At 42.3% G+C, this 86,905-nt stretch carries 70 protein-coding genes and 3 pseudogenes (1 of these 73 running past the window's edge); 34 read left to right on the top strand and 39 right to left on the bottom strand.

Going from position 1 to position 86,905, the window contains the following annotated elements; translation table 11 throughout:
• The 3 genes from V7K36_RS27480 to V7K36_RS27490 form a co-directional block, all read left to right on the top strand.
• On the top strand, window positions 1-690 hold the 3' portion of the coding sequence (locus V7K36_RS27480; RefSeq protein ID WP_335120846.1) for a class I SAM-dependent methyltransferase. 126 nt of this gene lie to the left of the window's left edge; the window shows 690 of its 816 coding nt (coding positions 127-816); its start codon lies beyond the left edge, outside the window; it ends in the stop codon at window positions 688-690.
• Between the two features lie 105 nt (window positions 691-795).
• Complete coding sequence (locus tag V7K36_RS27485) at window positions 796-1,437, top strand: DUF4232 domain-containing protein (protein ID WP_335120847.1); 642 nt, start codon at window positions 796-798, stop codon at window positions 1,435-1,437.
• A gap of 101 nt (window positions 1,438-1,538) precedes the next feature.
• On the top strand, window positions 1,539-2,330 hold the full coding sequence (locus V7K36_RS27490) for a GH25 family lysozyme (RefSeq protein WP_335120848.1): 792 nt from the start codon (window positions 1,539-1,541) through the stop codon (window positions 2,328-2,330).
• A gap of 240 nt (window positions 2,331-2,570) precedes the next feature.
• Here the strand turns inward: V7K36_RS27490 and V7K36_RS27495 are convergent, their stop codons facing one another.
• Both V7K36_RS27495 and V7K36_RS27500 read right to left on the bottom strand, forming a co-directional pair.
• Window positions 2,571-3,008 carry an NUDIX hydrolase gene (locus V7K36_RS27495; protein ID WP_335120849.1) on the bottom strand — a complete coding sequence of 146 codons (438 nt, stop codon included), beginning with the start codon at window positions 3,006-3,008 and terminating at the stop codon, window positions 2,571-2,573.
• Window positions 3,009-3,345: 337 nt separating this feature from the next.
• Window positions 3,346-4,311 carry an RsmB/NOP family class I SAM-dependent RNA methyltransferase gene (locus V7K36_RS27500; protein WP_335120850.1) on the bottom strand — a complete coding sequence of 322 codons (966 nt, stop codon included), beginning with the start codon at window positions 4,309-4,311 and terminating at the stop codon, window positions 3,346-3,348.
• A gap of 164 nt (window positions 4,312-4,475) precedes the next feature.
• Here V7K36_RS27500 and V7K36_RS27505 point away from each other — a divergent pair, with 164 nt between their 5' ends.
• Together V7K36_RS27505 and V7K36_RS27510 are read left to right on the top strand one after the other, a co-directional pair.
• Complete coding sequence (locus V7K36_RS27505; RefSeq protein ID WP_335120851.1) at window positions 4,476-5,897, top strand: DUF2157 domain-containing protein; 1,422 nt, start codon at window positions 4,476-4,478, stop codon at window positions 5,895-5,897.
• 286 nt (window positions 5,898-6,183) lie between these two features.
• Complete coding sequence (locus tag V7K36_RS27510; RefSeq protein ID WP_335120852.1) at window positions 6,184-6,894, top strand: GDYXXLXY domain-containing protein; 711 nt, start codon at window positions 6,184-6,186, stop codon at window positions 6,892-6,894.
• Between the two features lie 386 nt (window positions 6,895-7,280).
• Here V7K36_RS27510 and V7K36_RS27515 read toward each other — a convergent pair whose 3' ends face one another.
• Both V7K36_RS27515 and V7K36_RS27520 read right to left on the bottom strand, forming a co-directional pair.
• A complete protein-coding gene (locus V7K36_RS27515; protein ID WP_335120853.1) occupies window positions 7,281-8,165 on the bottom strand; it encodes a metal ABC transporter permease in 885 nt (294 codons plus the stop codon).
• The gene (locus V7K36_RS27520) at window positions 8,165-8,893 is read right to left on the bottom strand and encodes a metal ABC transporter ATP-binding protein (protein WP_335120855.1); all 729 of its coding nucleotides are present in this window, start codon (window positions 8,891-8,893) and stop codon (window positions 8,165-8,167) included. Before V7K36_RS27520 ends, V7K36_RS27515 begins: the two co-directional genes overlap by 1 nt.
• Window positions 8,894-8,947: 54 nt before the next feature.
• Here V7K36_RS27520 and V7K36_RS27525 point away from each other — a divergent pair, with 54 nt between their 5' ends.
• The gene (locus tag V7K36_RS27525) at window positions 8,948-9,967 is read left to right on the top strand and encodes a metal ABC transporter solute-binding protein, Zn/Mn family (RefSeq protein WP_335120856.1); all 1,020 of its coding nucleotides are present in this window, start codon (window positions 8,948-8,950) and stop codon (window positions 9,965-9,967) included.
• Between the two features lie 97 nt (window positions 9,968-10,064).
• Here the strand turns inward: V7K36_RS27525 and V7K36_RS27530 are convergent, their stop codons facing one another.
• Window positions 10,065-10,472 (bottom strand): universal stress protein, encoded by a 408-nt coding sequence (locus tag V7K36_RS27530; RefSeq protein ID WP_334944860.1) that lies wholly within the window; start codon window positions 10,470-10,472, stop codon window positions 10,065-10,067.
• A gap of 89 nt (window positions 10,473-10,561) precedes the next feature.
• On the opposite strand from V7K36_RS27530, the gene V7K36_RS27535 reads away from it, so the two are divergent.
• From V7K36_RS27535 to V7K36_RS27550, 4 genes are all read left to right on the top strand, one after another.
• Window positions 10,562-11,764: a phosphoglycerate kinase gene (locus V7K36_RS27535; protein WP_335120857.1), complete on the top strand. Its 1,203-nt coding sequence runs from the start codon at window positions 10,562-10,564 to the stop codon at window positions 11,762-11,764.
• 136 nt (window positions 11,765-11,900) lie between these two features.
• Window positions 11,901-13,073, top strand: a complete 1,173-nt coding sequence (locus tag V7K36_RS27540; protein WP_335120858.1) for an AAA family ATPase — start codon at window positions 11,901-11,903, stop codon at window positions 13,071-13,073.
• Between the two features lie 11 nt (window positions 13,074-13,084).
• A complete protein-coding gene (locus V7K36_RS27545) occupies window positions 13,085-13,669 on the top strand; it encodes a DUF4276 family protein (RefSeq protein ID WP_335120859.1) in 585 nt (194 codons plus the stop codon).
• 54 nt (window positions 13,670-13,723) lie between these two features.
• On the top strand, window positions 13,724-14,341 hold the full coding sequence (locus V7K36_RS27550; protein ID WP_335120860.1) for an NUDIX hydrolase: 618 nt from the start codon (window positions 13,724-13,726) through the stop codon (window positions 14,339-14,341).
• A 75-nt stretch (window positions 14,342-14,416) separates the two neighbouring features.
• Here the strand turns inward: V7K36_RS27550 and V7K36_RS27555 are convergent, their stop codons facing one another.
• Entirely contained in the window at window positions 14,417-15,793 is a 1,377-nt protein-coding gene (locus V7K36_RS27555; RefSeq protein WP_335120861.1) for a calcium-binding protein, read from the bottom strand.
• 716 nt (window positions 15,794-16,509) lie between these two features.
• Here V7K36_RS27555 and V7K36_RS27560 point away from each other — a divergent pair.
• Complete coding sequence (locus V7K36_RS27560; RefSeq protein WP_335120862.1) at window positions 16,510-17,379, top strand: TauD/TfdA dioxygenase family protein; 870 nt, start codon at window positions 16,510-16,512, stop codon at window positions 17,377-17,379.
• Window positions 17,380-17,700: 321 nt separating this feature from the next.
• On the opposite strand, the gene V7K36_RS27565 is transcribed toward V7K36_RS27560, so the two are convergent.
• Both V7K36_RS27565 and V7K36_RS27570 read right to left on the bottom strand, forming a co-directional pair.
• Window positions 17,701-19,806: a serine/threonine-protein kinase gene (locus V7K36_RS27565; RefSeq protein ID WP_335120863.1), complete on the bottom strand. Its 2,106-nt coding sequence runs from the start codon at window positions 19,804-19,806 to the stop codon at window positions 17,701-17,703.
• Window positions 19,807-19,865: 59 nt separating this feature from the next.
• Window positions 19,866-21,554, bottom strand: coding sequence for a serine/threonine-protein kinase (locus V7K36_RS27570; protein ID WP_335120864.1), 1,689 nt, complete (start codon window positions 21,552-21,554; stop codon window positions 19,866-19,868).
• 195 nt (window positions 21,555-21,749) lie between these two features.
• Here V7K36_RS27570 and V7K36_RS27575 point away from each other — a divergent pair, with 195 nt between their 5' ends.
• Window positions 21,750-23,264, top strand: a complete 1,515-nt coding sequence (locus V7K36_RS27575) for a phenylacetate--CoA ligase family protein (RefSeq protein WP_335120865.1) — start codon at window positions 21,750-21,752, stop codon at window positions 23,262-23,264.
• Window positions 23,265-23,312: 48 nt separating this feature from the next.
• On the opposite strand, the gene V7K36_RS27580 is transcribed toward V7K36_RS27575, so the two are convergent.
• From V7K36_RS27580 to V7K36_RS27590, 3 genes are all read right to left on the bottom strand, one after another.
• On the bottom strand, window positions 23,313-23,972 hold the full coding sequence (locus V7K36_RS27580; RefSeq protein WP_335120866.1) for a transposase: 660 nt from the start codon (window positions 23,970-23,972) through the stop codon (window positions 23,313-23,315).
• Between the two features lie 163 nt (window positions 23,973-24,135).
• Window positions 24,136-27,381 carry a HEAT repeat domain-containing protein gene (locus V7K36_RS27585; protein ID WP_335120867.1) on the bottom strand — a complete coding sequence of 1,082 codons (3,246 nt, stop codon included), beginning with the start codon at window positions 27,379-27,381 and terminating at the stop codon, window positions 24,136-24,138.
• A 149-nt stretch (window positions 27,382-27,530) separates the two neighbouring features.
• Window positions 27,531-28,232, bottom strand: coding sequence for a PEP-CTERM sorting domain-containing protein (locus V7K36_RS27590; protein WP_335120868.1), 702 nt, complete (start codon window positions 28,230-28,232; stop codon window positions 27,531-27,533).
• Between the two features lie 397 nt (window positions 28,233-28,629).
• Between V7K36_RS27590 and V7K36_RS27595 the strand changes: the two genes are divergently transcribed.
• Window positions 28,630-30,243 (top strand): DUF1565 domain-containing protein, encoded by a 1,614-nt coding sequence (locus V7K36_RS27595; protein ID WP_335120869.1) that lies wholly within the window; start codon window positions 28,630-28,632, stop codon window positions 30,241-30,243.
• Between the two features lie 396 nt (window positions 30,244-30,639).
• On the opposite strand, the pseudogene V7K36_RS27600 reads toward V7K36_RS27595, so the two are convergent.
• From V7K36_RS27600 to V7K36_RS27615, 4 genes and pseudogenes are all read right to left on the bottom strand, one after another.
• Window positions 30,640-31,153: pseudogene (locus tag V7K36_RS27600) on the bottom strand (IS1 family transposase); the annotation flags it as partial.
• Window positions 31,154-31,666: 513 nt separating this feature from the next.
• On the bottom strand, window positions 31,667-32,281 hold the full coding sequence (locus V7K36_RS27605; protein WP_335120871.1) for a DUF5989 family protein: 615 nt from the start codon (window positions 32,279-32,281) through the stop codon (window positions 31,667-31,669).
• Window positions 32,274-33,536, bottom strand: coding sequence for a carbamoyltransferase family protein (locus V7K36_RS27610; RefSeq protein ID WP_335120872.1), 1,263 nt, complete (start codon window positions 33,534-33,536; stop codon window positions 32,274-32,276). Before V7K36_RS27610 ends, V7K36_RS27605 begins: the two co-directional genes overlap by 8 nt.
• A 140-nt stretch (window positions 33,537-33,676) precedes the next feature.
• Window positions 33,677-34,291: a hypothetical protein gene (locus V7K36_RS27615; RefSeq protein ID WP_335120873.1), complete on the bottom strand. Its 615-nt coding sequence runs from the start codon at window positions 34,289-34,291 to the stop codon at window positions 33,677-33,679.
• A gap of 53 nt (window positions 34,292-34,344) precedes the next feature.
• Between V7K36_RS27615 and V7K36_RS27620 the strand changes: the two genes are divergently transcribed.
• The 5 genes and pseudogenes from V7K36_RS27620 to V7K36_RS27640 all read left to right on the top strand — a co-directional run bounded on the left by V7K36_RS27620 (window position 34,345) and on the right by V7K36_RS27640 (window position 37,510).
• A complete protein-coding gene (locus V7K36_RS27620) occupies window positions 34,345-34,956 on the top strand; it encodes a Uma2 family endonuclease (RefSeq protein WP_335120874.1) in 612 nt (203 codons plus the stop codon).
• A gap of 244 nt (window positions 34,957-35,200) precedes the next feature.
• Window positions 35,201-35,305, top strand: a pseudogene (locus V7K36_RS27625) (type II toxin-antitoxin system HicA family toxin); the annotation flags it as partial.
• Between the two features lie 62 nt (window positions 35,306-35,367).
• Window positions 35,368-36,549 carry a DUF58 domain-containing protein gene (locus tag V7K36_RS27630; protein WP_335120875.1) on the top strand — a complete coding sequence of 394 codons (1,182 nt, stop codon included), beginning with the start codon at window positions 35,368-35,370 and terminating at the stop codon, window positions 36,547-36,549.
• 206 nt (window positions 36,550-36,755) lie between these two features.
• Complete coding sequence (locus tag V7K36_RS27635; RefSeq protein ID WP_292772661.1) at window positions 36,756-37,121, top strand: ferredoxin thioredoxin reductase catalytic beta subunit; 366 nt, start codon at window positions 36,756-36,758, stop codon at window positions 37,119-37,121.
• Entirely contained in the window at window positions 37,118-37,510 is a 393-nt protein-coding gene (locus tag V7K36_RS27640; protein ID WP_334827863.1) for a DUF309 domain-containing protein, read from the top strand. Before V7K36_RS27635 ends, V7K36_RS27640 begins: the two co-directional genes overlap by 4 nt.
• A 141-nt stretch (window positions 37,511-37,651) precedes the next feature.
• Here the strand turns inward: V7K36_RS27640 and V7K36_RS27645 are convergent, their stop codons facing one another.
• The 3 genes from V7K36_RS27645 to V7K36_RS27655 all read right to left on the bottom strand — a co-directional run bounded on the left by V7K36_RS27645 (window position 37,652) and on the right by V7K36_RS27655 (window position 40,202).
• The gene (locus V7K36_RS27645) at window positions 37,652-38,542 is read right to left on the bottom strand and encodes an NmrA family NAD(P)-binding protein (RefSeq protein ID WP_335120876.1); all 891 of its coding nucleotides are present in this window, start codon (window positions 38,540-38,542) and stop codon (window positions 37,652-37,654) included.
• Between the two features lie 47 nt (window positions 38,543-38,589).
• A complete protein-coding gene (locus V7K36_RS27650) occupies window positions 38,590-39,051 on the bottom strand; it encodes a DUF6640 family protein (protein WP_335120877.1) in 462 nt (153 codons plus the stop codon).
• Window positions 39,052-39,317: 266 nt separating this feature from the next.
• Complete coding sequence (locus V7K36_RS27655; RefSeq protein WP_335120878.1) at window positions 39,318-40,202, bottom strand: AraC family transcriptional regulator; 885 nt, start codon at window positions 40,200-40,202, stop codon at window positions 39,318-39,320.
• Between the two features lie 357 nt (window positions 40,203-40,559).
• Here V7K36_RS27655 and V7K36_RS27660 point away from each other — a divergent pair, with 357 nt between their 5' ends.
• From V7K36_RS27660 to V7K36_RS27670, 3 genes are all read left to right on the top strand, one after another.
• On the top strand, window positions 40,560-41,057 hold the full coding sequence (locus V7K36_RS27660) for an LptA/OstA family protein (RefSeq protein ID WP_334827869.1): 498 nt from the start codon (window positions 40,560-40,562) through the stop codon (window positions 41,055-41,057).
• A 30-nt stretch (window positions 41,058-41,087) separates the two neighbouring features.
• Complete coding sequence (gene lptB / locus V7K36_RS27665) at window positions 41,088-41,816, top strand: LPS export ABC transporter ATP-binding protein (RefSeq protein WP_334946538.1); 729 nt, start codon at window positions 41,088-41,090, stop codon at window positions 41,814-41,816.
• A 233-nt stretch (window positions 41,817-42,049) separates the two neighbouring features.
• The gene (locus tag V7K36_RS27670; protein WP_442948521.1) at window positions 42,050-43,165 is read left to right on the top strand and encodes an LptF/LptG family permease; all 1,116 of its coding nucleotides are present in this window, start codon (window positions 42,050-42,052) and stop codon (window positions 43,163-43,165) included.
• Window positions 43,166-43,525: 360 nt separating this feature from the next.
• On the opposite strand, the gene V7K36_RS27675 is transcribed toward V7K36_RS27670, so the two are convergent.
• Window positions 43,526-44,146: a CP12 domain-containing protein gene (locus V7K36_RS27675; protein WP_335120880.1), complete on the bottom strand. Its 621-nt coding sequence runs from the start codon at window positions 44,144-44,146 to the stop codon at window positions 43,526-43,528.
• A 394-nt stretch (window positions 44,147-44,540) separates the two neighbouring features.
• Here V7K36_RS27675 and V7K36_RS27680 point away from each other — a divergent pair, with 394 nt between their 5' ends.
• Window positions 44,541-45,854 carry a hypothetical protein gene (locus tag V7K36_RS27680; protein WP_335120881.1) on the top strand — a complete coding sequence of 438 codons (1,314 nt, stop codon included), beginning with the start codon at window positions 44,541-44,543 and terminating at the stop codon, window positions 45,852-45,854.
• A 30-nt stretch (window positions 45,855-45,884) separates the two neighbouring features.
• On the opposite strand, the gene V7K36_RS27685 is transcribed toward V7K36_RS27680, so the two are convergent.
• On the bottom strand, window positions 45,885-46,562 hold the full coding sequence (locus V7K36_RS27685) for an S-layer homology domain-containing protein (protein ID WP_335120882.1): 678 nt from the start codon (window positions 46,560-46,562) through the stop codon (window positions 45,885-45,887).
• A gap of 368 nt (window positions 46,563-46,930) precedes the next feature.
• Entirely contained in the window at window positions 46,931-47,947 is a 1,017-nt protein-coding gene (locus V7K36_RS27690) for a Vgb family protein (protein WP_335120883.1), read from the bottom strand.
• A 685-nt stretch (window positions 47,948-48,632) separates the two neighbouring features.
• Here V7K36_RS27690 and rpiA point away from each other — a divergent pair.
• A complete protein-coding gene (rpiA, locus tag V7K36_RS27695) occupies window positions 48,633-49,343 on the top strand; it encodes a ribose-5-phosphate isomerase RpiA (protein ID WP_335120884.1) in 711 nt (236 codons plus the stop codon).
• 742 nt (window positions 49,344-50,085) lie between these two features.
• Here rpiA and V7K36_RS27700 read toward each other — a convergent pair.
• The 4 genes from V7K36_RS27700 to V7K36_RS27715 form a co-directional block, all read right to left on the bottom strand.
• Window positions 50,086-51,231 (bottom strand): SpoIID/LytB domain-containing protein, encoded by a 1,146-nt coding sequence (locus tag V7K36_RS27700; protein ID WP_334941733.1) that lies wholly within the window; start codon window positions 51,229-51,231, stop codon window positions 50,086-50,088.
• A 222-nt stretch (window positions 51,232-51,453) separates the two neighbouring features.
• Window positions 51,454-53,667, bottom strand: coding sequence for a GumC family protein (locus V7K36_RS27705; protein ID WP_335120885.1), 2,214 nt, complete (start codon window positions 53,665-53,667; stop codon window positions 51,454-51,456).
• A 563-nt stretch (window positions 53,668-54,230) separates the two neighbouring features.
• Window positions 54,231-55,190: a ribonuclease Z gene (locus V7K36_RS27710; protein ID WP_335120886.1), complete on the bottom strand. Its 960-nt coding sequence runs from the start codon at window positions 55,188-55,190 to the stop codon at window positions 54,231-54,233.
• A gap of 112 nt (window positions 55,191-55,302) precedes the next feature.
• Window positions 55,303-56,961 carry an ArnT family glycosyltransferase gene (locus tag V7K36_RS27715; protein ID WP_335120887.1) on the bottom strand — a complete coding sequence of 553 codons (1,659 nt, stop codon included), beginning with the start codon at window positions 56,959-56,961 and terminating at the stop codon, window positions 55,303-55,305.
• Between the two features lie 138 nt (window positions 56,962-57,099).
• Here V7K36_RS27715 and V7K36_RS27720 point away from each other — a divergent pair, with 138 nt between their 5' ends.
• A complete protein-coding gene (locus V7K36_RS27720) occupies window positions 57,100-57,744 on the top strand; it encodes a class I SAM-dependent methyltransferase (protein WP_335120888.1) in 645 nt (214 codons plus the stop codon).
• A gap of 417 nt (window positions 57,745-58,161) precedes the next feature.
• Here the strand turns inward: V7K36_RS27720 and V7K36_RS27725 are convergent, their stop codons facing one another.
• The 3 genes from V7K36_RS27725 to V7K36_RS27735 all read right to left on the bottom strand — a co-directional run bounded on the left by V7K36_RS27725 (window position 58,162) and on the right by V7K36_RS27735 (window position 62,913).
• A complete protein-coding gene (locus V7K36_RS27725; RefSeq protein ID WP_335120889.1) occupies window positions 58,162-59,004 on the bottom strand; it encodes a zinc-dependent peptidase in 843 nt (280 codons plus the stop codon).
• Window positions 59,005-59,422: 418 nt separating this feature from the next.
• Window positions 59,423-61,987: an alpha-glucan family phosphorylase gene (glgP, locus tag V7K36_RS27730; RefSeq protein ID WP_335120890.1), complete on the bottom strand. Its 2,565-nt coding sequence runs from the start codon at window positions 61,985-61,987 to the stop codon at window positions 59,423-59,425.
• A gap of 602 nt (window positions 61,988-62,589) precedes the next feature.
• Window positions 62,590-62,913 (bottom strand): hypothetical protein, encoded by a 324-nt coding sequence (locus V7K36_RS27735; protein ID WP_335120891.1) that lies wholly within the window; start codon window positions 62,911-62,913, stop codon window positions 62,590-62,592.
• 424 nt (window positions 62,914-63,337) lie between these two features.
• Between V7K36_RS27735 and V7K36_RS27740 the strand changes: the two genes are divergently transcribed.
• From V7K36_RS27740 to V7K36_RS27755, 4 genes are all read left to right on the top strand, one after another.
• The gene (locus V7K36_RS27740; protein WP_179063512.1) at window positions 63,338-63,502 is read left to right on the top strand and encodes a hypothetical protein; all 165 of its coding nucleotides are present in this window, start codon (window positions 63,338-63,340) and stop codon (window positions 63,500-63,502) included.
• Window positions 63,503-64,145: 643 nt separating this feature from the next.
• Window positions 64,146-64,847: an acyltransferase gene (locus V7K36_RS27745; RefSeq protein ID WP_335120892.1), complete on the top strand. Its 702-nt coding sequence runs from the start codon at window positions 64,146-64,148 to the stop codon at window positions 64,845-64,847.
• Window positions 64,848-65,190: 343 nt separating this feature from the next.
• On the top strand, window positions 65,191-65,307 hold the full coding sequence (locus V7K36_RS27750; RefSeq protein WP_292796444.1) for a photosystem II reaction center protein I: 117 nt from the start codon (window positions 65,191-65,193) through the stop codon (window positions 65,305-65,307).
• 196 nt (window positions 65,308-65,503) lie between these two features.
• Window positions 65,504-68,197 carry a DUF3769 domain-containing protein gene (locus V7K36_RS27755; protein ID WP_335120893.1) on the top strand — a complete coding sequence of 898 codons (2,694 nt, stop codon included), beginning with the start codon at window positions 65,504-65,506 and terminating at the stop codon, window positions 68,195-68,197.
• A 10-nt stretch (window positions 68,198-68,207) separates the two neighbouring features.
• On the opposite strand, the gene V7K36_RS27760 is transcribed toward V7K36_RS27755, so the two are convergent.
• The 3 genes from V7K36_RS27760 to murJ all read right to left on the bottom strand — a co-directional run bounded on the left by V7K36_RS27760 (window position 68,208) and on the right by murJ (window position 71,005).
• Window positions 68,208-68,513: a hypothetical protein gene (locus tag V7K36_RS27760; RefSeq protein ID WP_335120894.1), complete on the bottom strand. Its 306-nt coding sequence runs from the start codon at window positions 68,511-68,513 to the stop codon at window positions 68,208-68,210.
• A 221-nt stretch (window positions 68,514-68,734) separates the two neighbouring features.
• Window positions 68,735-69,247: an outer membrane beta-barrel protein gene (locus V7K36_RS27765; RefSeq protein WP_335120895.1), complete on the bottom strand. Its 513-nt coding sequence runs from the start codon at window positions 69,245-69,247 to the stop codon at window positions 68,735-68,737.
• 153 nt (window positions 69,248-69,400) lie between these two features.
• Window positions 69,401-71,005: a murein biosynthesis integral membrane protein MurJ gene (gene murJ / locus V7K36_RS27770; RefSeq protein ID WP_335120896.1), complete on the bottom strand. Its 1,605-nt coding sequence runs from the start codon at window positions 71,003-71,005 to the stop codon at window positions 69,401-69,403.
• Between the two features lie 483 nt (window positions 71,006-71,488).
• Here murJ and V7K36_RS27775 point away from each other — a divergent pair, with 483 nt between their 5' ends.
• Window positions 71,489-74,506 (top strand): GAF domain-containing sensor histidine kinase, encoded by a 3,018-nt coding sequence (locus tag V7K36_RS27775; protein WP_335120897.1) that lies wholly within the window; start codon window positions 71,489-71,491, stop codon window positions 74,504-74,506.
• A 336-nt stretch (window positions 74,507-74,842) separates the two neighbouring features.
• On the opposite strand, the gene V7K36_RS27780 is transcribed toward V7K36_RS27775, so the two are convergent.
• Together V7K36_RS27780 and V7K36_RS27785 are read right to left on the bottom strand one after the other, a co-directional pair.
• Entirely contained in the window at window positions 74,843-75,349 is a 507-nt protein-coding gene (locus tag V7K36_RS27780; protein WP_335120898.1) for a pentapeptide repeat-containing protein, read from the bottom strand.
• An 85-nt stretch (window positions 75,350-75,434) separates the two neighbouring features.
• Complete coding sequence (locus V7K36_RS27785) at window positions 75,435-76,955, bottom strand: LCP family protein (protein ID WP_335120899.1); 1,521 nt, start codon at window positions 76,953-76,955, stop codon at window positions 75,435-75,437.
• Window positions 76,956-77,071: 116 nt separating this feature from the next.
• Between V7K36_RS27785 and V7K36_RS27790 the strand changes: the two genes are divergently transcribed.
• From V7K36_RS27790 to V7K36_RS27810, 5 genes are all read left to right on the top strand, one after another.
• Window positions 77,072-78,238: a mannose-1-phosphate guanylyltransferase gene (locus tag V7K36_RS27790; RefSeq protein WP_335120900.1), complete on the top strand. Its 1,167-nt coding sequence runs from the start codon at window positions 77,072-77,074 to the stop codon at window positions 78,236-78,238.
• A gap of 78 nt (window positions 78,239-78,316) precedes the next feature.
• Complete coding sequence (yidD, locus tag V7K36_RS27795) at window positions 78,317-78,613, top strand: membrane protein insertion efficiency factor YidD (RefSeq protein WP_335120901.1); 297 nt, start codon at window positions 78,317-78,319, stop codon at window positions 78,611-78,613.
• Window positions 78,614-78,643: 30 nt separating this feature from the next.
• Window positions 78,644-80,290 (top strand): ABC1 kinase family protein, encoded by a 1,647-nt coding sequence (locus V7K36_RS27800; RefSeq protein ID WP_335120902.1) that lies wholly within the window; start codon window positions 78,644-78,646, stop codon window positions 80,288-80,290.
• A gap of 275 nt (window positions 80,291-80,565) precedes the next feature.
• The gene (locus V7K36_RS27805) at window positions 80,566-81,546 is read left to right on the top strand and encodes an ABC transporter ATP-binding protein (protein WP_335120903.1); all 981 of its coding nucleotides are present in this window, start codon (window positions 80,566-80,568) and stop codon (window positions 81,544-81,546) included.
• Between the two features lie 38 nt (window positions 81,547-81,584).
• A complete protein-coding gene (locus V7K36_RS27810; RefSeq protein ID WP_335120904.1) occupies window positions 81,585-82,373 on the top strand; it encodes an ABC transporter permease in 789 nt (262 codons plus the stop codon).
• 140 nt (window positions 82,374-82,513) lie between these two features.
• Here V7K36_RS27810 and V7K36_RS34315 read toward each other — a convergent pair whose 3' ends face one another.
• The 6 genes and pseudogenes from V7K36_RS34315 to V7K36_RS27835 all read right to left on the bottom strand — a co-directional run bounded on the left by V7K36_RS34315 (window position 82,514) and on the right by V7K36_RS27835 (window position 86,865).
• Window positions 82,514-82,678, bottom strand: coding sequence for a hypothetical protein (locus tag V7K36_RS34315; protein WP_442948522.1), 165 nt, complete (start codon window positions 82,676-82,678; stop codon window positions 82,514-82,516).
• Window positions 82,651-82,770, bottom strand: a pseudogene (locus tag V7K36_RS34320) (transposase); the annotation flags it as partial. The pseudogene V7K36_RS34320 and the gene V7K36_RS34315, both read right to left, overlap by 28 nt.
• A 94-nt stretch (window positions 82,771-82,864) precedes the next feature.
• Window positions 82,865-84,589, bottom strand: a complete 1,725-nt coding sequence (locus V7K36_RS27820; RefSeq protein WP_335120905.1) for a serine/threonine-protein kinase — start codon at window positions 84,587-84,589, stop codon at window positions 82,865-82,867.
• A 179-nt stretch (window positions 84,590-84,768) separates the two neighbouring features.
• A complete protein-coding gene (locus V7K36_RS27825; RefSeq protein ID WP_335120909.1) occupies window positions 84,769-85,605 on the bottom strand; it encodes an alpha/beta fold hydrolase in 837 nt (278 codons plus the stop codon).
• 115 nt (window positions 85,606-85,720) lie between these two features.
• Complete coding sequence (locus V7K36_RS27830) at window positions 85,721-86,656, bottom strand: bestrophin family protein (protein ID WP_335120906.1); 936 nt, start codon at window positions 86,654-86,656, stop codon at window positions 85,721-85,723.
• Complete coding sequence (locus V7K36_RS27835; RefSeq protein WP_335120907.1) at window positions 86,599-86,865, bottom strand: hypothetical protein; 267 nt, start codon at window positions 86,863-86,865, stop codon at window positions 86,599-86,601. Before V7K36_RS27835 ends, V7K36_RS27830 begins: the two co-directional genes overlap by 58 nt.
• Window positions 86,866-86,905 lie beyond the last annotated feature (40 nt).

The following is an 86,905-nucleotide window of genomic DNA, read 5'->3' on the forward strand; positions in this document are numbered from 1 at the left end:
GAGCGGTCCGTCGTTTTAGCCCAACTTTCCTCAGATGCATCGATTCTTGAGGTCGGTTGTGGTCCAGGAAATGCGACGGTAGCTTTTGCTCAATTTGGTTTTTCAATGACGTGTCTTGAGCCAAACCAGGATTTTTGTCATTTGGCACAACGCAACTGTGCAACCTATCCAAACGTTGCAATCCACAACACCTCATTTGAGGAGTGGGAAGTGCAAGCAAAACAGTTCAATGCCGTTCTATCTGCTAACGCCTTTCACTGGATACCGTCAGAGATTCGGTATGGCAAGGCAGCTATGGCATTACGCGACAACGGGTCTCTCATCCTGCTATGGAATCTGAGGCCTGAACCGAAATACGAAGTTTACCAAGCGATCGAGGAAGTGTATCAAGCCTATGCTCCCTCACTTGTGCGGTATGAAGGTGCCAAAACTCAAGCGGAAATTTTGAGAGGGTTTGAACAAGACATTTTAGACTCTGGTTATTTTAAGGAGTTGGTGACTAAGCAAATCGCGTGTGAGGTTACGTACAGCATCGATGACTACCTCAAGCTGTTAAGTACCATGATGAGACTGGAGCCAAAGGCGAAGGAGTTGCTATTTGCAGGATTGCGGGAAAAGCTGAGGAACTTTGGAGACAGTGTACACCTCTCGTTTCTTTCTGCTGTTCACGTTGCCCGAAAAGATGGATAAGCTGTTGAAATGGTATATACACAGCAACGCTAACCCTTGTGAAATTGGAAACTTATACTGTATGTAAAGCATCAGTGTAAGTAGTTCACTAGAGACAAAAAATATATGCGAATTCTAATTTTGGAAAGCAGTATGTTGTTGCTCCTGACTGCGGTGACAACTGGCTGTGTCGGTTCTTCCTCTGTCACAAAACAGCCGCAAGCCTTGCCAGCAAGCACTGAGCAGGCGACGAAGGAAACTGTGTTGACCTCAACACCTACACCGACTGCAAAAAGTATAGACCATTCTACCCCTGAAGCCACTATTGCCACGAATCCGACGCGCTGTGAAACTAGCCAATTGTCAGTGCGCCGAGTCTCCCAAGATGCTGGCGTTGGGAATGTTGCACTCACCTACGCCTTCACCAATAACGCCTCATCCCCTTGCACCCTCAACGGTTATCCGGGATTGGCACTACTGGATGCAAAAGGTCAGCCTTTGGAGGGGGTTAAAGTTATCCGCTCCAAGGACACTTACTTTTCGAGTCAGCAACCTCGACAACAAGTAACTCTAGCTCCTGGAACACAAGCCTCATTTCAGATAGCATATAACCACATTAGTTCCCCAGAGGAACACTGCCCAATGTCTAGTAAAATTGAAATCACGCCTCCTAATGCTTACCAGCACTTTACCCTTACAGAAGAAATCAAGCCTTGTACACGCAAAGTTAGAGTGACTCCAGTGCGAGCCGTTGGCACTCAACCCTAGTAAATTTATGGAATTTACTCAAACATTCAGAAATAGCATAAATTTGATCAGAACTTCTGATAAGTTCAGTATTGTACTGTATAAAAAGGTTAAAAAATTCTATGGAAGGAATTGATGTTGCCGATCAAGACGGCAGAGTAGATTGGACAGCAGTAAAAAACTCTGGTAAAACTTTTGCATTTGTCAAAGCCACAGAAGGAGTTAGCATCAAAGATTCTGCTTTTGCTCATCACTGGCAGACGATGAAAACTGTTGGTATTATTCGGGGTGCTTATCATTTTTTTCACCCCCATACATCTGACCCGGTTCAGCAAGCGAAGGAATTCTTAAAAACGCTAGGCAAATTAGAACCGGGAGACATGCCACCAGTTCTGGATATAGAGAAAAACGACAATGTAAGTAACCAAAATGTGGTTAATGCAGCCAAACAGTGGTTAGCAGAGGTGGAAAAAGCCCTTCTACAACAAACAAAAAAACCAATCAAACCAATCATTTATACATTCCCCAGTTTCTGGACAGAACTTGGCAATCCATCTGATTTTGCTACTTATCCGTTATGGATTGCCCACTATGGAACTAAGGTTCCAACTATTCCTAGTGCTTGGCAGGGGCAATACCTAATCCATCAATATGAAGGTGATATATCTGGTGTACCAGGTGTTAGTGGTCGAGCCGATTTGAATAGATTTAATGGATTTCAGCTAGGAGATTCTGGACTAAAAGTAAAACAATTACAACAGCAATTAAAAGATATTGGATTATATACTAATGCCATTGATGGGCATTTCTCTGAGTCAGTGAAGGATGCAATTGTTAGTTTCCAAACCTCTAAAGGATTGCAAGCTGATGGAATTATCGGTATAAAAACTTGGGTAGCTTTATTGTGGGTTTAAGTAAAGACCGTGGATTAAATAAAATGCAAAACTTCATCCTGTCTCACGATCCCTCTCCTTTGTAAGGAGAGGGATTGAGTGTGAGGTAAGCCAGGGACATAAATTGTATATTATTTAATTCTTATTCCTAAGTGGGTGTGAATAATTAAAGGTTTTTAGTAAGCGATGGAGCCGCTTACTAAAAACCTTTAGTTAATTTTACATTGCGTAACATAGTTTGATTTATTCTTGCCCACTTACTTAACATCGTAATGCACAAAAGTGAGATTTGACCTGGAAAAAACCTTTAAGAATTCGTTTAAGTGAATTAAACTTAACCAGCCTGATAGCTTTAGACACTTCTACCCACTGCCGTTTTCTTTTACTTGCTTCTGGATAATCTTCACTCAGCATCTCGACTGGTAATAAATACATCTTAACGCAGTAACTTTTGCCTCGTTTCCGGTACTTGTAAGTGCCCAGTTCATTCGCATCTACCTGCCCAATCACCCCTGCTTCTTCCCACGCCTCTTTGGCTGCTGAAGCGGGCGGACTCATACCATTAGGAATATCTCCTTTCGGAATTACCCAATCTTGAAAATTACGGGTCGTGATTAGCAATATTTCCATTTTGCCATTGTTCACTCTATAAGGAATCACCCCAGACTGGTTAAACACTTTGCTGACTTTTCGACTCATCTAATTTACACCCTGTACGGTCTAGCTTTTTTGTATAATGTTTATTTCAAAAAGTCTAACGCCGATAGCGGATAAATCTTGGTTAAACTTAGGTTACGAAAAGGTTAAATAAGCTTTATTATTCATAAGAGTTAATTATTGAAGGTTTTTTATTAATTTCGTAATTTAGACAAGAGGCGGAGCCTCACAGTTGCATTCCCAGTCAGAGACTGGGAATGAGATTAATATCCCCCTAATCCCCCTTCAAAAGGCTTACTCTAATTACCTCCTTTTTAAGCAGGGTTAGGGAGGATGAAATTTTAACCCAAGTGCATTGAAATATATGCCAACAATGTAATTAACTTAATTTTTTCAGATTTTGGTAGATATACAGTGAAGATATTGTATTTAAATCTACTTCTTTACGCTCATCTTCATTAGTATTTTTAAATAGTACTGTAAATGCACCAGCGCCTAACCTATCTTGAGGAAATATCCGATAACAAGGCATTGTAGTTAAATGCGATTGATATTTAGATAAATTAGTAATTTCTATTGCCTGAAACTGGGGAAAGCGTTCCAAAAACCATTCACAAACTTGCTCATTTTCTTCGGGTGAATAGGTGCAAGTCATATAAGCAAGATAGCCTTGTGGTGAAACAATATTAGCAGAGTTAGCTATAATACGCTTTTGCCGGTTTGCACTCTTGTTAATAGCAGTTGGGTGAAAACATCCGGGTGCTTTTTCACCTTTAGCAAGTAAAGATTGTCCCGTACAAGGAGCATCTACTATTACTAGATTGCTAGAGCCGGGAAACATTTCGGCAAATATACTAGAATCTCTATTAACCACTGCACTAGGGCTGATCTGGCAACGTTTCAAATTAGAAATTAGCATTCCCAGACGTTTGCCAATTACTTCATTACTAATAAGTAAGTCAGGTTGTAAAGCTTTCCAAGCGAAGATGCTTTTACCTCCTGGTGCAGCACACATATCAAAAACTAAACGCACTGACTGAGGAATAGCTAACAAAGTAGTAGCTGCAAACACCGAAGAAAAATCTAAACAATAGAAATATCCTTTTTCATGCAAGGGATGCTGACCTGGTTTTTCTCCCAAATATAAGCGGTCTATAAATTGTGGTTGCCAAGAGGTTGGTGTTTCCACTGCCAAAGGCGAAATTTCTGGCTTTTCTTGACACCAAAGAATACTCGGTGAAAAAGGCTGAGGATTCATTAAAGCCTCAATAAATTTTTCTTGTTCATCTAGATTACTGAACAAACGCCGTGAGACTTTAAGTAATAAATTAGAAGGTTTTTCCATGTTAATTATGAATTACGAATTACGAATTAGTACGTTGTATTAGAATCCAAATAAAACTGTTACAGAAGAACAATGTAATTAAGGCTTTTGGCTTCATACTCAAAATATAATGACCGCCATTGGGATCGCAATGGCCAAGCTACCCCACTGCACCGGAGAAGGTCATGAACTTAGATAATTTTCCGCAAAAATTACGCAAAGAAGCACACCTATGGAGGGATGAAGGATTAATTAGTTCTTCACAATATGAGCAAATAGCAGAACGTTATCAATTTAAAAACCTGGAAGCTGCTGCACGCGATCGCAATAAAGCGATCGCCATTACTATAGGCAGCATACTTTTATGCTTAGGCATAATTACCTTTGTAGCAGGAAACTGGCAGGGAGGGTCACGAGAAATCAAATTTATTCTGATGATAAGTTTGTTTTTTGCGATCGCGATCACTGGATTTTACACTTGGAGACCACCTGAAGGGAAGAAGCCAGAACGAAGCAAACGCTTATTAGGAGAGGGTTTACTAATTTTAAGCGCCTTCATTTTCGGTGCAAATTTACTGCTGATGGCCCAGATGTTCAATATTGCCGGTTCAACTTCCCAACTGTTTCTCGCCTGGGGGTTGGGTGTTGTGGTGATGGCCTTCAGTTTGTGCTTAAATTCTTTAGGAATTCTATCAATTGTCCTCGTGGAAATCGGTTACTGGACTGGACTAGAAGACTTGTGGTACTCTTCAGGAGAGTTAACTTGGTCGCGGCTAATAGTGCAGCATCTGCCTTTGTTGGCATGGCTGGTGTTTGTACCCTTAGCCTACTTCTGTCGATCGCGTTGGATTTTTGGTCTAGCAGCCTTTGTTTTTGCTAGTTCCTTACAAGCTAACCTTAATCCCCTGCCACTGCTAAATTATGCTGATATAGCCCCTTGGGTGGCGTCTTTTGCTTTTGCACTCCCACCTGCATTATTCTGGAGTTATGATGATCTGCTGTTTCCAAGCATAAATTACAGGTTGTTTCAATATCTAGCCCGTAATTTAGCGTTGGTAAGCTTCGGTATTGTCTTTTATATCTTGTCTTTTCGTTGGGTCTGGGAATCTCCAAATTATGGTTATAATCAGCCAACCAATGTGACAAACTTGTTCCAGTCTCTGCCGATCATCGATTTGGGAATTCTCAGCGGCTTGGCGGTATTGCAATGGTTGTTTTTACTGCGTCAAACAAATAATCCTCCGCGCCGCGAAGTGATTTTCACGACTGCTGTTATTAGTACCTTTCTTGTCTTTATTACCCTAGTACCTTTTTGGCATCAAACTATCAGCCGGGTTGATGAACTTGGCATTTTTATTTTCAATGTACTTCTAGCAACATTAGCCTGGGGACTAATTCAAGAAGGATTGAAATTAAGCAACAGAAGTTCCTTTTGGGGCGGTATGCTATTATTAACACTGCAAATTGTCAGTCGCGTGCAAGAGTACAATACCGACTTACTTTTTAAGTCGTTGGTCTTTGTCTTATGCGGTTCTGCCTTAATCAGCGCTGGACTTTGGTTTGAACGCCGCCTACCTGGTGGCTCTAGCTCTACAAGTAAAAAGTAGTGCAAAAGATGAAAGAATTCAGGAGTCAGAATTCAGAAGTCAGGAAAAGCCCAATCATAAAGTGATGGAGTTTGAACATTGATAATTTCACCTTGCACAGACGCGATTAATCGCGTCTCTACTCCTAACTCCTTTACAGACACCATTAATCGCGCCTTCTAACTCCTTCTGAAATCTCGCCATCATCAATATCTCTGTGCGTCAAAGTTTTTAAAGTTTCTCTGCGTTAGTCCTAATCTCGTTACTTTTGACCTCCTCAAGACCTCTGCTTTTTAGGACTACGCTCATGACTAATAGTTCTTCTGAATCTAAAAATAAAGCTTTGTCTCCCGAAGCTGAATTCTCCAGTAAGGTGACTTTTCGGGATTACTTGATTGCTACTGAACAAAAATCGAATAAGCCCTTACCTTTTTGGCGGTTACTAGCTCCCCTGGCGCTGCAAACAGGGCTAATTATGGCAGTACCAGCCCAAGCGCTTTATACAGATGTGGCGGGCAAAACGGTGATTTTGCAAACCGTACCTGTAAACCCTAATAATCTGCTGCAAGGTAACACCTTAGCGTTAGATTACAACATATCCCGTACCGCAAATTTGAGCAGACTATCTGGTTGGCAGACGTTAGTCAGCAAAGGTCGTGGGAGTGGTAGAAGATTGCCTGAAGGAACCAACATCTACGTGACTTTGCAAGAGCAATTATCCTCTGGTCGTGGTGTTCCTAGAGCTTGGAGACCGTTACGAGTAAGTAGCGATCGCCCCACAACTCTTAGAGCCAATCAGGTAGCCTTAAAAGGTGTTTATCAGGATGGCTCTGTTAATTACGGCTTGGAAACATATTACATCAAAGAAAACCAACGGCGGCAGATTAGGAACGACTTACAAGCCCAACGCGCCCGCAGGGGACAAATACCACCCATTGTGGTGAAGGCGAAAGTAGATCCACAGGGTAAAGCAGTGCCAGTTAGTATGTGGGTGCGCGATCGCAACTATCGCTTTTAAGCTATTAGGCAAATACAGCGTTTTTCAGGTAAATGAGGTATACAGGGTAGGGGCACAACAATGTTGTGCCCTTACAATAATCTGTACAGAGGCGCTTGTTGCAATCTGCTGTAAACATTCAGTAGATCACAAACTTTTGGAAGTTAACGGAAAACAAGGGTTTGTGCCCTCGTGAAGAAGGAGTATTCAGCATTCGTAATAGAGCGATCACTACCGTATTGCCTGTGGTATAACTTCTAAAAAACTTTGTGATCTACTGACAGGAATTGAGATTGGATCAGCCGGTATGAATCACCCTCCGGGTGACGCTCAAGAGATTCTCAGAAGATTCCGACGCAAGGCGACACCTTCATCCGCTCAACGGGGTGGCTCAGGAATGCACTAGCTCACTTCGTCTTTTTAAATTTGAACTGGCTAAGAAACCTAGCTCTTCGATCAGCCATTTCTGGTCTGGTCAAAATTCCTTGGGTAGGACTAAAAAATAATGCTAATAAAAATAGGACGGAAACAACTAAAACGATCGCAGCGCCTGATGGGACGTTTAAATAATAACTAATATACATTCCAGTTACGCTGCTAATCACACCAATAATTGCGCCTAATTGCATCATTTGGTGTAACTCTTTTACTAATAAATAAGCTGTAATTCCTGGGCCAATCAGTAGTGAAACAACTAAAACTACGCCCACAGTTTGCATACTAGCAACAATCGTCAAAGTAATAGCACCATTTAAGGCAAAATGAATCAAATTAATCGGTAAACCACTCGCTTGAGCGCCAAGTGGGTCAAAGGTGTAAAATAACAATTCTTTGTAAAATAGTTTAATTAAAAGCAAGACAACAACTGTGATAATTACAGTCCGCTTCACATCATCTGTGGTTACGCTCAAAATATCGCCAAATAAAAATTCATGCAGGTCTAATTTGCTTTTCAATAAAGTAATCAACATGATACCCAAAGCTAAAAAGCCAGAAAAAACTAACGCCATTGCTACATCAACTTTAATGCGGGATTGAGATTGAATCCAAGCAATTACAAAGGTGCTGAGAGTTCCGCAGATAAAAGCACCTAAGAAAATATCAATCCCTAAGAAAAAAGCTATAGCCAGTCCTGGCAAAACTGCATGAGCAATTACATCTCCCAGTATTCCCATGCGTTGAACAATGAGATAATTACCGACAACAGCGCAAAGAACTCCTAGTAGAATTGCCGTAGTGAGCGCTCCGCGCATGAACTCAAAACTTAAGGGTTCAATTAGCCAATTTAACATTAAACTACTTCCCTGTTAAATAGAAATATACTACCTCCATAAGCGCGTTGAATATTATCTGCTGTCATTACTTCTTTCATAGAACCATTAGCAATTATTTGTTTATTTAATAATAGTAATTGATCGCATTTTGTCAAAGCTGTTCCTAAATCATGAGTAATTATCAGCAAAATCTTGCCTTGAGATTTTAGTTCTTCAAACACATCAAACATGACGGCTTCGGTCTTTTTATCAACTCCGACAAATGGCTCATCGAAAAATAATAATTCGGCTTGTTGTGCTAAAGCTCTTGCTAAAAATACTCGCTGCTGCTGTCCGCCTGATAATTCTCCAATTTGACGCGATCGCAACTCTAACATCCCCACCCTTGCCAAAGCATCTTTAACTATTTCTTGAGAGGATCGTGAAGGTGTGCGAAACCAGCCAGTATGCACAGTCCGCGCCATCAGCACCACATGCCAAACTGTGATCGGGTAATCCCAGTCTATTTGCGATCGCTGCGGTACATACGCAACAGAACTTAATTGTTGTTTCAAAGCGCGAGATCGAAACTTGACAACTCCACTCGCCGTTGGTACTAAGCCCAAAATTGCCTTCACCATTGTGCTTTTACCAGCACCATTTGGGCCAATTACACCCACAATTTGTCCCGGTAAGGAGCGGAAACTGACATCCTCAACCGCCGTCACTCCTCGGTAATTTACAGCTAAATGTTTAACTTCTAACATAAATTTACCATTTATATGATAATGATAATCACTATAACTAAAGCAATCAGATTTATGATATCTTACAAACTACGATTGAAATCCTTAGCGGCTCTTGCCTTAACATGGGGAGTACTTGGATGTAGTACGACATCAGAAACCAGTCAATCGACTCCCACGCCTCCTAATAATGTGGCGGCTCCCCAAACAGGTACTTCACTTGTTGCAGAAGTTAGTGCTAAAGGCCCGTTAGTAGTCGCCACCAACACTGTTGCTTGTGGCTTAACTAAAGAAATCGCAGGCGATACAATTGACCTGAAATGCTTAATCGATCCCGGTTCAGATCCGCACGTATACCAACCAAAGCCGGAGGATAGCAAAGCAATTGAGCAGGCTAAGTTAATTCTCTATGGTGGCTACAATTTTGAACCTGGTTTAATCAAATTAATTAAAGCAACTTCAAATTCTGCTCCCAAAGTGGCTGTAGATGAAGTTGCAGTCCCCAAACCCCAGCAGTTTGAGGATGATGGTAAAACTGTTACCGACCCCCATGTATGGCACAATGCCCAGAATGGGATAGCTATAGCTCAAACTATCTCCCAAGAATTAGCAAAGGTAGCTCCAAATAATGCTGCTACTTATACCAGCAACACCCAAAAATTAACAAACGAAATCAGCCAGATAGACACCTGGATAAAATCACAGATTGCCACAATTCCACCCAAGCAACGCAAATTAGTCACCACCCATGATGCTTTTGGTTACTATTCCAAAGCTTATGGAATTCCCATTGAAGTGGCACTAGGGGGCATTAGCACAGAAGAAGCGCCGACACCTGCACGAGTAGGTGCATTATCAAAGGTTATTCAAAAAGAGGGTGTGCCGACGATTTTTGCGGAAATAACGATTAATCCTAAACTAATTCAAGCGGTAGCAAAAGAGGCAAAAGTTAAGGTTTCAGACCGAGAATTGTTTGCTGATGGTTTGGGAGAAAAGGGCACAGAGGGCGAAACTTATGAGGGAATGTTAATTGCCAATACACGCACGATTGTAGAAGGTTTAGGGGGCAAGTATACGGAGTTTAAGCCTAAATAATCAGAGTTAGCGACACCGAATAGCCCGCCGTAGCGATCGCACTCTTGGTGGATACGAGAGCGTATATCTATACTAGAAGCGATCGCTCCTATAAAACCTAAGGGACAATCAGCACTGGGCAAGGGGAAAGGTTAATCACGCGAGTGGTGACACTATCACTTACTCCCTCTTCAGTCAAGCCTAGCCCTCGACAGCCCATGATGATTAAATCGGCCCCGATTTCATCAGCGACATCGCAGATAGTAAAAGCTGGTTTGCCTTGCCTTTCCAGGGTTTCGGATTGAATTCCTTGCCCAGAAAATAAAGATTGGGCATTTTCCAGCAGTTTAGCAACTACCTCTGGTGACACCATCGGATCTGCACTAGGCGCATCTTTTGGCGGTTCTTCTACCACAGACAGCAGCACCAAGCGACTGCCGTACTTTTTGACTACGTTGGTAACAACGTCAGCAGCTTCCCGCGTTTCTCGGCTTTGATCAATAGGAAATAGTACTGTCTTAAACATTTCTGTCACTTGGGCACCCCTGACTCCGGTAAAATCTGGATGGTTCTACTTTCAAAACAATAACAAAAAGGCAATCAGGAGAGTTTGGTGTGTCAAAAAAAAGTTTAGCAAGTTTATCTGCGGCTGATATATCTGGGAAACGTGCCTTAGTGCGGGTTGACTTTAATGTGCCTGTGGATGATCAAGGCAACATTACCGACGATACTCGCATTCGCGCCGCTCTACCAACCATCAAAGATTTGACGCAGAAGGGTGCTAAGGTCATTCTCGCCAGCCATTTTGGGCGTCCCAAAGGTGTGGATGACAAATTACGTCTAACTCCCGTTGCCAAGCGTCTCTCGGAGTTACTGGGGCAAGAAGTCATTAAAACTGATGACTCCATTGGCGATGAAGTTGCAGCTAAAGTTGGCGCCCTGCAAAATGGCCAAGTGCTGTTACTGGAAAATGTCCGTTTTTACAAAGAAGAAGAGAAAAACGACCCAGAATTTGCGAAAAAATTGGCAGCTAATGCTGATTTTTATGTAAATGATGCTTTTGGTACTGCACACCGCGCCCATGCTTCTACTGAAGGTGTGACTAAATTCCTCAGCCCTTCTGTGGCTGGATATTTGGTTGAGAAGGAATTGCAATATCTGCAAAACGCCATTGAAAATCCCCAACGTCCTTTGGCGGCAATTATTGGCGGTTCCAAGGTTTCCAGCAAAATTGGCGTGATTGAAACGTTGCTGGAGAAGTGCGACAAGCTGATCATTGGCGGTGGGATGATTTTCACCTTCTACAAAGCGCGTGGTTTGAATGTCGGTAAGTCGTTGGTAGAAGAAGACAAGCTGGAACTAGCGAAGTCTTTGGAAGCTAAGGCTAAAGAACGTGGTGTCAGCTTACTGTTACCTACAGATGTGGTTGTAGCAGATAACTTTGCCCCAGATGCCAATTCTCAAACCGTTAGCATTGAGAATATCCCAGATGGTTGGATGGGTTTGGATATTGGGCCTGACTCGGTGAAAGTTTTTCAAGATGCCCTTGCAGATACCAAAACGGTAATTTGGAACGGGCCGATGGGTGTGTTTGAGTTTGATAAGTTTGCCGCAGGTACGGAAGCGATCGCTCATACCCTCGCCGAAATTAGCAAAACTGGCACAACTACCATCATTGGCGGCGGTGACTCAGTAGCGGCTGTGGAAAAGGTTGGTTTAGCCGACCAAATGAGCCACATCTCCACCGGCGGCGGCGCTAGTTTGGAGTTACTTGAAGGTAAGGTATTACCTGGAATTGCGGCTTTAGATGATGCTTAAGAAAGTTAGCTCTTAAGCTATTGTTAACATCAGCTAATTGATTGCAAATTTAGTAAGGGTACGGGATACTGTGCCCTTACTATTTTTGTTAATATTTTTGCAACCATGTGACCAAATTTATGGAAGTGATTTTTTAATGGCAAGAATTGAAGAAATTTCAGTCAAAAACTATAGAGTTCTCCAAAATATCACCCTAAAAGATATCAAACCATTTTCCGTTTTCCTTGGTCCTAATGGTAGTGGCAAGACTACTTTTTTTGATGTGATAGGTTTTCTTTCAGATTGCCTAACTACTAATGTTCGCAAAGCGTTAGAAAAGCGAGGAAGATTTCAAGAAGTCATCTCCCGTAATTGTCAAGGTCAAGAGATTGAAATTTTAATTAAGTATCGTGAAGATAATAAATCTTCTAAAATCACCTATACAGTTGCTATTGCTTTACAAAATGGAGCGCCAATTGTTTCAAGAGAAACTCTCAAATGGAAGCGCGGTTCTCGTGGACAACCATTTGATTTTCTTAAGTTTGAAAATGGGGGAGGTGAAGTAATTAGTGGTGAAGATCCAGAAATTAATGATAAAAGAATTCACTATCAAATGGATGACCCCAGTTCTCTGGCTATTAAAACTATAGGTCAATTATCAGATAACCCACGCATTGCTAGTTTGCGCCGTTTTATTGAGGGATGGTTTCTCTCTTATTTCATCCCAGATCAAGCTCGTCAGCTAGCGACTGCTGGTGCAATGGAACATCTCTCTCGTGAAGGAGACAATATTGCCAATGTAGTTCAATATCTTGCTGATGAACATCAAGAAGTTTTATCCAAAATTTTGAAGTTACTGGCTAGCCGTGTTCCCCAGTTAGAAAAAGTGGAATCGGAGCCAACAATTGATGGCAGACTGGCTCTTTTGTTTAAAGATGCACCTTTTACTAAACCATTCCTAGCAAGGTTTTCCTCAGACGGCACACTAAAATTACTGGCATATTTGATATTATTAAATGACCCTAATCCTCCTCAATTACTTTGCATCAAAGAGCCAGAAAATGGACTGCACCATCGACTTCTTGATTCTTTAAGTGAGGAAGCTCAGGCTTACTCGCAACGCGCACAAGTCTTTGTTTCTACCCACTCCCAATTTTTTGTTAACACAATAAAAGATGCTAGACAACTCTGGATTTTCCAACGCGATGATAAGGGTTATGCAACTGTTACAAGGGCTGACCAAATCCATGATGCTAAACATTTTATAGAATCCCAAGCAGGCTTAGGTGATCTGTGGTCTGAGGGATATCTTAGAGGATTACCTTACTAGTAGTAGCAATTATGCATATAGAGTTTTTAGTAGAAGAACCTTCAACTGAAGTTGCTTTAAATTTTATTGTCCCTAAAATCATAGGTGATACTCATACGCTGAAAATTCATAACTTTCAAAATAAAGCTAGACTTTTAAAAAGATTACCTGAGCGGATGAGAGCTTATGCTAACTCTGTGCAGGATGACTGGCGGATCGTGATTTTAGTAGATAAAGATAGATGTGATTGTCAAGAATTAAAGAGGAAACTTTGTGATGCTAGCAGTGTTGTGACTAAACACAAAGGAAATATTGTTCTTCATCGAATTGCTGTAGAAGAACTGGAGTCATGGTTTATAGGTGATGTGACAGCAATTAGGGCTGAATATGAAAAGATTCCTGTTTCTTTATCCCAGCAAGCCAAATTTCGGAATCCAGATACTATCAAAGGTGGTACATGGGAGCAACTAAATAAGATCCTAAAAAAATATGGCTATGAGACAGGTTTACAAAAAATCGACTTTGCTGAGAAAGTTTCTCCGCACATGGATGTAGAAAACAACCTCTCTAGAAGTTTTCAGATTTTTCGAGATGGACTAAGAAGCATCGTCAAATAAAATTTATGAATCAGGTACTTGCTTACACTAACTTACACAAACTTGGGAAAAACTGTGGAAACTAAATGGCTGGAATGGGCGCAAAAGTTACAAGCGATCGCTCAAAATGGTTTGACTTATTCTGAGAATGTTTATGATATCGAACGCTACAAACAATTACGAGCGATCGCCACGGAAATTATGGCGACTTACTCAAATGTAGAACACAGCTATGTCCTCGATTTATTTAGCCGTGAAGTAGGATATGCAACTCCCAAAGTTGATGTGCGAGGAGCAATTTTTCGGGATGATACTATATTGTTAGTCAAAGAAAAAGCTGACGGCTGCTGGAGTTTGCCTGGTGGATGGGCTGATGTTGGCGAGTCACCCAGTCAGGTAGTTGTAAAAGAAATATATGAAGAATCTGGATATCAAGCACGCGCTATCAAACTCTTAGCAGTCTATGACAGAAACAAACAGGGACATCCACCATTACCTTTTTATGTCTATAAGCTGTTTTTTCACTGTGAAATTATCGGTGGTTCTGCATCATCAAGTATTGAAACTGAAGAAGTAGCTTTTTTTTCTGAAGATGCGTTACCAAAACTTTCCATCGGACGTGTAACGCCAACGCAAATTACCCGACTTTTCCAGCATTATCGCCAACCAGATTTACTAACAGACTTTGATTAAATGCTTCTACATTACGAAAATAATCTTAAATTGCAATAAAGTCCCAAAACCGCTAAACAGCGAGCATTTTCCCGCTCATAGAAAAGTGAAGTTGTCACTATCAAGGCTGAGACCGACTACTCCCTGCACAACACCTATGATCTCATCTTGCTCTGCTCCCAGTTTGTTTAAGAATATTTGTGTATTGCTTCCAGCAACTTGCAGGAGGTAGTCCTGTGGAGATCCTTTGAGTTCAATTCGATCTTGACTAGAGTCGAAGTCAATAATAGTAGCCAAGTCTCCAAAACCAGAACTTGTAGTGTTGTTATCGTCGTAGAAAACATTTGCAGCGTCCCCCAGGATAAATCTATCTGCCCCAGCCCCACCAGTCAAGCTATCAGTTTCTCCTAATCCAGGTGGAAGCGGACTACCGGGGAAAACACCGATGAGGATATCGTTTCCAGACCCCCCATTGAGTACGTCATTGCCGGGTCCGCCCTGTAGACTATCATTGCCGTTGCCAGCATTGAGGATATCATTGCCGAAATTACCATCTAGTGTGTCATTGCCTCCTGCGCCATTCAGAGTGTTGTTAGCAATATTACCAAAGAGGAAGTTGTCAAGACTGTTACCTGTCCCGTCGATGGCGCTAGTTCCGGTCAGCCTCAGATTCTCCACATTCGCAACTAGTGTGTAGGTAATAGAAGACCGGACGATATCTATATCTAAATTAGCGGCCTCTATAATCGTGTCAACAGCACCGTCAATGATGTAAGTGTCGTTTCCTGCTCCCCCATTCAAGGTGTCAGTACCTGTGCCGCCATCAAGTGTGTCATTGCCATTATTACCGGATAATTGGTTATTTTGGCTGTCGCCAACAATGCTGTCATTTGCATTTGTGCCGATGACATTATCAAAGTTGACCGCAGTAAATGACAATGTTCCCAAACCAGGAACCTTATTGACAGCCAAACTTTGGGTTTGTAGGTTAACGGTGATAGATACCCCAGGCAAAGATTGGGATGCATTTATGGTGTTGTTGGCAACATTAGCATTAGCAATAATCTTTTCTACCTTAAAGAGTTGGTCTTGCCCCAATCCCCCAGCTTTTTGAATGGTTCCGACACCTGACAAGGTAATGGTTTGACCTAGTTGACTGTAGTCTGCGGTATCAATGCCATCTCCGCCATTAATGCTGTCGTTACCCTGACTGCCCTTGAAGGTGTCACTACCTGCACCACCGATTAGAGTGTCGTTTCCTGTGCCGCCATCAAGTGTGTCATTTCCATCTCCACCGATTAGACTGTCGTTCGCCGTCCCACCTGCGAGGGAATCGTTACCAGTCAAACCATTCAACGTATCGTTACCAGAGGTACTATTGGCATTACCACCACTAGCCCAACCAACTATCGTGTCATTTCCCGAAGTCCCATTTCTCGTATCAGAACCTGTAGTGCCGAAAATAAATGCCATATTATCTCTCCTAAATTTTCACTAATACGTAAGTTCAGCCTTAGTCAAAGAACTAATAAATAGTCCTTTATAGATTACTTGCCATTTGCGTAATCTAAATTAGAAAACATTAATTATTTGGTTAGAAAGTTCTAAAGAAAAATATCCAATTACTGATTGTGGGCTGACCCTAAAAGTCCGCCTTTTGTTGCAAGCAAACGAGATGCCTACTCTACAAAATTAGATAAGTTATTTTTTGAAAATTTCTTAATTGATTACCAAAATGGTAAGTAATTAGGTCAAATATTTTGCTTCTTTTTCTCAACTTTTTTGAACCGACGCTGTAATTATTTAATTACCATGAAGTACGAGGTTACATCAACTTCTTTACCAGAAATTTAAAATCTTAATAAGTGCGATTGATAAGATATTCAAATATATGTGTAATTCTGAATTAATTATTGTTTGAACTGACTGATTTTTTTGGTGAACATTGCGATATTTTTCCGATGAACACGAGATAGTTGTTAAGTTAAATTTCAATGTCAGATATTTTGGTAAACAATATCTTTTTTTAAAAAATAATAATCTTATATTAAAAAATACATTGTGAAATAGATAAGTTTAATTGATATATTAATCCATAACTTTTTTGCTTAATTACACTTAAACTTTACATAAATTTTATATAATTATTTGGGATCGGAATAGTTTGCTCCAAAAATAGTTGCATAGCAATGACTCCAATAACTAAACACCAACCAAGACTCGGAGTTGAAGTCCTGCGGGGTTGCAATCTTAGCAATCTCACAAATCTAGAGTCGCGTGAATTAAAGGAATCACTTTGGAAACATGGCGTTGTGGTAGTTAGACAGCAACACCTCACCGCAGAGCAGTTAGAAGAATTTGCCAGAAAGACCTTTGGTGACTTAATGTTTGGCTATTCCAAAACCAAAACATTAGATCCCGATATTAGTCCAGACCTCCAAAGCCAATGTGTGAGTATCTTGGGTAATCCCAAGGGACCTACTCAAACACCAGTAGGGAAGTTTGCTTGGGAATGGCATCATGATAAAGATGGTGTCCCCCGCACAGAGGGACTGGATATGAATGCACTATATGTTGTGATGCTTTATAGTGTGGAAGTGGCTGCGGAAGGTGTAAATGGGCAGCCCCATACTACAGAGTTTCTCGACATGGTAGAAGCTTATAATAATTTAGATCGTCAACATCAGCAGCAGTTAGAGCAGATGTCGATGTATCACTCACCACCAATGTTTTCTAAGAATACTAATGTAGAGACTGATGTACCGAGGAAAGTGCATCCCATTGTGTCTACTCACAAAGTCACTGGTAAAAAAGGATTATATCTAGGTTCGGACACTGCGATCGCAGTTGGTATGGAAGATAGACCAAAGGAAGCAAAACGTTTCTGGGAGGATTTGTTTGGGACTGTTCTAGACTGCACACCAGTCTACTCCCATGTTTTGCAGCCAGGAGATATTATTTTTTGGGACAACTCACAGGTAATGCACAGAGGTACACCCTATGATGCAACGAAATACAAGCGGATTGCGTTGCGTTTAGGGGTTGTGGACAATACTTAATTCGTAATTCGTAATTCGTAATTAGTATCATGTCCGCTTGATTGCTTATTAAACCCGAAGAACCCCACCCCGCCAAAGCTACGCTTTGTCTCTCTGCCCCTAATCCCCAGAGGCGGCACCGAGTTCCCCGCAAGCAAGGAGGGGATTAAGAAGTCGGTGTAATGACTGTGGTTAGCATAACTAATTATGCGGACATGATATAAGTAATGCATAGGGGATTTAGACCCCGCCACAAAACTTGCCGCTTGTTAGAAGCTCTTTACTTAGACCCCCAGAATTTGTTAACAATTCAAAATTCAAAATTCAAAAATAAATAACTCTCTACTTAGGCGTTGTCTGTTGCGTCGGTGTCGGTTCAGGTGTGGCGGTTTCTGTAGGAGTTGGTGTAGAAATTGGCGTTGGCGTTGGCGTGGGAGTTGGTGTAAGTGTGGGTGTTTCCGTGGGCGTTGGTGTAGGAGTTGGCGTTGGTGTAGGAGTTGGCGTTGGTGTAGGAGTTGGCGTTGGTATTGGCAATGGGGGAGGAGTGGGATTTTCCACTGTAATGCTGAGTTGATAATCTAGTGGTTTCGATGCTGTGGAAACTAGGACAAATTCGTAAAATCCCTTTTCTGGTAATTTAGTTGACAAAGTCCGCTGGGTAGAATCTTCTAAAAATTGAATTTTGCCAGAAGGTGAATAGACTGATAACAAAACTTGGAAATTTGCTTCTAGCTTCAATTCCAGAGATTGCTCTTTGGCAAGTCCAGCAATAAATACTTTACCACCTCCAGGTTGGAGAGTACCGCTAACTGTTTTGCCAGTAGCGCCCGGATCAAAGACAAGTTTCTCGAAAGCGCTACCGCCGACGATCGCACTGAGTCGATCGCTAACAAAACCGTACCAAACTTGTCCAATAATGGGCTGATCTCGGAAATTTTTACCACGCTGTTCGGGGAATACATTTAAGAAAGCAGCATCTCCCAAATCATACAAAGAACGCCTACCAACATTGATTTTGTTGACTTCTACTTTCCAGCGTTCGCGTTCAGCAGTTGTGTAAGTTCCTAGTTTTTGACGTGTCTTTGAACTCAGTGGCGCTAGCTTTTCCAGCAATTCTGAGGCTGTTTTATCCCATTTTGCCCGCGAATTCTCATCTTCGGTACCGTTGCTGAGAGTGCGTCCCCGTAAACTGGGATTTCTGTCCCAAAAAACTTGATTCACCAAGTTAATGTAGAACTTCTCATCAATACCCAATTGTTGACGGCGATCGCTTAATCTTTCTTTGCGTTCCCGTTCTGCTGGCGAATATTGCGCTAAGGGATCAGTTGGTTGTTCACTGGTTGGAATTGGGCTGGCTGTAGGAGTAGGTTTGACTTCCCCTATATCGCGCCTACTATTCATTCCCCACCAAATTAATCCAACACTACCAGCTACTGCCGCCGCCACTAGGAAGGTTTTTATTGGTGTCCACCAGGAGGGAGGGGGAGAAGATGAGTGGGATGGCGGAGGTGGAGAGATGGCGAAGGTGGCAGATGTGGGATCTGGTGGAGTGGGGTATTGAGTTGGGGGATAGTTAACTGAGGGCGGGTTGAGGGCTTGGAGTACTTGACGGGCTGATTGATAGCGATCGCTTGGTCTGGCAGATAGCATTTTATCTAATACCTGTGCCAAAATTTGACTCAGGCTAACTTCCCGTTGCCACTGCCAGCTGAGAGTGTAGGGATCAATTAATTCTTGGGGTTGTTTTCCTGTCAGTAAAACCACCATTGTTGCGGCCATTGCATACAAATCGCTGTGGGGAGATACTAACCCAGTTTGCATCTGTTCTGGGGGGGCAAATCCTACTTTACCTAATAGGGTTGGTGCTGGGGGAGGTGCAACTACACCGGGTTGATAATATTGGGAAGCAACGGTTGCTACTACTTGTTTGACGCCACCAAAATCAATTAACACTGGTAGTTGATCAACAGTGCGAAGCATTAAGTTATCTGGAGAAATATCTCGGTGAATTACTCCTAGTGAGTGGATGTATTCCAACACTGGCAAAATTTGCTGCAACAATTGGCGTATTTCTACTTCTGTAAAGCGCAAACCCCGTTGTATCCGGGCATTTAACAACGAGTTGTAAGTTTCCCCTTCCACATAATCTTGCACCAAAAATAGATATTCTTTGCCCCCTAAGTTCAGGCGAAGCAGTTCCCGGAAGCGGGGAATTTGGGGATGTTGCAGTTTATAGAGAACACTCGCTTCTCTCTCAAACAGTTCTTCAGCTTTTTGGACAACGTAAGCGGTTTGAACTTGGGGGGAAAATTCTTTTAAAACACAAAGTTCGCGGAAACGGTTGGCATCTTCAGCTAAATAAGTACGTCCAAAGCCACCTTGACCAATTTGACGCACAATTAGATAGCGATCGCCTAAAGTTAGTCCCGGTTGGATACTATAACTCATGTTTGTCGTTTGTCATTTGTCATTTGTTATTAATGATTCTTCCCCAGTCCTTAGTTTCTTTACTTGCCAGATTGGACTTTACTGAGTTGATCAGCTGCGATCGCATACCAAATTTGGCCAAAAGTCTGTTGATTCAGTTTCCCACGCTGCTGACTAGGAAACAACTGATCAAATTTTTCATTTGTGTCTTTGTTCAGTTGATCAATTGTATAATTCCCAAACTGCCCCGATCGCGCTTGTCGTCTCCATATTTCGTAATTTTGTGCAGTATATTTACCCAGTTTACGACGAGATACTGTACTGAGATCAGCCTGTTCCAGTTTATTTAATAAATCGTCAGCGACACCAGACCATTCATCTCGTAAACCAGCATCTTCAGGTTTAGATGTCAAGCTACGTCCCTTTAATTCCGGTTTTTTTGTATAAAATAAATTATCTACGAAAGGAATAAAAAATCCTTCAGTAATTTCTAGCTGTTGACGACGACTGTTAATTTCTTGGAGTTGACGATTTTTTCCTTTGTCACTGACTGGTTTACCAAGCGGATTTGGGAATTGGGGAATTTGTGGTAATGAAATTGATGGGATAGTGATTGAAGATACGCTCCGAATAACAGCATTTCCCATAGCCAAAGTTAATCCAACTAAAGCTGTTCCCCCTAAACTCATCACAAAAGGGCGAATCCAAACAGGCCAAGATATCGGTTTAGCGATTGCTTGCGTTTTGCTCTGGAATCTACTCACAATAGCACTGGCGCGTTGTCTTCCTGGAGCAACTACCATCGTCTTGATCTTAGTGGTAATATAATTACCTGTGGGTTTACTAGCAGTTGGCGATGGTAAATCTTTGAGGATTTGCTCGGCTCGTTGGTAGCGATCGCTCGGTTTATAAGCCAGCATCTTTTTTAACACCGCTTCCAGTTGGGGACTAACTCGGATTTCCTTTCCCCATGCCCAAATTCCCTGATAGCTGTCGTATAATTTTTGCGGTTCTTCACCTGTGAGCAACACCAATGTCGTCACCGCTAAAGAATATAAATCACTACTAAAAAAGGCTTTTCCCTGCCGTAGCTGTTCTTCTGGAGCGTAGCCTTTTTTACCTAGTAAAGTGTTATTTCCAACCAACTTAGTCCGCCAAAAACCTTGAGAAGCTGGCAATTGCTTGACACCACCAAAATCAATCAGCACTGGCAGATTATCAGAACGCCGCCAAATCAAATTATCGGGAGAGAGATCACGGTGAACTACATCTCGTGAGTGGATGTAGGATAACACAGGTAAAATCTGTTGCAGTAGCGTGATTACTTCCTCTTCGCTGAAAGTTTTTCCTTGACTCTTGCGTTGTTCTAATAATTGGTAATAATTGTCACCATCCACATAATCTTGCACTAGAAAGAAAAAATCCTTAGTGCCTATCTTCACTTGTAGCGAGGCGTGAAAACGCGGAATTTGTGGATACTGGAGTGTTTTCAGGACATTCGCTTCTCGCTCAAATAACTCTTTAGCTTTTTGTAAATCTTGCTGTTCTTGTACTTGGGGTGCAAATTCCTTCAGCACACATGTTTGATGAGATTTATTTATATCCTCCGCCAAATAGGTGCGTCCAAAGCCGCCCTGCCCTAGATGACGGATAATTTGATAGCGATTATCCACAACCTGCCCCACAGCAAGAGGTAATGGCTCACCGCAATGGGTACAAAAGCGGTTACTACCATTATTTGTGTGTTGTTTACTGCAATAGAGCTGCATGGTGCCCAAGGATAAATTAAGGTTTTATTGAGTGACTACAACGCGCATACCCTCATTTTCGGATATCCTACAAATTACGTTAGGGACACGGGAAAGCGAGTCTGCGTTCGCGCAGCGTCTCGTAAGAGAGCGTCATTACGAATTACGAATTCTTTTAACGGTGTTGGTTCTACTTCACGATAAACAACAAGCGTCATGAACTGCAAATCACAACAGCAGCGAGCAATTAAAGCATTTGAAGATTTTTTGTCTATCCCCTTAGAAACGTTACTGCAACGGCATCTCAACACTCAAACTTCGGCAGCTTTGAGTTTATTCCATGATGTGGCGGCTAATGTACCAGCCTACAAGGCTTTTTTAGCAGAAAGGGAAATTAATCCCGCGACTATTCAAACCTTGGAGGAGTTTCAAAAACTACCAGCGATCGCTAAACAAAATTATATACTGCGTTATCCTTTAGCTGACTTGTGCCGCAACGGCCAATTAGAAGCCTGCGACATGATAGCTGCTTCATCAGGTTCCAGTGGTAAACCGACATTTTGGCCCCGTTTTTTCACAGATGAACTCCAAATCGCCATACGCTTTGAACAGATTTTTCACGATAGTTTTTATGCAGATACTCGACGTACCCTAGCAGTGATTTGTTTCACTTTAGGCACTTGGGTAGGTGGAATATTCACTACTAATTGCTGTCGTTATCTTGCTAGCAAAGGTTATCCCATCACTGTAATTACTCCTGGTAATAACAAAGAAGAAATTTTGCGAATTGTCGAGGAACTTGGTTCAGCGTTTGAGCAAGTGGTGTTATTGGGATATCCACCATTTTTAAAAGATGTGATTGATACTGGTATCGCTCATGGTGTGGAGTGGCAGCAATATCAGATTAAATTAGTGATGGCGGGAGAAGTATTTAGTGAAGAATGGCGGAGTTTAGTTGGTGAAAGAGTTGGTTCACAAAATCCCTGTTATGATTTTGCATCACTTTACGGCACTGCGGATGCAGGAGTTTTGGGTAATGAAACACCGTTAAGTATCTGCATTCGCCGTTTTCTGGCAGAAAATCCCGATGCAGCTAGAGCTTTATTTGGGGAATCGCGTTTACCCACGCTAGTACAATATGATCCTTGCAGTCGCTTTTTTGAAGTTCACGATGGCGGATTGCTGTTTTCAGGAGATAACGGTATTCCCTTAGTGCGTTATGACATCTTGGATACTGGCGGGATAATTAATTATGATGCCATGCTGCAATTTTTAGCAGAATGGGGATTTAATCCGCTCGAACATCTCCGTTCTGACACTCAACAATCACCTAGAGGTATTCATCAGCTACCTTTCGTTTATGTCTTCGGTCGTTCTAATTTTACAGTTTCCTACTTTGGTGCAAATATCTATCCCGAAAATGTGACGGTGGGATTAGAACAACCAATAATTCAAGAATGGGTGACGGGTAAATTCGTGTTGCAGGTGAAAGAAGATGCAGATAAGAATCGATTTTTATTTGTGGTTGTGGAGTTAGCACCAGGAGTAGAGGGTAGTGAAGAGAAAAAAGAAGCGATCGCATCTTCTATTCTTTCACAACTGCTACGCCTAAATAGCGAGTTTGCTAATTATGTTCCCGTAGAATATAAAACACCACAAGTTACATTAGCTCCAATGGGTGATTTTGAATATTTCCCCATTGGGGTGAAACATCGTTATACCCGTCAATAGTACTAGGCGCGATGAATCAAACACAAGAAGACGCGATGAATCGCGTCTCTACAAGGGGTGATGGGGTGGTTGTTCGCGATCGCGTTCCCAATTGATTGGGTTATTGATAATATATTGTCTAATTTTGTCGAGGGCGAATTCATTACGAATTATATTGTCATGAAACCTTCCTTGCCATCCAAAACCTTCATATATTTGATTAATTTCAAATGTACATCGTCCTTTGTACCACCTAATAATGTTAGAAAGGGAATTTTTAGACAACATCGGGTTAAACAACCCAGTAACCCCACCCCGTTGACCATCCCCCCTTGTAGAGACGCGATTCATCGCGTCTTCTTCCTGTGTTCGGGCATTCACCGCGTCTTCTTGTTGTGTTTGATTCACCGCGTCTCCTTCTTGTGTTTGATTAATAACCAAAATTCCATGAATATGATTAGGCATGACGCAAAAGGAATCTATCTGGCAATTAGAAAAATGATTAGGAATCTCGTACCACAATTTATGAGCAACTTCTCCAATTGGCGATCGCTGCATTTCACCCTCCACAACGTCACCAAAAAAGTATTTTTTACCGTCGGTGCAAATAGTAACGAAATATCCGGCATTGCTAGCATAACTCCATGCTGGCAAACGTGTTGAATCAATTCGATATTTACCTTTGTATTTAGGTTTGTTGTTTTTTGCTTGAAGCTCATCATTATTCATGATTACATCTTTGATTGATACAAAAATTTATGCAATTATTGCTTTGCATTGATGTAATTGCCAACCCAAAAAACTCGGAATTATTCTCACTATGTAAATGATGGGAAGGAAGAAGACGCGATGAATCGCGTCTCTACAAGGGTTGCACCGATATTTTTGTTTTCTATTTTCGATTTTTCACTTTCTCTTGTTGATGCCAAACTTGATGAAAATCTGGGTAGACCATACTTTGGGCGCACTTCCAGATAACTTTGTAGCAATTATCATCAAATCGCTCAAAGTCATTTTTGTAAGTTTCAGGTGATAAATAATCCTTCAACACGGTAACAACACTCGGCATCTGTTCCTCTAACATAATTTTCTCTAAGCTTTCTGCCGCTTGCCATTGGGTGAAATAATCCAGTTGTGGATTGCCGATTAACTCCACCAAAGCAGCGATCGCTTTTTGGTTGCCAGGGTCAATTTGCCCTAAGCTAGATGCCGCTTGCCATTGGCTATCATGATCCAGTTGTGGATTGCCGATTAACTCCACCAAAGCAGCGATCGCTTTTTGGTTGCCAGGATCAATTTGCCCTAAGCTAGATGCCGCTTGCCATTGGGTTAAATAATTCAGTTGTGGATTGCCAATTAACTCTACCAAAGCATCAATCGCTTTTTGGTTGCCAGAGCCAATTTGCCCTAAGCTTTCTGCCGCTTGCCATCCGGTATTATGATCCAGTTGTGGATTGCCGATTAACTCTACCAAAGCATCAATCGCTTTTTGGTTGCCAGAGCCAATTTGCCCTAAGCTTTCTGCCGCTTGCCATCGGATATAATCATCCAGTTGTGGTTTGTCGATTAACTCCACCAGAGCATCAATCGCTTTTTGGTTGCCAGAGCCAATTTTCCCTAAGCTAGATGCCGCTCGGCTTCGGATAGAATCATCCAGTTGTGGATTGCCGATTAACTCCACCAAAGCAGCGATCGCTTTTTGGTTGCCAGGATCAATTTGCCCTAAGCTAGATGCCGCTTGCCATTGGGTTAAATAATTCAGTTGTGGATTGCCAATTAACTCTACCAAAGCATCAATCGCTTTTTGGTTGCCAGAGCCAATTTGCCCTAAGCTTTCTGCCGCTTGCCATCCGGTATTATGATCCAGTTGTGGATTGCCGATTAACTCTACCAAAGCATCAATCGCTTTTTGGTTGCCAGAGCCAATTTGCCCTAAGCTTTCTGCCGCTTGCCATCCGGTATTATGATCCAGTTGTGGATTGCCGATTAACTCTACCAAAGCATCAATCGCTTTTTGGTTGCCAGGGTCAATTTGCCCTAAACTTTCTGCTGCTAGTCTTCGGATAGAATCATCCAATTGTGGTTTGCCGATTAACTCCACCAGAGCATCAATCGCTTTTTGGTTGCCAGAGCCAATTTGCTCTAAACTTTCTGCTGCTAGCCTTCGGGTAAAATCATCCAGTTGTGGTTTGCCGATTAACTCCACCAAAGCAGCAATCGCTTTTTGGTTGCCAGAGGGAATTTGCTTTAAGCTTTCTGCCGCTTGCCCTCGGGTATGAGCATCCAGTTGTGGTTTGCCGATTAACTCCACCAAGGCAGCGATCGCTTTTATGCGATTTGTCTGAGAGAGTGCTGTCTCTGCTCCCTCTGGGATTGGTGTGAGAAATTGTACCCACTTGTTTTGTTCAAGCTTAAACTCACCAAAGCGCCATTTAACTATTTCCGCCACAATAGCATCTGCGTTGCAAGAATTTTTCCACTCATCAACCCCCGCAGCAGCGAGAAAATAAGCGCGAAACTCGTAAAATCCCCTTGTGACTCTATCAATAGCACTGTATTCTCCGCACCCATCATCAAACTCCATCAACGCCTGAATAAACTCTTCCCTATCTTCCCTCTCCACATCTTCACGTCCCAACCACAGCAAAATCACCTCTTTCCACTGCGGGGCAAAAATGCGATAAACGCCTAGCGCGGGGTTGTCGGGAACATGATTCAGAAACTCGTGCCAATCAGCGATCGCCAACGCTGCAAAATATTCCTCAAATGTGGGATGGTAGAAAGCGTAAACTTTCTCTTTCGTTGCTGATTCCGCAGCCAGTCCAACTTCATTTAGCCATCCCAACTTTAACGCTAACCAAAATAAAGAATTTTGCTGTTTTGGATCGCCTAATTCCTCACACACAAGCTTATGACGTAGCCGAAACCGTGACGTTTCTTGATCAATTGCCCGTTTTGCCAAACGTCCCAACGCAGTGTTTAATTCCTTTTGCTGCTGTTCAGTGGTAGGGAAGCGGTTTTCTTTCCACTTGTAAACCTCTTCCACAAACTGCTGAGAAAGTCCGGCTTTAGTTTCGGGTAAACCTCGATCTGAACCTTGCCAAGTGCTACACAACAGCGCTAACCGCAAAGGATTTTTAACTAAATCTTGGATGCGCTGACGTTCAGCTTGATTTAACTCCCTCCATAATTGTTCCCCCTTGTTACTCCCCCTCTCCTTAATAAGGAGAGGGGGCTGGGGGGTGAGGTTCCGAGGTTGAAACCACTTCTCAATAAACTTTTGCACTTGTTGCGGATATTCAAAATTGAGTAACCGATACGTCTCGAAATCTGCTAAAGCGCCGGCGTTTGCTTCCCAAATATTCACCCGACAAGTCAGCACAACCCGCGCATTTTTCACCCATCCCGTCAACTGCTGGGAAATCTCAGTTAATGGTTGGAGTGAAGACATTTCATCTGCTGCATCCAACAACAACCACACACGATTATTCTTGAATAAATCTGCGAAAGCCTTTTTCTGTTCTTCTGTTGCATCTTCTACTGGTTTTAAAGCATCCTCCAGCCAAACTTGCAGCAGATAATCTTTTACACTCTTTCCTTGCAAGTCTGCCAAAGAAATCCAAATTGGTAAACCGAGATTATTGTCTAATATCCAAAAAGCTATAGTTTGCAACTGAGTAGTTTTTCCCGCACCCGGTTCCCCAATTAAAGCGATGCGGTGTCTTTGAATTTTACCAACACCATCACGGATAACTTTCTCTAAAAAAGCCTCATGTTCAAATCGCTGCTTCTCTTCATAACTCGGTTCGTAAAGTCGTGAACCTTCTTGTGCGGAAATATCCTCGCTGCACTTCTTCGGTTTGGTACGCTCCACCAATGCTAAAGGGACATGAATTTCCTTTAACTCAAATTTCATCTCATCATCAGCAAACAGCAACTCATTTGTGCTGAGACTCTTGTGCTTTTTCAGCATAGCGTCGCAGATTTTTTGCCAATCAAACTCGTCTGATTTCTGGGAATTCGTTTGTAAAGCTTTAGATTTTTCTGGTCTACTGGTTTCCCATTCCTGGTCAAATTGCTTCAGGTTCTTTTCCTGATTTTTTGACCACAGTTTCAGCGTGAAGTGCCAAGTCGTCATCAGAACTTTAGCTGGCTTAACTGCTGTTGTCTACCAAATTATATGGCCAATTGACAATTTTATATCGTGGAAAATATTGATATAAATTTGCCAACATGGACATTAATTTAGCAATCTAAAACTATGAGTTTGGATAGTATTTATCCCAATCATGCCACTAGTGATTTCTTAGAAGCATTGCGCTTTTTCAAAGTAATTAATCCCAGACCAGCTAAAACGATTCCAGTAATTGCAGTGGGTTCTGGAACAGCAGTTACCAGCTTCACATCATCAATATAAGAACCGTAAGTATCTAATGGCCCGGTATAGTTAAATTGCACCCGTGATAATGCACTGTTAGCCTTGAAAGTCGTAGTAAAGATTGACCAAACAGTATTTGAACCACCGGCACCATCAGAAATGTTTTGCGTGAGGATGTTACCAACATTGCTGGGATCACCAACCAAGATATTAAAGACATTCTCTCCGGCGGCTGTATTTGGACGAGCAGAGTAGGCAAAAGATAGAGTGTAGTCTTGTCCTGCTACAGTTGTAACGTCTTGGTAGAAACCCAAGGGATTTTGTGCATCAAATTTCTTCGCATCATAATTATGACTATCCAACTCAACTAAGTTAAAACCATCATAAGGAGCGCCAGCTACATTACGTTGAACTTCAATTTGGCCGTTTGGTGTTGCAGTCCAACCGTTGATACTGGAATAGGTTGCCCAACTATTATTAGACAAAATTGTATCTTCAAAACTGCCATTAGCGAGTAGGTTAATTTGAGAAGCTGCTACTGGGCTGATACCTACGCACGAAAGAGCAATGAACGCTGCACTAATTGATAAAGTTCTGAGAGATAATTTCATGATTACTTGTTAAAGAGGGAACACATCAGGTTGACACTTAAACCAAAGAAATTAAATTAAAAATCTTAGGTTTTCATTTTTTTTCCGTCACTTCTAAACTTTAAGTTCCTACGTATAAATCCGCAATGAGAAAACGAATATGTTTACCAAGTTTTCTTGCAAAGATTATTTTTATTAATTTGTTGATGAATTTGAATGTCAAATCCCAAAGTCTCGTATAAATACTGATGCCAGCAAATATACATAAGATTTAATTGATGATGAAACAATAAAGCATAGCAAATAGACGACGCGGTAAGGGCACAGCATTGCTCATTGGTGTCAACTTAAGAAGGTTTTGCCCAAATTCGTTGAGTGTAAGGCGCTAGGATAGCTATGTGTTTTATTAAGTATAAATATGGCTCAAACTTTTTACGTAAATCCAGTATCAGGCAGCGATACCAACGCTGGTAGCCAACAAGCCCCGTTCAAAACTATTACCCAATCCCTTAAGGTAGCTAAAGATAACACCAAGATTCAACTAGCAGATGGAAATTACAATGCTGTTAGCGGTGAAGTCTTTCCGCTAACGATCGCATCTGGTGTAACAGTGGTGGGTAATGAAGCCAACAAAGGCGATCGCATTTTGATTGAAGGAAGTGGTAACTACCTGAGCCGTACTTTTGCGGGTCAGAATGTCACATTTGTGTTGCTGGATAAAGCCGAACTTCGGGGGGTCACTGTCACAAATCTGGCTAGCCGTGGTAGTGGTGTGTGGATTGAATCAACTGCTCCTACTGTTGCTAATAGCACCTTCACCAACTGTAAGCGGGAGGGAGTATTTGCTACAGGTGAGGCTAACCCAGTTATTCTAGGTAATGTGTTCAGTCAGAATGCAGCCAATGGGATTGCGATCGCTAAAAATTCTAAAGGTCAAATTCAAGATAATACCTTGTTCAAAACAGGTTTTGGCATTGCCATTAGTGATACTGCATCACCCCTACTTCGAGATAACAAAATTTACGAAAATCGTTCTGGAATTGTCATCTCTGGCAGCACTCGTCCTGTATTGCGTAACAATGTCTGTGAAAATAATACTGACGATGGGATCACCGTAATTGGAAGTGCCCTACCGGATATCGGCAGTACCAATAATCCAGGCGGCAATACTCTACAAAATAACGGTAAGTTTGATTTGCAAAATACCAGTTCCAACAAGCTGGTTTCTGTGGGAAATAAAATAAATCTGTCTAAAGTCACGGGAAACGTAGAGTTTGTAGATAATTCGGTTCCGACACCAACACCGATACCAACACCAACTCCAACACCAATACCGACACCAACTCCAACTCCAACTCCGACACCGATGCCAACTCCAACTCCGACACCGATGCCAACTCCGACGCCAACTCCAACGCCAACTCCAACTCCGACACCGATACCTACGTCTACTATCGAATTAACCGATATTGCCAATCATTGGGCAGGTGGGTTTATTCGGGAATTAGTCAAATTGGAGATAGTTAATGGTTTTCCCGATCGCACATTTAAACCCGATGCGACGATGACACGGGCGCAATATGCCGCATTACTGGTAAAAGCTTTCAACCCATCACCAAACCGCCCCGCGATCAAATTCAAAGATGTACCCGCAGACTTCTGGGCATCCAAGGTAATTCAGCAAGCATATCAAGGTTTATTTCTCTCTGGTTTTCCCGACAATAGCTTCAGCCCCAACAAAAATATCCAGCGCGTGCAAATGATTGTCTCTCTAGTGAATGGATTGAAGTTATCTGCTGATAGTGCAACCGCCATCAAAACTTTCGATGATCAAGCAAAAATTCCTGAATATGCCAAGGATGAGGTAGTAAAAGCTATAGACAAGCAGATTATTGTCAATCACCCGAATCTCAAACAACTCAATCCTACCCGCGATGCTACACGCGCTGAGGTAGCTGTGATGGTATATCAAGCCTTGGTAGATGCTGGTCGTGTAACAGCGATCAACTCACCTTATATTGTGACTGCTTGATTTTTAAACTGTTTTAAGCTAATCGGCATTTAATTTGCATAATCAGGGCGGGCAAGATGCCCCTTTCAAGGGTAGGTGTTTAAGAAAGTTGCCAAATGAAGGTATGATAGCGAACTGAATTTGTGGTTTCTACCCACAAATTCAGGGAGAGCGATCGTTAACTTTCAAGGGGGTTGTCTTTGGATGCAAGTGGTCAAAAATGAGCCATTAAATGAGTGGACCAGAACAGCGATCAAAAAAATTCCACATCTGACCAAATCTCAAGCAGTTGTATTCGCAATGTGGAGTTTTGGCATTGTAATCACCCAATCAAGTGGTTTAACAACAGTTTCTGTATTTTTAGCGACATGATTGGGCAAAAAAGAGAACATCTTCCGATCAGTAGTGTGGATCAGTTAACCCCCTGCGATGTAAACGTGCTAAGTAATGACGTAAATGGGTATTTTCTCCTTCAACCTGGTCATATAGGTTTTGCTCACAATATGGTCTCCTGGAGAGATAAAACAGGGGTAAACTTTCCATCCATCTGTAACATAAAAATAGCACTGCCAAGTACAAACAATCTCCCACAGTGGTTGAAATGTTTCTGCACTATGGTCTCCCAGCACCCAAGCCAAAATTCCTTGCCTTCGGCAGGCTTCGCCAACATGAAAATGATTTACGGCTGTCCACAACCAAATTTTGTTTTTTTTGACCCGACAAAGGTTTCTAGTTCATCTAACTCTCCAACTTCTGGAATTTCATCTTCTTGTGGTGCATCTGGAAGTTGTTGAGCAATTTGTTTAACCCAATAAATGATTTTTGTATGATCAACTCCTGTAGAACGCTCAATTGCGCGAAATCTCATACCATTAACGTACAGCTTCAAACATTCTTGTTTAACTTGATCAGAATATCCTTTTGGTGGATTACAGTGGTATTTTCTTTACTGATTTCTCACGGTGTACGGGGTAGTTCCTATGCTTTATATCTCATGACTGGACTTTTACCTTGGCGGACATTTGCAGAAACAATTTTTCAAGGTAGCAATGCTTTTATACAAAATTCCATAAGATCCCCGACTTCTTAGAGAAGTCGGGGATGGGAGCATCTCAGTTTTGCAAATATACCAGATGAGAAATAAGATTCTTGCTCCCTCTCCTTACCAAGGAGAGGGTTGGGGTGAGGTTTTACAAGGCTTTTTACGAAAATGAGATGCTCTTGTCGGGGATCTTATTGTTCACGAATGATTTAGGATTGCTATAGATATCTATACTTTTTCAATCCGGTGAGGTACAGGTATGCAAATAGACCTAACCCCCTTCCCGAAGCGGGAAGGGGGAAAAATTCCAAACCTCTCTCCTAAAAAGAGAGAGGTTTGGAGAGAGGTCAAAATTGTACCTCACGCTTGTCGAGAACCCCTATAAGCAAATTTAAACCCAAATCAGAACAAAGTATAGATAAAGGGAGCTAAAGCTGATGATTTAACAAAGAATAGAATTAAACCTAAAACTAGCAGCAGAACTAGCACTGGAATTAATAAGTAATGCCCGTTACGAATAAAATAGGCAACTACCCAAACTAGTTGTAGCATTAAAGGACGCTTTTTAGCCCCAGGTTGAAGCGGTTGTATATCCTCTCGGCTTTCCCACTTTATCCATCCTTCAGCTTGAGCCATGAATTTATCTTGCCAAACATGGAAGGAATTATTTGTTTTTTGTTTTCTGAGCAATACACCTATCGGTAAAATAAATAAAAAGTAGCTGGCTAAAAGAATTAATAGAAATATCTTTTCACCTATCTTTTCTGTCAGGTGCCGCAAGAAGCTGTGGAACAAAGAAATAGCAGAGGGAACAAGAAGACTGATTGTTATTAATCCTATTCCTATATAAAGAAGGGCTTTCCATAAATTATCATGACCGTCGATCGCAAAGAAATAGCGAAAACCACCAACAAGCGTCATCAACCAACCCAGAGTTAACCCAAAAACAATCTGTTCTTGAAGTTGAGCCAGATGTTTTCGTTGCTTCAATCTTTGTAAATAAGAGAATTTAGTCAAGTTCAAACCTCCTCAGCCATTGAGTGCGTTCTTCATCCGAAAGAGGTTGCTGTTTTTGGGAATTTAGGTCAAAAAAGCGATCGCCAATCACCAAGTAATCAATTTCTGTTACCATGAAACAACGATAAGCATCCTCGACTGTATTTACAATTGGTTCGCTTCGGACATTGAAGGATGTATTAACAATTACAGAACAACTAGTTAAAGCTTTAAATTTGGTTAATATCCCGTGCATAAAAGGATTGCGATCGCTATCCACAGTCTGAACACGAGCCGAATAGTCTACATGAGTTACAGCCGGAATATCCAAACGTGGAACTTTCAGTAAATTAATGCCGAATAGACCCTTTGTTGCTGCGTGTACCCGTCTGCTCTCTTTCACCGGATAAGCCAGCAGCATATAAGGACTTTCTTGCTGAATCTCGAAATACTCTGCTGCATCTTCTGCTAATACCATCGGTGCAAAAGGGCGAAAACTCTCACGAAACTTAATCTTTAAATTCATGTGGCTTTGCATATATGGAGAGCGAGCATCGCCTAAAATTGACCTGGCTCCCAAAGCACGCAGCCCAAATTCCATTCGTCCCCGTGCGACTGCGACAACTTTACCCTCTGCTAATTTTTGAGCGATTAATCCTTGCAGTGTTTCCTCGCTATGAACCTGCCAAACTGCTTCTAAACGCTCTAGCATTGCATCATCTAATTCCGAAGCAGGGGGGATATTAGTACCCAAGAAAGCTCCTTGCACCACATCAGGTTGAATAGGAGTTCTAATGTTACTTAGTTTTTGATACCAGAACCACAAAGCTGCTCCCAAAGCTCCCCCAGCATCCCCAGCAGCAGGTTGAATCCACAATTGACGAAATGGCCCCTCGCGGGATAATTTGCCCATTGCCACCACATTCAGGGCTACTCCTCCCGCCAAACAGAGATTTTCCTGCTGGGTTTGTTGATGAACGTAGCGTGCGATCGCCAATACCGCCTCGTTTAAGATAACTTGAATACTGGCGGCAATGTCCATTTCCTTTTGAGTAATCAACGACTCTGGTGGACGGGGTGCGCCGCCAAATAGTTGGTGAAAGCGATTATTGGTCATTGTTAAACCGCCGACATAATCAAAGTAATGCTGATTCAGAATAATCGAGCCATCAGAATTGAGGTAAATCAGCTTTTCTCTGATTACATCATGCTTTGCGATGGCGTAACCGCCCCCCGGAGGCGATCGCACTCTTGCAAAACAGGTATTTGACCACAAAACCAGTCAGGCTATAGGTTCGGCAAGCTTATCCTTTAATTTTCGGCAATCTTTTCGTTTAAGTCACACTTAGTGCCATTCAATTCTGAAACATTGCGGCCAAACTATCCTTTAAATCACAAATCCTCTCAGCGTTTCCATCACCTCACTAGTTCGTAATATGGTTCAAATTCTGTTTTTTCACAAATCTTGCCAAGCTTCTGATATTCGCGTTTCGTAGATAGAATGAGGTGTTTGATGTGGATTGGACTATCTTCTTCCGCAGCTCGGAAGGCAGCGGTGAAGGTTTTGCCATCGAAGACCAGAATTGCTGTCAGCTCTGCACCGATCGCAATCAATGGCTCATCGGTTTCAAAGATTACAGGTTCTTCCGGTTCGGGGGGCAGCATGGGGGTGGCGATCGCACTCTGCGGTGGCGGTTCAACCTGAGCACCGATCTGAGTCCCTTGGGGAATATAAACTGTAGGCGGTGCGGGTGAAACCAACGTAAACGTCACCTCTGCCCTGGGTGGAGCAGCAGCTTTTTGCTCGACCCCAATTAGTTGGAGAAACTTGATGTAATTGCGATCGGGCACCCGATTCAGGCGAAATAAAATGATTTCACCGAGATAGGAAAACAATTGCATCATCGTGATGCCCGGATCGGAGAGATTGTGATCAGTCCATTCCGGTGCATAGCGAGGAATTAAAGACCGTAACTCTTCAAACAAGTCTTTAAAACGGCGATCGTCTAGGTTGGGGGCTTCGAGAGGCATTATGGACAAATCAATTATTTTTAAAGCTTATGATAGTCATGCTGGCAAACAGTATGTCACAATTCAGGCAGGGATTGCTAGAGGTGAACGCGATGCCCCCACTACTCGACCGAAGTACCGACCAACGCATCGTCCATTATGGGACGTGGGAACAGTTCAAGTTCATCCAAAAGGGTTTTGACGGTTCTCCTGGTGTGCGGCTGTTTTACTATGACGATACGATTGAGATTCTCATGCCGGGACGTGAACATGAAATTTTTGCAAGTATCATCGGTTATTTAGTAACAACCTTTCTCGTTGAAAAGGGTATTTTTTTTCAGCCAACCCGCTCAATAACCCAGGAAAAAGAAGGGGTTGTTTCGGTTCAAGCGGACGAGTCCTACTGCATTGAAAGCGCCAAACCGATTCCAGATTTGTCCATCGAAGTCGTTTTTACCAGTGGTGGTATCGGCAAGTTAGAGCGCTATAAAGCTCTGGGAGTACCGGAAGTCTGGTTTTGGGAAGATGGGCTGCTGACGCTCTATCATCTACATAATGGCAGCTATGAACGCATTGATCGTAGCCAACTACCCGGACTCAATGACCTCAATTTGGATTTGCTGAGACGCTACATTTTCATGGCTGAGACTGACGCTGGTGAAGCCATTAGAGCGTTTCGTCGATAGATTTAACACTCATCTCTCGCTGCTGCTTTCATTTCACACATTTAAAATATAGCAGTTTTAAATCATTTGTGAAAATTATATATCTCTTTCTTCTTTCTTACCTTGGCGTCCTTGGTGTCCTTGGCGGTTCGTTTCCTTATCTATATTTTTCACGAATCAAATAGGACCGCTATAGAAACGATCCAATTATTTTAGAATGAGCATAACAGCGTGAAAAAATGGGGTAGAGAAGTAGACAAAATCCATGCCCAGAAAAATTCGAGAGTTGAAAGCTCAGATTGCGCGTGAAGGATTTGTTTATCTCGCCAAGCGTGGTAAAGGTAGCCATGAGCGTTGGCGACATCCTTTGGCTTTTTTGGCAAACCCCTGAGACACTGTGAATTTCGGGTGGTATTGGGTTAAAAAAGAAACATGAAAATTATCAAACCCATCACCAATTGGTTAGAAATCCACGCTTGTGCCCCTTCTTATGGCGGTTGGATACTAGCAGCAACCGCTATTTGTTTTTTTGGAGCAGGTATTAATACGATGGCTGGTTGGCTGTATGCCATTAGCGGCATCAGTTTTGCCCTTTTGGGTGTAGCAGCTATCTTACCACCGCGATCGCTCACAGGTCTATCCATCACCCGCCGTCCCATGCAGCCTGTGTCAGCCGGCGATGATCTAACGGTGGAATTAGAAATCCGCAATCAGACACAGCAGCCTGTAAGCTTATTGCAAGTTGAAGATATACTACCCTTCGTCTTGGGGAAACCAGTACAAAAGGCAATCGAAACAATTCTTAGCCAAAGCAGTTATCGTTGGGTATATTACCACCCTACCCAGCGCCGGGGTATCTATCGCTGGCACACAGTCGAACTGGGTTCTGGTGCGCCTTTGGGATTGTTTTGGTGTCGCCGTCAGCGTGATTGTGCTGCAATGGCGATCGTCTATCCCACAGTGTTACCCTTGGCTACCTGCCCCTTAGTAGATGGAATGGGGCAAGAAGAGAGCAAAAGGGGCGATAGCCGTGGTAGACCATTGCAGACAGCGACAACAGGGCTGGTGCGATCGCTCCGTCCCTACCGCATTGGAGATCCGACACGTCTGATTCACTGGCGGACTAGCGCCCGCTATGGCGAATTAAGAGTGCGGGAGTTAGAAATGGTGACAGGTGGACAAGAAATAGTTATTGCCCTTGACAGTGCTAGCAATTGGCAAGAAGAAAACTTTGAACAAGCAGTAATTGCCGCAGCTTCACTGTATTTTTACGCACAACAACAGCAATTAGAGGTGCAACTTTGGACAGCATCAACAAGTTTAATTAAAGGCGATCATTTTGTTTTAGAAACCTTAGCAGCAACCACAGCCCTAGAAGATGCCAGTTCAGTAGTTCCTAAAAGCTACCCTTTGATTTGGCTGACTCAAAACTCCCTGAGCCTTGCGACTCTTCCTCAAGGCAGTCGCTGGGTTTTGTGGCCAAAAATTTCCTCACCAGCAGAACCAGAGGTAATCAATTGGGAACACCCTGGTATAGTAATGCAGCGCGATGTCTCCGACGGGCTACGCTTACGCTCACTGCAATCGCAACTGCAAAAAACATTACATTCATAAATCAATTCAAATTTTATAATTCCAAAGACTGCTGACAGGTTAAGCTTGGGCGATTTCGGAGATTTTGTTTGATCCCAGCACACCCGACATATCAGCCTTTGAGCAAAGGTAAAACAATTGCAACAGGTAAGTTTGGGGAAATACACCCAGTAATCCCCACATGAGGCTGAGGTACAATGCAAAGAAATATTTAAATTATGAGCGACATGATCACATCAGAACATAACACAAAATCCAGCGATAGAAGTCTAGAGGCAATGCGGCATTTTTCCGAACAATACGCCAAGCGTACTGGAACATACTTCTGTTCTGAACCCTCTGTCACCGCAGTTGTGATTGAAGGACTAGCCAAACATAAAGACGATCTAGGTGCGCCTTTATGTCCCTGTCGCCATTACGAAGATAAAGAGGCTGAGGTTCACGCCACATATTGGAACTGTCCCTGTGTGCCAATGAGAGAACGCAAAGAGTGCCATTGCATGTTGTTCCTCACCCCTGACAACGAGTTTGCTGGAGAAAAACAAGAAATCTCTCTCGAAACAATTAAAGAAGTACGAGAGAGCATGGGATGAGCGAAATCATGCCCCAAGAGTTTTGGCAAGGCGTAGAACAGTTCAATTCTGGTCAGTTCTATGCCTGTCATGACACTTTAGAGGCTTTGTGGATTGAAGCAGGCGAACCAGAAAAAACCTTTTATCAAGGCATTCTCCAAATTGCTGTAGCACTGTATCATTTGGAGAATCGTAACTGGCGAGGTGCAGTAATTCTACTTGGAGAAGGCAGTAATCGCCTACGGCGTTACCCATCTAGTTACGGTGGGGTTGACGTAGATGAGCTATTGAGTCAAAGCGCAGCATTGTTGACGACATTACAACAAATAGGAGCAGACAAGATTAGCGCTGGCGAACTGGGTGAAAATGAAGCTTTATCTTTACCTATAATTGTCCTAGTTAGCGATTAATAAAGTTTAAGCAGGTGAAGAAAAACAAGGAAGATAGGGAGAAAAATTACTTCCTTGTCTCCTTGTTTTTCTTTTGTATAGCTTTCTTGTCTATTCCCTCAACTAAAAATTGTCCGGAGTATTGTTATTTGGAGTTGTACGTTAGATTTTTGAAATTATATCAATAGCGCTTGTCCACTGAACATTAGGATATCGGTCATTATCCAGCGGTTTATTTTGGACGCTAAACATACTATACAAATACTGACTAGCTTGCCAATCCGGATACATCTGTTTTTCTCCTTCCGGGTGTGCCGCCCGCTCCCTTTTGTTTGAGGCAGAAAAATCTTCCAAGCTTCCCATTGGGACAAGTTTAAAATTTGTCTTTTTAACTTCTTCGCCTATAGCAATCAATTCGTCTGGACTAATCTGGAAACTGGCAATCCGTAGAATTGTTGGAGTTGCGGAGTCTAACGCTGCGGCTGCGGTATAATCTGCCGTATTGTCCATAGTCGAAAAGTCCACTTTCCAGTCAGGATTATCTCCCCAATAGGCGACACTATGGTCATTTGGATTATAAAGCGGCGTATTATAGCTCAATATATCTGCAAAAGCACCATTTAGTATAGAGGTTGCAGCGATTGGCGATTTGTCCAGGTATTTATGGAACTCTTTTCTTAAATCAAAATTTCTGTTTTCACCTTCAGGCATTTTTGTAAAGTCAGATGAAAAATCAGACGGAATGAAGCGGGGTACGCCCGCAGCTATGGCTGCATCAAGCAATAGCGTTTGGGAATCTACGATTACATCGTGTAGCCCTGCCAACGCAGAGACAACACAGGATACGCCTTGGCATGCAAGTTTAAGCTCTTCAACATCTGATATGTCTACTGCAATTACCTCAGCACCAAGTTCGGTCAGTTTCTTTATTTTCACTGGGTCAATTTCGTTACGGCTAAGGACACGTACTTCCGCCCCTCTTTTTATTAAAGCTTTAACGATTCGTCCACCGAGATTACCTGTTCCGCCTGCTACTAAAATTGTTTGTTTCATATTATTCTCCAAAATTTAACTTTTGTGCTGTGTAAATGGTTATGGTTTTAGATGGCTGCTTTTTTAAGCGCTCTGTTTTCTAAGTAGTAACCTAGTGCAATTAAAGGAAAAATAACTATAATGTCCAAAATTAACTGGTTAAGTACAACGCCAAGTATTTTAGGCATTTGTACATGATTGATTCCGGAATCTACCAATGCGGTACCGGGGAACAGTATGGCAGGCAGTTGGGCTAACCAATATAATGATGTCAAAACTGTAGCTTCGTTTAACTTTTGCTTTTTCGTTATTCCCTGTCTAAACCATAAACAATATATGGCTAGAAAACCGAGCATGGCACCTAATACCATAGTTTGCGCGTTGTGAAATTTAGCATGCGGAGTCCACGCCGGGTTATAAATGTGCGTTATATTCCAATCCGCGAGATAGGGAGATACACCAGTAAATATTGCAACTAAAGAAATTAATATTTTGCCTATTGTCCATCTTGATTTTGTTGTTGAAGTCACGGTTTAAGATTTTAAATGAAACTTTTCTACTATCTGAGTATTTAGCAAATTTGAAGCGTCGAAGGAAAAAAACACATCGCCGTCAAACTCAGCTTTTTGCGTCGCCATTAGACGCGATGGGAGGTTTCCCTCTTCATCAAAAGATTCGTCTTTTAATTGGTATTTTAGGTAATCTTCTCGCTCAAAGCTTTCGGTTTTCGAGATAATTGTTGTCTTTTTGCGCTTTTAGAATTTTTTCTTTGATATCTGCTGATAATTGAAAAATATTATCCTTCACGATAGGCTTTTGGAGAGATGCCGACGAGTTTGCGAAACTGCGTTGAAAAATGACTGTGATTGACAAAGCCGACAGCCAGCGCAATATCAATGATCGGCAGCCTTGTTTGGGTGAGCAGTTGCTTGGCGCGCTCCATTCTTTGATGAGTAAGATAAGCGTGCGGGGCCAAACCGGTTGACTTCTTTAAGGCACGAGAAAAGTAATACGGACTCATTCCGATTGTCTCGGCAATTTGTTGCAGCGAGAGGTTTTGATCGAGGTTAGAATTAATATATTCAACTGCTCGGCGGAGTTTCACTCCTGTCAATCCACCTGATAATTCGCGCACATTCTGTTCGGATGCAGAATAGTTCCGGATCAGATGCACGGCGAGGGTAACAGCCAGTGACTCAATGTAAATTCTGCCAATCGCGCTCGCCCTCTTAAACTCTGCGTGAAGCGCGCCACCAAGCTGGGTGATTAAAGAATCGCGAATGCCGCCGATCGCCGTGATCTCAACCTGACTACCGCGAAATGATTCGCCCACGGCACGCTCGACAAATTCGGGTTCTAAATCAAACATGACAAGCTCAGTGTCCCGATCCCATAAAAGGGTATGCGGTTGATAGGCGGGAGCAAGAAAGACATTTTCCAAGGTTAGTTTTTGAGAATTTTGCCTGCTGTCTGTCGCAGACAATGTGACGGCGTTAAATCCGGAGGTCAGGAGCGGAATTGTAATCTGGATGGCGTGGTGCTCGTGTACCGGATAACGGCTCGAAGCGGTATAGAGGTAAGTTACATTCAGTCCCTTCCATTTGAGCGGCAGTGAGACGTTCGCCGATAGAAGGGCATCGACATTATTAACGATCAGCGGCGAATTTTGGTTTTCTAACATGGGGTATAAGTAGCAATCGAACAAAAACATACCCTAACGAAGCAAGTAGTTAAATTTTGAACCAAATTTATAAAATTTAGTTATAGTTTTTTATATAAAAACAGAGAAACCAAATTTTATCAAGGTTTTGGTTAAAGTTGATACTAATCAGGTGTAAGGTGTGGCGAAAAAAGTTAAGACCGTTATATTAAGTTGTGGTGGATTTTAGATAAAATCTGCTGAAACCTTGAGGTTGGGGGTAGCGTCACTATTTCAGCCAGTAGTTATCGTAAATCACTCCAGATTGTATATTTCATATCTGGATAAAGTAGTTGAGATAATTAGAATGCAAGCCCAAATCCTGAATCCCCAATTGCTATGATGCCCTGCTATCAATTGCCAATATCACAAATGCGTCGCTTTGGATTAGCTTTAATGCTGCCAGTTGCACTCTTAGGCGCTTTTGTCTTCCCTACCCAACTGCAAACCGCTACTGCACAAACATCTGGAGCAAATCGCCCCCTCACTATCCGCGCTGATGTGCAAGAATATGACGCTAAAAATCAAGTAGTTACCGCTCGCGGGAATGTGCAAATGTTGTATCCTGCTCGCCAGATTCAGGCAACATCTGCCCAAGCACAGTACTTTAGTAAAGAACGCCGAATTGATTTCAGTGGCAACGTCTATATTTTGCAACAGGGCGGTAACAGTATTCGGGCGGAGAAAGTAACCTATTTAATTGATGAAGGGCGATTTGTTGCCTTACCCCAATCGAACCGTCAGGTAGAGTCCATCTACATGGTGCAGGAATCAAATAATAATGGACAAACTGCGACACCTGCCCCAAAGACACCAGCATTCAAACCTTCTAATTAGCATCTACCACCAAGAAAGGGTGCCTCCAGCGTGAAAATTGTTTTAGAGAATATTCACAAATCTTATGGCAAGCGAGTAATTGTCAATCGTGTCAATCTTTCTGTTGCTCAGGGCGAAGTCGTTGGTTTACTAGGCCCCAATGGGGCTGGTAAAACTACGACCTTTTACATTGCCACAGGTTTAGAAAAACCCAATCAAGGAAAAGTCTGGCTAGGTAATCTGGATGTTACAGCAATGCCAATGCACAAAAGGGCGCGATTGGGTATTGGTTATCTAGCACAAGAACCAAGTGTTTTTCGCCAACTCTCGGTAGAGGATAATATTCTGTTGGTGCTAGAGCAAACGAATGTGCCACGATGGGAGTGGTCAAGGCGACTAAAAACTTTACTGCGGGAGTTTCGGTTGGAAAAATTAGCCAATAGCAAAGGAATTCAACTTTCTGGTGGTGAGCGACGGCGGACGGAATTAGCAAGGTCTTTAGCTGCTGGACAAGAAGGGCCAAAATTTTTACTTTTGGATGAACCATTTGCGGGAGTTGATCCGATCGCAGTCTCAGAAATTCAGCAAATTGTGGCACAACTGCGCGATCGCGGCATGGGAATCTTAATTACAGATCATAATGTCCGCGAAACCCTGGCGATCACCGATCGCGCCTACATCATGCGCGAGGGACAAATTCTCGCTTTTGGCGCTGCTGACGAACTCTACAGCAACCCCCTCGTGCGACAATATTATTTAGGGGATAATTTTCAAGTCTAAATTAACAATTATTTAGTTAATATTTTCAAAGGATATTTTTATTGTTTATTTTTAAGCCTAAATTTCTTAGTTAATTTCATTTTGCTTTCTCAGGTATTGAGAATTTAATTTTGATATTAAACAGATGCTTTGCTTTACTAGGGGTTGCTAATATTTAACTTTTCAAGTTGCTTATGATTTCAAAGAAGCTCACGTCTTTCTACAGCCTCAATTCGCTGCTGCCTTTTACGATCATGGATCGCTATCTTACCAGCGAATTGTTAGCGCCGTTTTTCTTTGGTGTCGGAGCTTTTTCATCACTTGGCGTTACCATTGATGCTGTATTTGATCTTGTCAGAAAAATTGTAGAATCTGGGCTACCTATAGACATTGCTATTCAAGTTTTTTTGTTAAAATTTCCCAACTTTATCGTTTTAGCCTTCCCCATGTCTACGCTGCTGGCTACTTTGATGACCTACAGTCGTCTTTCTAGCGACAGCGAACTAATTGCCCTGCGTAGTTGTGGGGTCAGTGTCTATCGCATGGTGCTAACTGCTGTGATGTTAAGTCTTGTGGTTACAGGAATGACATTTGTGTTTAACGAACAAATTGCACCAGCAGCAAATTATCAAGCGGCGATGACTCTGGATAAAGCCCTGAAATCAGACAAGCCAACTTTTAAACAGCAAAATATTTTCTATCCTGAATACCAGGATGTTGTCCAGCCGGATGGCTCTAAGAATAGGAGATTGACACGCTTGTTTTACGCCGACCAGTTTGATGGTAAGCGGATGAAAGGTTTGACAATTATAGACGGCTCAACAAAAGGTCTGAATCAAATTGTGGTATCAGAATCTGCCCAGTGGAATCCTTCGCAAAATGTCTGGGATTTTTACAACGGTACGATCTATTTTGTTGCTGCCGATCGCTCTTATCGCAACATTGTTAGATTTGAACACCAACAACTGCAACTACCGCGCACGCCATTAAGTCTGGCAGAAAAAAGCCGGGACTATGGTGAGATGAATATTTCTGAAGCACTACAGCAACTAGAAGTGGAAAATCTCGGTGGCGATCGCCAAAAAATTCGTAAACTCGAAGTGCGGATTCAACAAAAAATCTCTTTACCTTTTGTATGCGTAGTTTTTGGCTTAGTAGGTGCAGCGATGGGAAGCATACCGCAGCGAACTGGAAGAGGCACCAGCTTTGGGATTAGTGTGATCGTAATTTTTTCATACTACTTAATTTTCTTTATTAGTGGTGCGATCGCGCAAGCAGGTGTCCTCTCTCCCTTTATCGGGGCTTGGTTGCCCAACTTTCTTTTTTTGGGAATAGGTCTATTCTTATTGATCCGAGTTGCCAAACGGTAAATTGAGGAAGTGTTACCGTGTACACACAAGTTATCCAATTACTCAAAATAAAAACCTCACCCTGTCCTTAATCCCTCTCCTTACCAAGGAGAGGGACAGGTTTTGCTACGCAAAACCAGGGTGAGGTTTTCTTAAGCTATTCGATAAACCGTAAATTGCGTCCAGAGAAACTTGTGTGTACACCGTAGCCTTCTAGGATAGGGCTTACGCATCAAGTACGAAATGTAGGGGCAATACCCTGCGGGAAGCCGCTTTGCGTCTACATGAATTGCCCCTACGGTAAATCAAGGCTTTCATTGCCTTTTTGCGTAAAAATTTGTAGGAGAGAGGTCAAATTAAAGCCATCGCACTCACCTTCAATTACGGATGATAATTTCGACATTCCGGTGCATCTGGGTTTTCCTTACAGTATTCTTCAAAAGAAACTTTGGCTGATACCATACCCTCAGCTTTCTGATGAGCTGCTTCTGCTTGGAGTTCTTCTACCTCATCCCAAGCGGCTGCACAGGATTTAGAATAGGCACCTTGTTCAGTGCAAATAGCACGAGCCTGCTCAATTGCTTTTTGAATTCTCTCCTCCAGCAGTAGCGCTTGTGGCGCTTCTACAAAGTCGCTTTTGGTCAAAATGTCGGTAATCGAGATGATGCCCAACAGCTTGCCTTGAATCACAGGCGCTCGATGGATACCAGTGTTAGCAAATAACCGCGCTACATATTCCACACCCAAATCAGGATTTACTACAATGCAGGGCTTGCTCATAATTTCATAAACCCGCACTTGCTTTGGATCTTTACCGTAGGCTGTTACCTTATAAACAATATCCGTTTCTGTGAGAATGCCATAAGCATCATTGTCATAGCGACGGTCCACAACCAGCGCCCGCAATCTTTTTTCCTTCATCACCCCCACTGCTTCAGCAACAGTCGCCGAACCGCGAATGGTAACTACGTCTTTGGTCATGATATCTTCAGCTTTCATCATTGCTGTAGTCTCCTGGTTAATAGTATGGTGCAGCAGTGCGCCTTCAGAGCGCACAGTTTGCTAACTAGAAAGTAAAAAAGTTGAACTTTTGTCCGGCTACAACAATAAATTAGACCAGTTGTCAACTCCTGATGTTATCCAATGTGACCGATACCCAAAAACTAACCATAAATTGCCATAACTTTCTACAAAATCTTGCCAAAGCACTCCAGCCGCTAATAAGTAAATTTTTGACTTGGTAATGACTAATAACTGATGGAGAAGTTAGGATCAAATCACCATTCAAACTTAAGTTGAGATATTTCCTGTTGAGGAAAGCAAAAGCATTAAACAGCAACCTCTTCAGCTTCAGTCAAGTTTTCCCGATTTCAAGTAAATTTCAATTACCAATCCCATGCCACATCGACATTATCCTCCCGCATACTTACGCTATCTCAGAGCCAGATTATTATGGAATCTAGGGCGACCTGCTTTTTGGGGAACTGCAATTTTTTTATCTGTAGTAGGGCTAGGAACCTGGGAATACTGGTCAAATCCAGATATTTTCGTTTATAAGCAAAAAAACCAAGTCGCTTCACAAAAGCCTGCTGATTCCGAGTTGTCAGCAGAAAACAGAGCTATTGCAGCCGATATTGATAACTTGCCAGTTTTATTTAATGACTTTGAGCAAGCAACTCTCTCAGCACCAGCAAATACCCCGAAGGAAAACACTCAGGGAAAAAAGAGCAACGACTTATTAAACGATACAATTAACACGCAAAAGTCTGCTAGTGATACCAAATTAAATCCTGGTTTAGGCGTTAATGGCGACACCTCGCCAGCCCTGAAAAATCCCTTTGTTGTCCAAACAGAAAATTTATTGCGTACTGGGACGGTTGATAATAATAACCAGCTTCTAGGTCTTAAGACCTTAAATGCGGCGTCTGAAGCAACGGGGGAGGGACAAACATCCTCTAGCCTGGGTATTGGATTTACTAATCAAACCAACAAGAATCAAAATTCTCTCTCTATCAGCCCTCTGCAAGCGGCGCTCAACCAATCGACAAACCAGAAATTGTCTAACTTGAATGGTACTGCAACTCAGACAAATGCATCGGGACGAGTCTCTGACCCAGGAACAACGCTAATGCCACCCATCAACAGCTTACCTAGTCAGAATTCTCTACCCAGTACTGGGTTAACTGCTGGGACAGGCTACACCTCAACGGGTGCGAACTTACCACAAAATTCCTACAGTAATTTAAATAACGGTCAGGTATTGCCTAGTAATGGGTTAACTACTGGTACTGGTTATACTTCAACGGGTACGAACTTACCGCAAAATCCCTACAATAATTTAAATAGTGGTCAGATAGTGCCTAATGTATCACCATTGACACCCCCAGTCACCTCTGGCGCACCAAGTAATATTGCACCTTACTCTAGCCAGAGTCCAAGTCAAGGCGTTGTCACCCCTACAAACCCTGTAGGATATGGGAATTATGGCTTGCAGCAGCCAACACAACTACCACAGTCATATGGGAATTATGGTATGCAGCAGCCGACACAACTACCACAGTCATATGGGAATTATGGTATGCAGCAGCCAACACAACTACCACAGTCATATGGGAATTATGGTATGCAGCAGCCGACGCAACTACCACAGTCTAATTACCAATATCTTCGCCAGCTTCAACAGAAGTATACAGGTAATGGGCAAAGATGATTTTAAGCACCTTGGCTGGATAAAGTCTAGCTAAGGTGATTGTGGACTATTTGGAATAATCGGAACTTCTGGTGTTTCGGGTTGTTGCTGTTGTCGTTGCAAATATTTACTCAATACATAAGCCATATCTCCACGGGTCACGGGTTTTAATGGGAAAATATTACCTTGAGCATCTGTGTTAAGAAATCCCTCAGTAGCTACTGTCGCGATCGCTTTTCTAGCCCAAGCCGGGATAGACTTTTCATCTGGATGTGAAGCCAGAATCTCATTAACAGCGTCATCGGAAAACTGAAATACACCATAAGCCTGGGCGAAAATAGCCAGAGCTTCTGCCCTTGTCACCTTTTGGTTAGGGAAAAATTCATTGCCACGATAGCCTTTCATGATGTCAGTTTTTAAGACTGTCTGTATATCATTAAATGCCCAATAAGAACGAGGAACATCTGGAATAGTTAAATTTTCTTTGCTCACAGCTTGTCTTTTATCTAGCCGAAATGTCTTGACCATAATCGACGCTAATTCAGCGCGACTTAGTAATCTTTCTGGATAAAACTTGCCATCAGAAAAGTTGGTCATCCATTTGACAGCAGTTACCTGTTGAATGGAATCAGATGGGATTCCAGAAGTAGGTTCTGGCACTTGAGCAATTGCTGGCAAGTTTTGTAGTAGTGCCACTAAAGATAGAGTAATTGAAAGCTGACGGATCATAATAACCACTTTTAGCTGCTAAATGAATTTAAAAAACTACGTTACTGAGGTTAACGCAAAATTTGGTGTTCCTAATAAGCAGTAACTCAGTTAATGACGAACTTAAGCTGGGCAACAGGGTAAAAGCATCTTATTTCTTAATAAAAACTAATCAAGATTCCAAAATGATCTAGATAAGGGACTTCCAAAAAATAAAATCACTAATGAATAGTAATAATAATCATTATTAGAGGGGGGAGTAGCAGCTATTGGCTGCTACTCCCCCAAATTGTAGTAAATTCAATTGAGATTCAAATTTTTGAGTGTTTGGAATCAAAATGCTCAAATCGCCTGGGGTTCCTACTCAAGCTCTAGTAATTGCTGAATTTTTATGATGTGGCTTTCTGCTTATGGCTAAGTACCTTGCTTGTTCCTAGCACAGCACCAAGTGCCAACACAGCTAGCCCCATTCTAGGTTCAGGAATAACACTGCTGTCTTCAGTGAAAGCCAAAAAGCCAGCCCCCTTTAACCCACTTTGACCGGCAGGGATAAAGGTGTCAATAAAAGCTCCTGTCTTGCCGTCGTAACGCAACACCTTGTTACTATTTAAGCCACTAACGTAAAGGTTTCCGTCGGGACCGAAGATAGGCTTGACAGGATCATTGAGTCCGCCACTGCCAGCAGGGATAAAAGTGTTGATAAAGGCTCCTGTCTTACCGTTAAAGCGCGAAATATTGTTAGTCTCAAAGTTAGCGACGTAGAGATTGCCATCTGGTCCAAAGGTCAAGCCACCAGCTCCTGACCCTTTTTCCTCGGTTGCAAAAGTGTCGATAAAAGCTCCGGTTTGCCCGTTATACCTTAAAATACTATCAGTAAGAGTACTACTGACGTAGAGGTTCCCGTCTGAACCAAAGCTCAAACTAAAAGGTGCACTGAGTCCGCCGCTACCTGATGGGACAAAAGTGTCGATAAAAGCTCCCGTTTGCCCGTTGTAGCGTAGAACACTATTACTAGTGCGGCTGTTAATGCTGGTAACGTAGAGGTTGCTGTCAGGACCAAAAACCAAGTCTTCAGGCGAATCTAGTCCACCACTAAGAGAAGGAACAAAGGTACTAATGAAATTTCCTGTTTTTCCGTCGTAACGTTGCACGCTACGGCTCAAAATATTACTAACATAAAGATTTTTATCGGGTCCAATAGTTAAACCAGTTGGTCCCTGTAGTCCGCCACTACCTGAAGGAACAAAATCATCAATGAATTCTCCCGTTTTTTCGTCGTAGCTTAGAACGGAGTTATTATAATAACTCCCCACTAAAAGTGCTGCATTAGCTCTTGGGGCTATCCATACTAGGAAGGCGAAGCTGACCAGGGGGAGGCTGATCTGACAAAAATTGAAAAATCTCATAATTTTGTTGGCTAAAACAACCATAATTACTTAGTACAGTTAATCATATATTCGTAACCATTCGTAACATTTCTATTAGGAACTAAGTTGCTAGTTATAAAAATAAGTAAGGCGATTTTGTCAATACGTCTTTGAGTATAAATAAATCTGCTCATATAACATTAGGCTTGGTCTGTTCAACTAATTTAAATGCTTGTTCTCCACAAGTAGTTTCGCTGCTTACTTCTATTATCTGGAGACGGGAACAACGCGAAAATGTGAGATCGGGGTTTAATTATCAATTATATCGTTAAATTATCAATAAAACCAGGTTTTTTCATTGCGATCGCCTAGCATATTGGACTTTGGACAAAGCATAATTGAGCTAATTCATTATCTTTCTTAATCCCAGAAATGTAGGCGTAGCTCGTCGCAGACATCGCAGACTTAACCCACAGCCAAGTTCTAAACTGCGTTAAGAGGGTGCTAATAATCACCATTAATCGTTCCGAGCGTGATAGTAAATCATCCAGCGATCGCTAATCGCTGCTTCTGCCCTCCAGAAACATTTGCCGCCACCGCGCCCAAGATTAGATCATATTTTTGCGGAAATTGGCTAAAGCAAAAACTTGTTTTTTACCTTTCATCTTTTAGCGTTATCTGCCCACTACTATGGACTATAGTCAGTTTTTCAGGAGTTTTGGCAATGACCGCAGCAGCAGATCCCGTAAAGTTGATGAAGCAAGAAGTTGGCAAAGCCGCCGCAGCCCTAGTCAAGTCGGGTTCCATTGTGGGGTTGGGTACGGGGTCAACTACAGCATATACGATTCAGTATTTAGGCGATCGCCTCAAGTCTGGTGAACTCAAAGATATCATTGGTATACCCACCTCGTTTCAGTCAGAAGTGCTGGCGAAGCAGTACGGCGTCCCTCTTGCCACCTTGGATGCTATCGACCACATCGATATTGCCATTGATGGGGCTGATGAAGTCGATCCGCAGAAGAATTTGATTAAAGGCGGTGGTGCAGCACATACCCGCGAAAAAGTCGTAGACTACCTGGCAGAACAGTTCATCGTCGTGGTAGATAGTGGCAAGTTAGTAGACCGCTTGGGTTCTACTTTCGCTGTACCGGTGGAAGTGATTCCAATGGCAATTACTCCTGTTACCAATACCATCAAAAAACTCGGTGGCAAACCAGAACTCCGCATGGGTGTAAGAAAAGCTGGCCCAGTAATCACTGACCAAGGGAATTTTGTCTTAGATGTCAGATTTGACTCGATTGAAGATCCAGCCAGCCTAGAAAAGACATTGAATAACATTCCTGGCGTTCTGGAAAATGGTATCTTCGTTAACTGTGTCGATTTAGTTTTGATTGGTGAAGTCAAAGATGGACAGCCATTAGTCCGGCAACTTTGACAAAACAGAATTCAGGAGTCAGGAGTCAGAATTCAGAATTGAATTCTGTGTGATATCATGTCCGCTTGATTGCTTATTAAACCCGAAGAACCCCACACGCCAGATGCTCCACTTGGGGAGATCCCAAGACCGCACTGGCTCCCCTTAATCCCCTCCCCGCTTGCGGGGAGGGAAGACAAAGCATGGCTTTGGCGGGGTGGGGTGCAATGACTGTGGAAATCGTAACTAAATTATGCGGACATGATAAGCTGTTCCACATTTAAATTGCATATTCTGGGCGGGCAAGATGCCTACCCCACAAGAGTTATTTTTAATTCAATTATACAAGTTAGATGTTTTTTAGCTTATGAGTGGTGTTAGTGAGTCAGACGCTCGTTGACTCGCTACCCTTCTCTACAAAACGCTGCGCGAACGCTATCAAGCGTCAGCAGCGCAGTCTTGGGGGTTTCCACGCCAATTGCTTCTCACTTAGGGAAAACTACGGTGTACACACAAATTATCCCATTACCCAAAAGTCCTCTAAAATCTCACCCTATCCTATCTTTAATCCCTCTCCTTAATAAGGAGAGGGACAGATTTTACGTAGTAAAATCAGGGTGAGGTATCTTAGGGGCTATGAGACTTAACCGGATAATTGCGTTCAGAAAGACTTGTGTGTACACTGTACTTGAAAATGTATTTAATGCGTGAATTTTGAATTTTAAATTGTTAATCTGTATTCTTCTTCAAATACAGTAGTGGACTACTTCGGCTGAATTGGTGTTAGGGCTACACCTTGATAATAATGTCCCAAAATTTGCAGGTGGTTTACTCCTTGGCGAGCCAGATTATACGCCCCCCACTGACTCATGCCTAAAGCATGACCAAAGCCAAGTCCTTGCAGTACAAAACTACCATCGGCTCCCTTGGTGACAGTAAAGCGGGTACTTTTTAACTTCAGGGCTGTCCGTACTTCCTCGCCCTGTAGCACCTTCGTACCCCTGTTGCCGACAATTTTCAAGACTTTAACACTGCGGAAAGGCGAGTATGTCTCTGGAATCATATCCTTGACATTGCCCACCTCAGGAAATTTAGCGCTAATTTCAGTAGGTGAGAAGGTTTTGACCCAATTACACTCCCTGATATTTTGATCGTAGTCTTGAACAGCACGTAGGTAAGGCTCGTTGCTTCCCCAAACATCTTCCACGTTTTCAGTGTGTCCCCCAGAACAAGCATGGAAAACTGAGAGAATAATCCGGTTTTTGTAAGTTAGTACCTGCCCTAGTGTTTCATCAACTGCTTTGTAAGTAGAAGGAGCTTCACTGATTACACCTTTGTAAATTTGCCAACGATCGGGGGTATTGCCTAAATCGTAAACGGGATTATTCCGTTGTTTTTCACGTTCGTAGAGGGCATAGGTGCGGGCTGCGATCGCTTGGGCTTTTAAAGCTTCTTGAGGCCAACTAGCATCCATTTCACCACCAAGAACGCTGTAGAGATACTCTTGGTCATCAACCCAGTTAACAGCAGTTAAGCCTTTGTCTGTGGGAACAACCAGAGTTCTGCCCCGATACCAGCGATCGCCAATATAAACGAATCCCTTACCAGTTGGCTCAATCCAAAATAAACCAGACTGCCACTTATCTAAAGCAACTCCGCCAGGCACGGCTTGGGCATAATATGCACTCATCGCTGGTAACTGTCCGAGAGTTCGGCCGGTACTATCCTTAACGATTCCAGTGGTGGAACTGCCCACTTTTACCTGATTAACACCCCTTTCAATTGCCACGCGCAGGATTACAGACCCTTGGGCTGGTGCAACCAAAGCTATCCAGAAAAGGATACTTACCCACCAATGACGTACTTTTATCTGGGAAAATAAAGAGCCTAAATAAAGTTGGAATTTCATGCTGATCATCTAATCACACTAGTATCTAATTGACGCTCTGAACTATGGCGTCTATTACTTTAAGATGAGACACTTCTCCAACGCAGGAGGTTGCCACCTCCTACTTATTATGCATTTTGCTTGAGCTATAAGGTAGAAATCAGCTGAAGGGGGCAGGAGCCAGGGGAAGAATTCCTTTCCAATGCCCCATGCCCAATGCCCAATGCCACCTACTTCTTCAGTCTACGATGCCAATACCTTTTGAGAATTGCTCACTTCATTAGCGATAATTCCAATTAAATTCAACTTACTCAAAATTTCTGTTGCTTGAGTCAGTTCAGTTCGCGTCACTTTCCCCATGCGCTCTACCATCACAATCCCATTGCAAAAAGATGCCACAATCCTGGCATCAACCGTGCCTAAAATAGCTGGAGCATCTATCAATACTAGGTCATAACTTTCCTCAAACAACTCTATTAATTCTTTCATCCGTTGAGAACTGAGCAACTTCACCGTGTCTTCTGGTTCCGGGCCAGCAGTCAAAATATCAATAGAAGGGTGAATGGGCTGGATGTAATCTTGAAAATGAGTAGTTGTCTCATCAACTAATAATAGAGATAGTCCCCAGTCATTGGATAGTTCCAGGATTTTGTGCAGGCTAGGATTCTGCAAATTAGCATCAATAACTAATACCCGTCGATGCATCCGGGTAGCGCTAGCCACAAGCCCTAATACTAAGGTTGTCTTTCCTTCCCCTGGTAGTGCTGAAGTCAACATCAATGACTTCAAGGGTAAGGGATATTTTAATATTTTAATATTTTGGTAGATCATGTCCAGGGTTTCATGGACGGGCAATCTAGTATTGGCTTCTATTACAGAATAATTTGAACTTCGCCCTCCACTCCAAGGCAGTCCCAGCCGCCGCTTTTTCACATCATGCAACGGTAGTTTTGGTACTGACCCTAGTACACGTAAGTTCGTCAGTTTCTTTAAATCTGCCGCAGAATAAATAGCATCATTAAACTTTTCCAAAATCAGGGCTGCTAAGATACCTAAAATTGGCCCAATTACCGCTCCCCCAACCAAAAGTAATAATCTGTTGTTCCCCATATAAGTACCCAGAGCCGGTTCTGCCAAAACTTGCCAGTTATATCCTTCCTGAGCAATTTTCAGTCCCAATGACTGTTGTGCCTGAAGCAGCTGTTCAAGGCTTTTGCGACTACTTTCTACCTTTGGCAGCAGACGGTTATACTCTGCTATTAAACTTGGGTATTTGTTTACCTCAGAGCTTAGTCGCTGTTCTGACTCGGCTAGATTCTTTTCATTGGCAGTTAGTCCTAAGACATTTGTCTGCACCAGAATAAACTCGTCTAATAGTGTTGGATCAACCCCTACCATTTGCCCTTTGAAAAGCGGTTCTTCCTTATTGCTATTAGTAATAGCTTTCACCTGTTCTCGTAATAGTGACAATAGACTTTGGCGTTGCTGCTTTAGCTTTTGTACCGATGGGTAATCGTCTGTATAGCGCAGTCGCTCCTTAGCCAATGCTAGTTCAGTCTTTTGAATTTCACTCAATAGTGCTTGGTAGCTGCTTGACTGATTTAAACGAGAAGAAATTAGTTCATTCTGCTGAGATGAAGACGCTATTTGTTGCTCTAGGTTATCGTAGCGAGCGTTTACATCTTGAAGGTTGGCACGAGTGCTTTGTAGCTGTTGTTGAATATCGGCTAGAGATTCTAGCAGGATTTTACTTTGGACTTCGGGATCGAGTAATTTATGTTTTTTGCGAAACTGTTCTAAATTTTTCTCAGCCTTACTCACCTCTTTTTTTATCTCAGGTAGGCGAGCGTTTACAAAAGCCAGCCCCTGATTCAGACGTTCTTTTTGTTGCTCTTTGTTGTAGTTTTGATAGACTTTCTGTAGAGCTTGAAGTACTCTTTGTGCTTTAACTGGATCGTCATCACTGAAAGAAACTTTAAATACTTGACTGAAAACCTGATTAGCTCCTATGCCTCCCTCTTCTGGAGTCACTTCTAGAGATGCTTTTTTGTTGTGTTCTGTTTGACTATTGATATCTTCTAAGGTAATATTAGAATAATCAGAATGGAGTATATTTACGGCTTTCTGGAGTAGCTTAGAACTCAGCATGAGTTTCATCTGAGTAGTGGAATCAACAACTTGAGAATTGGAATCAGTAACCTGAGTCTCTGCCCCTACTGGGATATTATTTGACTGTGCCCCTTGAGATAAATTGGAACTCACCAATATCTGCATATTGCTCTGGTAAGTAGGTTTGACAATGACAGCCAACAGGCTAGCAGCTGACATAACGACACAGGAAACCCCCAAGATTAGAAAGCGTCGGCGAAGCAAAATAGTAGATAGTTGTCTGATGTCAACTGCGCCTTGTGCTGAAGTAGTAACCTGTTGCTCTTGATTCAGACTAGTCTTAGCCACTATCAAACTCCTCTAATATCGAAACACTATATTTATTTGGAAGATTTATGAAAAATGTGAAATGATTTTTTACACCTAATAGCCGCAACAACATACTTAATTATTCTTCCAACGATGACAAGCTCACTTGGCATAATATTATGCCAAGTGGCGCTTTCATGTTGATCAATTCAGGCATATAAATTCTTAATCAGTGTTGAAAGAATAAATTTTCAATAAATATTTTATTTCAGAAAGAAAAATCTTGACGAAAAATTAATTATTTTCCTAACTATTTAAGTAAAAAATTCTCTGATTCACAACATTACTATATATTAAAGTTCTTTTGATAACTTGCGATCTAAAAAATATATTGAGAAAAATATTTAACCCATACCCTTTCTAGGTTATTGATACACTTAGTTAACCGTAAATTCTTGGTTAACTAGTTGACTTACTCCTAGCCTTAAACTGCTGTCTATTTGCTGGACGTTATGAATTGGACTGCTAAACTCTAAGACAGAGCCTGATTAATTTTAGATTAGAAGGGTTGAATAGGAAATCTAAAATCCAAAATCCAAAATTTACACACCTACCTTGGTTAACTGTACTTCCCGTCGCCTGGGTACTTCATGAATCATGAAATCGTAAGCCATATCAGTACGGGGAAAAATAGCACGGGCTTCCTTGAGGAGATCCTTCAATTCCAAGGTATTTCCGGGAGCATAGCGGGGACTAAAATGACTCATAATCAGCCGATGTGCCCCAGCCGCTAAAGCTGTTTGCGCTGCCATTGTAGTTGTGGAATGCAATCGCTGAAAAGCCATATCTGCATCTTGATGGGCAAAGGTTGCTTCGTGAATTAATACATCTGCATCATGAGCTAATTCCACTGCACCATCACAATAAATTGTGTCTGTACAATAGGCAATCTTTCTGCCAATTTCTGTAGGTCCGCATAATTGGGTGCCATCAATCACCCGTCCGTCGGCAAGGGTAACAGTTTCACCGCGCTTGAGTTGACCGTAAATCTGACCAGGAGGAATTTGCAACACCTTGGCTTTTTCCACATCAAAGCGTCCTGATCGGTCTTTTTCGGCTACGCGGTAGCCGAAAGCTGTAATGCGATGATGCAAATTAGCGCAGCTAACGATGAAGTCATCATCTTCATAAATTACCCCTGGACGGATGGCGTGAACTTTAATCGGGTAAGAAAAGTGTGTGTAGGAGTAACGTGAGGCGGCTTGAATGTAATCATTTAATCCAGGTGGACCGTATATATCAATTCGTTCTACATTGCCAGCCAAGCCGCAAGTAGCAAGAAGTCCCATCAAACCAAAGATGTGGTCGCCGTGCATATGAGTGATAAAAATTCGGGAGAGTTGACTAATTTTCAGTTCACTCCGAATAATTTGATGCTGAGTAGCTTCGCCACAGTCGAATAACCATAGTTCTGCCCTTTGGGGTAATCTCAGGGCGACACTGGAAACATTGCGCGATCGCGTGGGTACACCGGAACTCGTCCCTAAGAATGTTATCTGCACAGTGTTCTTTAGTCTTCCTATTGCTCAATTTGCAGCTCTATTTTCTATAGTGACACGGTTCATGAGCAAAATACTTTTAAGAGGAAGTCGTCTTTTAGATTTTCCACCTCTGTTAGGGAAGGATTTGAATCAACTGGTACTGTTTTACTGTACCAATAATGCGGTGAGGGCGAGATAATTTCGGCGACTGGTCAGTATAGATCAAAACATAGCTCAAAGCTGGTAGTTGGGAAATAGAGACTACTGGTTGGGGACGAATAGAAAGATAGAAATTAAGCAGTACTTTGGTTTTAGCGTCTAGTTGCACAAAATAGATCGGATGAGTTTGGATAATTGAGGCGATCGCACTTTGTTGTAAAAAAGTTCTCAAAACCGGATTATAGTCACTTAACAGACCGATGCTACCCATCGTCGCCAAAGCCAGCCAACAGGGAATTAACCAACCTGCAATCCAGTACCGAGATGTGAGAAACTTTTTGCCAAAGTGGTAACGACTAATCCACACCACAGGCAAAATTAACCAACCTAAGCCAATAGCCAAGCCAATAGTTGCATACTTGCGAATATCAGAACCACCCCAACTAAAAACGCCAATACTCGCGATTACAAGTAAAACACCTAACCCACCAAAGCCATAACTGAGATTTCGAGGAAGATTCTTCCTTGCAAAAAGGTTTAATAAATTTATTTCACCTTTTTTAAGAGGTAATTGTTGGGGAATCCCTGTCTGGTAAATATTACCTAACCAGTTTAAACCCACAGATGCAAACCAAGCTATGAAAGGATAAAGGCAAAGACTATAGTGAGGGAAACGAGTGGTAAAAAGACTAAATTCACAAAATAATACAATTGGAAAGCCAACTAATATTAACTGGTAGCGAGGAATAGGACGACGGAGAGTTAAAACTAAACCTAAAATCCCGAAAAAAGCCCAAGGAAATGCTCTTAAAGGGATATTCCATATATAGAACAGCGGCCCGTTATTATAACGATCTTCAGAACCTAGCTGCACAACAAACTTGAATAACTCCTCAAAACTCTGATTTCCGTAGTGCAGCCAGCTTAACCACAGCCAAATACAAGTAGGTATTAAACCTACGAAAAAGCCTAAATATAAAATTGGGTTAGTCAGGTGATGATGACGGCGATGTTCCCCAATTAGATAAGGCAATAAAGCTATGATTGGCAAAAAAATCATAAAGCTTCTGACTAAGAAGCCTAAACTTAAACTTAAACCAGCTATAAAACCCCAAAAATAGCAATATTTAGGATGTAATTCCGTTTTTATTAAAGACCAAATAGCTAAAAGTACCAAGAGAACCATCGGTACATCAGGTGTACTTAAGCGAGAGTATTGTAGCCAGAGAGATTCCACACTTAAAATTGCAGCAGCTAGCCAAGCTAATTTTTTGCCTAGCATAATTTTGCCGATTTCATACACAAGCCATAAGCTAAAAATGCCAGCAATCATGCTAGGAAGACGCGCACTAGTATCACTGATACCAAACAGCTTGTAGGAACTGGCAATTAACCAATAAGGGCCAGGGGTTTTATGATGTGCCTTTTCCCAAGGAGCTATCCAATTACCAGAATCAAACATCAGACGCGCACGCGATGCGTAAAGCCCTTCATCATGTGCCATCAAACTATTGTGTCCAGAATTAAATAGTAACAAGGGCAGTATCCAAACCAACAGACTAAAATAGGGTAATGATCCCACTAGGCGAATTTGTCGGCAAATCTGCTGCAAGAAGTGTAGTTTATAGAACATTGAATTGATAAAAGACGGTGCGCGAACAATTTTGAATTGTTAACTGCCCTGGTGTTATTAAAAGATGTTAAATAGTACTTGTTTCAAAATACCTGAAATTGTCGCCATCTGGAGAAAAGTTTTCCATAACAGAGATTTATGCAGCTAAGACCCAATCAACGCCTGAAATTAGATGACACAGACGATAAGCTGTTCTATGCTTATCCCCGCTTCGTCACCCATGTCGATGAAGGATTTATTCAACAGTTAACGGATTTATATCGCGATCGCATCAAACCCAACACCCGCATTTTTGATATGATGAGCAGTTGGGTGTCTCATCTGCCAGAAGAGATGCAGTTTTCCCATGTTGAGGGACACGGACTCAACGCCCAGGAACTAGCACGAAATCCTCGCTTAAATCATTACTTTGTACAAAATCTTAATGAAAATCCGCAGCTACCTTTACCAGATGAAGATTTTGATGCTGTTCTCAATTGCGTATCTGTGCAGTATGTGCAATATCCAGAAGCAGTATTTTCCGAAATTTACCGCATCCTGAAACCCGGTGGTATCGCAATTATCAGCTTTTCTAACCGGATGTTTTTTGAAAAGGCAATTCAAGCTTGGCGAGAGGCTTCAGAAGCAAAACGAGTGGAATTAGTCAAAGAATACTTCGCCTCAGTTCCAGGATTTACAACCGCAGAAGTTATAGCTCATAAGTCAACATTACCGAATTTTTTACAGTGGTTGGGTGCAGCTGGAGGAGATCCATTTTATGCCGTTATAGCTTATCGCAGTTAAGCCCAGATGTGGGTATCTCACCGAATTTTAGATTTTAAATTTTGGATAATGGAAAAGAAGATTCAAACATCGTAAATTTAAAAAGGTCTGAGAGGTTGTTTAAAAAGTGTTTTGCTGTGACTTTAGGCACTTTTAGATCCCCCCTAACTCACGCCAGTCGCTCCACTTGGGGAGACCCCCCCGCGCTGGCTCCTATTAAAAAAGGGGAAACCGGAATCAAAGTCCCCCAATTTATCGGGTAATTTAGAGGGATCTAGAACTTTTGATACCGACAAGAGGACTTTTCAAGCATCCTCTGAGAGCAAGCAAATTTATACTCGCTCCGCGAGAAGCAATCTACGTGGAATAAATCTAAAATCCAAAATCTAAAATTAAATGACTTGCCCCTGACTTGATTGCTATGAGTCAATCTAAAATCTAAAATCCAAAATTGATTGATGCCCATTGCACAGGATTTAATTGATAGTAACGTTGAAGTTGCTCATAAAGTGCCGGATGCTTGGATAGCAATTGGTGCGGTTTCTCAAAGAATGTCTCAGTCGCTACGGCAAAAAATTCTGCGGGATTCGTTGCACCATAGCTATCCATTACCGTCTTTACGCCTTGTAAAACATCATTACAAAGTTGCTGATATGCTTCTGTCATCACCTTCGCCCAAATAGGATAGTCTGAGTTGCGTTGCAGTATAGGAACTCCTTCAGCTTTACCATCCTCTTGATCTAACTGATGGGCAAATTCATGAAGCACAACGTTGCGTCCATCCCTCCAGTTATCAGTGTCTTGTTTCACCTGTTCCCAAGATACTACTAATTGGTCAGTTGTCCACGATTCCCCCAGTCTTGCCACACGCCTTTCTTCAACAGCATAATTTCCGATGGAAGTCGTTTCCTGAACAAAATAAGCATTGGGATACACCAGAATTGAACGAAGTCTGGGAAAGTACTGTCCACGTTCATTTAGTAGGAGTAAACAGGCGACAGCAGCAAGGGTCAGTTTCATTTCCTCCGTCACCTGTAATCCTCTACAGCCAATAAATTGCTTTTCTGCTAAGAACACTTGAATATGTCCCTGAAGTCGTCTGAGTTCATCGGGAGAAAGACAGGGGTAAATGGGAAGATTATTCTCAATAATGGCATTCCAAAGTGGGGAAAAAAGGCGATGTTTGAGACGGTTTCTTCGCCTTTTGACTAGAATGGGATTGACTAAAATCCCAGTGATAATCAGCCCAATGATCAGAAATAAAATTATTGTTTTAATCATTGACTTTTGAGCAGTTTACATATTTCATTCACTGGTAGACTGTGGCGGAAGTTTGCCTTACTTTATTTAACAAAAGGATTTTGCCCCTTGTTAATACCCAAGTCTTGTTAATTGAGATGGTATGTAGATTTACGCCGTGCTGTAAGTAAGTCGTCATGATAAAACCTATGTATGTTTAGTTTCGTAAAAACTGGGGAATTACCCATTTATAAGCTGTTCGCTGCGTTTACATTTTGTCACATAGGTTGATTTTTTAACGCCGACTTACTTACTAGTAAGCAGAAAATTTAGATAAAATAATTGTTCTTGTTGTGACTCATTAACTAAATTAAAATAGGATTACCATGCAGATAAAAGGCGTTGTTAAACTTAAATCAGCAACGCCTTTTCCTGAGTATTCAATAAATACTCAGCCCTCTTATTCTGCCCAAGCAATCAACCTTGGTTCATAGGGATTAGCCAGGTATTGATTTTTCGGCAATACACGCAAAGACAAGCCTTGCAAACCAGAAGCGGTATAGGTGATGTTACCCGTGTAAATACTCAATTGCTGTGCATCCTCTCCTTGGTAATCCATCACCACTGGCACAGCGTTGACAATCTCACCATTGGCATCGATCGCACCTTGATATAGTTCCACCTGCACATCATCATCGGTCAAAGTTGCCAAGTCAACCTTAGCTTTGACAGCAACGGTTTGGTTAACCTCAATGTCTGAAGCTGCCGATACGTCAATATCTTTGATTGTGATGTCGAACCAGTGTCCGCTCAATTTCTCTTTCCAAGCAGCTAGTTCTTTAGCTGGGGCAAAGTTATCAACAGTCAAGGTATGATAGCGATCGCTGGCTGGGAAATAAGCTCTTTGTGCATATTCTCCTACCATCCGTGCTGTATTAAAGAAGGGACAATTCAACCGAATTGCATCCTTCATTTTGGCAACCCACGGACGGGGCAAGCCATCACTATCCCGGTGTTCATAAAATAACGGTACAACTTCCTTCTCTAACAACTCGTAGAGAGCATTTGCTTCTACTTCATCTTGATAGTTAGGATCGTCGTAATTCTCTCCATGTCCAATTGCCCAGCCCGTGCGGACATAATCAGCTTCATCCCACCAGCCATCTAGTACACTTAAATTCGGCAATCCATTCATTGCTGCTTTCATGCCACTGGTACCAGAGGCTTCCCGTGGGCGACGCGGTGTATTTAACCAGATATCGCAACCCGCAACCATCAACCGGGATATGTAAATGTCGTAATTGGGAACAAACACTACCTGTTTTTCTAAATGTTGTTCGCGGATAAAGTGATTGATATCGCGGATGAGTTCTTTACCGGGAATATCCTTGGGATGCGCCTTACCAGCAATCACAAATTGCACTTTCCGGTCTTTGTTAGCCAGCAAAAGCCGCTTAATACGTTCCAAATCACGCATCCAGAGGGTAGCGCGTTTGTAGGTGGCAAAGCGACGGGCAAAGCCAATGGTGAAAGCGTAAGGATCTAAAACTTCTTGGGCTTGGGAAATTTCGGAGGCGGAAGCGCCGCGATCGCGCAAATGTTTGACCAAATGCTCTCGCACATACAAAACCATATCTAAGCGGCAGCGTTCGTGATTGCGCCACAACTCCTCATCGGGTATAGCTTCCATCCGCTCCCACAATTGGCTATCTGGTGGTGCTGATGACCAATTTGGCCCCAAGTAGCGATCGTACAATTCTTGAGTCGATTTGGCAACACAACTCCGAGCATGGACACCGTTGGTAATTGCGGCGATCGGCACTTCCTCTACTGGCACCTTCTTCCACAAGCCCTGGAACATTTGCCGCGACACCACACCATGCAGTTGTGCTACACCGTTAGAAAATGTTGCCATCTTCAGCGCCAGCACCGCCATACTGAAAGGCCCAGATAAATCGCCTGTATTCTCGCGCCCTAGTCCTAAAAATTGCTCTTTGGGCAACCCAAATATCTCTGCATAGTACCCCAGGTAATACAACATTTTTTCGGGAGCGAACAAGTCAATCCCTGCTGGTACTGGCGTGTGAGTGGTAAAGATATTGCTGGAAGCCACCACCTGTCTAGCTTGGGCATAATTCAGTCCCTCTTCCTGAATCAGCAAGCGGATGCGCTCTAAGGCAGAGAAGGCGGCGTGGCCTTCATTCATATGGTAGGCGGTGACTTTCAGCCCCAAAGCTTTGAGCATTTGCACACCACCAATCCCCAGCATGATTTCCTGGTGGATACGCATATCGATGTCGCCACCGTACAGCTGATCTGTGATGTCGTGATCGTAAGTAATGTTGGGTTCAATGTTGGTGTCCATCAAATATAGGGGCACCGTTCCCACTTGTACGCGCCAAACTCTGGCATACACCTTGCGTCCTGGATAATCTACCGCAATCCGCAGTTCTGAACCATCGGAATTGCGCTCTAGATGCAAGGGCATATTGTAGAAATCGTTGCTCAGGTAGCGTTCCTGTTGCCAGCCATCGGCATTGAGATACTGGGCAAAGTAGCCTTGCTGATACAGTAAACCTACACCTACAAGCGGTAGCCCCAGGTCACTGGCAGATTTGAGGTGATCCCCCGCCAAAACGCCCAAGCCCCCAGAATAGACGGGCAAACAATCTACAAGTCCAAATTCCGCCGAAAAATAGGCGTAGCATTCCTTTGGTTTCTCCTCCCGTTGTTTCTGATACCAGGTGCGCTCTTGCAAATAATCTTCTAACTGACGGTCAGATCGATCCATTTGCGCTAAGAAGCCTTCATCTTCGACAACTTCCAGAAGCCGCGATTGAGAGATAGTACCCAGCATCAACACCGGGTTATGATGGCTAGACTCCCACAAGTCGGAGTCTAAGCGACGAAATAAATCTTTAGTGTCAACGTTCCAATCCCAGTGCAAGTTATATGCTAGCCGCCGCAGTGGTTCGAGTCGCGGCGGTAGTGAAGGAGATACGTTAAATGTACGAATTGGCTGCATAGGTTGGCAAAACTCCAAGTTTAACTATGGTTATTGTTTACTCTTTTTACCAATGTTGCCAATTCTTTATACTGTATTTTGTGAAAAAGCGATGACTTTGTTAAGCATTGAGAATTCTTTTTAACCTCGTTGCTAAAGTTTACACCAAGGTGTTTCTCATTCTATGCGTTACCTCAGCCATATACTTGGTATATTAAGATTTAATCATCTAGTGGCACTGTATCACTTAAAAAAATCTAGTATTGAATAAATAATTTATATTTATTTTAGTATTTATTCCGGGGATCAATTCTAGGGTCTTGGCTGAGGCTGAAAATTCCTCATAGCTGTGTCTAGGAAAGTTAAATTTTTAATTATTTTTTAATAAAATTGCGCTGTCAAAGAAGCAGTTTGAGGAAAGACTTAAATTTCGGTTAAGGTTAGCTTAAGGTGATGCGTCACCGCATAGCCCGTTGTAGACATTGCCTAAAATTATCTGATGCGAAAACTGTACCAAGCAGTTAACCAGGAAAAGCGATGCCTGGGTTGGGCTACACCTACGCTAACTACTTGGTATTAAATTTTGAAAATAAAACAGGAAAATAACTTAGAAAGGTGTTATTTTACGCACCTAGTGAAGGCTGATCTTTAGTACTTTTTGTCATTGACAAAGCTACAGCTGCTGCATAAGCAATCTCCGCGGCCATTTGATAAGCAAGTTTGATACTTGATGAAGTGTCCTTAGCTTTAGGAGAGAGGGAAGCTTTTTTTCGGCGCGACTCTTGTTTGATATCACCTGCTACAATAGCTCGTTGTAAAATGATCCAGGCATCTAGGTCTTCTGAGTCATAATTACTTTGAAGCTGCGATCGCAGTTTATCTTCGGCTCTAACACTCAGATAGCCAGTAGTTAGAGCTTGTTGCACAATTTTTTTAATTAAAGCCATAATTTGAACCAAGTGTGTGAGTTAAAACCGATACCTCAATTTGGGTGTGTGATGTTATTCTGTGGACTTTTCCTAGAAACTAAGCTGCGTTTTAGCTCTCTTTGAATAGAATTTATAATAAGTAGTCTTAAGAACGCATCACCCGCTTGGCTCACCCGAATGGGTGATTTACAAATTTATAGATAAGAATGCCAATTAACCGCTTAAAACATTTTTCAACTCCCCATCCTCAAGGGATTTTATCTAAGTGTATAAAATTATTTGGGAGTAGCGATCGCTCCCGTAAAAAAATTAACTGATTTCCACCATTCTCATCAACAAGCAACCTGGAAATCAACTTATTTATTAAGAGTGTTCCACTAAAAATAAAATGTGTTATCGTTAAAAACAATTGTTATTAAAAACCATTCATCTAATTATAAACGTGAATTGGTTGGTCTGTAAATCATCTGTGTGCAACATGATTGGAGCAGCATACTCTAGAAATTCGTTGCAAGAAAGCCGTCATAGCAGTCGGGGAAGCGCTTACTTGTTTGCACCGATGGTTAACTTCAATGTAATGGCTGATGTGGGAGATAATCCACCCTAATTGGGTTTTATTTGGGGAAAAGTACCCAGAAAAATCCAACAATAATTACATTGTCATGCTAGGCAAAAATTTTATCTAAATCTTTGAAATAGTCTAGTCAAATGTATTTTTTATTGCAAAAAAGCTTGCGGAACTGAGTTGTTTCAAAAGACTAAAACCGCTTGAGAGAAAGTAGCCTCATACTCAGCACTCAGCACTGTTTCGGTAACAAGCTTTGGAAATTTACTGAATAACCAAAACAGTATCCTATTTAAACCAGCAAATTTTTCCATCAGACAATTTAATAGTCTGAGGTTTGACTTTGCAATGCACTGAAATTGTTTTGTTAATTTAGCTGATCAAAAAGAAGCCAAACTTTTACGTACCTATTGTACAAAAGCTTCTAGCGACTTAACGCAATTTTGCATATAAATTGAGTGATTCTATACACCTAAGTTCAAAAATCGCTCACATAGTCAAAACCAGACTCTGGTTTTTCAAATGTTGGAAAACCATCTAAAAATATGGGGAAAATTTGATAAAACTGGCAATGTACCTTCTGTGTCAATGAATACTAACGCTGTTGGTATTGGCAGAAGATTAGGATACAGCCAAAACAACTTTCAAGACTGTCAACAACAATTGATTCAAGAGATATGTAACCATGCCTAACGAGCAATATTTTTCAAAATTGCAGCGCGTGCAAGAACTTTTAGTAACTACAGTGTTAGGAGATATTCCGGCACTTATTCTGGGGTCAAAGTTGCGTAATTTGGGATATCGTAGTATTTTTGCCCATATAGGCAGCCCAGTCTATATTCAAAATGGTGTTGAATTTAATGGTACTTCTTATATTGAGATAGGTAGTGGAGTCTATATTTTCAAGGGTGTGCGGATGGATGCTAGAGGACACAAAAAGAATAGAATTCATCTAGGAAATAGAGTCGCTATTGAGCGTAATGTTGATATCGGGTCTTTGGAAGATACGTATATACATATTGATGAAGACACCTTCATTGCTCCCAACGTGTCTATTGAGGGGCCAGGAGACATTAAAATTGGTAAACACTGCCTGATTGCTGCCCACTCAGGGATATATGCCAATAATCATAATTTTGCCGATCCGATGGAGCCGATTAAATACCAAGGTGTTACTCGCAAGGGAATTGTGATTGAAGATGATTGTTGGCTAGGGCATGGGGTAACAGTATTAGATGGCGTTACCATCGGCAAAGGCAGTGTTATTGGTGCGGGAGCAGTTGTCAATAGAGATATTCCTCCTTTCTCTGTTGCTGTAGGCATACCTGCACGAGTAATCAAAAACCGAATTGGCAAAGACCTAGCAAAAGTTCAAACTGAGAAATAGGGCATGGGGCATGGGGCAGTTGTACTGACTTGTACTGAGCATCTCGGTTTACCTCGGCTTACCTCGGCACAAGTCCCTCGATAGAAGCGCAGCCTAAGTATGCCGAAGTGCAGCCTGTGGTAGAGAAGTATTAGGTATTAGGTATTGGGCATCATAACTATTCCCTTTTCCCTGTTCCCTTTTTTTAAGAAACTTTTGCCGTTACTCAACGTCACAAGAGCAAACGTCGCCAGAGTTCATCTAAAAAAAGGACGAGATTTGGGTAATATAAAGGAGCCATCTTTTCTGCATGGTAGATCCTGAAAGAAAAGTTCTTTTTGTCTTACCCGTTGGAGATATTTCTATGCTGACTTTAAAAATCGCTGTTTATATTGTTGTTGCCTTCTTCGCCGCTCTCTTCGTCTTCGGATTTTTGTCGAACGATCCCGCTCGTAACCCCGGCCGTCGGGACTCAGAGTAAAAGGACGATAAATCATCCGCGACTTTGGAAGGCGGAAGATACTAAACGCCACGGAAACTTACTAAACTTTCGCCTAGTAAGTTTCCTCTTCCAAGTGGCTTGCTCCAGGTAGCAGAAGGCGACAGTCGGAAGGCAAAATGTATCTTTATCCTTCCGTCCGTCATTTGGCTGTTTGTTAGCCCGATTTTGCTCAAATATGCTTCATCCATTTCTGCCGCCCAATCCGCCTCATATCCTCGAATCTTTACAACCTGTAAATCCCGCCTCATCTGCTAGTCATTCAAAGTTTCTTTCAGGTGTAGAGACTGGAATACACGAAAAGATACACAAATTCAAGCAGCCCAAGCCTTTGGCTCAGTTGGCAATTGCGGGTAACACTAAGATTAATCCGCCATTGCCAACTGTGATCAACTCAACTCAAGATGACTTGGTAGTTGCCAAAACTTCCTCTGTACCTCATTCACCAGAAACCTTTCCACTAGAATTTTCCCCCCTTACCGCTTCTAGGAGTGCTGCACTTTTGGGGCAGTCGGTGGTAGTTGGTTATCCCATGCAGGAGGTTCTAGCCCCGAATCGCCATCAGACCAGGGATACTCAAAACCCCTATGGAGTGCGAATTGGGGGAGATGGGGCGAAACTTCCTCCATTCTCCATGCTCTCTGCTCCCCTGCCTTTGCTTGACGTTGCTCCAAGTGTGACAAACAGCGAGAAGTTAGTTGAGTCGAAGGCGGAAATTTTAGCTGAGAAGTTAACCCAACAAAAACAGCAAAGTGATATTACTGCCCAACAGTCTTCAGGAGGAGAGAATATCTCTGTATCTGCTACTGATCTGGCACCGAGTTCTCAATCAGTACAAAATTTTATAGAATTTAAGTCTCGCAGCCCGACAAACCAACTCTCAGCGCCCATCACTGTAGAATTTAAGTCCCAAACCCAGCAACAAAGCCAAGCACCAACACCTACACCACAGGTTAATACCACCAATCAGCCACAAGGTCAACCATCTGCTACAACTGCACCAGCTAGCACGCCGCCAGTCAGACCGAGAATTGTGGAAGTTACTTCAGATCGGCAAGAGTATGACGAGCAACGGCGAATTGTTACAGCTGTAGGTAATGTAGTTGTGCGATTTGATGGGGCGGTGGTGGATGCCGATCGCCTGCAAGTCAATTTGGACAATTTGATCGCTGCGGGAGAAGGCAACGTAACTTTAACCCGGGGTGATCAGATACTGCGTGGACAACGCTTTACCTATAACTTTGTTCAAGATAGTGGGGAACTGGAAAATGGTAGAGGAGAAATTTATGTACCCTCAGCCCAAACAGATTTTGCTTTCTCGCCCACAGGTGTAACTGCTGGTGGAGTCTCAAAACGTCCGCCAAGCGATCGCATTCGAGCCAATCAGCCCCTTTCCGGTGTGAGCAGCCCTGGAGGAATTGATCTAACATTGGGTGGTAAGGCAGCCGCTACCAACATACCAGCACCGAAATCAGGGGGTGTAGTCAATCGGCTGAGGTTTGAAGCTGAACACATTGATTTTTATCCGCAAGGCTGGCAAGCAAGCGATGTCCGCATCACCAATGATCCTTTTTCGCCCCCAGAACTAGAATTACGCGCAGATAAAGTAACTCTGACGCGAGAGACACCCTTGCTAGACCGGATCAGGACACAGGGACAGCGTTTGGTATTTGATCAAACACTCTCCTTACCAATTCCGGTGGATGAACATACTATTGACCGCCGGGAGCGGGATGTTACACCCTTTATAGTCTCCCCCGGCTTTGATGGAACTGATCGGGGTGGTTTCTATGTTGAGCGTGGCTTTTCAGTGATCAATACAGCCCAGACTCGATGGACGATCACGCCCCAGTTATTATTAGAGAGAGCTGTGCAACAAGGCACGGGTGACTTAGGCGCACTGTTTGGTGTGAAGACAAGGATAAATTCCGTTTTGAGTCCACGGACAACACTTCAGGGGACTGGGCAGTTAACCAGTCTTGACTTGAGTCAGGTGGAAAACAATTTGCGGGCGAATTTTTCATTGCGCCAGACATTAGGCAGTACCCTTCCCTATATCTTGAATCTGCAATATAATTACCGCGATCGCCTCTACAATGGTAGCCTTGGCTTTCAAACTGTCCAGAGCAGTTTTGGCGGCATTATTACCTCTCCTGTGATTCCTTTAGGAAAAAGTGGCATTAACCTCAACTATCAAGCAAGCGCTCAGTATATCGATGCCAACACCGATCGCCAAGACTTACTAAAACCGCAACGTGAAAACGATCGCATCTCACTAGGTCGTTTACAAGGCAGCGTTACCCTCAGTCGTGGGCTGTTACTCTGGCAAGGAAAACCATTACCACCCACTGCCACTGAGGGATTACGATACACGGCTAAACCTGTAGTTCCTTACTTGCAAGCGATCGCTGCCATCACAGGCACTAGCAGTTATTACAGCAATGGTGATAATCAAAGCATCTTAACTGGTACAATTGGCTTACAAGGTCAAATTGGCCATTTTTCTCGACCTTTTTTAGATTATACCGCCTTTAATATTAGTTATTCCCAAGGCTTAAATAACGGATTATCACCCTTTTTGTTTGATCGCTCCGTTGATAACCAAGTGTTGAGCGGTGGGATATCACAGCAAATCTACGGACCTTTTCGCTTAGGCTTCCAAACATCTGTTAATTTGGATACTGGTATACAAACTAGCACTGACTACATTTTGGAATATAGCCGTCGCACCTATGGCATCACCTTGCGTTACAATCCGGTGCTGGAGTTAGGCGGTTTTAGCATCCGAATTAGTGATTTTAACTGGGGTGGCGGCACTGATCCATTTTCGGAAGTTAAGCCAGTAGTAAACGGCGTGCAACAGGATAATTAGTCAACAGTTATCAGTGATCAAAGGAATCACTCTCACGCCTGGGAAACTTCACCGCCCTAGCTTCCGAATAAGTTGATACCGCACCAGGTATTCTCAGCTTGGCATAGTCGCCGCTTAGTTGAACACTTGACGGTGTTTGATGTAGGGTTGCACAGCATCTTTGCACTGCGGCTTGGTACTCTCGCCATTGCTTGCGGATTTCAATACTTGCAGCATCGTTACCTAAGTCTGAAAATCTTAGCCCCCCTCGAATCAGCCAAGATTCTACATCAGTTGTTTCACCCAGTATTTCTGGAATGGGATTAATCTTTTCCATGAGTAATATCTTTTAAGCATATTCAAAATAGGTCATTTTACTTTAATAGAAACTATTGATAATAGCCAATATAATTATTTATCAAAATCATAAATTAAATTGATTAAAAAAATGGTCATATCTGAGTCTCTATACTCAGATATGACAGGATGAGTTACTATTACGGCTGGCAAACATCATTGCTTTAGTTTCCGAATAAGCCGTTTTCTAGCTCGTAATCACTAGAAGCGATAGCCTAATCCGGCTTGGAAGCTGAGAGCATCAGCATCACTATTTCTGTAGGCATCAATACCCCATTTAGTATCGCCATAGGCAATGACATTGTTGCTAACTTCTGATTCAATCCCAAGGGTAACTACAGGTGCATTCTGATTGCCCAATGGGGTTTTTTGACCTTCGTCAGTGACAAAAGAATAACCACCACCGAAGTAAACGTTAGTATTTTTGGCGATGGGTGCATCGTAAGTCACTATGGGCATAATGGCGGCAGCATCACCACCATACAGCACAGAACCCCGTACTGAAAGAGGTGTTTTAGGAACAGCGTAACGTCCTTGAATATTGCCACCAACTTGTGCTTCATCGTTTCCTTGTCCGCCACTGGTTGCACCAACCGCAATCCCAGCACCAATGTAATTACCGTTTGTACCGGCTGTTTGAGCAGAAGCAATTCCCGCCGAAAGGACGATTGAAGCAACAGCAAGGAAAGAGGTAGCTAATTTTGTAAGTTTCATAGGATTCTTTTCACCAGAGTTAAGTAAAATCAATCTTCTCTAGTACCAGAATCTCTTTTTTTACAAAATGTAACCTCGCACATTTGGTTCACCCTACTGGCTGAATTATTGTTCACCCACTTGGGTGTATCAACTGAAATATGCAAATGAGAGTTATTTCTTCAAAAAGCGCTGACGCAGACGAGATATAAATCTATTGACTTCTGCTATTTTCATCGATGAAGCGATCGCAGCAAACACCGCAATCCCCACGAAACCAGATATACACAACTGCAACACCAGAATCAGTAAACCTTCTTTACCTAACAACTGTTGAGTAGCAACCAATGTACCATAGGTTGCTACCCCAGCTACGACGCTACCAGCAGCCAAACCCAAAATTGGCACACTCCACTCCTGCCAAGGTAAACCATTAAGTTTGCGATCGAGTAACCATAACAGCATTAACATTGAGCTGCAATTTACACCCACTGTTGCTAACACCAAACCAGGAGCGCCAAAAGGTTTAACGAAAAATGAATCTAATAAGATGTTGAGCAAGATATTAAAAATACTGATGCGAAAAGGTGTCTGTCCATCGCCTAAAGCATAGAACACCCGCACCAAAACATCACGTCCCAAATAGACAAACATCCCAATTCCATAAGCGACTAACAATGATGAAACTAACTGTGTGGCTTCTGGCTTGAAAGCACCGCGCTCATATACTACCTGCACAATGGGTACTGATAACGCCACCATCAGCGCCCCTAGCGGTAGCATGGTGAAGGCAGTGAGTAGGAGTCCTTGGCGAATGCGTAATTTTAGCTCTGGCCAATTTTCGGGGCCAGCAAGTTTGGCAAATATCGGTAATAGGGGCAGCAAAATGATATTAGAAATAATCCCTAAGGGAGTTTGAACTAATAGATTCGCATAGTTAAATCCTGCCGCAGCACCAGGGATAGGACTGGCAAAATAAAGGTCAGTGGCAACATTAATTGGCATCATTCCAGAAGAAACTGTTGCCGGAGTCATAATTTTAATTACTTCTTGAACACCTGGGTATTTAAACTCAAACCGCAGGCGTAATGTGCCTAATCCTAGCCGCCACTGGACAATTAGCTGCACTAACCACTGGAGAACGGCTCCTGCCAAGGTTCCCCAAGCTAAGACCATTCCCCCAATTAAAGCGTACTCCGGTTTAATAATATCTTTGCCCAGTTGCATAGCCAAGATACCAAGTCCGGCAACAACGGTAATACTAGATAATAAGGGACTAATGGAGAGTAACCAATATTGATTGGCTGTATTGAGAGTACCGAAGCCAATGCCAATTAATCCCGAAAATAAAGCCATCGGCGCCATAATGCGGAGTTGTTGAATGGCGATTGCTCTGGTTGTCGCCTCCAAACCATGACCGACTAGATCAACGATTGCATCCGCAAATAAAATCTGAGCAACTGTCACCAACAACAGCACTCCAGCCACCAGCGTTGTCACGGTTTCCACTAAAGGAGCCGCTTCTTCTCGCCGACGCTTGGCTAAAACGCTGACGATCGCACTGTGTAATGGCCCATTTACACCACCGAGTAATATTAATAGAAAGCCAGGGATAATATAGGCATAACTATAGGCAGTGGCAGCAGCACCAACACCAAAAGCGGCAGCGATCGCTTGCTGCCGCACTAAACCGAAGACTTTACTAATTAATGTGGCTGCGGCAACAATGCCAGCAATTCCAGCGAAAGAACGAGAGGGTTTTTGGTCTTGTTGTGTCACGAATAATACCCGACAACTCTTGCAGAGTGCATATTTTAAAACATTTAACCTGAAATTCCGCAGTCTGTCAGGTAAATTTCAATAAATTAGTTATTTTAAGTGCGATCGCTCTTGGTGGCGGGCTACGCCTACGCCCAAAATTCAATTCCTGCGATCGCTATGATACAGCGAATTGAGGAGTGAAATTTAAACCCATAGGCGCGGCGCGAGCCGCAGGGTAGGGGCGCAGAGGCAGGCAGAGAATTCGTCAGGATTTTACGCAAAACTGTACTTAGTCATGTTTTCTGCTGTATACAAGCCAAAATTATTTTTTAACCATTACGAAAATAGATCAAGAAAGGGGAACTATAACAATAACCATCTTCTGGGAAATAGTTGAACACTGCAAAAATTTGCAGGTTGTCATATTTTTGACGCCCTTTGACCCCATGAAGTTTGGGATGAGGAGTCATTAATCATATAAAAACGACATAATCCAGAGCAATGGAACCCAATTCAAATTTAACGGAAAATCAACTTCTTTTGTCAAGCGTTCAACTTCAAGAGCAACTAGAGCAACAAAAGGCTCTGGCGAGTGTAATTGTGCGAATTCGGGAGTCTCTTGACTTAGAGACAATTTTTCAAACCACCGTTACCCAAGTGCGTCAGTTGCTAAATGCTGACCGTGTAGCAGTCTTCCAGTTTGACCTGGAAAAAGATTGGGAAGGAGAATTTGTTTCTGAGGATGTTGCACTTGGCTGGGACTCGGCATTGGGGCTAAAAGTTTACGATCACTGCTTTGGAAAACAATTTGCTGCCTGTTATCAACAAGGTAGAGTGCAAGCAGTAGCAGATATTTACCAAGCGGGGCTGAGTGATTGTCATGTGGCAATTTTGAGTAAATTTCAGGTACAGGCTAATCTCATTGTCTCTCTATCGCGGGATAAGGAACTGTGGGGATTGCTTTGCATTCATCAGTGCAGTGAGCCTCGTGACTGGAAAGAATCGGAAATTGAGTTTATTCGTCAAATTGCTGACCATCTTACCGTAGCGATTCAACAAGCAAGGCATCTCCACCAAGTCCAATTGCAAGCTGCAAAATTGGCTCAAGCGGCTCAACGCGACCAAGTAATTGCTCGGATTCTCGATGAAATTCGCTCACCCCTTGATATTGAAACCATCTTTAAAACCACAACTCAAGAAATACGCCAGCTGCTGCAAGCTGATCGAGTTGCCATCTTTAGCTTCAATCCAGATTGGAGTGGTAACTTTGTTGCTGAATCAATTGCGGAAGGCTGGACTCCCTTAGTTGGCGTTCAGCCGGCGATCGCTGATACTTATTTGCAACAGACGCAAGGCGGACGTTACGTTCACAACCAGACATTTACAGTTAATGATATTTATCAAGCTGGATTAGCAAACTGCCATGTAACCCTGTTGGAGCAATTCCAGGCAAAAGCCTTTGCAAGTGCCCCCATTCTCCAGGGAGATCAACTTTGGGGAGTCATCGCTGCCTACCAAAATGCTTCACCCAGACAGTGGCAATCTTATGAAGTCGAATCACTGACCAAAATTGGTACACAAATTGGTGTGGCACTGCGACACCATAAGTTGCTGGCACACGCTCAGTACCAAGCAGAGCAACAAAAGACATTAACTAGCGTGATTACTCGAATTCGGGAGTCCCTAGATTTAGATACAATCTTCCAGACTACTGTCACCGAGGCCCGGCAAATGCTGCAAGCAGACCGAGTGGCAGTCTTTCGTTTTGACTCTCAAAAAGATTGGGAAGGAGAATTTATTTCGGAGGATGTTGTACTTGAGTGTAATTCGGTAATAGCAGAAAAAGTTTATGATTATTGCTTCGGTGAAAACTTTGCAACCCTTTACGCACAAGGTCGAGTAAATGCGATCTCTGATATTTATAAAGGAAAGTTTCCAGGTTGCTATATCCAAATCCTAAAAAAATTTCAAGTGCGTGCAAATATGATTGCACCTCTATTGAAAAAAGGTGAACTTTGGGGATTACTGTGTATTCACCAATGTAACGCTCCTCGTGAGTGGCAACCCTCTGAAATTGAATTTGTCAGTCAAATGGCCGAGCAATTGGGAGTCGCATTAAAACAGGATTCTTATTTAAAGCAAGTTCAAATACAGGTTGTCCAGTTAGCAAAAGCCACCGAACGCGAGAAAGCAATGGAACGGCAAGAATTGCTGGCTGCAACCATTGATAAAATCCGCCAGTCACTCGATATTAAAACTATTTTTAGAACTACTACTCAAGCTGTGCGAGAGTTGCTCGAAGTCGAGAGAGTTGCAATCTACCGCTTCAACCAGGATTGGAGCGGTAAATTTGTGGCAGATTCCTTTAAAGATGGTTGGAAACCTGTTGTACAAGCCCAACCAATGATTATAGAAACTTTTGAGGACACAGACGACGATAACCAACTTCCGCGTAACGAAACTTTTGTTCCGATTCGGGAAGGTGAAAAATTGTGGGGATTATTAGTTGCTTATCAAAATTCGCAACCACGTTATTGGAAAGAGGAAGAAATCAATTTACTAGCTCAAGTAGGGGTGCAATTTGGAATTGCAATTCAGCAAGCGGAATTACTCGAACAAACTAAACGTCAAACCTTAGAAATTACTCAAGCTCTACAAGAATTAAAACAAACTCAGACCCGGTTAATTCAGGGTGAAAAAATGGCAGGTTTAGGACAACTACTTGCTGGAGTCGCGCATGAAATCAACAATCCTATCAGTTTTATTTTTGGCAATCTCATCCATTTAACTGAATATACTCAAGAACTGCTAAATGTAGTGAAACTTTACCGTCAAAACTCCTCCCTATTGCCAACTGTCCAACAGCAAATTGACAAGACTGATTTGGAGTTTCTCATCGAAGATTTACCCAAAACTCTTGAGTCAATGAAAGTAGGAACAGAGCGGATTTGTGAAATTGTCCTATCACTGCGTAACTTTTCTCGTACAGATGAGGCTGAATTGAAGCCTGTAGATATTCATGAAGGATTGGATAGTACTTTGCTGATCTTAGGGCATCGGCTCAAAAATAATAATCAACGCCCAGCTCTTGAGATTGTTAAAGAATATGCTAATTTACCTTTGATCGAATGCTATCCCGCGCAATTAAATCAAGTGTTTATGAATCTTTTGAGTAACAGTATCGATGCCTTGGAGGAAAAGTTTAAAACTATACAGGAAAAGTATTTGAAGTTGTCACAAAGGTGTCCGAAAATACCCTTGACTATCTGGATTAGTACGCAAGCTGTTAACAATCAGATTGTAATTAGAATAGCTGATAATGGTCTGGGAATTCCAGAAGAGGTGCGATCGCACATTTTTGACCCCTTCTTCACCACAAAAGCAATAGGTAAAGGTACAGGGTTAGGATTATCTATCAGTTATCAAATAATAGTTGAAAAACATCATGGTCAGATTAAATGTTCCTCTAAACCAGGAGAAGGAACAGAGTTTTTGATTAAAATTCCTAGCAGTAATTAGAGGTGACTGGTATTTGATAATTCTCACTCAGTATTAAGTAGGGGAGCGAGGATAAGCAGAGGTTTTCTCTGTTCCCTGAAAACATCACAACTGCCATTGCATTATGCTACACCAAAACTACCTTTCCCAATTTTCCAAACCATTTATAGCGGTTGATACTTAAACTATTTGACTCTTTATTAAAATTACAGTTGATAAATGAACCTGACGCTATAATTAATAAACCTAATAATAGCCAAAATATTAATAGTTAATAATACATAGTTTAATAAAGAATTTGTATTTTCCATCTTCTCGGTAAAATGTCTCTGTTTTTATGCTCAACGCTGAGATTCTTTACTTACACCCCAAACTATCTCGCGTAGTAACACCCGTAATCGGATTTACGCCATCAGCCCTTTCACAGAATAGCGACACTTGATAGCGGTCAATCAACGCGTCGGTAAAATCAGCACCAGTGATATCAGCATTGTAAAAGCTGCTACTCGTCAAAGTCGCTTCTGTAAAAATGGCATTTTTTAGGTTAGCACTATCCATAGTCACGCGATCAACCAAAGCGCCGCTCAAGTTCGCACCTTCCAGATTTGCTTTTAACAAAATTCCCTTAGTCAGAATTGCATTGCTTAAATTCGCTCCTTGGAAATTCGCGCCTCGCATTTCTGCTGCGACAAAAGTCACACCTGCCAAATCAGCATTAGAGAAGTCACGATTTTCTAAATTTATATTGTTGTAATTGATTGTGTTTATTTGAGCAAAAGCCGGTTTGGGATTAAGTATTATCCACAAAAATGCTAGTATCAAAATCGCAATCAAACCAAAAAAACGCAGTAAAATCTTTTTCATAACTTTATTATTTGTCAGTAGTCCTTTGTCATTAGTCCTTTGTCATTTAACTAATGACTAATGACTAATGACTAATGACTCTTGCCTATTTCCAATCTTTACCAATCCGAATTGTGAGATCAGATTCTAAATCACCAATGGCCGACACCTCGATTTGACCCAAGCCTAAGACTTTTTGCAAATCAACTCCAACTCGTCGGTTGCCTTTTTCGACAATAATCTGAGTTTGACGTTGGGTATCTGGCCAATCAGGCACTTTGTAAATATTAGTAAAGCCTTTCTGTTTGAGATAAGCAATAACTTTTTCAGTTAGCTGAGGTTGATTGGAAGCATTTTGAATAGCAATTTTGAGGTTAGGAACCCGGCGCATATCTGGCTTTAGACCAGGTACATTTACCCCAACATAATCATTCAACAGGCTCTGTTGTCCAGTCATGTTCAGCCAATAGCTATCAGGATCTTTGCTAAAACGGCTAAACGTACCAGGCAACATGGTCATTTGGAAATTATCTCGATCCAAGTTGAGTCCGAAGTTCACCAACGCCATCATTTCTTCCATCTTCAGGTTGGTGTCAAAGTATTTTCGCATCAAGCGAGTTAATTGAGGCAACCTGGGTAAGACGGTAGGACTATTTAAGCGTTGCAGCAGGGCTGCTGTTAGTGCTTGCTGACGCTGTACTCTCGGCAAATCTCCCAAACCTGGTTCGCGGAATCGAACAAACTCTTCTGCTTGTTCGCCGTTGATGGTTTGCCAGCCACTGACTAAATTAATCGACAGCCGACTGCTGGAGTCTTTATATTCCATTGATTTGGGAACAAATACCTCTACTCCGCCTAACTGATCGACTAACTGTCGTAAGCCACTGGTAGAAATACGGATGTAGCGATCAATTGGGGCATTGTTTAAGGTACGGCTAACTACCCGTGCTGCCAAGACTGGGCCGCCTTTGATATTGGCATCAGATACCTTAGTTAATCCCTTTTCTCCCTTTTCGGGAATGGCGATCATCGTATCTCTGGGAATGGAAAGCACCCGTACAGATTTTTCACTAGGATTCAGGCGTACCAGCAGCATGGTGTCGCTTTTCCCAGCAAAGCTTTCTGGTGAACCATCAACAGTACCACTGACTGGTTCAATCCCCATAATTAAAATATTCATCGGTCGTGAAAGCTGGTACTGGGAGAGTTTGCTCCATAACTCCCCTGGTAGTGGTATTTTTACCTCGTCTTTAGCAGTAGTTCCTAAATCTTCATCTGTTCGATCTAGATTGCTCCATAACGGAGTCCAAAGTGCTAAAGTTGATACCAGTAACCCAGATAAGATGATGCCGATGACAACCGTCATGATCCACAACAGCCATCGAGGCATGGTCAAGCCCAGTCTCTCATAAAGCTGATTGGGAATTGCACCCACTGATTCGACGACGCTACGGTTCGGATTCGCTGGCTGGTTTAGTTCGACATCCTCCTCCTCTGAGTCTGCTACTGGTGCAGGCGTTACCTGATTTTCCGTTCGTTGAAGTTGCGGCGATCGCACCTCAGTTTCAAATTCTACTACTTGCTGAGATGTCACCGGATTTTCCGACCATTCGATTTGTTTTATCACAATTATTTCCCCACTCAACCACTCCCTAAAAGTTATGTTAATCGAAGCTACAAATATTGCCAGTGGAAAAGCTCACTGTAAACTTGTAATGTTCTTCGGTAAGCGTGTATGACAACATGAATACTTTATTGTTCCCCGTAATCCTTGCTGGTGGTAAAGGTGAACGTTTTTGGCCTCTGAGTCGCAAAGACCGACCCAAACAATTTTTAAGTCTTGATGGTAGCTCTAGAAGTTTATTACAAGCAACCGCCGATCGATTGATAGAACTCGGTGGCGGTGAGTCCAGCGCTGCGGGAGGGTTTCCAACGCCAGTCGCTCATGGAGGAAACCCCCAAGACTGCGCTGGCTCCTTTGCAGGCGACTGGCGAACCCCAAGGGGGTGGGATTCCTTGTGGGTAATTACTTCTAGTCAGATTGCTGAAGGGGTACGACAACAATTACCTGATCTACCAGTTGAAAACTTACTGATTGAGTCGGAAGGAAGAGACACTGCCGCCGCCGTTGCTTGGACAAGTTTAGAAATCAAACAGCGCTATGGAGAAGACGCTGTTATTGGCTTTTTCCCTGCTGACCACTGGATTGCTGACCAAAAGGCGTTTGCACACACATTAAGCGCGGCTACGCAACTGGCAGCAAGCACAGCAGCGATCGTTACACTGGGGATCAAGCCTACTTTTCCATCAACCGGTTACGGCTATATTGAACAAGGTGAAAAAATAGGTAGCTTTAATGAGTTGCCAGCTTATCACGTCAACCGTTTTACTGAAAAGCCCAACCGTGAAACAGCAGAAACTTTTTTATCTACGGGACGCTTTAGCTGGAATAGTGGAATGTTCGTTTTTCGGGCAGGGGTTGTTCTCAAGGAACTACATACCCATGCTCCAGAAATTATCGAACCTTTAGAACAACATGGCCCTGATATCTATCCCCAGTTGCCTAAGAAGAGTATAGACTATGCGTTAATGGAAAAGACAACTCTAGCATACGTTTTGCCAGTTGATTTTGGTTGGGATGATTTAGGAGATTGGAATGCGATCGAACGCTTACTGAAGACAGAAGAGAGTCCAAATGTGGAACTCGCTACCCACGTAGGGCTGGATACGCAGGGAGCGATTATTTATGCTTCAAATCCAGAAGATGTAGTTGTTACTATTGGTTTAGAGGACGTGGTGATTGTGCGCGATCGCAATGTCACCCTTATTGTTAAAAAAGAACGTACCCAGGAAATCAAGCAGATCCTTAAAATTCTCCAAAGCGATTCCCGATTTACCGACCTGCTATAAAAGTTAAAACCCTTGGCAGAGGCAAAAAAGTCTATTTATCCATTATAACTTGACTGTCTGTTATTTTATCTGAAAGTTATGGACATTATTAGCTTTGAGCCTCTCGCCAAGATAATGGCAATCAAGTCTATTACGGCCTATCAAAAATATACTTCTCCGTCCAAAGGATTTAGTTGCTCCCATCGCTTATTACACGGTGGGGATTCTTGCTCTAATTATGTCAAACGAATGCTGAGTGAACAAAAGCTTCACGAAGCCGTACAATCATCCATAAAAAGATTTCAAGACTGTGGCGCAGCTAGCAAAACTTTAATCAGTACCAAAGCTAGAGCCGACTTCCGTTGTATTGTCATCCCCTGCTGCTTACCTCTTTAACTCCCTGCGTCTTTGCAGTTATTTACAAAAATGTTCCTCACCCAAACTGTTCCCCGTCAACGAGAAATCCTTGAAGTATTCCTTCGTAATGGCTGGGACTATATGCGAAGGCTACTTACTGGTGGCAAAGCTGATGAACCCCAGCTACCTACACCTGCGGTTTTAAAAAATATCCTGGTAGACTTGGGACCAGTTTACGTCAAACTTGGTCAGCTACTCTCCACCCGTCCAGATTTACTTAGCGCCGCCTACATTGAGGAACTGTCAACTCTTCAAGATGAAGTACCAGCAGTTCCTTGGTCAGAGATCGAAATAGTCCTCCGCAAAGAATTAAAACTTTCACTAGCAGAAACCTTCAGCATAGTTAACCCGATCCCAGTAGCAGCAGGATCAATTGCTCAGACACATCGAGCTACATTAATAGACGGTCGAGAAGTCGCTCTGAAAGTGCAACGTCCGGGAATTGATATTACTATTGCCCAAGATATTGCTTTAATTCAAGGTATTGCCGATTTAGTAGCGCGGACTGAGTTTGGGCAAACCTACGAAATCAAATCTACCGCCGAAGAATTTACCAAAGCACTAGAAGCCGAGTTAGATTTTACACGGGAAGCGGGTTTTACAGACCAACTGCGGCGCAACTTATCTAAAAGTCGCTGGTACGATCCTACACAAATAGTGGTTGCGGAAATTAACTGGGAATTGACCACAGAAAAATTACTGGTGATGGAATGGCTGGATGGGGTGCCGTTCCTGGAGGCGGATTTGAACAGCAATAATAATGGTAAAGACCCAGATGTAGAGCGTAAAGAAATAACTACTTTGTTGTTTCGGGTATTTTTTCAGCAACTATATATTGATGGCTTTTTTCACGCTGATCCTCATCCAGGAAACTTGTTTTATCTCAAAGATGGTCGTGTTGCCCTCTTAGACTGTGGCATGGTGGGAAGACTTGATCCCCGCACACAGCAGATATTAACAGAAATGTTGTTAGCGATAGTTGATTTAGATGCTCAAAGGTGCGCTCAATTAACTTTGCAGCTATCAGATTCTGCTCAACCAGTAATTTTATCGCGGTTAGAAAATGATTACGATCGCATGTTGCGAAAATATCATAACGTCAGCCTAACCCAAATAAACTTCAGTCAAATAATTTATGAAGTTTTACAAGTTGCCCGCAACAATAAAATTAGGTTGCCTAGCAATATGGGATTGTATGCCAAAACCCTAGCGAATTTAGAGGGTGTGGCGCGGACATTTAACCCAGAGCTTAATTTTTTTGATGAAGTTAAACCATTAATTACAGACTTGTTTCGTCGGCAATTAATAGGTGATAATCCAGTGCGCTCGCTCCTGAGAACAGCCTTAGATATTAAAAGTCTCTCTCTCCAATCTCCTCGCCAAATTGAACTCTTATTAGACCGAGTTACGTCGGAAACCTTACAGTGGAATCTATCGCTGCGGGGGTTAGATGGCGTGCGCCGTACTATGGACGATGCGGCTAACCGACTATCTTTTAGTATTTTAGTGGGTTCGCTGATTATGGGTGCGGCAATTATTTCTACCAGAGCGCAGACAACTCAGCTATCTTTTTTAAGCACCATCCTGTTTGCAGTCGCTAGTTTATTGGGTTTGTGGTTAATTATTAGTACATTGCGATCGGGACGTTTACGGTAAAGTCTATGTGTTGTGCGTAATGCCCACCACAGGAAATCATCATATGTCACTGGCGAAAATTCCTGCTTTCGTATTTGGAACCACAGATAAATAGCGCTAAACACCAATGATTTATGTGTGTTTAAGTAAGTGGGTCAAATTAAATATAAAACCTCACCCTGCCTCCGGCTTCCCTCTCCGAACTCACGGAGAGGGATTGAGGGTGAGGTTTGATCTTATATTTAATTACGCCTACCTACTTACCTGTGTACAACTGTGGTTCTAATATAAAAAATATGTCAATCATCATTGCTGAAAATCTGAGTAAATCTTATCCAGTAGCAGTTAAAAGTCCGGGTATTAAAGGTACAATCACCCACTTTTTTCGCCGCACCTACCGCTCAATTAAAGCAGTTCAGGATGTTTCCTTTGAAATTGCCCCTGGTGAAGTAGTAGGGTTTTTGGGGCCAAACGGTGCTGGTAAAACCACCACACTCAAAATGCTCACAGGGCTGATCCATCCCTCTAGCGGTAGAGTCACAGTAGCTGGACAAATTCCGTTTCATCGTAAAGAAGCATTTTTGCAAAAAATTACCTTGGTAATGGGGCAAAAGCAGCAGCTAATTTGGGACTTGCCAGCGCTGGATTCTTTGAAAATTAACGCTGCTGTATACGACATCTCTGATAAAGAGTTCCAACGGCGGGTGGGAGAATTAACAGAGATGCTTTCCCTAGAAGGCAAACTTACCCAACCAGTGCGGAAGCTATCTTTGGGTGAGCGAATGAAGGCGGAATTGCTAGCAGCACTTTTGCACCGTCCCCACGTATTATTCCTAGATGAACCAACGCTGGGATTGGATGTAAATGCTCAAGCAGCAGTGCGCGAATTTTTGCGTGAGTACAATCAGCATTATCAGGCTACAGTGCTGTTGACGAGTCATTACATGGCTGACATCACAGCTTTGTGTCAACGGGTGCTGTTGATTCACGAGGGGAAGCTGATGTATGACGGAAGCTTAAATGGACTGCTGGAAAGTTTTGCTCCTTATCGAGAAGTCCATATAGAGTTAGCCCAACCTCTACCTATAGAAAAACTTATGACCTATGGAGACGTGCAACTCTTAGAAGGGCGATCGGTGCATTTTATGGTGTCGAGAGAGGCGCTCACCCGCACGGTATCTCAGATTTTGACGGATTTGGAGGTAATTGATTTAACTGTCACCGAACCGCCTGTAGAAGAAGTGATTGGACGAGTTTTTCAGGCAGGTATCGTGTAGTGAGTGCTGTGAGGAATAGAGGAGAAAATGCACCATAGATGAAAAAATTTATTAGAAAAACTCTAACTTTGCTGTTAGTATATTACGCCTATTCGGTTGAGTATCGAGCAGAACTAATCTTATGGGTTTTGGCTGGATCTTTGCCGATTATCCTTATGGGTATCTGGATGCAGGCGGCACAAGGCGGCCAGTTTGGGCTATCACCTGTGGATTTTGCTCGTTACTTTATCACAGTTTTCGTTGTTAGACAATTAACAGTTGTTTGGGTAATTTGGGACTTTGAAAGAGAGGTAGTGGAAGGCAAGCTTTCGCCCAAGTTGCTACAACCACTCGATCCAGTCTGGCATCATGTTACCGGGCATATTTCTGAAAGATTTGCTCGGCTAATGTTTGCTTTTTTATTAGTGGCATTATTTTTTATTCTTTATCCCCAAGCTTTTTGGGTACCAAGTTTGAGTAGATTTTTACTTTTTACATTGGCGGTAGTGCTAGCTTTTGCTTTGCGGTTTACGATTCAGTATACTTTTGCCATGTTCGCCTTTTGGACAGAACGGGCTACTGCTTTAGAAAATTTGTGGTTGTTGTTTTATCTATTTTTATCTGGTTTGGTAGCACCTTTAGAGGTCTTTCCAGAACCTGTGCAGAAAATAGTGATGTTTACGCCTTTTCCCTATTTGATTAATTTTCCTGCGAGTCTTTTGGTAGGGCTACCCGTGGATATAGTGCAGGCATTTGGCTCAATGGTGGGTTGGATATTAATATTTTTGGGTGCGAATCGCTTGCTGTGGCGTGCGGGTTTGAAGCGGTATTCTGGCATGGGAGCTTAAATAACTCATAATTTATAATTAGGATGTTTACCACCCCAGAATTTGGCTAAATTGAGGTAATTTAAAACTTTCTTGAGCAAATAAAGATTTATCGTACACTGACATATCCTACCTCATGATTTGCTCAACTAAAACGCTGTCTAATACGAAGGTAGGAAAAAAAGCCATGCAAAGTACCAACTCACCACAATAATAGTTTCTAACTGACTCAATTGCTCATCGGCGCGGAGTATTTGTAATGCCCGTTGCATTATTGATTCTGCTGCACCGCCCTTGAGAATTCGGAGTTGAGAATTTCTCCGCATACAATATCGGGAATTTTTGTTACCCATTTTACCCAATTTTCGGGTGCGAGGCTGATTAATCGCTTGGTGCTAATATCTGCTGCTTTAGCCATAGGGGATGTAGATGACCATAGTTGTAGTTTATGGCTAAAGTGGCGATATCTACGATGGGCTACGCCTATGCACTGACGTACTTTGCCAGAGATTTTATAAATTACTCGGTATCGTCTTAAACCTTTCTATAGTCCCCAAAGAATAATCTTCTAACTTAAAATCAGCAAAAGGTTTCTTTTCCAACCTATCCCGTAATGCCTCATCCAGAATTAAACCTGCTGATTGTTTTTTAACCCCAATGACTATAATACTTTTCTGATATTTAGTTAAATCCTGATTTGCCTGACAATCACTACGTTGAAATTGTCCCAAATTTAATATCCGATAACCTTTGACGCTTGGTGTATTAATAAATAAATTTTTCACTAAAAATTGTATTTGTTTGGAACGTTCTAGAGCCATACGTTCTTGAACTGCTGTATCACCCTTGCAAGAAACTGTACCTACAGAGATAATCTCACTGGGGTCTTCCATTATATTCTGTATACCTTCTTGTTCTAGGTTCAACTTTAAAAGGTCGAGACTAATAATTTCATCATTATATTTAATTTGAAAATTACTACCTAAAAGCCATTTATATTCTAGTGATAAAACAGCTATATTAAATTCGGCTACCTTTCCATGACTATCCCTACCTTCTTTATAAGGAAAATAATCAATCTTACCTTTTTTCTCTGGAGATTGTTCGGAATTTGGCATCAAAGTAAATTTTGATGTCCGCGTTGCTAAAGCCACTATACTAAGTAATCCTAATATTACTAGCATGACTGCAAAAAAGGCCAGTAGTCGTACTTCTTCTGGCTGTTTATCTGGAGGCGACAAAGTTTTAGTAATTGGCGGGGACAACTGCTCAATGTTAAGATTGCTTACTAAATTAATATTTGCAGAAGTAGTTTCTGTTAGTTGGGTTTCAATTTCTTCTAGGCGTTGCAAAATTTCCTGAGTATTGGCAGGACGCTTTTCTATATCCAGTACTGTTAGCCAATCAATTAAATTTAATAGTAAGGGTGAGATATGGATGGGATGATTTTGCCAGTGCAAAAAATTGTGCTGCATATCATACATATCTAAGGGATGATATCCCGTAAGTAAAAATACAAATGTGCGTCCCAAGGCAAAGAAATCTGATTGTGGTACTGCTTGAGCATTCATTTGTTCTGGGGCGCTGTAGCCAGATGACATAAGTGCTGTCATCGCGTCGCCGTTGCTGAGTTTATCTGGGTAGGTTCTGTCCATTTCAGTGGCGGTGCCAAAATCAATCAGTACCAAATCCCCCCAACCCTTGCCAAGGGGGGATCTAATCATGATATTAGATGGCTTAATATCTCGATGCAGGTACTGTTTGCTATGCACTAAATCCAAAATTTCTACCAATTGTTTTAACCAGTCTATGGCTTGTTCCTGCGAAATAGGGTGATTTTGCTGCTGCTTTAGCCACTGCTCTAAGTTGTACCCATCGATTTTTTCCATTGCAATGCAATGCAACACTAAACCGTTTCGGGTTTGATATTGGAAGTAACTATCTTCGTTGGGAATGCCGGGATGCTTGAGTTGTCTCAATATGGTTACTTCTTGCTGAAATAGTTCTACTGCTTTGGCGTTGCCTGATAAATCCTGTTTGAGTATCTTGAGGATTTTAGGGGTATCTTGTTCGTATGCTTCATAAACTTTACTAAACCCTGTTTTGTCACTCAACAGGCACATTACCCGATAACGCCCTAGCAATTCCAGATGGGAACCACAACTTTGACAAAAGCGGTTTTGATAATTATTCGGGTGATTTGGTTTAGGGCAAACTGGATTGATACAAAGGCTCATGACTGGCTTATCCGTACTTTAACAGTTATCAGTTATTGGTTATCAGCATTCATGGGGGACTGATAACTAATAACTGATTTAAGAGGAGCGCAGACGCATAGCACCTTGTCGCTAGACATCGCTCCTATTAATTCTTCTGTTGTCCTAATGATAATCCCGTCTAATAATAATCAGATTTTCTATCTGTGTTCTGCCAAGAAAGCTGCTACAGTTTGGTTAAATGCCTCTGGTTGTGTCAAAAACGGCCAATGATTGCCAGGAACTTGGCAGATGCGTAGGTTGTTGAGATAGGTTTTGTAGGGTTGGATTTGCCAATCTTGGGGATTTAGACCTTGTTCTGGTTGGACAAAGAGGGCATGGGTGTCAAGAGGAATTGTAAAACCAGGCACTTGCATGACTTCCTCAAAAATAGCGTTGCGGGCGGCTATAGTAAATTTGCTACCCCAACTACCATCGAGTTTTTGTTCTATTCCTGCTTGGAAAACTTGCTGCTGTAAGGAACTCCATCCTTGATATTGCTTTAACTGGCGTGCTTGTTTTTCGGCTTCTTCATGACTGGCAAAGGGTCCCATGCTTTTGAGAAAAGGCAAGAAGCGATACAACATTGGAAAAGTTACCCTGAAAAGGCTGGGCATTTTCCAGATGAAAATCGGATCAACCAGAATTATACTCCGCAAACGCTTTGGGTTGTGCCTTGCCCAGATGACGGCTAATTTTCCTGTCCACGAGTGACTGACAATATGTGCAAAAGCCCATCCCAGATGATCCATGAGTGCTTCGAGGTCTGCGATCGCACTTTCAAAAGTATAATCTCTCTCAGGCTTAGTACTTTGGCCATGTCCACGCATATCTGGTGCGACTATGTGGTAGTCTGCCGCTAAGTAATCTCCTAAACTAGACCACACTAGAGCATGGTCGCCTAAGCCGTGTAACAGCAGTAAAGGTTCTTGACCTTGGTTCCACTCTAAGTAAGAAAGTTGGATATCAGGCTTTGATAAAGTTTGACGTACAGGCATCATTGCACATCCACCAGTGAAGAAATAGAAATAGTTTCGCGTTTATATAGTACTGCGAAAGAAGATGGTGAGCGTGAGGAGATGGGACTTGACAGCTATAACCAAGCTTTAAAATTCAAACCTGATGCTCTTTTCTTAATCGGTCAGTCAAATTAGCTGGATGCGATCGCGCATTTGGAGTTAGAGTAATTAAATCGTCAATATTGCGTTTCATTGTCTCGCAAATCGCATCTAGAGGTAAGTCGTTAGGGTCATAACCAAAGGGGTTTTCTATCTCCAAGCCGATGGCTTCAATCCCAAATACTGTAAAAGCAACGAAAGCAGCAATTAAACCTGTCCACCAACCCAGACTCTCCACTATTTGAAATGGGAACAGGAAACAATATAGTAACAATAATTGCTTCAGATGAATAGAATAAGCTAATGGCATAGGTGTTTTTAAAATACGTTCACAAGCTCCTAAATTATCCACAAGATTATTCAATAATTCTTGCATAGATGTTAACTGGTAGCTATTAAGGCAATTGCGATGATACTGCTCCTGTAAATAATCTCCGATCCAAAAGGCAACCTCTATGGGAGGATTATTCATAATCTTCAGTTTTATATACTTACTAGATGGCATTAAATCTTCTAACTCGCTATTGACTGCTTCTCCCCGCAAATGTAATTTAGTTGTCACAGCAAAAGCTACCAATAAATTTAATGCCGTGATTTTATTGTCTTTATCTTCTGGTGAGATTTCATCAATTGATACCCAAATTTGCCGCGCCAGATTTCGGATGTTATTTACTAGAGAACCCCAGCATTTTCTCCCTTCCCAAAATCGCTCATAAGCAGTATTGGTGCGAAATACAAGTAACAAACCTAAAACAATACTAGGAATAACACTTCCTAAAATAGGTTGGGATACAGGTACATCAAAATGGTAAAGTAGAGAAATCAAAAATCCGAAAGCTCCACACCATAAAATATGTTTATAAATTGCTTTAATCACCGAACCTTTAAGTTGTAATGTTGTGCGTAGCCATGTGATTTTTTCGGCTTCCATAAAGTCCCCTTTAAAGAATATTTAGTCAAATTGGGTAAAGCCTCGTGTAGATGAGTCAGCGCTGTGCGTATTTGCACCCGTTCTCCTTTGGGTGTCTCCCCTTCTCTCAAAGGGAGAGGCGACTGGCGTGCGGTTTCTAACCGCCGATTTAACGTTAACAGCAGTTTGCGATCAAATTCACCACAAAAAAAGCTATCTAATAGGCTCAAAAAACAGACCACAATGATTAAACCAATTTAGAGCATTTTC

It is taken from the genome of Nostoc sp. (assembly GCF_036919555.1).
In the GTDB taxonomy this organism is placed as follows: Bacteria; Cyanobacteriota; Cyanobacteriia; order Cyanobacteriales; family Nostocaceae; genus Nostoc.

What these genes read in the sequence shown, in the direction of transcription:
- V7K36_RS27525 (WP_335120856.1), top strand. Translation starts at nt 8,948, where the DNA reads ATGATATCTTACAAACTACGATTGAAATCCTTAGCGGCTCTTGCCTTA.
- V7K36_RS27760 (WP_335120894.1), bottom strand. Translation starts at nt 68,513, where the DNA reads ATGGAAAAGATTAATCCCATTCCAGAAATACTGGGTGAAACAACTGAT.
- V7K36_RS27745 (WP_335120892.1), top strand. Translation starts at nt 64,146, where the DNA reads ATGCCTAACGAGCAATATTTTTCAAAATTGCAGCGCGTGCAAGAACTT.
- V7K36_RS27570 (WP_335120864.1), bottom strand. Translation starts at nt 21,554, where the DNA reads ATGCAGCTCTATTGCAGTAAACAACACACAAATAATGGTAGTAACCGC.
- V7K36_RS27725 (WP_335120889.1), bottom strand. Translation starts at nt 59,004, where the DNA reads ATGATTAAAACAATAATTTTATTTCTGATCATTGGGCTGATTATCACT.
- V7K36_RS27765 (WP_335120895.1), bottom strand. Translation starts at nt 69,247, where the DNA reads ATGAAACTTACAAAATTAGCTACCTCTTTCCTTGCTGTTGCTTCAATC.
- V7K36_RS27680 (WP_335120881.1), top strand. Translation starts at nt 44,541, where the DNA reads ATGCCACATCGACATTATCCTCCCGCATACTTACGCTATCTCAGAGCC.
- V7K36_RS27580 (WP_335120866.1), bottom strand. Translation starts at nt 23,972, where the DNA reads ATGAATAATGATGAGCTTCAAGCAAAAAACAACAAACCTAAATACAAA.
- V7K36_RS27655 (WP_335120878.1), bottom strand. Translation starts at nt 40,202, where the DNA reads ATGTTAGAAAACCAAAATTCGCCGCTGATCGTTAATAATGTCGATGCC.
- V7K36_RS27750 (WP_292796444.1), top strand. Translation starts at nt 65,191, where the DNA reads ATGCTGACTTTAAAAATCGCTGTTTATATTGTTGTTGCCTTCTTCGCC.
- V7K36_RS27555 (WP_335120861.1), bottom strand. Translation starts at nt 15,793, where the DNA reads ATGGCATTTATTTTCGGCACTACAGGTTCTGATACGAGAAATGGGACT.
- yidD (WP_335120901.1), top strand. Translation starts at nt 78,317, where the DNA reads ATGGACATTATTAGCTTTGAGCCTCTCGCCAAGATAATGGCAATCAAG.
- V7K36_RS27595 (WP_335120869.1), top strand. Translation starts at nt 28,630, where the DNA reads ATGGCTCAAACTTTTTACGTAAATCCAGTATCAGGCAGCGATACCAAC.
- V7K36_RS27825 (WP_335120909.1), bottom strand. Translation starts at nt 85,605, where the DNA reads ATGCCTGTACGTCAAACTTTATCAAAGCCTGATATCCAACTTTCTTAC.
- V7K36_RS27560 (WP_335120862.1), top strand. Translation starts at nt 16,510, where the DNA reads ATGACTCCAATAACTAAACACCAACCAAGACTCGGAGTTGAAGTCCTG.
- V7K36_RS27565 (WP_335120863.1), bottom strand. Translation starts at nt 19,806, where the DNA reads ATGAGTTATAGTATCCAACCGGGACTAACTTTAGGCGATCGCTATCTA.
- V7K36_RS27620 (WP_335120874.1), top strand. Translation starts at nt 34,345, where the DNA reads ATGTCACAATTCAGGCAGGGATTGCTAGAGGTGAACGCGATGCCCCCA.
- V7K36_RS27810 (WP_335120904.1), top strand. Translation starts at nt 81,585, where the DNA reads ATGAAAAAATTTATTAGAAAAACTCTAACTTTGCTGTTAGTATATTAC.
- V7K36_RS27660 (WP_334827869.1), top strand. Translation starts at nt 40,560, where the DNA reads ATGATGCCCTGCTATCAATTGCCAATATCACAAATGCGTCGCTTTGGA.
- V7K36_RS27640 (WP_334827863.1), top strand. Translation starts at nt 37,118, where the DNA reads ATGAGCGAAATCATGCCCCAAGAGTTTTGGCAAGGCGTAGAACAGTTC.
- V7K36_RS27685 (WP_335120882.1), bottom strand. Translation starts at nt 46,562, where the DNA reads ATGATCCGTCAGCTTTCAATTACTCTATCTTTAGTGGCACTACTACAA.
- V7K36_RS27495 (WP_335120849.1), bottom strand. Translation starts at nt 3,008, where the DNA reads ATGAGTCGAAAAGTCAGCAAAGTGTTTAACCAGTCTGGGGTGATTCCT.
- V7K36_RS27590 (WP_335120868.1), bottom strand. Translation starts at nt 28,232, where the DNA reads ATGAAATTATCTCTCAGAACTTTATCAATTAGTGCAGCGTTCATTGCT.
- V7K36_RS27485 (WP_335120847.1), top strand. Translation starts at nt 796, where the DNA reads ATGCGAATTCTAATTTTGGAAAGCAGTATGTTGTTGCTCCTGACTGCG.
- V7K36_RS27510 (WP_335120852.1), top strand. Translation starts at nt 6,184, where the DNA reads ATGACTAATAGTTCTTCTGAATCTAAAAATAAAGCTTTGTCTCCCGAA.
- V7K36_RS27630 (WP_335120875.1), top strand. Translation starts at nt 35,368, where the DNA reads ATGAAAATTATCAAACCCATCACCAATTGGTTAGAAATCCACGCTTGT.
- V7K36_RS27700 (WP_334941733.1), bottom strand. Translation starts at nt 51,231, where the DNA reads ATGAAATTCCAACTTTATTTAGGCTCTTTATTTTCCCAGATAAAAGTA.
- V7K36_RS27790 (WP_335120900.1), top strand. Translation starts at nt 77,072, where the DNA reads ATGAATACTTTATTGTTCCCCGTAATCCTTGCTGGTGGTAAAGGTGAA.
- V7K36_RS27515 (WP_335120853.1), bottom strand. Translation starts at nt 8,165, where the DNA reads ATGTTAAATTGGCTAATTGAACCCTTAAGTTTTGAGTTCATGCGCGGA.
- V7K36_RS27830 (WP_335120906.1), bottom strand. Translation starts at nt 86,656, where the DNA reads ATGGAAGCCGAAAAAATCACATGGCTACGCACAACATTACAACTTAAA.
- V7K36_RS27820 (WP_335120905.1), bottom strand. Translation starts at nt 84,589, where the DNA reads ATGAGCCTTTGTATCAATCCAGTTTGCCCTAAACCAAATCACCCGAAT.
- V7K36_RS27530 (WP_334944860.1), bottom strand. Translation starts at nt 10,472, where the DNA reads ATGTTTAAGACAGTACTATTTCCTATTGATCAAAGCCGAGAAACGCGG.
- V7K36_RS34315 (WP_442948522.1), bottom strand. Translation starts at nt 82,678, where the DNA reads ATGCGGAGAAATTCTCAACTCCGAATTCTCAAGGGCGGTGCAGCAGAA.
- V7K36_RS27775 (WP_335120897.1), top strand. Translation starts at nt 71,489, where the DNA reads ATGGAACCCAATTCAAATTTAACGGAAAATCAACTTCTTTTGTCAAGC.
- V7K36_RS27780 (WP_335120898.1), bottom strand. Translation starts at nt 75,349, where the DNA reads ATGAAAAAGATTTTACTGCGTTTTTTTGGTTTGATTGCGATTTTGATA.
- V7K36_RS27645 (WP_335120876.1), bottom strand. Translation starts at nt 38,542, where the DNA reads ATGAAACAAACAATTTTAGTAGCAGGCGGAACAGGTAATCTCGGTGGA.
- V7K36_RS27735 (WP_335120891.1), bottom strand. Translation starts at nt 62,913, where the DNA reads ATGGCTTTAATTAAAAAAATTGTGCAACAAGCTCTAACTACTGGCTAT.
- V7K36_RS27505 (WP_335120851.1), top strand. Translation starts at nt 4,476, where the DNA reads ATGAACTTAGATAATTTTCCGCAAAAATTACGCAAAGAAGCACACCTA.
- V7K36_RS27575 (WP_335120865.1), top strand. Translation starts at nt 21,750, where the DNA reads ATGAACTGCAAATCACAACAGCAGCGAGCAATTAAAGCATTTGAAGAT.
- V7K36_RS27615 (WP_335120873.1), bottom strand. Translation starts at nt 34,291, where the DNA reads ATGCCTCTCGAAGCCCCCAACCTAGACGATCGCCGTTTTAAAGACTTG.
- V7K36_RS27675 (WP_335120880.1), bottom strand. Translation starts at nt 44,146, where the DNA reads ATGATGAAAGCTGAAGATATCATGACCAAAGACGTAGTTACCATTCGC.
- V7K36_RS27545 (WP_335120859.1), top strand. Translation starts at nt 13,085, where the DNA reads ATGCATATAGAGTTTTTAGTAGAAGAACCTTCAACTGAAGTTGCTTTA.
- V7K36_RS27635 (WP_292772661.1), top strand. Translation starts at nt 36,756, where the DNA reads ATGATCACATCAGAACATAACACAAAATCCAGCGATAGAAGTCTAGAG.
- V7K36_RS27585 (WP_335120867.1), bottom strand. Translation starts at nt 27,381, where the DNA reads ATGACGACTTGGCACTTCACGCTGAAACTGTGGTCAAAAAATCAGGAA.
- V7K36_RS27540 (WP_335120858.1), top strand. Translation starts at nt 11,901, where the DNA reads ATGGCAAGAATTGAAGAAATTTCAGTCAAAAACTATAGAGTTCTCCAA.
- glgP (WP_335120890.1), bottom strand. Translation starts at nt 61,987, where the DNA reads ATGCAGCCAATTCGTACATTTAACGTATCTCCTTCACTACCGCCGCGA.
- V7K36_RS27670 (WP_442948521.1), top strand. Translation starts at nt 42,050, where the DNA reads ATGGATCGCTATCTTACCAGCGAATTGTTAGCGCCGTTTTTCTTTGGT.
- V7K36_RS27715 (WP_335120887.1), bottom strand. Translation starts at nt 56,961, where the DNA reads ATGTTCTATAAACTACACTTCTTGCAGCAGATTTGCCGACAAATTCGC.
- V7K36_RS27720 (WP_335120888.1), top strand. Translation starts at nt 57,100, where the DNA reads ATGCAGCTAAGACCCAATCAACGCCTGAAATTAGATGACACAGACGAT.
- rpiA (WP_335120884.1), top strand. Translation starts at nt 48,633, where the DNA reads ATGACCGCAGCAGCAGATCCCGTAAAGTTGATGAAGCAAGAAGTTGGC.
- V7K36_RS27490 (WP_335120848.1), top strand. Translation starts at nt 1,539, where the DNA reads ATGGAAGGAATTGATGTTGCCGATCAAGACGGCAGAGTAGATTGGACA.
- V7K36_RS27755 (WP_335120893.1), top strand. Translation starts at nt 65,504, where the DNA reads ATGCTTCATCCATTTCTGCCGCCCAATCCGCCTCATATCCTCGAATCT.
- V7K36_RS27805 (WP_335120903.1), top strand. Translation starts at nt 80,566, where the DNA reads ATGTCAATCATCATTGCTGAAAATCTGAGTAAATCTTATCCAGTAGCA.
- V7K36_RS27520 (WP_335120855.1), bottom strand. Translation starts at nt 8,893, where the DNA reads ATGTTAGAAGTTAAACATTTAGCTGTAAATTACCGAGGAGTGACGGCG.
- V7K36_RS27500 (WP_335120850.1), bottom strand. Translation starts at nt 4,311, where the DNA reads ATGGAAAAACCTTCTAATTTATTACTTAAAGTCTCACGGCGTTTGTTC.
- V7K36_RS27690 (WP_335120883.1), bottom strand. Translation starts at nt 47,947, where the DNA reads ATGAGATTTTTCAATTTTTGTCAGATCAGCCTCCCCCTGGTCAGCTTC.
- V7K36_RS27800 (WP_335120902.1), top strand. Translation starts at nt 78,644, where the DNA reads ATGTTCCTCACCCAAACTGTTCCCCGTCAACGAGAAATCCTTGAAGTA.